Source organism: Modestobacter sp. SYSU DS0875 (genome assembly GCF_054050915.1).
Genome location: NZ_JBJHAH010000009.1, coordinates 54,175 through 145,659 on the forward strand (window position 1 = coordinate 54,175; position 91,485 = coordinate 145,659).

Below are 91,485 nucleotides of genomic sequence, written 5' to 3' on the forward strand. Positions count from 1 at the left end.
ACCGTGTGCGGGGAGCACACGATCGGTCCTGTACACACGGCAGGTGCCGCGCTGGTCGAGCGCACGGTGGAGCGGCGCACGGTCGTGGTCTCGAGGAGGGGTCATCAAGACGGTCAGGTCGGCTGCCGAGGCGCCGTTCGAGGTGACCCTGACGGACGGGGCGCAGCCCGGTCAGGTCGTCGCCCGGGTCCGTGGCGAGCTCGACGCCGCCAGCAACCCGCTGCTGCAGCAGACCCTGCTGCGCGCGCTGCGCAACGCCGAGCGGCTGCTGACCATCGACCTCTCCGGGGTGACTTTCTTCGGTTCGGCGGGCGTCACCGCGCTGGTCTGGGTCAGCCAGCACCGGGAGGCAGCCGGCAAGCACGTGACGGTGGTCGCCACCAGCCGGGTGGTCACCGGCCCGCTGGAGCTGACCGGCCTGCTGGAGCGGCTCGACGTGGAGGGAATGCCGCCCGGCTGAGACCCCCACCGTGCACTGCGGAGCGTGATCGGCCACCATGGACCGCGGCGGAGGACCCGGCCGGCGAGAGGACCCGACGTGAGTGGACTGGTGTGGCCATCGGCCCCGGTCCCGACCGAGGACGGCGACGTCTGGCGGTGGGAGCTGCCGACGGTGCACGACGCCTCGCGGGTGCGGATGGACCTGCGGGCGCGTCTCGCCCACCCCTCGCTGGCCGCCCGGTCGACGGAGGACGCGCGGGAGGGCCTGCTGCTGACCTTCGAGGAGCTGTCGTCGAACGCCCTGCGGCACGGAGGCGGCGCCGTCGAGGCGCTGATCGTGGCGCTGCCCACCGGCTGGCTGATCCGGCTGACCGACGGCGCTCCCGACGCGCCGCCGCGGCCGGCGATCGACCGCGACCCCGCGTTCGGCGGCATGGGGCTGCCGATGGTCGCGCAGCTGTCGGTCGACTACGGCTGGTGCAGCGAGTCCGGCCGCAAGCACGTCTGGGCCCGGCTGCCCTCCGGTCTGGCGACCGCCTCGGTGCCCCGGCCGCGCAGCTCCTCCGGCCCCGCGTCCTAGCCCGCCCGGACCACCTCGACGACGGTGAAGCCCTCGTCGGTGCTCGGCGGGGTCAGCCGCTGCCGTGCGGCGTACACGCCGACCAGCGGCACCCGGGCCCGCCCCTCCCGAGCCTCGTTGCGCGCCAGGCAGGTCCCCAGCGGGGTGTCCAGGAAGACCGCCCGCGCCGGGACCCCGGCCGCCCGGGCCAGCGCGACCAGCGGTACCCGCTCGGCCGGGGAGGGGTTCGTGTTGTCGACGACGACGCTCGCGCCCCCGGCCAGCAGCTCGGCGACCACCCGCTGCTGACGCGCCTCCCGGTGCCGGGCCCGCGGCCAGTGGTCCTTGCTGACCACCTCGTGGCTGCCGGCCAGGTGCGCGGCCACCCAGCTGGACTTGCCCGACCCCTGCAGGCCGACCATCACCACCAGCTCCTGGTCGCTGCCGCTCACCCGGTCATCGTCGCGCGGTTGGCGGCACCTCCGCCCGGGCAGGGTGGAGCAGCTGCCCGCGACCCGAGGAGGCCCCCGTGTTCCCCGCCGAGAACATCCGCGACTGGCGCACCATGAACGTCGTCGACCCCGACGGCCACAAGATCGGCACGCTCGAGTCGGTGTACGTCGACACCACCACCGACCAGCCGTTCTTCGCCGCGGTGATGACCGGGATCATCGGCCGGCGTCAGCTGACCTTCGTGCCACTCACCGGCGCCACGGTCAGCCCGGAGCACATCCGGGTCACCGTCGCCAAGGACCTGGCCAAGGACGCGCCGTCCATCGACACCGACGGTGAGCTGACCGCCGAGCAGGAGCCGGACGTCTTCGCGCACTACTCGCTGCCCTACACCCCCGGCGTCCGCCGGCTCGCCCGCCGCTGACGCCGGCGGCTCCGGGGTCAGCCGGCTCGCGCGGCCTTCGCCGCGGTCGAGAGCAGGTGGTCATGTGGCGATCATGCGCGTCGCACTAGCCCAGCCCCACCAGCTGGCCCACGAGGGCGCGGACACGGGTCTGTTGGGCCGGGAGCCGGCTGGCGCGGGCTGCGCCTGGCGAACCAGGCCGCCCGAACTGCTGGCGCAGCACCTCCGCCGCCGCGGTGCCGGTCGGCCCGGACGGCCACTCGGCAGCCGTGACGCCAGCAGCCAACGCAGCCTCCAGCAAGCGCCACAGATCCACCGCGTCTCGATCGGTGAGACGCCCGGCGTAGGCGTACGCCTTCAGGCAGATCGCCGAAACAACGTCAGGGAGCAGCACGTCCGTGACCACCTCGTGCCCGGAGGTCAAGCGCACCTCGGCAGTGACCAGCGAGGCTGGCCGCGCGAGGGCGAGGCTCAGTCCCGGGATCTCGTCGACGACCAGGTCACCATGCGTCTGGTTGGGCAGTAGCCGGCCCTCGTAGGAGGGAGCGAGCACATCGACGACCAGGTTCCAGCTGGGGGCGTCCTCTGCCGCGTCGAGTGCGGGAAGTGTGTGCTCCCGGATGAACCTGTTGCCCTTCTCCTGGGAGTAGCCGTACCGGAGCAGCGCTTCGAGCAGGCGCGGGTCGGCGATCACCGGGTACTCCGCGCCGAAGTCGGCGTCGGCAGTCTCGCGGGGCGGCACCAGGTGGCTGACGCCGTGCAAGGCGACGAGCAAGCTGACGGCATTGCCGCCGACGAGCCGGTACTCCACGTCGAGTTCAGCGGCGATCGCCGCGAGGTCGGCGGCTGCCAGGAAGGCGGCGTCACCGGCGCGACTGGCAGACGTCAGGACCAGATGCGGTGTGCTCACTGCTGCGCGGCCTCTGGTTCTGTCGCGCGGGCTCGGAGCACCGGCCGGAGAGCGGCGACGGCCTGGTCGGTGTCCGATCCGGGTGCGCGCTGCAGGTCCCATAGCACTTGCATGCCGTCGGCGAGCGGTAGCCCGCCATGTGAGGTCAGGCCCCCTCCGGTCGCCCACACGCCGGGATCGGCGGGAACGATGAGCTCCAGGGTGGCCTCGTCGGGCCCCGACGGGGTCAACCCCACGGTGGTGAGGTCGACGGCGGGATGGCCGCCGACCTCGGCGTAGACAACGGCGCGAGTCGGATGCCGCCACGGGGCAAGCAGGTCGGCGGCGACGTCTCCGGACACCGCCACCGGCACGTCTGCGCGTCGCAGCGCGGCGGCAACGAGGCGAGCCTGCTCAGGCACGTCGGAGAAGCCGTACCAGTAGGTTGTCAGGCCATCAGGGCCTGGATAGCGGCCCAGCCACCAGTCAGCCAGGCCATCCCAGTCAGCCACCGCCCAGCGGGGACGTCCGTTCACCGTCATCCGGCGGACCAACTTCGCGTCGACGAGTCCAGCCAGCGTCTGGGACACCCGGCCCTGCGACACCGCAGCCCGCGTCGCCAGTTCGACCTGGCTGGCCACTCCTCCGCTGAGCAGCTGACGGACAGTCGTCAACGCGCCCCACGGGCGTTTGCCCGGGCGGGTCGGCGCAGCGGTCGGTCCTGTGCGCGGAGCCTGAGCGGCGATCTCGACGGTCCGGGTCGGCATGAGGATGCGACCCCGGACAGGCTCGCGGCGCCGCTCGTCGGCCACCAGGACCGAGATGCCGGCGGCCTCGGCCGCGTCCAGAGCCGCGGGGCTGGCGCCGGGCACGACCAGCAGCAGCGCCGAGTCGCGCCCGGCCCCCACCACGGCATGGTGCACGTGGCTGGGCAGCAGCGGAGAAGACCGCCGCTGCACGACGGCGACGACCCGGTCGGTTCCGCCGTCGCCGGAGCTCAGCTCGACCTCCGACGCGCTCAGCGGCCTTACCGTGAAGCCCGCGGCCAGCAGGGCTGACCAACCTTCCGGCGGTATTAGCATTACTCGTTCCTCCTAGATAATGCTAATAGTGCCAACCGGAGGCTGTCTGACACCAGGCCTGCACCGAGGGTGCCTTCAAGCATGCCGTGAGGAGGTCGCCCGTCGCCGTATGCCGGCGATGCGGTGGCGCGGGTAACGACGGCCCTGCGGGGAGCTCAGTGCCGACCCCGTGCACCTGCTCACCGTGCGAGCCCGGCTCGGCAGTGTCAGCCGCGGCGGGCGAGGAAGGAGCCGGCGGCCTCGCGCAGGTCCTTGGTCGGCCGCAGCCATGCGCCGTCGACGGGCAGGGCGTCGAGCCGCACGCGGTCCAGCGGCGCGGCGAAGGCGCCCGGCACGTCCTCGATGTCGATGAACTGCAGCAGCTCGGAGCTGATCGCGTAGCCGGCGACCTCGCTGAACGCGACGACGACGACCTCGGTGCCGGCGCGGGCGAGGTCCTCCAGCGGCTCGGCGAAGTTGCGCCCGTCGCCGGAGAAGACCACCAGCCGGCGCAGCTGGTGGCTGTGCGCGCGCACGCTGATGTGGTCGAGCATCGACTGGTCGATGTCGTCATCGGCCTGCAGCTTGGGCCGGGCGAAGACCGCGTAGCCGAAGCTGCGCAGCGCCTCCACCCAGCGCTGCAGGGTGACGGCGTGCTGCGGCGGCACGTTGGCGAAGACGCAGGCCTCGACCTCCGGCGGCACCGCGGCACCCGGGTCGTCGGCACCGTCGACGAACCAGGCCGCGATCGCGTCGAACCGGGGCCGGGACGCCGCCGTCGGCCGGGCGCCGATCACCGTCGCCAGGGTCATGTCGATGTTGGGGGCGTCCCAGACCAGCAGGTCCAGCGCGGGGCGGTCGTCGTCCGCGGAGAACCGGTCGGCCGGCTCGGTCTGCACAGCTGCGTCAACGGTCACAGGGGCAGTGTGCCGAACCGGCGCCGGCGACGGCGCACCCGCCGGGGCGGTCGCCCGCCGACGCCGCCGCAGCCGGCCGTCCTCGCTCACGCCGGCACCACCGCGGCCCGCTCGACCAGCGCCCGCACCGGGGTGCCCGCGGGCAGCGTGCCCAGCACACCGCCCCAGTCGCCGCCGAGCCGGCTGGCGCAGAAGGCGTCGGCGACGACGGCGGGCGCGAACCGCAGCAGCAGCGACGCCTGCAGGCACAGCGCGAGCCGCCCGGCGATCCGCCGGGCCCGCAGCGGCAGCTGGTCGGGATCGGCGAGCTCGGCGGCCAGCGCGCCCAGTGCGGCGTCGTACCCGGGGTCGGCGCCGCGGGCCAGGTCGAGCTCGGCGGTGACCGCGGCCAGCGCGGCCGACCCTGCGCCCAGGGTGCGCAGCACGTCCAGCGCGATGACGTTGCCCGAGCCCTCCCAGATGGAGTTCAGCGGCGCCTGCCGGTAGAGCCGCGGCATCCCCGACTCCTCGACGTACCCGTTGCCGCCCAGCACCTCCAGCGCCTCGGCCACCACGGTCGGGGTGCGCTTGCAGACCCAGAACTTGGCCACCGCGCCGGCCAGCCGCAGGTAGTCGCGCTCGCCGGCGTCCTGTGCGGCGGCCAGCCGGACGCCGAGGGCGGTGGCCGCCTCGCTCTCCAGCGCCAGATCGGCGAGCACGTTCTGCATCAGCGGCTGGTCGGCCAGCAGGCCGCCGAACGCCGACCGGTGCCGGGCGTGGTGCACCGCCTGGGTGAGCGCCGCCCGCGTCGTCGCCGCCGACCCCAGCACGCAGTCCAGCCGGGTGGTGGCGACCATCTCGATGATCGTCGGCACGCCGCGGCCCGGTTCCCCGACCAGCCACCCCGTCGTCCCGTCGAACTCCACCTCGCTCGAGGCGTTGGCGCGGTCACCGAGCTTGTCCTTGAGCCGCTGCAGGCCGAACGCGTTGCGCTCCCCGCCGGGCAGCACTCGCGGCACCAGGAAGCAGGACAGCCCCTCGTCGAGCTGGGCGAGCACCAGGAACAGGTCGCTCATCGGCGCGGAGGTGAACCACTTGTGCCCGGTCAGCGACCAGCTGCCGTCGCCGTTCGCGGTGGCCCGGGTGGTGTTGGCCCGGACGTCGGAGCCGCCCTGCTTCTCGGTCATCCCCATGCCCGCCACCAGGCCGCGCTTGGTCCACGGGTCGGTCAGCCCGAACTCGTAGCTGCGGCTGGTGAGCCCCGGTTCCAGGGCCGCGGCCAGCTCGGGGGCGGCCCGCAGCGCCGGGACGGCGGCGTAGGTCATCGTCACCGGGCAGCCGTGGCCGGCCTCCACCTGCGTCCAGCCGAGGTAGCCCACCGCGCGGCGGACGTGCGCGTGCGGGCGGTCGTCGACCCAGGGTGCCCCGGCCAGGCCGTGCCCGACCGCCGCGCCCATCAGCTCGTGCCACGCCGGGTGGAACTCGACCTCGTCGACGCGGTGCCCGTACCGGTCGTGGGTGCGCAGCCGGGGCGGGTGCTCGTTCGCCAGCCGTGCCCACTCCTGGGCCTGCTCGCTACCGGCCAGCGCCCCCAGGTCGGCCAGCGAGGCGAGGGTGGCGGCGTCGGCGTGGCGCAGGCAGGCCTCGACGAGCGCGGCGTCCCCGGCGATCGGGTCGTGCCCGACCAGCGGCGGCGCCTGGTTGGTCACCTCGTGCGTGGCGCGCATGCCCGGCACGCTACGAGATCGGGGCCGCGCCCACGGGATCAGGAGAGCTGATCCTGCGTGCTCCTGGCTCGGTTCAGGGGGTGAGCCAGGAGCATGCACGGTGATCTCTCCTGATCCCGGGCGCAAGCGGTCAGGCGCTCAGCTGCGCACCAGGCCGTGCAGGGCGACCAGGGCGGCCGGCGCGTAGCCGAGCACCAGCGGCAGCGGCCCGCGGACCCGCAGCCCGGTCGTCGTCCCGCCGTCCGGGCCGGCGGAGACCCAGTGGGTCAGCGTCAGCCGGGGCGCGCCGACCTGCACCGTCCAGCGCCACCGCCGGGTCGCCTCGTCCACCTCGTCGACGACGAACGGCAGCGAGACGCCGAGGGGGCCGCGCACCCGTCCGGTCACGCCCTGGGCGATCCGCCCGGCGTCGGTGACCACCCCGGTGATCTGCGGGGCCCAGCTGGACCAGCGGGCGGGGTGCAGGTAGCGGTCCCACGCCTCCGCCGGGTCGACCGGGCCGGTGGCGTGCAGCGTCAGCGTCGTCACCGCTCCCTCCTGCCCGCTGCGTTCCACGTGGAACCCCGGCGGTGGCGGCCCACCCGCCGTCGGCAGGATGACGCCGTGCCCGACGTGCCCGCCCTGCGCCCGATGACCGCCGACGACTGGCCCGCCGTCGAGGCCGTCTGGGCGGCCGGCATCGCCACCGAGCTGGCGACCTTCGAGATCGCCACGCCGTCCTGGGCGGAGTTCGACGCCTCCCGGCTGCCCCGCCACCGGCACGTCGCCGTCGACGGCGACGTCCTGCTCGGCTGGACGGCGTGCACCCGGGAGTCGACCCGGGACGCCTACGCCGGCGTGGTCGAGCACTCGGTGTACGTCTCCCCCGCCGCGCAGGGCCGCGGGGTCGGCGGGGCGCTGCTGCAGGCGCTGATCACCTCCACCGAGGCGGCCGGCATCTGGACGATCCGCGCCGGCATCCTGCCGGCCAACACCGCCAGCATCGCGCTGCACGAGAAGCACGGCTTCCGGGCGGTGGGCACCCGGGAGAAGGTCGGCCGGCGGATCACCGACGGCGTGGCCAGCTGGCACGACGTGCTGCTCATGGAGCGTCGCAGCCGGGTGGTCGGCTGGGTGGGCTGAGCCCCTCAGGCCGGCGGGCCGCCCAGCAGCAGCTGCCGCAGCAGGTGGACGGCGAGCGTGCCGGTGCGCTCCCGGACGGCGCCGCGGTTGCCGCGCAGTCGGTCGGAGTAGTCCAGCGCGCCGGTCGGGCCGACGACGGCGATGTGCACGGTGCCCACCGGCTTCTCCGGCGTGCCGCCCCCCGGGCCGGCGATCCCGGTGACCCCGATGCCGACGTCGGCACCGAACCGGGCCCGCGCCCCATCGGCCAGCGCGCGGGCGACCTCGGGGCTCACCGCACCGCCCACCCCCAGGGTGGCCGCCGGCACGTCGAGCAGCTGCTCCTTGGCGCTGTTCGCGTAGGCGGCGACCCCGCCCAGCACCCGGGCCGAGGCACCGGCGGGTGCGGTGAGCCGGGCGGTGAGCAGCCCACCGGTCTCCGACTCGCCCACCGCCACCGTCCAGCCCCGGTCGTCCAGCGCGCGGGCGACGAGCTCGTCGACGGTGGGGCCGTCGCTGAACAGCGTCGCGCCGAAGTCCGCGGTGACCGCCGCGACGAGCCGCTGGTACGCGTCCTCGGCGTCCGGTGCGTACCGGGTGACGATCTCCAGCTCGCCGTCGCGCAGGCAGGTGGTCACCTCCAGGTCGGCCAGCTGGTCCTCGACCCGGCGCAGGGTGGCGGCCAGCTCCGACTCCGGCGTCCGCCACAGCCGCAGCGTGCGCTGGCGCAGCTCGGTGGCGCCGGCCAGCGCGCGGCGCACCGGCTCGGCGGCGAGCGCGGCCGGCCACATGGCCTGCAGCTCCACCGGCGGGCCGGGCAGCACCAGCACCGGCGGCCCGCTGCGGCCGTCGGCCACCGGGACGACCAGCCCCGGCGCGGTGCCCACCGGCTCGAGCACGGTGGCGCCGGCGGGCACCATCGCCTGCTTGGCGATCCCCGCTGCGGCCGACTCGGGGTCGGTGTCCCAGCCGCGCCGGGCGGTCAGCTCGGCGACGACGGCGGCGATCCGCTGCTCCAGCGCGCGGTCGAGCGCCGACGGGCGGCCCTGGAACACACCGACCTCGGCCGCGGTCAGGTCGTCGGCGGTGGGGCCGAGCCCGCCGGTGGTGATCACCAGGTCGTTGCCCCCGGCGAGGAAGGCCAGCGCCGACCGCAGGTCCTCGGGCCGGTCACCGACGACGACGACCGACCCGACGTCGACCCCCTGGCCGCGCAGCGCCTCGGCCAGCCACGGGCCGTTCCGGTCCGCGACCCGGCCGGTGAGCACCTCGGTGCCCGTGACGACGATCCCCGCGCGTGCAGCCACGGCCCGACCTTAGGTCCCGCCCACCTGGCCGGCCGCCCGGGTGGGCGCCGCTACGGTTCGACGGGCGCCCCGCCTGGCTGCCGTGCCCGACGCCTGCTCCCTGGAGGACCGATGAGCCAGCCCCATCCGCCGATCCCCGAGCCGCAGCCGGCCGACGGGCTGCCGGACGACGATCCCCGCACCGAGTCGATCCTGCTGCCGCCCAGTCAGCGGCAGACCGAGCAGCCCCCGCCCGTGCCCGGCCCGGCGACCGGGCCCGCCCCGGCCTGGACGCCGGCGGCGGGGCAGGCCGCCGCGGACCCGACGAGCTCCCCCGACGCCGAGCCGGCGGCCCGCGGGCAGGTCCCGGCCAGCCAGCCCACCGGGCCGGTGGACTTCCTCCCCGGCTTGGGCGCGCGGCCGGACGACGACCGGGCCACCACGGGCAGCAGCGCCGCCGGTCCGCAGACGATGGTCGGCGCGCCGGCGGTGCCCGGGCCGTCCACCGCCCCGCGGCCCACACCGGGGCCGTCGGCCGCCGACGACGGCGGTGAGCGCGGCCGCCGGGGGGCCGCGGCGGGCCGGGCGGCGCTGGGCGCCGTGCAGCGGGCCGGTGGGGACCGGACCGTCCTCGGCGCCCTCGGCCTGGGGGTCCTGGGGTTCGTGCTGCTCGAACTGGGGCTGGCACTGGACTTCGGCATCGAGTCGGTCTGGGAGGTGACGCCGACGTGGTCGGCGTTCGCCACGGTCGCCGCCCTGGTGGCGCTCGTGCCGGGGCTGCGCCGCCTGGCCGGGGACCGGCTGGGCGCGCGGACGGCGTGGCGGGTCGGGGCCGGGGGGGCCGCGGGCCTCGCCGTGTTCTGGGTTCTCGTGGCGCTGCCGCTGGTGGCCAGTGACCGGGGCTTCCTGCTCACCGCCGCCCTGGCCGCGGCCGCCGGCGCGGTGTGGCTGGCGCCCGGCCGCCCGCGGTGACCCGCGCGGCGCGGGGCTGGCTGGGCGCCGCGGCGGTGCTCGGCGTCGCCGCGCTGGGGTTGTCCTGGGGCGCGGTGCCGGGAGCGGCGCACCCGGCGCGCGTGGCCGTCGCGCTGGGTCTGGTCCTCGCGGTGGCCGCGGTGCGCACCGGCCGCGACCGGTTGCTGCTGGCGGCCGTCGCCGCCAGCGCCGTCGGCGTCCTGCTCGGCGGTCCCGACCCCGCGCCCGGGCGGCTCGCCCTGGCTGCTGCGGCCGGCTGCCTGCTCGTGCACCGCGCCGGCCGGCGCAGGCGGCCCGCCTGAGCGGACGGCTCAGCCGCGGCCGCCGCCCTGCCCGTTGCCGTTGCCGTTGCCGTTGCCGTTGCCGTTGCCGTTGCCGTTGCCCGGACGGTTCTCCTGGCCGGCGCCGTTCCCCGGCGCGGTCGACTCGTCGTCCGCGCCGCTCGTCGGGGCGGTGGTGCCGTCCGACGAGGTCGGTACTCCGGTCGCGGACGGGTCGCTGGCCGGCGTCGACGACTGCGGGTCCCCGCCGGGCTCCGTCTCCTCCGCGTCCCCGCTCGGGGACGGGGTCGCCGTCGGCTCCGGGGTCGGGGCCGGCTCGGGCGTGGACGCCGGCGGTGCGACGCTCACCGGCGCCCGGACGACCGGCGCCTGGACCGCGTCGACCGGCGTCCGCTGCCGCTGGACCGGGGCGCTGTCGACCTCCGGCGCCACGGCGTAGCTGACCAGCACCTCGGCGCCGCGCACCAGCCGGTGGCCGAGCGGTGCGACGTCGACGACCAGCCCGGCCTCGACGGAGTCGGTCGCCACCGCCTGGGTCTCCACCACCAGGCCGAGCGCCTCCAGCTGCCGCTGGACGGCCGCGACGGGGCGGTCGACGTAGTCGTCGACGTCCAGCACCAGCTCGGCGGGGTCCGCCGTGGCGGTGGCCGCGCCGAGGTCCTGCGCGGCGGCCACGGTGGCGCCGCCGCCGTCGGGGGCGAGCCCCTGCAGGACGACCGCAGCCACCCCGGCACCGGCCAGCAGCGCGACCAGCGGCACCAGGACCCGGCCGAGCCGCCCCTGGGCCGGGGGGACCGGGCGGCGCACCGCGCCGTCGGCGTTCGCCGCACCGGCCAGCGCCGCGGCGTCGGGGAGCAGCCAGAAGCTCTGGGTGTCAGTGCGCTCGACGGGGGTCAGCAGCCGGCCGGCGAGGACGTCGTCGATGGCGGCCGCGAACGCGTCACCGTCGGGGAAGCGCTGCGCCGGGTCCTTGACCAGGGCCCGCTCGATCAGGGTGCGGACCCCGTCCGGCAGGTCCTCGGGCAACGGCTCGGGGGTGTCGCGCAGGTGCCGCAGCGCGATCGTCACCGAGTTGTCGCCGTCGAACGCCCGCCGGCCGGTGAGCAGCTCGTAGCCGACCATGCCCAGCGCGTAGACGTCGCTGGCGGCGGTGGCGTGCGCCCCGGAGGCCTGCTCCGGGGAGAGGTAGGAGGCGGTGCCGATGACCTGGCCGGTCTGGGTGAGCGGCACGCTCCCGGCCGACGAGGCGATCCCGAAGTCGGTGATCGCGACCGTGCCGTCGGCGCGCAGCAGCACGTTGCCGGGCTTCACGTCCCGGTGGACGACGCCGGCCGCGTGCGCCGCGCCCAGCGCCGAGGCGGTCTGCCGGAGCACCTCGAGCACCCGGCCGGCGGGCAGCGCGCCGTCCCGGGCCAGCACGGTGGCCAGCGACTCGCCGTCGATGAGCTCCATCACGAGGTAGGCCAGGTGCTCGCCCGACCCGTCGACCGCCGGCTCCTCGCCGTAGTCGTAGACGGCGGTGATGTTCGGGTGGCTCAGCGCGGCGGTGTGCTGCGCCTCGGCGCGGAAGCGGGCCAGGAACAGCGGGTCACCGGTGTACTCGCTGCGCAGCACCTTGATCGCGACGGTGCGGCCCAGCAGGGTGTCCTCGGCACGCCACACCTGGCCCATGCCACCGGTGGCCAGCAGCGCCTGCAGCTCGTAGCGGTTCCCGAGGGTGGTCCGCGCGGGCTCCACCACGTGCGCCCCCTCGTGCTGCTGTGTCGACCGGCCCCGCCCACCACCGGCCGACGCCGGCGGCTGGACGCACCGGGAGGGGGGATGCCCCCGTCGGGCGTTCGTACACATGCGATCGGACGGTGTGATCCGGGAATCTCAACACCGGGGGTGTGACGGACCGTTCCCGGCCCTGCTGTCGGCCCCGTCACGCGTCGGTCAGGTGACCGCCGGCCGGCCCGCCGCCGGCCCCTCGCCCGCCGACATCTCGCCTGCCAGCACCTCTCCCGCTGCGGTCAGCCAGCGGGCCGGGGCGGCCATGGCCGCGGCCGGCGAACCGGCCAGGTCGGTGAGCGACACGGCGCGCAGCACCGGCAGGCCCCCGCCCGCCACGCGGCCGGCGACCACCGCCACCGGGACGCGGGCGGCCGCGGCCCGGTCCAGCAGGTTGCCGACGACCTTGCCGCGCAGCGACTGCGCGTCGAACTGGCCCTCCCCGGTGACCACCAGGTCGGCTCCGGCCAGGGCGTCGTCCAGCCCGGCGGCGTCCGCCACCGCCGTCGCGCCGCTGACGAACTCCGCACCCCACGCGACGGCGAAGCCGTAGGCGGTGCCGCCGGCCGCTCCGGCACCCGGGGCGTCACGGTCCCCGCCGAGCAGCTCGGCGAGCCGGGCCAGGCCGGCGTCGAGCGCAGCCACCTGCGCGGGGTCCGCGCCCTTCTGCGGGCCGAACTGGCCGGCCGCCCCCAGCGGGCCGAGCAGCGGGGCGGTGACGTCGACCAGGCACTGCACTCCCCCGGGCGGCGGGGGCACGAGCCCGGAGAGGTCGACCGCGGCGAGCCGGGCCAGCGCGCCGCCACCGGGTGGGAGGTCGGCCCCCTCGGCGTCGGTGAAACGGGCACCGAGCGCGGCCAGGGCACCGGTGCCGCCGTCGGTGGTGGCCGAGCCGCCCAGGGTCAGCACCACGCGCTCCACCGCGGGGTCCGCGACCACGGCGGCCAGCAGCTGGCCCAGGCCGCGGGTGGTGGCGCCCAGCGGGTCGGGCTCGGCGAGCAGCGGGAGGCCGGCGGCGCGGGCCATCTCCACCACCGCCGTCCCGTCCGGGCGCAGCAGCCAGGCCGCGTCCACCGGCCGGCCGTCCGGCCCGGTCACCGCGGCGGTGCGCCAGGCGGCGTCGGGCAGGTCGTGGCCCAGCGCCTCCAGGGTGCCCTCGCCGCCGTCGGCCAGCGGGACGGTGCGCAGGTCGTCGACGGGACGGCGCCGGCGCCAGCCGGCCGCCAGCGCCTCGGCCGCCGCCGCGGCGTCGAGGGTGCCCTTGAACGAGTCGGGGGCGAGGACGACGCGCACGCCGACACCCTGGCCGGTGGCGGCGCCCGGCGGCAAGCCGGGTCAGGCGGGGGGCTCGTCCTCGGACCGGGCGAACCAGGGCGCGGTCTCCCCGGACAGCGCCCGGGCCACCAGCCGGGCCTGCACGCCGACCAACTCGGGCAGTTCGGCGGGGTCGCACCACACGACGTCCAGCGACTCGTCGTCGGCGACGTGCGCCGTGCCCCCGACCGCCCGGCAGGCGAAGGCGTGGTCGACGAACTGGCAGACGTCGCCGTTGGGGTAGGTCATCGGCGGCTGGGTCCACAGGCTGACCAGCCGGTCGACGACCACCTCGACGCCGGTCTCCTCCAGCACCTCCCGGGCGAGCGCGACGGCCAGCTGCTCGCCGGGCTCGGGGATGCCGCTGGGCAGCGCCCACTGGCCGGTGTCGCTGCGCTGGGTCAGCAGCACCCGCCCGGCGTCGTCGGTGACCACGCCGGTCACGCCGGGCAGCCAGAGCAGCCGGTGGCCGACGGAGGAGCGCAGGTCACGGATGAACTCGGGCACCGGCACGGGGAGAGCCTAGGGGTGGGCCCACGGCCCCGCGGTCAGCTGAACAGCGCCCGGCCCCACCAGTCGTCGTCGCCGGTGACCCCGGGCGGGCAGGCGAAGACCGCCGAGGAGGTGTGCTGGACGTACTCGTTCAGCGCGTCGGTGCGCAGGTTCCGCTGGATCTGGGTGAACCCGGTCTCCGGGTTGCGCTGGTAGGCGATGAAGAACAGCCCGGCGTCCAGCCGCCCCTGGGCGTCGGAGCCGTCGACGAAGCTGTAGCCGCGGCGCAGGATCGCCGTCCCGGCGTTGGTCGGGTGGGCGAGGGAGACGTGCGAGGTCGGCGGCAGCGCCGCCAGGTCGACCGGGTCGAACTCCGCCCGCGCGCCCAGCGGCGCCCCTGCACCCTTGGTGCGCCCCACGCTCGCCTCCTGCTCGGCCAGCGTCTCGGCGTCCCAGGTCTCCACGAGCATCCGGATCCGCCGGGTCACCACGTAGGAGCCGCCGGCCAGCCAGTCGGCGCCCGGGTCGCCGTCGGCCACCCAGACGAACCGCTCGATGGCGGCGGCGTTCTCCGCCTTGAGGTTGTCGGTGCCGTCCTTGAACCCGAAGAGGTTGCGCGGCGTGGCCTGGGCCTGGGAGGTGGACGACGTCCGGCCGAAGCCCAGCTGGGACCAGCGGACCCGGACGACACCGGCGCCCAGCCGGATCAGGTTGCGGACGGCGTGCACCGCGACCTGCGGGTCGTTGGCGCAGGCCTGCACGCACAGGTCGCCGCCGCTGATCGCCGGGTCGATCGAGTCACCGGGGAAGTCCGGCAGCTCGGCGAGCGGCTCCGGCCGGCGGCCGGCCAGGCCGAACCGGTCGACGCCGTCGGCGGTGGTGAACAGGGTGGGGCCGAAACCGACGGTCAGCGTGAGGCCGGACGCGGGCAACCCGAGCGCCTCGCCGGTGTCGTCCGGCACGTCGTCCGGCCCGCCGCCCACCGCGCCGACCTCTCCGGCGTCCCGGCCGGCGGTCATCCGGCGGGCAGCCGCCGTCCACGCCCGGAGCAGCTCCACCAGCTCAGCCCGGTCGTCGGTGACGACGTCGAAGGCCACGAAGTGCAGCCGGTCCTGCGCGGGGGTGGTGATGCCGGCCTGGTGGGCTCCGGTGAAGCCGACGGCACCGGAGACGTCCGGCGGGGTGGGCACGGCGGGTTGCTCCGCCGTCGCGCGGCCGAGATAGCCGCCAGTGGCGCCGGCGACCACCACGCCGGCCGTGCCGGCGCCGGCGAGGCCGAAGAACCGCCGCCGGGAGAGACCCCCTGGACCGGGGCTGGCAGAGCTCATGCTGGTGTCGGTCCCCCTGGCAGGTCGGTGGTGGCGAGGCCGGTCCCCCGGGACCAACGGACGTCCCGTCGGTGCTGTTCCGGCGGCCACTGCACCGGACCGTGGCAGGGTGGGCCGTCCCACACGAACCAGCCGAGGAGCCGACAGCGTTGTCCGAGCCCACCGTCACCCGCGCCGACGCCGAGGGCGTTGCGACGCTCACGCTGCAGCGCCCCGCGCTGACCCACCGGATGCGCACCGAGCTGCTGGCGCACGTGCGTGACCTGGCCACCGACGGCGCCGTCCGGGCCGTGCTGCTGACCGGCACCGGGCGCACGTTCTGCGTGGGGCAGGACCTCGGTGAGCACGCCGCGGAGCTGCGCGAGCCGTCGACCACACCCCTGTCGGTCGTCGCCGACGAGTACAACCCGCTGGTGCTGGCGCTGGCCGCGCTGCGGGTGCCCGTGGTGGTCGGGATCAACGGGGCCTGCGCGGGGGCCGGGCTGGGGCTCGCGCTCGCCGGCGACCTGCGGATCGCCGCGGCCGGGGCGAAGTTCACCACCGCGTTCGCCGGCATCGGGCTGGGCAGCGACTCGGCGCTCGCCTCGCGGCTGGTGCACTGCGTCGGGGGATCGCGCGCCGCGCAGATGCTGCTGCTGCCCGAGCCGTTCCCGGCCGAGACCGCGGCCATGTGGGGGCTCGTGCACGAGGTGGCCGAGCCTGCGCAGGTGCTGCCGCAGGCGCAGGCGCTCGCCGCCCGGCTCGCCACGGGCCCGACGCTCGCGCTCCGGGCGATCAAGGAGGTGCTGGCGACCGCGGCCACCGACCCGCTGGAGACCACGCTCGCCCTGGAGGCCCGGCTGCAGACCGAGCTCGGTCAGACCGCGGACCACCGCGCGGCGGTGGAGGCCTTCCTGGCCAAGCAGCCGATCACCTTCACCGGCCGCTGACCTCGGCGGCACCGGTTCCACGTGGAACCGGTGCCCACGTCAGCCGAGCCGGGCCGAGCAAGCCGGGCAGACGTCCCCGGCCGCGGCAGGGGGCCACGGCAGCTCGCTGGTCACCCGGGCCAGGGCGCCGCAGACGGTGAGCTCGCAGGCACCGTCCAGGTCGGTGACGGCCCGGTGGACCTCGACGGCGTGCCACAGCGCCGGCGTCCGGCCGTGCGCCCGGCTCCGGGCGGCGACGAAGGTCTCGGTGTGCACGATCACGCTGCTTCTGTCGGCATCCCCCCGGTGCTGGGACAGCCCGCGGCCACGACCTCACCCGAAGGGGTGAGCCGGCGGCAGGTGGCCACACCCCCCGACGGAACCCCCGACGGCCGCGCGGTGGCCGCGGCATGGCACGGTGCGGTCGACCCGTTCGCACCCGACCGCACCGGAGGCCCGAGGATGCAGCTCACCAAGCACGGACACGCCTGCGTCGTCCTGTCCGATGGGGACCGCCGGCTCGTCGTCGACCCGGGGGCCTTCACCGCCGACGACCCGCTGGCCGGCACCGCTTCCGGTACCACCGCCCTGCTGCTCACCCACGAGCACCCCGACCACTTCCTCCCCGACCGGGTCCGCGCCGCGCTGGACGCCGACCCGGGGCTGGAGGTCTGGACGAACTCCTCGGTCGCCGAGAAGCTGGCGGGCGCCGGCCCGCGCGTGCACGTCGTCGGTGCCGGCGACACGTTCACCGCGGCCGGGTTCGACGTCTCGGTGCACGGCGAGTGGCACGCGGTGATCCACCCGGAGATCCCCCGGGTGCGCAACGTCGGGTTCCTCGTCGGTGGGCAGGTGTTCCACCCCGGCGACGCCTTCACCGTGCCCGAGACCGCCGTCCCGACGCTGCTGCTGCCCGCCCACGCCCCCTGGTCGAAGACCGCCGAGGTCATCGACTACCTGCGGGCGGTCGGGGCGCAGCGGGCGCTGGCGGTGCACGACGGCCTGCTCAACGACGCCGGCCTCGGCCTGGTGGCCGGGCTGGTCGGCGAGCGGGGCCCGGGCCAGCCGACCCCCTACGCGCGGCTGGCCCCCGGGGAGTCGACCACCCTCTGACCGGAGGACGTGGTCAGCAGTTCGGCGAGCCGGGCGTCGAGGTCCCGGCGCCGGTCCCGCTCGGTGGCCAGCGCCCGCTCGGTCTCCACCCGGGCGGTGACGTCGGCCTGGATGCCGATGTACTGCACGACCGCGCCGGTCGGGTCGGTCACCGGGATCAGGTGGCACTCGTTCCACCAGGTGCTGCCGTCGGCCCGCCGGTTGAGCAGCACCTCACGGCACTCCTGGCCAGCCGCGATCGCGGCCCGCACCCGCGCCACCGGGGCCGGGTCGGTGTCCGGGCTCTGCAGGAAGCGGCAGTTGCGCCCGAGCACCTCCTCGGCCGGGAAACCGGCCAGCCGGGCGAAGGCGGGGTTGACGTAGACCAGCGGCTGGTCGGGCAGCCGCAGGTCGACCACGGTCACCCCGGTGTCGACCGCGGCGAGGGCCCGCTGCAGCAGCGCCTCGCGCGGGCTGCCGGCCAGCATGCGGGCGGCAGCCGGCGTGGGGGCCGGCGCCGGGGTCGGCGCCGTGACCTGCGTCGTCCCGGCGGGCTCGGCCGGGGGCGCCGGGTCGGGGCGGGCGCAGGGGGCCACCCGGGACAGCAGTGACCGGGCGGCCCGGACGACGGTGTCCCGGTCGTAGGTCAGCGCGAAGGTGAACCGGCGCTCCAGGTCGGGACCGGCGTCGCCGAGGTCGTGGGCGAGCAGCGCGGCGCTGAAGTGCGGGCTGAGCACCACCAGATCCCACTCCCCGAGCACCGGGTCACCCGGCACCAGGTCGGCGCCGCGCAGCCCGGGCAACGGCTCCGGCGGCAGGCCGGCGCCCAGGGCGCAGGCGAAACCGACCCGCTCGACCAGGTCGCGGTAGCGCAGCCGGGTGGCCGGGGTGAGGTGGCGGGACTCCTGGAAGGAGGCGGCCACGACGCAGGTCTCCCCCAGCCGCATGGCCTGCCGCTCCAGCTGCTTGCTCAGCTCGATCAGCAGGGCCTTGGGCGACTCGCGCAGCGGGAACCCGGGCGGCAGGCAGGCGAAGGGGGAGCGCGCCCCGGCGTCGGCGTCGGCGGGTGCGGTGTCCGGGAGCCGGAGCGAGGCCACCGTCGCGCCGGCGACCGGCGCGGCCTCCGGGCGGCCGAACAGCCAGCCCTGGCCCAGGGTGGCCCCCAGGGCGCTGGCCATCGCCAGGTGCCGGCCGTCCTCGATGCCCTCGGCCAGCACGAGCGCGCCGGTGGACTCGGCGTAGGCGTTGACCGCGTTCATGATCTCGGCGATCGCCGGCCCCGGCCGCTCCTGCACCAGGCGCAGGTCCAACTTGACCACGTCCGGTCGCAGCAGCGGCATGAAGGCCAGCGACAACGAGTCGGCGCCGACGTCGTCCAGCGCGATGGCCCAGCCGAGCTCCCGCACCCGGGCGACGGTGCGCAGCAGCTCCGCCGGGCGGGCGGCCAGCGCCCGCTCGGTGATCTCCAGGACCACCCGCAGCTCGCCGGGCACCTGGTCGGCGCGGTCGATCAGGGCGGTGAGCGGGGCCTCGTCCACCGCGTCGGGCTCGACGTTGACGAAGACCGTGAGCGGGGCCAGGAGCCCGGCGCGCACCGCGCCGCGCAACGCGGACGTCCGGCAGGCGTGGTCCAGCTCGACCAGCCGGCCCTCCGCGCGGGCCGCGGCGAAGAGCGCGTCGGGCGCGTGCAACGGGCCCACCGGGCCGCGGGCGAGCGCCTCGTAGGCGACCACGCGCCCGGTGTCGAGCTCCACGATGGGCTGGAAGACGCTGGTGACGGCGCTGTCGCGGAGCACGGCGGCGACCGGGGACGCCGGGTCCTGCTGCAACTGGTCCACGTCGTCCCCCATCGGGTGCGGGCATCCCGCTCGCGAGTCTGACAGCATCGGGCCTGCCACGAAGGGGTGAGCCCTCGGCCGGTGCGCACCGGCCGGCCCGACGGCACGGAGACGGAGGCGGTCCCCACGGAGCACGCCACCCCCTCCGACGAGGTCTACGAGCTGCCCACCTGGGCTCCGCTGCCGGCGCAGCCCGATGCCGATTTCGACCGGCTCGCCGCCGAGGTGGCCCGCCGCCTGTCGGTCCCGCGGGCGCTGATGGTGCTGGTGTCCAAGGGCGGCCAGGTCTTCCCCGGCATCTTCGGCACGCACGAGCCGTGGACGACGCGCCGCTCCTCCCCGCTGACCCTCTCGATCAGCCAGCTCGTGGTCCGCAGCGGGCGCCCGTTGATCACCTCCGACGCCACCGCCGACCCGGTGCTGCGCGACTCCGCAGTGGTGCAGGGAGGCGCCGTCGTCGCCTACGCCGGCCTGCCGCTGTGGAACGGCCAGGGCCGCCCCATCGGGGTGCTCGCGGTCATCGACGACGTCCCGCGCCACTGGTCCGACGACGACCTCGCCGTGCTGTCCCAGCTGGCCGCCGAGTGCTCGCGGCGGCTGCAGTTCCGCGCCCTGGAGCTCGACGACCAGGAGGTCCGGGCCGCGGCCGCCCGGGAGGCGAGCGCCGCCCGGCAGGCCGCGGAGGCCGCCCAGGCCGCCTACGTCGAGGCCGAGGTGGAGGCCGACCGGACCCGTCTGGTGGCCCGGTTCAGCGCCGGGCTGCTGGCGGTCGACACCATGCCCGACGTGCTGCGCGCACTCGACCGGCTGGTCCGCTCCCCCCTGGGCGCCTCCGCCGCGCTGGTCGGGGTGGCCGAGTCCGGCGGCGACGAGCTGCGACTGTGGGCCACCCCCTCGGGGTCGGTGCCCTACGCCCGGCCGACGGCGGTGGTCGGCCTGTGGACGCCGCACCCGCTGGCCGAGGCGGTCCGCGAGCGCCGGGTGGTGCCGGTGCCGCCGGCCGAGGACGCCGACCCGGTCGCGCTGGACGGGCCGGCCGGCCGGCCGGAGAGCGCGCTGGCGGTACCGGTGCTGCTCACCCAGCACGAGGCGGCCGGCGGGCTGCTGGTCACCTGGGGGCACCGGCGCGCGCTGGACGCCCCGCTGCGCACCGCCCTGACGGACCTGGCCCGCCACCTGGGGCACGCACTGGACCGGGTGCTGCTGCGCGAGCAGCGGCTGCGGCTGGAGTCCACCCGGCCCGGGCCGGACCGCGCCGGCGCCATCGGCTGACGCGCCGGCCGGGAACGGTCAGCGCCCGCCGACGGAGACCTCGAACTCCACCTGGCTGACGTCGGGGCGCAGCCGGGAGAAGGAGTGCACCAGCGGGTGGCCGGAGCTGTCGTGCACGGTGGTGCGCACGACCAGCAGGGGGGAGCCGGCCACGATCTGCAGCCGGTCGGCCTCGTCCGCGGCCGCGGTGCCGACGTCGACCACGATCCGCGCGTGCGCCAGGTCCGCGGCGTACTCGCGACGCAGGAACTCGTACAGCGAGCCGTGGCCGAAGTCCTCGGTGGCCGCCTTCGGGTACCGGGCGGCGGGCAGGAAGCTGCGCACCACGTGGTTGGGCAGCCCGTCGACGCTGCGCAGCCGGACCAGCTCGACGACGTCCGCGGCGACCGGCAGGTCGAGCTCGGTGGCGATCGCCGGGGCGGCGGGCACGATCTGCTGGCCGAGCACGGCGGTGCCCACCTGGGCGCCCTGCTCGGTCATCACCTGCTGGAAGCCGGCGATCCGGTGGACGAAGCTCTCCCGGTACTCGTGCCGGATGCCCGGGCGGCTGACGTAGGTGCCGCGGCCCTGCTCACGGACCAGGTGGCCGTCGGCGACCAGGCCGTCGACGGCCCGGCGCAGCGTGATCCGGCTGACCCCGTACTCGGCGCACAGCACCGGTTCGGGCGGGAGCATGGTGTGCTCGGGGAGAGCGAGCGCCCGGCGCCGCAGCGCTTCGCGGACGGCGAGGTACTTGGGCCCCGCTTCGGTGCTCGCCACGCCCAGAAGGTACTGCACCGAGAGACGTCTATACGTCATGACGTACCGTTCCAGGAGCCCACCACCCCTCGTCCGGAGGAGAGCCCGTGCGCATCGGAGTGCTGACCGGCGGGGGCGACTGCCCCGGCCTCAACGCCGTCCTGCGGGCCGTGGTCCGCACCTCGGCGAAGGAGTACGGGAGCGACGTCGTCGGCTTCCGGAACGGGTGGCGCGGGCTGCTCGAGGACGACGCCCTGCCGATGGACCTGCCCATGGTCAACAACATGCTGACCCGCGGCGGCACGGTGCTCGGCTCGGCCCGGGTGGCGCCGCAGAAGCTGCGCGACGGCCTGGGCCGCATGCGCGAGGTGCTCAAGGACCACGGGGTCGACGTGCTGGTCCCCATCGGTGGCGAGGGCACCCTCACGGCCGCGGCCTGGCTGTCCTCCGAGGGCGTGCCGGTGGTCGGCGTCCCGAAGACGATCGACAACGACATCGACGGCACCGACCTGACCTTCGGCTTCGACACCGCGGTGAGCATCGCCACCGAGATGATCGACCGGCTGCACACCACCGCGGAGTCGCACCAGCGGGTGCTGCTGGTGGAGGTGATGGGCCGGCACGCCGGCTGGATCGCACTCAACTCCGGCCTGGCCGCCGGTGCCCACCTGGTGATCACCCCCGAGCAGCCCTTCGACGTCGAGGAGGTCTGCCGGATGGTGACCGCGCGGTTCGAGCGCGGCCACCGGCACGTGATCGGCGTGATCAGCGAGGGCGCGACGCCCGTGCCCGGCACCATGCCGATGCGCGAGGGCGGCCTCGACGAGTTCGGGCACAAGCGGTTCACCGGCGTAGCCCAGCAGCTGGGCGAGGAGCTGGAGCGGCGCACCGGCAAGGAGGTGCGCACCACCGTCCTGGGTCACGTGCAGCGCGGCGGCACCCCGACGTCCTTCGACCGGGTGCTGGCCACCCGGTTCGGGCTCCACGCCACCATCGCCGCCCACGAGGGGCACACCGGGCAGATGGTGGCCCTGCAGGGCACCGAGATCGGGCTGGTCCCGCTCGCCGACGCCGTCGCGCGACTGAAGACCGTCCCGGCCTCCCGGCTGGCCGAGCTGCGCGCCTTCACCGGCTGACGAAGGGGACGGGGTCCTTCACCACCGCCAGGTGTAGCCGATCACGCACTCGCCGTCGGGCACGACCTCGAACGAGGTCTGGCCGCCGACGAGCGGCACGGGCACCGCGTCGACCGGTTCGGCCGCGGCGACGTCGGGCCAGCGGCAGCACCACACCTCACGGGGCTGGGCTGCGGCGTCGAACCGCACGGTGACCGCCAGGTGCCGCACCCCGGCGGTCACCCCGCGCCGGAACTCCGGCGCCGGCGGCTCCGGGTAGGCGAAGAGGGTCTCGTACTCCAGGTGGGTGGCCTGCCCGGGCAGCAGCGGCTCGGCCAGCAGGATCTCCACCACGCACAGCGGGGTCCCGGCGACCCGCCAGGCGTCCACGGGCACCCCTCCGCCGCGCACCGCGACCGCGGCGTGCACGGTGTCGAACGCGTAGTGGTACCGGGAGGTCTCGTCCACCGCCTCCACCAGCTGCCGGGTGACGTGCCGGCGGGGTGCCCGGTCGGGGCCGACCTCGTGGTGCTCGGCGACCTGGAGCGTGCGGACGGTGCGCCGCGGCACGGGGCGGGAGCGCACCGGCGCGCCGGCCACCACCAGCCGATCGCCGGCCGGGCGGCCGCGGCGCAGGGCCCGCAGCTCCTCCGCGTGCTCGTCGGCCATCCCGAAGGCGGCCACGAACAGCTCGAGGGTGCGGTCGGAGAGCCGGTCGCCGTTCAGCGCGCGCCCCACCCGGTTCTCCAGGCTCCGCGGCCGGAGATCCGCCGGGGCCTCACCGGTGTCGACCAGGTGCTCGGCCAGCACCGCCGCCACCGCGGCGCGCGGCAGCTCACCGCGCCGCACGTTGCTGTACCGCTGCCAGTGCCTGCGGTACCGCGGCTCGTCCAGCAGCTGCGCCAGCCGCTCCGCGGCCCAGCGCACCCCGAGCGTCTGCTCCATCGCACCCCCAGCACGGCCACGTCCCGGCCACACCGTCCAGGTATCAACCCGGAGCTGGGGTCGCGCGGCGCGGGGGGCCGCGCGACCGCAGTGCACCGGCCTTTCGCGACGCACCGGAGCGGGTCGGGCACCGCCCTGACCCTGCGGTGCCCGACTCCCCCGGCACGTCAGCCGTGCAGCAGCGCGGCCCGCTCGTCGGCCAGCCGGCCCAGCCGGGCGGCGAGCTCGGTGGCGCGCCGGTCGAGCTCCGCGCCGACGCCGTCGACCACCTGCCGCAGCTCACCGACCCGGGCCAGCGACTCGTCGATCCGGTTGCCGACCTGCCAGTCGGTGAACACGTTGTCGAACCAGATGTCCACGAAGCGGGTGAGCTGGCCGAGCTCCAGGGCGGGGAGCTCGACCGCCGCGCCCGGCACGTCGACCAGCTCCCGGGCCAGCAGCCGCAGCTGCTGGTCGGCGTCGGCCGCCGCCGCCGCGGCCTGGTCCAGCCGGTCGTGCTTCACGGAGCTGGCCAGTGCCCCGCCGCCGAGAAAGGTGTCCCAGCCCGACCAGGAGCGTGCGGAGCCCAGCCGGTCCTGGACCCGGGCGAGCGCGTCCCGGGCGGCGGCCGCGGCGGCGAGGGCCTCGCCGACCTCGACCGACTCCGCCCCCAGTTGCCCGCGCTCGGCGGCGAGCTCCAGCAGCCGGCGCCCCACCGCCGTGCCCGAGGCCTGCAACCAGGCGTCCTTGGCCTCGGTCGCGGCGGCCAGCTCCGCACCGGCGCCGGCGAGCGCCGCCTCCTCCGCCCGGGCCCGGGCCAGCTGCCGGTCCAGCCGGTCGCGCAGCGCCACGGCCTCCTGCAGCCGCAGCCGGGCGGCGTCCGCCTCGGCCCGCTCCCGGTCCAGGTCCTGCGCCCGGCTGCCCCGCAGCGCGGCCAGCACCCGGGACAGCGAGACGCCCTCCAGGGCCCGGACGTCGTCCGCCTCGGCGCCCGCCTGCTCGGCCAGCTCCGCCAGCCGGACGTCGAGCTCGGCCGCCTCGGTCTCCAGCTGCTCGGCCTGGGCCCGGGCGTGCACCAGCCGGCGACAGCGGTCGGCTGCCGCCGTCAGGCGGTCGTCGATCTCCGCGAGTCCGCTCACCCGGGCAGTGTGCCGTTCCGTCACCCGCCCACCCCGCCGGGCTGCAGCTCGATCACCGTGACCTCCGGCCGTGCGCCGACCCGCATCGGCGGCCCCCAGTACCCGGCACCGGCGGTGACGTAGAGCTGCGTGTCGCCGTGGGTCGACCAGCCCTCCACCGCCGGCTGGTCCAGCAGGACGGCGTAGTCGAAGGGCCACAACTGGCCGCCGTGGGTGTGCCCGGACAGCTGGAGGTCGACCCCGGCCGCCCGGGCCTGCTCGACCTGCACCGGCTGATGGGCCATCAGCACGACCGGGCGGGCGTCGTCCCGGCCGTCCAGCGCCGCGTCCAGGTCCGCGCCGTGGCCGGGGAGGCCGGAGCCGGCCGCGGTCCGGTCGTCGATCCCGGCCAGGTCGACCGCCGCACCGCCGCGGCGCAGCTCGACCCGCTCGTTGCGCAGCACCTCCACGCCCAGGGAGGACAGGTGCCGCAGCCAGGCGGCGGTGTCGACGAAGTACTCGTGGTTGCCGGTGACGAAGAAGACGCCCTGCTCGCTGACCAGATCGGCCAGCGGGGCGACGTCCTCGCGCAGCTCGTCGACCTCGCCGTCGACCAGGTCGCCGACGATCGCGACGACGTCGGGCCGCTGGGCGTTGACCGTCTCGACCACCCGCTCGAACCGGCGTCCGCCGTAGGTCGAGGACAGGTGCCCGTCGGAGAACGTGACGATCCGCAGCCCGGCCAGCGCCGGGTCCAACCGCGGGATCGTGATCGGCACCCGCCGGACGACGGGCGCGGAGTTCGCCAGGACCACCCCGGTGCCCGCGGTGCCCAGCGCGACCGCACCGGCCCCGACCGCCAGCGTGCGGGCCAGGAACAACCGCCGGCTCACCGGGCCCGGCGCACCGGCCGGCCCGGGTTCGCCAGCCGCCACCGGCGTCCCGTCGGTCACCGGTGCGCCGGCGGTCGCCGGCTGGTCGGCGACCTCCTCCTGCGTCCGGTCGCGCCGGCGGCTGAGCAGCCTCGCGACCAGCCGGACCGGCTCGGTCGCCAGCACCGCCAGGAACGCGTAGAAGGCCACCCCCAGCCAGGTGTACCCGACCCAGTCCAGCGGGGTGGCCGCCGCCTGCGGCAGCGAGCGGCGCAGCAGCACCGCGGCGACCGGCAGCACCGCCAGCACGACGGTGAGCAGGGTCAGCCACCGCCGCAGCCGGCCCGGGCGGGTGGTGCCCCGCACCAGCCGGAGCCACAGGTAGCCGTGCAGCAGCACCATGGCCAGCAGGACGACGGAGCCGAAGCCGAGGACCGCGATCAGGGACAGGGCAGGGCTCCTCGCTGGAACCCCGCCGCGACCGGGGTGATCACCGGGTGGCGCTCTTGAGCACCGGGCGCAGCGCCGGCCAGCGCAGCCAGAACTCCTGCTCGGCGCGCTCGGCCCGGGCCTGCTCCAGGGCGTGCAGCCGGCCGTACGTCCAGGCGTTCTCACCGGCCGCGAAGGCCTGCCGTCCCAGCTGCGTGCACAGCTCCCGGGTCACCACCGTGTCCTGCCGGTCGCCGAGCACCTCCTGCACGGCCTTGAGCGCGGTCACCAGCTCCTTCACCGGGTCACCCAGCACGGGCAGGGTCGCCTCGGCGGTGTAGCGCAGCCGCTTGCCCGCCTTGCGCACCTCGTGCAGGGCCTCGTCGTGGGCGTGCCCGGGCTCGGCGTCCTGGGCGGCCTCCACCGTGCGCCGCAGCCGCTTGGCGGCCTTGGCCAGCACCCCGCGCAACACCTCCCCGGCAGGCTCGGTCGCCACCGCGGTGAACGGCGGGTCGGTGAGCAGCGCGTCGAGGTCGTCGCGCAGCTGCAGGTAGCCGGTACCGGACAGCGCCTTGCGGGCCTGCGCGTCGCCGTCGGCGACGTCCTTGCTCTCGGCCTGCTGCAGGCGGGCGGCGACGGGGCCGAGCACCAGCTCCTCCGGCTGGGCGGCGACCAGCTCCCGCAGGTGGGCGAGGGCGACCTCGGCGTCCCGGCTGGGTGACAGTGCGCTGCCCACCTCGGCCAGCGCTGCCCGGACCGGGTCGGTGCGCTCGCGGTCGAGCACCGGGCGCACCGTGGCCAGCGTGCTCCGGAGCCGGCGGCAGGCCACCCGGACCTGGTGGACGGCGTCGGGCTGCGCGGTCCGCAGCATCAGGTCGGCGTCCTGCAGCGCCTGGACCTGGTCGCGCAGCGCGGTCAGCACCACCTCGCCGACCGGCGCGGCGGCAGCGGCCCGGCGGGCCTGCTTGCCCTTCTTCTTCCCCTTCGGCACGGGCCGGGCGTCCGGGACCGCACCGTCGAGGGCGGCGATCCGATCGGCCAGCACCCGGGACAGCTTCGCCGGGGACGTCGCGGGGCGGGCCCCGGCGGCGACCAGCGCCTCGCCGACCGCGGCGAGCACCGACTCGTCGCCCTCGACCAGCTCGACCTCGACCTCCCGCCAGGTGGTGACGACGGCGGCGGCGCCGGGCTCGGCCGGCAGCGCCGTGCCGGTGACGTGGTCGTCGGCGACCTCGGCCAGCACCCGGCCCTCGGCGTCCTGCAGCGCGGTGACCACCCGGCGGGTGCGCAACTCCGCGACCTGGCCGACCGGGGCGCGGCGGACCACGCCCAGCACGGGCTCGAGCACCGCCTTGGGCGGGGTCTTCGTCGCACGCCCGAGCGGGGAGTGCAGCTCGCGGCGCGCGCCTGCCACCGCGGGCAGCTTGACGTGCCAGCCGGCGTCGGTGCCACCGGTGCGACGGCGCAGCGTCACCCGGGAGCGGGCCAGCCGCAGGTCGGCGGTGTCGTGGTAGGCGGCCTCGAGGTCGTGCTCGACCGGGTCGGCGACCCCGGCGACCCCGGGGACGCCGCTCAGGTCGGGCAGCACGAACGTCTCCTCGACGTCGAACTTGCGCTCGATCTCCAGGTGCTCGACAGCCACGCTCCGCCTCTCCGTCCAGGCAGCCGTCCTCGTCGCGGACGGCACCGTCAGCCCCCCGTCCTACCGCACGCGGGTGAACGGCGCACCCGGCGATGATCGCCACAGCCGGCGATGGGCACCATGGACGCCGTGTCCCGCCGACCCCCGAACCGCCGCCGCTGGGCCCCCGCCGTGTTCGCCCTCCCCTGGGCCGCAGCGGCGGTGCTCCGGCTGACCGGCACCGAGCGGGGCTTCCCCCTCGTGCCCGCGCTGGCCTTCACGCCCTACGCCGCCGCCACCAGTGTGCTGCCGCTGACCGCGGCGCTGACGGCCCGCTCCCGCGGTGCGGCCGTGGTGACGGCCGTCTCGGCCGCGGCGCTGACGGGCGCGGTGCTCCGGCGGACGACGCCCACCGCCCCCACCGCGCGACCGCAGGGGCCGCGGCTGCGGGTGGTCTCGGCGAACATGCTGCACGGCCGGGCCGACCCGGCCGCCCTGGTGGCCCTCGCGGCCGATCAGGACGCCGACGTGCTGGCTCTGATGGAGGTCACGCCCGAGGCGGCGTCCGGCCTGCTCGCGGCCGGGGTGGCCGACCTGCTGCCCACGGGTCACGTGGTGCCTGCCGGGGAAGGCCAGCCCGCCGGTGCCGGCGGTGCGCTGTGGACCCGCCTGGCGGTGCGGCAGCGCACGGTGGTGCCGGGCCGGTTCGGTCAGCCCGCCGCTCTGCTGACCGTGCCGGGCGCCCCCGACGTCGAGGTGACGGCGGTGCACACGCACCCGCCGACCAGCTCACCCACGCAGGTCGCCCGCTGGGTCGAGGACCTGCAGCTGCTGCCGGACCCGGAATCGGGGGTGCTCCGGGTGCTGGCGGGTGACTTCAACGCGACGCCCGACCACGCCGCCTTCCGGCGGTTGCTGCGCCGCGGCTGGGTGGACGCCGCGGCGGCGACCGGCCAGGCCCGGCGGGCCACCTGGTGGCCGATGCGGGTACCGCAGCCGCGGCTCACCCTCGACCACGTCCTCGTCGACCCGCGGATCGCGGTGGACGCGCTGCAGGTGGTGCACGTCCCCGGGACCGACCACCGGGCACTCGTCGCTGACCTGCGGCTCCCCGCGGCCGACTGACCGGCACGGTCAGGGGTCGATCCCCGGGCGGCGGGTCCGCACCACCGCCGCCCGGGTACTGGACCCCATGCCCGCGAAACGCGCGCCTGCACCTGAGCTGTGTGACATCTGGGTTAACTCACCGCGCTCCGCGCGCGGGACGACCCTCCGGAGGGGGCCGCGCACGCACGGGCCGCGACCGCAACGGCGTCAGCCGATGCGGACGTCCTCCTGGCCGGCCACCGAGACGACGTCACCGGCGTGCAACTGCCGGCCCCGCCGGTCCTCGGGCTCCCCGTTGACCCGGACGTCCCCGCTGATCAGCACGTCCTTGACCTGGGCGCCGGAGGGGACGGCGTCGACCAGCTTCAGCAGCTGGCCCAGCCGGATGGTCTCCTCGCCGGAGCGGAGCTCGATGGTGCGCACACCGCCGATCCTCCCCCGTGCGGTGTCGGCCGGTCAGGCCGGGCGGACCTCGTCGCCCACCACGACCGCGCCGGGTCGGGTCACCCGGGCACCGACGGCGAGCGCGCCAGCCCGTTCCCGGTGCACCGTGCGCAGCACGGCGGTGTCCCGGGCGATGCCGCCGGCCTGCGGCCGGGTGACCATCACGCAGCGCGGGACCCGTGCGGCGACGGTCAGCACCACGCCGCCGACCGCCACCGACGTACCCACCCAGTCGTCCTCGCCGGCACCGTCCAGGACGACGTTGGCGCGGAACCGCCGCCGGTCCCAGCCGCCCAGGGTGCCGGTGGAGACCAGGGTGACCCGGGCGTCGGCGTTGTCGTGGAAGGCCCCGTCGGCACCAGCGAAGGGGGTCCAGCCGGCCTCGCCGCCCTCGGTCACCTCGAACGGGTCCTCGTAGGTCCGGGCGCCGGTCACCTCGGCGGCCGGGCGCAGCGTGACCGGGCGGCCCACCCACCGGGAGAGGACCGCGTCCTCCCGGGTGACCGTGCCGTCGGGCAGCACCACCTCCACGGCGCCGTCGGCGCGGGTGCGGCCGGCGGCGAAGAGCAGCTCGGGCACCCGGCGGGCAGTGAGCCCCAGACCGGTGGCGACGTCGAACAGCGCCCAGCCGCGGTCGCCGGCGATCCCCTGCGGGCCGAGCTCGGCAGCGGCCACCCGCTCCCCGATCAGCGACTTGACCGGGTAGCGCCACAGCTCGAGCACCCGGGCGGTCACACCGGTGACCAGCGCAGCGTCCAGGTGCCCGACCACACCCCACCCGGGGGGAGCACGACCAGGTCGACGCCGTCGGCCAGGGCGTTGGGCGGGCAGGTCATCGGCTCCACCGCCAGGCTCCGGCGGCGCTGGCCGGCCGGCAGCGTGTCGCCGGAGAAGACCTGCAGCCAGGACCATGCCGCATCGACCGCCAGCTCCAGCGCGCCGGCCGGCCCGCGCAGGGTCACCCGGGCCCAGCCGTCGTCGTCCCGAACCAGGTCGGTCACCGGGTCGTCGAGCTGCCGGTCGCCGATCCGGCCGACGTCGCCGTCGAACGGCCGCCGGGCGCCGGTGGGCAGCCCGCCGTCGACCTCCAGAGCGGTGCGCGCCGGCACAGCCAGCTCGGCGTCGGCCAGGCCGCCCTCGGCGTCTGCCCTCTCCTGGGACGCCCCGACGTGCAGGTAGGGGTGCATGCCGACGCCCAGCGGTGCGTCGTCGTCCCCGGCGTTGCGCACCCGGACGACGACGGTGAGCTGGTCCGCGGCCAGCCGGTAGTCGATTGCGACCGCGAGCCGGAACGGGTAGCCGGGGCGCGGCTCCAGCAGGGTGCCCACGGTCACCGTGTCGCCCGTCCGCCCGAGCACCGACCACGGCTGGGCGGTCACCAGCCCGTGCACCGCGTTGGGCGAGGAGCCGCTGACGACGTCGAGCTGCAGGTCGCGGCCGCGCCAGGACCACTGCCCGTTCCGCAGCCGGTTGGGCCACGGCACCAGCACGCCACCCCGCCGGCCGGCGGGGACGGTGCCGGCCGGGTAGCCGTCCAGCACCTCCCAGTCGCCGACGGCGAGGCGCCGGGGCCCACCGCCGCGCAGGTCGACGACGAGCTCGGTCGCGCCGGCGGTGAGCGCGACCTCGCGGGGTCCGGTGGCCGGCCAGGGCAGGGTGTCGGGGGAAGCGTCGGTGTGCTGGGGCATCCAGTCCTCCTCGTGGGCGGTCGCGCACAGCTCACCACAGCGCACCGACCCGCCGGCGGGCTGTTCCACGTGGAACTGGTGACAGACGTCAGTGGCCGCCGGAGGCCCCCGGCCACCAGACTGGAACGGCACCGACCCCCGAGGAGCGACCGATGCCCGAGCCCCACCTCCGTGCCGCCGACGCCGACCGGGCCGCGGTCGCCGAGACCCTGGGGCGGAACCTGTCCGCCGGTCGGCTGACCGTCGATGAGTACGACGACCGGCTGGCCCGGGCCTGGGCCGCGAAGACCTACGGCGACCTGGCCCCGCTCACCGCCGACCTGCCCGACGAGTCCGGAGCCACCGAGGTGGTCGCCCCCGCGGCGGGGCCGGCCGGCACCGGCGGCCCGGCGTCGGCGCACACCGGCGGCGCCTTCCCCTGGGTCGGGAACGGGGGACCGTTCGGCGGGGCGCACGCCTGGGCCGGCGGCTCCTCGGTGCGGGCCGCGTGGGGCAGCTGGGCGGCCACCGCGTTGATCGTGCTCACCGTCTGGGCGATGAGCTCGTGGGGCTCAGGAGAGCTCCTCCACTTCTGGCCGGTCTGGGTCATCGGTCCGTGGGGGCTGGTGCTCACGTTCCAGACGCTCACCGCCGGGCACGATCGCGGATCCGGCGAACACCAGCGGCTCCCGCACGGCCACCGGGACTGACCCGGCGTGTCCCGGGTCAGCGGGCCCCGGCGCGGGTAGCGGGCGGGAACCGACCCCGGAACCGGAGGCCCCCGTGCACACCATGACCGACCGTTTCGCCGACGCGCTGCACCGCCTGGACGCCGACCGGGACCCCGGCCCGCTCGTCGAGCTCGCCGGTGACGACACCCAGCTGGTCAAGCTGGACGAGCACCACGAGACCCGGGGCCGGGAGGGCGCGCGCACGTTCTGGACCGACTACCGGGACGTCTTCGGGGAGATCGAGACGACGTTCACGCACACCGTCGTCGGCGAGTCGAGCTCGGCGCTGGAGTGGACCTCCACCGGCACGCTGCGCGACGGGAAGCCGTTCACCTACCGCGGGGTCACCGTGATCGAGGGGGACGAGGAACAGCTGTCCGGCGTCCGCACCTACTACGACTCGGCGGCCTTCCTCCACGGCCGCAGCGGCACCGCCTGACCCGGCGCCGAGCGCCCCGGTGACCGAGCGGTGGCCGGGGCGCCGTCGTCCGTGAACCGGATGCCGGGGTCCGGACATGTAGGGGTGTGACGAGCCCACCCACCGCTGCTGGAGCATCACCCCCCGTGGCCGGCTTCCGCGTGCACTCCGACGCGCACCGCCCACCCGTCCCGGACCCGGTCCCGCTGCGGGCCCTGCCGTCGTCGCTGCCGACGGACGCGGACCTGATCACCCGCTCGGTCACCGACCCGGGTCAGTTCACCGCGCTGTTCGACCGGCACGCCGCCGCCGTGCACCGCTACCTGGGCCGGCGGGTGGGTGACCTCGCCGACGACCTGCTCAGCGAGGTCTTCCTGATCGCCTTCCGCCGGCGTTCGGCCTACCGCCCCGAGCACCTGGAGGTCCGGCCCTGGCTGCTGGGCATCGCCACCCACGTCGTGCACGGGCACGAGCGCACCGAGCGGCGCCGGTACCGGACGCTGGCCAAGGCCGCCGGGCAGCCGGCGGAGCACGCCGCCGACCCGGCCGAGGGCACCGACCGCCTCGACGCCCAGGCGCTGCGCGGCCCGCTGGCCGCCGCGCTGGGGGCGCTGAAGCCCCACGACCGGGACGCGCTGCTGCTGCTCGCCTGGGGCGACCTCAGCTACGAGGAGATCGCCACCGTCCTGGACGTCCCGGTGGGGACCGTCCGCTCCCGCCTGCACCGCGCCCGCCGCCAGACCCGCGCCGCGCTCGGGGACGTCTCCCCGCTCGGCGACACCCCGGAGGAGACCCGATGAACGAGCTGACGCTGATCCGCGAGGCGGGGCCGGAGGCTCCGGCCCTGTCGCCCGCCGCGCGCTCGGCCGCGCGCGCCGCGCTGCTGGCCGAGATCGACGGCCCGGTACGCCGCCGACGGCCCAGCCGGCGGACGGCGCTCCGGCTGGGCGTCGCCGGCGTCGCCGTCGCCGCGGCCTGGTCGGCGGCCGTGGTCATCGCCGCGCCGGACGGCCCGGGTGCCCCGGCCAGCAGCGTGACCCTCGTCGACTTCGAGATGCCGACGTTCCCGCTGTCCCTCGACCCGGTGCCCGACGGACTCCGCCCGGCCTTCGACGGGGACGGTGACGGCGCCACGATCGCCGCCTACGACGACCCGGCCGGCGAGAACGGCTTCACGCTGCACGTCGGTGACGAGCCGACCGAGCGGCCCGGCGAGGACGAGACGGTCCAGCAGCGAGTGACCGGTGTCGAGGAGGTCACCGTGGACGGGCAGGAGGCCGAACTGGTCCGGTACTCGCGGGAGTGGTGCGACGACGCCGGCTGCGCGCGACGGGCCCTCACCTGGCTCGGCTGGGAGCGGACGGACGGCCAGTGGGTGGCCATCGAGGCCCACGGCCGGTACCGGGCCCCCGAGCGGGTGCTGCAGATCGCCGGATCGCTGGTCGACCGGCCGCAGCCGGCGACGCTGGACGTCGGGCTCGCCCCGGCCGGCTGGTCGGTGCGGGGATTCAAGATGGGCCGGGTGCTGACACTGGTCAACGACGCCTACGAGCAGCAGGAGATCACCGTCCACCTCCCGCTGGCCGAGGACGTTGCCCCGCCCGACCAGGTGCGCAGCAGCATCATGGGGCCGGTCGGCCCGCAGCAGGACGTGACCGTGCACGGCCGGCCGGCCCAGTTGGTGCCGGTCGAGACCGGGTACCTCGACCAGCGCGGCTGGTTCCTGCAGGCGCAGTTCCCCGACGGGACGACGTTCACCCTGCAGGCCCCGGATGCGCTCACCAGGGAACAGGTGCTCGAGTTCGCCGAGCAGGTGACGCACAACCCCTGACCCGGGAACGACGAAGGCCCCCTCCCTGATCGGGAGGGGGCCTTCGGCCGGGTGGGCAAGGGGGGAGTTGAACCCCCACGTCCTTTCGGACACACGGACCTGAACCGTGCGCGTCTGCCATTCCGCCACTTGCCCTGGCGAGGAAGAACAGTAGCAGCCCGGCGGAGGCACCCGACGGCACCCCCTGAGAGACCGCTCGGTGCCGGTTCTCCCGGCGCGGCGGCCACCCCGCCGGCGGGACGCTGGTAGACAGGTGGCCTCCACTCCGGGCGGACGAGATCGTCCGGAGCGCCTGCGGCGTGCGACCGGTCCGGGAGGCTCCCCCCGGTTACGATCGACGCTCAGGGCAGCGGGAGGTCGGCAGAGGGCGGAGGAGCGACTGTGGGCGTGCTGCAGCGCTTCGAGCGGCGACTGGAGGGCATGGTCGGGCTGGCCTTCGCCCGGGTCTTCAAGGGCAAGGTGCACCCCGCCGAGATCGCCCACGCCCTGCAGCGCGAGGCCGACGAGCAGCGCTCCGTGATGGGTGGTGGCCGCGTCCTGGCCCCCAACGTCTTCACCGTGACCCTCGGGCCCTCCGACCACGACAACCTCGCCGAGTGGTCCGAGCAGCTGGCGGCCGAGCTGGCCGACATGGTCGCCGAGCACGTCGAGTCCGAGGGGTACCAGACCTTCGGTGACATCGAGGTGCACCTGGAGCGCGACGAGGAACTGCGCACCGGCGTCTTCGAGGTCTCCTCCCACGTGGGCGACCGCGGCGCCCAGCACCGCGCCGAGCCGGCACCGGGAGCGCCCCCCGGCCTGCCGCCACTCCCCCCGCTGGCGGGCGTGCAGGGCGCTCCCGGCCCCGATGCGGGCGCCGTCGGCCTCGCGGGCCAGCGCACCTCCCACGTGCTCGTCGTCGACGGCCCGGGCACCAAGCACGTCCTCGAGCAGGGCAGCAACGTGCTCGGCCGCGGCACCGACGCCGACGTCCGGCTGCCCGACACCGGGGTGAGCCGCAAGCACGCCGACGTCCAGCTGGCCGGCAACCGGGTCGCCGTCGAGGACCTGGGCTCCACGAACGGCACGCTGGTCAACGGCCGCCGGGTCAGCCGGCAGGAGCTCGCCGACGGCGACGTCATCCGGATCGGCCACTCGGTGCTGGTCTACCGGCAGGACGGCGCGTGACCGCGGTCCCCGGGGGGTCCGGTGCCCGCTGAGATCGTGCTGCAGGCCTTCCGCTTCGGGTTCCTGCTGCTGCTCTGGCTGTTCATCTTCGCCGCCTTCCGGGTGGTCCGCGCCGACCTGTTCGGTGGCCGCGCGGGCCGGGTCGCCTCGGTGCCCCCACGCGCGCAGACCGGCCGCAAGCGCTCCCGCGGGCCCCGCCACCTGGTGGTCACCGCGGGCCCGCTGTCCGGCACCCGGATCACCCTCGGCGACCAGGCCATCCTCATCGGCCGGGCCGACGACTCCACCCTCGTGCTGACCGACGACTTCGCGTCCTCCCGGCACGCCCGGCTGACCAACCGCGGCGGCCAGTGGTACGTCGAGGACCTCGGGTCGACCAACGGCACCTACCTCGACCAGCAGCGGGTGCAGGGGCCGCTGCTGGTGTCCCCCGGCCAGCCGATCAGGATCGGGCAGACCGTGCTGGAGCTCCGCTCATGAGCCTCGTCCTGCGCTACGCCGCGCGTTCCGACCGCGGGCTGATCCGCGGCACCAACCAGGACTCGGTCTACGCCGGGCCCCGGTTGCTCGCCGTCGCCGACGGCATGGGCGGCCACGCCGCCGGTGACGTCGCCAGCAAGGTGGTGATCGCCGCGCTCGAGCACCTCGACGACGACGCCCCCTCGGGCGACCTGCTGCAGGCCCTCCGGTCGGCGGTCTTCGACGGCAGCGAGCACCTGCGCGAGGTGATCCGGGAGTCCCCCCAGCTGGAGGGGATGGGCACCACGCTCACCGCGATCCTCTTCGCCGGCGCCCGGGTGGCGCTGTGCCACGTCGGCGACTCCCGCGCCTACCTGCTGCGCGACGGGCAGCTGCACCAGATCACCCACGACGACACGTTCGTGCAGTCGCTGATCGACGAAGGCCGGATCACCGAGGAGGAGGCGAACAGCCACCCGCAGCGCTCGCTGCTGCTGCGCGCCCTCAACGGCCAGGACGTCGAGCCCGATCTCTCGATCCGCGACACCCGCGACGGCGACCGCTACCTGCTGTGCTCCGACGGCCTCTCCGGGGTGGTCAGCCAGGAGACGCTCGCCCAGGCGCTGACCGAGGCCGACCCGCAGGCGACGGCCGACCGGCTGATCGAGCTGGCGCTGCGCAGCGGCGGGCCGGACAACATCACCTGCATCGTCGCCGACGTCGTCGAGGACGACGGCCGTGGTGCGCTGATCGAGCCGGTCGTCGACGGCGCCGCCGGGGACAACGCCGGCCAGCGGGAGGTCGACTCGCGGTCGGCGGCCGGCCGGGCCGCCCTGGCGCACAACTCGCCGGGCCCGCCGGTGGCCGACGGCACCGCCGGGCCGTCCCCCGGCCGGGCCCGCCGCCCGCTGCGCACCGCGCTGATCGGCGGGACGGTGGTGGTGCTGCTGGCTGCCGCGGCGCTCGGGGGCTGGCTGTTCGTGATGAGCCACTGGTTCGTCGGCGTCGCCGCGGCCGACGAGGGCGACGAGGTCGCCGTGTTCCGGGGCGTCGACGCCTCGATCGCCGGACTCGACCTCTACCGGCTCGACCACACCACCGGCCTCGCCACCAGCGACCTGACCCAGGCCGCCCGCAACCGGGTGTCCGACGGGATCGCCGCGGACGACCTGGAGGACGCCCGGCGGATCCTCGCCAACCTGCGCGGTCAGCGTCTGCCCATCTGCCGCACCATCCCGAGCACCGCCGCCACCAGCTCCGCCCCCACCGCGACCCCCGCGCCCACCGTTCCTGCGCCCACCGAGCAGGCTCCCCCGGCCACCACCTCCCCCGCTGCCGACTCTCCCGCTGACGCCCCCACGGCGAGCCCGACCGGCACGGCCCCGCGGCCCTCCAGCTCGGGTGAGCCGGGGGTGGACTGCCGGGAGGTCGACTGATGACCGGTCCCGGCACCGACCCGCGCGCCGTCCCCGCCGGCGCCGCGCCCGTGCCCACCCGGCGGGGCACCGAACTGGCGCTGCTCGGCTTCGCGGTGCTGATCACCCTTGCCGCCCAGTGCATCGTCGACCTGACCGTCACCGGGTCGCTGAGCCCCGAGCTCGCCACCTTCGGCACCTGGTTCACCGCGCTGTGGGCGGTGGCGCACGTCGTCGTCCGGCGCTTCGCCCCCTACGCGGACCCGCTGCTGCTGCCCTGCGTCGCGGTGCTGGTGGGGCTCGGCCTGGTGATGATCCACCGGCTGGACATCGCCGGCGAGCAGATCGGCGCCGCCGCCACCCGCGAGGACGCCCCGGTCCAGCTGCTGTGGGCGACCGTCGGGCTGGTGCTGTTCGTCGCCGTGCTCGTGGTGGTCCGCGACCACCGGGTGCTCGCCCGGTTCGCCTACACCCTGGCCCTGATCGGTCTCGTGCTGATCGCCATCCCCGCGGTGCTGCCCTCGTCCATCTCGGAGGTCAACGGCGCGAAACTGTGGATCCGGGTGGCCGGGTTCTCCATCCAGCCCGGCGAGTTCGCCAAGATCTGCCTGATCGTCTTCTTCGCCGCCTACCTGGTCGACAAGCGCGACGTCCTCGCCCTGGCCAGCCGCAAGGTGGCCGGCCTCGAGCTGCCGCGCGGCCGCGACCTCGGCCCCGTGCTGCTGGCCTGGGCCGCATCGATCCTGGTGCTGGTCTTCGCGCGCGACCTCGGCAGCTCGCTGCTGCTGTTCGGCATCTTCGTCGTCATGCTCTACGTCGCCACCGAGCGGGCGAGCTGGCTGGTCATCGGCCTGCTGCTGTTCGCCGGCGGGGCGTTCATCGCCTACCAGCTCTTCGGCCACGTGCGGGTGCGGGTCGACACCTGGCTGGACCCCTTCGGCAACATCGACGAGGGCGGCTACCAGGTCGTGCAGTCCCTGTTCGGGCTCGGCACCGGCGGTATGTTCGGCGCCGGCCTGGGCGGTGGGCGCCCCGACCAGGTGCCGGTGGCCAAGAGCGACTTCATCGCCGCAGCGATCGGGGAGGAGCTCGGCCTGTTCGGCCTGGTCGCGGTGATCGTGCTCTACCTGGTGCTGGTCGAGCGGGGCCTGCGCACCTCGCTGATCGTGCGCGACGGCTTCGGCAAGCTGCTGTCCGCCGGCCTCGCGTTCGCGGTGGCCTGGCAGGTGTTCGTCGTCCTGGGCGGGGTCACCGGCCTGCTGCCGCTGACCGGCCTGACCACCCCGTTCCTCGCCTACGGCGGGTCCTCGCTGGTGGCCAACTTCGGCCTGATCGCGCTGCTGGTGCGGATCAGTGATGCCGCACGCCGCCCCGCCACCCCGCCGCCCGCCACCCCGCAGAAGCTCACCGACGCCCCCACCGAGGTGGTCCGGCCATGACCGCGACCCACCACCGCACCGATCACCAGCAGCGTGACGCCCCCACCGAGGTGGTCCGGCCATGACCGCGACCCACCACCGCACCGATCACCAGCAGCGTGACGCCCCCACCGAGGTGGTCCGGCCATGACCGTGACCCACCACCGCACCGATCACCAGCAGCGTGACGCGCCCACGGAGGTGGTCCGCCCGTGAACGCGCCCCTGCGCAAGGTGGCCATCAGCGTCCTGGTGCTGTTCACCCTGCTCATCGTCAACGTCAACGTCATCCAGGTGGTCCGCGCCGACTTCCTGCGGAGCCACGAGCGCAACACCCGCACCCTGGTCGAGGAGTACGACCAGGAGCGCGGGGCGATCGTCGTCGCCGGCAACGAGGTCGCCAGCTCGGTGCCCAGCGAGGGCAGCCGGCTGGGCTACCTGCGCCAGTACCCGCAGGGCCCGGTGTACGCCCCCGTCACCGGGTACTACTCGCTCATCTACGGCCGCACCGGGATCGAGGACGCGGCGAACGACGTCCTCGCCGGCACCGACGCGCGCCTGGCCTTCCGCCGGCTCACCGACATCTTCACCGGCCGCGACCCGGCCGGCGGCAACGTGGAGCTGACCATCGACCCGGCCGTGCAGCAGGCGGCGATGGAGGGTCTGGCCGGGCTCGACGAGGGGCTCGCCGGCGCCGTGGTCGCGCTCGATCCCTCGACCGGCGCCGTGCTGGGCCTGGCCAGCACGCCCACGTTCGACCCGAACCTGCTCTCCTCGCACGACCCGGCCGCGATCCGCGAGTACCGGGAGTCGCTGACCGAGGACCAGGTGACCAACTTCGCCCTCGACGAGCGCTTCGCGGCCGGCTCGATCTTCAAGGTGATCGTCTCCGCCGCGGCGCTGGCCACCGACGACTACACGCCCGAGACGGTCATCCCGGCCCCCCAGGACTACGTCCTGCCCGGTACCGAGGAGACGCTGCAGAACTTCGGCAACTCCGCCTGCAGCCCCAGCGGCGAGCAGCCGCTGATCGACGCGCTCACCATCTCCTGCAACACGGCCTTCGCCCAGCTCGGCATCGACCTCGGTGAAGACCGGGTCCGGGACATGGCCGAGGCGTTCGGCCTCGACGACGAGAAGCGGGAGATCCCGCTGCCGGTCGCCGGCAGCACGATCGGTGAGATCGACGGCGACGCCCAGCTGGGGCAGACCTCCATCGGCCAGTTCAACGTGCAGGTCACGCCGATGCAGGCCGCGATGATCGCCGCCGCGGTCGCCAACGACGGCGTGCTCATGGAGCCGTACCTGGTCGAGTCGGTGCAGGCCCCCGACCTCAGCGTCATCGACCAGACCGAGCCACAGGTGCTCTCCGAGCCGGTCTCCGAAGAGGTCGCCGAGCAGCTCACCGAGATGATGACCAGCGTCGTCGACAACGGCTCGGGTCGCCGGGCCCGGATCAGCGGTGTGCAGGTGGCCGGCAAGACGGGCACGGCGGAGAACGCTGGGGCCGACCACAACTGGTTCATCGGCTTCGCCCCCGCCGACGACCCGCAGATCGCCGTGGCCGTCTTCGTCCGCAACGGCGGCGGCACCGGCGGCGACGTCTCCGCACCGATCGCGCGCTCGGTCATCGAGGCCCGGCTGGGGGCCGGCGGCTGATGGCCGTGCGCGTGGGCACCGTGCTGGCCGGCCGCTACGAGATCACCGCCCCGATCGCCACCGGCGGGATGGGCGAGGTCTGGCAGGCCAAGGACCTCACCCTGGGCCGCACCGTCGCGGTGAAGATCCTCAAGAGCGAGTACACCGGCGACTCGAACTTCCTCATCCGCTTCCGCAACGAGGCCCGGCACACCGCCGCCCTGTCCCACCCCAACATCGCCTCGGTCTACGACTACGGGGAGACGGTGGACCCGTCGGACGGGAGCGAGGGCGGCCAGCGCCTGGCCTACCTGGTCATGGAGTTCGTCGAGGGCAAGCCGCTGGTGACGATCCTGGCCGAGCGCGGCCGGCTGACCCCCCAGCAGACCCTCGACGTCCTCGGCCAGGCCGGCGAGGGGCTGTCGGCGGCGCACGCGGCCGGCATGGTGCACCGCGACATCAAGCCCGGGAACCTGCTGGTGCGTCCCGACGGCGTGGTGAAGCTGACCGACTTCGGCATCGCCTACGCCCGGGACGCCGCACCGCTCACCCGCACCGGCATGGTCGTGGGCACCGCGCAGTACCTCTCCCCGGAGCAGGCGCAGGGGCACGTCGTCACCGCCGCCTCCGACGTCTACTCCCTGGGCGTGCTGGGCTACGAGTGCGTCGCCGGGGTGCGCCCCTTCGACGGGGAGTCCCAGGTCGCCATCGCGCTGGCCCAGATCAACCGGCCGCCCCCGCCGATGCCCGCCGACGTGCCACGGCCGGTGCGGGCACTGATCGAGCGCGCCCTGGCCAAGGACCCCGCCGCCCGCTTCCCCGACGGCGGCGCCTTCGCCGCCGTCGTCCGGCAGGTGGCCGCGGGCGGCCAGGTCGCGCCCAGCACCGCCATGACCACCGTCCTGGACCAGGACGGCATCTCCACCACGATGATCCCGGCCACCGACCCGGGCGCCGTCCGTGGTCCGGCGACCGCCCCGCGGACGATGCCCCCGCTCGCCGCCGGATCGGTCGACGGGGACCGCTGGTCGGCCAGCAGGTGGGACGGCGACGATCCGGACCCGGCGGACCGGCGCCGCAGGCTGCTCATGGTCATCGGTGCGGTCGTCCTCGTGCTCGCCGTGGCCGGTGGCCTGTTCGCGGCGGTGACCGCCGGAGGTGACGAGGACCGGAGCCGCACGGCCGACGACGACCCTTCGGCGACCAGCACCGCGCCCGCCCGCACCAGCGCATCCGACGCCATCGCCTTCGACGTCGCCGACTACGTGGGCGAGGACGTCGACGACGTCCGGTCGACACTGGCGGGACTCGGCTTCGTCGACGTCCGACAGGAGGCCGCCACGCAGGACCAGCTCCAGGCAGCCGGCGTCGAGCTGGCGGCCGGCGAGGTCGTCACCGCCTCGCCACCGGCGGGGCAGTTGGCCGGGGACGAGACGATCACCCTCTACGTTGCGGAGTCCGCTTACTCGCCGGACGAGCAGGACGAGGACCAGGGCGGCGGAGCATCGGTCAGCCAGAGCCCCTCCGGTGGGGGGAGCACCCGGTCGACAGCGACCGCGACACTCACCGTGACCGCCACGCAGACGCCCACGGCCAGCAGGCAGAGCCAGACCCCGTCCTCAGCGACCCAGTCGTCGACGCCCCCTCCACCAGCCGTGGAGCCCCCGGCCGATGAGCCACCGGCCGAGGAGCCACCTCCAGAGGAGCCACCGGCTGAGGAGGAGGGCGGGCAGCAGGCCGGGACGAACCTGGGAGCCCCTGCGGGTGGCCCTGGCGGTCCACTGGGCACCCCGTGACCCTCGTGTCACGCACTGCTCGCGTCTCACGCACTGCTCGCGTCGCGCCGGTGCGGCCGCCGTCAGCGATTAGGCTCCGCGACGGCGTGGCGCAGACCCGGTCGTCGGCGCCTCCGCACCGCACGGCCCGAGAGGAACCCCGATGACCAGCCCCCAGGTGCTCGGTGAGCGCTACGAGATCGGCGGGGTGCTCGGCCGCGGCGGCATGGCGGAGGTGCACCGCGGGCGCGACCTCCGGCTCGGCCGTGAGGTCGCCGTCAAGGTGCTGCGCCAGGACCTGGCCCGCGACCCCTCGTCCCAGGTCCGCTTCCGCCGCGAGGCGCAGGCCGCGGCCTCGCTGAACCACCCGGCGATCGTCGCCGTCTACGACACCGGTGAGGACCGCACCGCCACCGGCGCCACGCCCTACATCGTCATGGAGTACGTCGAGGGCGAGACGCTGCGCGACGTGGTCCGGCACGAGCGCCGGCTGTCGCCGGAACGGGCGATGTCGTTGACCGCCGACATCTGCGCGGCGCTGGACTTCAGCCACCGGAACGGCATCGTGCACCGGGACGTCAAGCCCGGCAACGTCATGATCACGCCCCAGGGCACGGTCAAGGTGATGGACTTCGGCATCGCCCGGGCGGTGTCGGACTCCGCCGCGACCATGACCTCCACCGCCGCGGTGATCGGCACGGCGCAGTACCTGTCCCCCGAGCAGGCCCGCGGCGAGGGCGTCGACGCGCGCTCCGACGTCTACTCCGCCGGCTGCCTGCTCTACGAGCTGGTCACCGGGAGCCCGCCGTTCACCGGCGACTCCCCGGTGGCGGTCGCCTACCAGCACGTGCGCGAGGACCCCCGGACGCCGTCGTCGATCAACCCCGAGATCCCGCCGGAGCTCGACGCCATCCTGCTCAAGGCGATGAGCAAGAACCCGGCCAACCGGTACCAGTCCGCCGCCGAGATGCGGGCGGACCTGCTGCGCGCCGTCGCCGGCCAGCGCGTCGAGGCGACGCCGGTGATGAGCGACGCCGAGAAGACCACCATCATGAACGGCGCGGCCGTCGGCCCGCAGGGCTACGACGACCGGCACTGGGACGCCGAGGACGACGAGGCGGCCCGCAAGCGCAAGCGGAACCGGGTCATCGCCGCGGTCGTGGGGGCGCTGGTGCTCATCGCCGCCGTCGTCGGGGTCCTCATCGCGATCAACGGCGACGACGAGCCGACCGAGCCGGTGGTGGAGATGTCCACCGTCCCGACGCTGGTCGACCTCACCCGCCAGGAGGCGCTGGCCGAGATCGTGGCGGCGGACCTGACCGAGGGCACCATCACCACGGAACCGAGCACCGAGGAGCAGCGCGACCGGGTCCTGCGCTCCGACCCGGCCGCCGGCGAGGAGGTCGACCCCGGCACCCCCGTCGCGCTGGTCATCGGCGCCGGCCCGGAGGCGGTGACCGTGCCCGAGGTGATCGGGCTGACCGAGTCCGGTGCGCGCAACAGCCTGAGCACCGCCGGGTTCACCGGGATCGTCAACGCCAGCCAGGTGGACTCCCTCGAGCCGGCCGGCCGCGTGGTGTCCATCTCGCCGGGTGAGGGCACCCAGGCCCCTCCGGACCAGACGTTCACCCTCGGCATCTCCACCGGCAGCGTCGAGCTGCCCGACGTCTCCGGGCAGACCGAGCAGGCCGCCCGACAGGCCCTGCTCGACGCCGGGATCCCGGCCGGGAACATCACCGCGCAGAACGTGGAGCGCGGCGACGTCGCACCCGGCACCGTGGTCGGCACCGAGCCGGGCGCGCGGACCCAGGTCACCGCGGGCGACACGATCACCCTGCTGCTCGCCGTCCCCGAGCCGACCGACCCCACGCCCAGCGCGACCCCCACCGCCACGCCGACCGAGACGGCGGCCGGGACACCGACCGAGACGGCCCCGGCCCCGGGCGACTGAGCAACCGGACACCGACGACGAGGGCCCCTCCCCGGGAACACCGGGGAGGGGCCCTCGTCGTCGAGCGGGGCGCTGCGGAGGTCAGACGGTGGCCGTGGTCAGCCGGCGGACGGTCGCGGCGGCCGAGGCGACGACGTCGGGGTCGGGCGCGAGCCCGCACCGGGTGAGCCAGTTGGCCAGCAGCTGGTGCCCGCCCTCGGTCAGCACCGACTCGGGGTGGAACTGCACACCCTCGATCGGCAGCTCCCGGTGCCGCAGCGCCATCACGATCCCCGACGGCGTCCGCCCGGTGACCTCCAGCTCGGCCGGCACGCTGCCGGCCTCCACAGCCAGCGAGTGGTACCTGGTCGCGGTGAACGGCGAGGGGAGTCCGGCGAGCACGCCCTCCCCGTCGTGGACCACCTCGCTGGTCTTGCCGTGCAGCAGCTCCGGCGCCCGGCCCACCACGCCACCGAAGGCCTCGGCGATCGCCTGGTGCCCCAGGCACACGCCCAGGACGGGCAGGTCGGCCTCGGCGGCGGCCCGCACCATCGGCACGGTCACCCCGGCGTCCACCGGCGTGCCCGGCCCCGGCGAGAGCAGCACCCCGGCGACGTCCAGGTCGCCGAGCTCGGCGATCGTCACGGCGTCGTTGCGCCGCACGATGCTGGGCACGCCCAGCTGTCCCAGGTACTGGACCAGGTTGTAGACGAAGCTGTCGAAGTTGTCGACGACCAGCACCGGCCGCCGCACCACGGGGGCGGAGGCGGTCACAGGTCCACCGTCACGTCGGCGAGAGGCACGTCGGCGGGAAGCGCGTCGGCGAGAGGCAAGGCAGGCTCGATCCACGGGGAGACGGCGAACGGGAGCAGCGCGACCACCGGGACCAGCACCGGCGAGGCGACCGCTCGCCGGCGGTGGCCCCAGGGGAGGTGCCGCCGGATCCAGGTGTACACGTCCGGTCTCCCTCCCGTCACCTGCGGGTCACCCGGCGGGGGATGAGCCGGCGTCGACCTCCGCGTAGCGCACGTCCAGCGGGCCTTCGTAGGCCGGCAGCGACACCTGCCGCTCGTCGGACACCCGGTAGGTGAGGCCGTACGCCTCGGCGGCCTGGCGCAGCACCGTCACCTCGCGCGAGGCCGCCAGCTCGCTGCGCATCTCCTCGGAGTCACCGACCGCGGTGATGACGAACGGCGGGGAGTAGGTGCGGCCCTGCAGCAGGAGGGTGTTGCCGACGCAGCGGACGGCGCTGGTGGCGATCAGCCGCTGGCCCATGATGGCCACCCCGTCGGCGCCGGCGGCCCACAGCGCGTTGACCACGCCCTGCACGTCGGACTGGTGGATGACGACGTCGTCGGGTGTCGCCCCGGTGGGCAGTCCACCGCCGACCGGGCGCGGGGCGTCGTCCAGCACGATCTCCACCCCGGACCCGCGCACGGGGGTGAGCCCCGCGGCGGCCAGGCCGCGCGCGGACCCGGCCTGCACCGCCGCGACCTCGACGTCACGGGTGGCCGCCTGGTCGGTGAGCGCCTGGACCCGACCCTGCAGCCGGACCAGTTCCTCCTGCTGGCGGGCGGCGACGGCGTCCCGCTGGCGGATGAGCTCCGACAGCTCGGTGATCTCCCCGGCCCGCAGGTCGGTGCCGCGCGCGGTCTGCCCGGAGGTGGCGAACAGCAGCCCGGCCGTCAGGGCGACGACGGGCACCAGCGCCGTCCAGACCGAGGAGCGGGACCAACGGGCCACCGGTACCTCCTGGGGGTCGGTCCGGGTACCCGGACAGGGGAAGCGGCCCGTCTCGAGCACGGCCGGTTCTCCCAGCAGCTTAGGCTGGGAGGAGGTCATGCCGGGGCGACAGTGCCCCGGCCCGGGAGGGAGTCCGCTCAGGTGCCGAAGTCCAAGGTGCGCAAGAAGTCGGTCTACACGCCGCCCGAGGGCGTGCTCCCGTCCTCGGCGGCACGGGCACGGGCGGCCCAGCCCAGTCCCCGCTGGTACGCGCCGGTGATGATCGCGCTCATGCTGCTCGGCCTGCTGTGGATCGTCGTCTACTACGTCGCCGGCCAGGACCTGGGCTTCATGGTCTCCCTCGGCGCCTGGAACTTCGCGATCGGGTTCGGCGCCATGGTGGCCGGCCTGGTCATGTCGATGCGCTGGCGCTGACCGCCGCTCGCGTCACGGAGGCCCTCGTCCCCCTGGGGACGGGGGCCTTCGTCGTTCCCGGGTCCGGGGACGCCTGCGGTGGCCGCCGGGCAAGGTCGACTTGACGTCTCCGCGCAGGTCAACGGCGTGAGCAGGGCACCACGCAGCGTCCGACTGTGCACAGCGGCCCGCTCCGTCCACAGGTGGCGCGGGCCGATGTCCACCGGGTTGTCCACCACATGTGGAGTCGGGAGGCGCGCTCGCAGGGCGCTGACCTGCGCAGACGTGGGGCGTGTGACTCGTGGGGCAGAAACGGCAGCGGGGTAACTACACCCGTGGAACTCCGTCCCCAGCTGTGTACACACCTGTGGGAATCCGGGTCCGATCTGGCGCCCCTCGACCCAGGAACAGCTCCCTACTACCCGGCAGCCCGAGGCGCAAACCAGGAGCGTGACGGGCCGTTCCCGGGCGTGTTGTCGACTTCCCGGCCCTGTGGACGAACCGCGGGATCCCACCGCACCCCTCCCGCAGGGGACTGCGGTCGTGCCCGGCGCCGTGGACCGCGATGTGGTCAGTCGGTCACGAGCTCCAGCAGGGTCGCGTTGGCCAAGCCGCCGCCCTCGCACATCGTCTGCAGCCCGTAGCGGGTGCCGGTGGACCGCATGGCGTGCACCAGCGTCGTCATGATCCGGGCACCGGAGGCGCCGAGCGGGTGACCGAGGGCGATCGCCCCGCCGCGGACGTTCACCCGCGCCGGATCGGCGCCGGTCTCCGCCAGCCAGGCCAGCGGTACCGAGGCGAACGCCTCGTTGACCTCGAACAGCCCGATCTCCGCCAGTTCGATCCCGGCTCGGTCCAGCAGCTTGCGCGTCGCCGGGATCGGCGCGGTCAGCATGATCACCGGGTCGTCACCGGCCACGACCGTGGTGTGCACCCGGACGATCGGCCTCAGCCCCAGGTCGGCGGCGCGGTCGGAGGTGGTGACCAGCAGGGCCGCGGCGCCGTCGGAGATCTGGCTGGCGTTGCCCGCGCTGACCACGCCGTCGGCCTGGAACGGCGTCGGCAGCGCGGCCAGCCGCTCCAGGGTGCCGCCGCTGCGGATGCCCTCGTCGACGGTGACCAGCGCGCCGTCGGGGGTGGGAACGGCGATCAGCTCGTCGTCGAACGCGCCGTCGGCCTGCGCCTTGCCGGCCCGCTCGTGCGAGCGGAGCGCGTACTCGTCGAGTTCCGTGCGGCTGAGCCCCCACCGGGCGGCGATCATCTCCGCGCCCACGCCCTGGTGCGGGGCGACCCCGCCGTACCGGGTCAGGAAAGCCGGGCCCAGCGGGCTGCCGGCCGTGCCGTCGCCGGCCGAGGAGCCCATCGGCACCCGGCTCATCGACTCCACACCGCCGGCGACCACCAGGTCCGCCTGCCCGCTGACCACCGCCGCGGCAGCGAAGGCAACGGCCTGCTGCGAGGAGCCGCACTGCCGGTCGACGGTGGTGCCGGGCACCGACTCCGGCCAGCCGGCGGCGAGTGCGGCGAGCCGGCCGACGTTGGCGGTCTGCTCCCCGACCTGGGTGACGCAGCCCCAGATCACGTCGTCGACCTCCGCCGGGTCGATCCCGGTGCGCGCGGCGAGCGCGGCGAGCACGGTCGCCGACAGGTCGACGGCGTGGACACCGGCAAGCCCTCCCCTGCGCCGGCCCACCGGCGTGCGGACCGCGGCGCAGATGACGGCATCGCGCATGACCCCTCCTCGTGTCGACGCTGACCCGGCCGGGGGCGAACCCGGTGGAAGTGATGCAGGTCTCCCGGACGGAGTACACCACGGACGGCTGACAAGCTGGTCGGGTGCAGTGGTCCCCACGGGTCGGCGAGACGGTCGCCCTGGCCGCCGTCGGCCTGGCTCTGGCGGCGGGCGCCGCGTTCTCCGACCCGGCGGGCAGGCTGCTGCTCGGCGCCGCGGCTCTCCTGCTCGGCGGGATCGCCGTCCGCGACGCCGTCCTGCGCCCACGCCTGCGCAGCGGCCCGGAGGGCGTCACGGTGCGTGGGATGACCGGGGCCACGACGATCGCCTGGCCGGCGCTGCGGGTGCGGCTGCGCGAGCAGCGTCGCTGGGGGATCCGTGGGCGCACGCTCGAGCTGGAGGACCGCCGCGACGACGCCGTCCTGGTGGTGCTGGGCCGCCGCGACCTCGGTGCCGACCCGGCCGTGGTGGCCGAGGCGCTGCTCGCCCCAGGTGCGTCGCGCTAGCTAGCGCAGCCCGCCGAACACCAGCACCAGCAGGACGACGACGACCACCGCGACCCCGGCGACCTGGAGGGCCCGGTGGCGCCGTGCACCCACGAGGACGGCGGCGGTGACCGCGCCGGTGACCAGCCCGCCGAGGTGGCCCAGCAGCGACACCCCGGGCAGGAAGCTGATGAACAGGTTGATCGCCAGCAGGGTGAGCAGACCCCGCAGGTCCTGCTTCTGGTGCAGCAGCACGACGCCCAGCGCGCCGAGCAGGCCGTAGATGGCGGCCGAGGCGCCGACCACCCCGCCGTAGTACGAGCCGAACACCTGCAGCGCCGCGGAGCCCCCCAGCGCGGAGACCAGGTAGACGGTGAGGAAGCGCCAGCGGCCCAGCTGCCGCTCCAGCTCGGAGCCGAACAGCAGCAACGCGAGCATGTTCAGGGCCAGGTGCACCGGGCCCACGTGGGTGAACGCGCTGGTGACCACCCGCCACCACTCACCGGCGTCGACCGCGTAGGGGCTCGTCGCGAAGTCGTTCTGCAGGGGGGAGGAGAAGCTGTTGAACGGGTTGACGTCCACGGTGGCCGCGGAGACCGCCGTCGCGAGGGCCACGGCGACGTTGAGCGCGATCAGCGTCAGGGTGACCACGCCCCAGCGGCGGCCGGCCAGCCGCGCCCCGGTGGTCCGGCGCGGGCGCCGCACCTCGGCCGCGCCGACGCGGACGTCCTCGGGGCACTGGAAGCCGACCGACGCCGGGATCATGCACTCCGGGCAGATCGGCCGGCCGCAGCGGGTGCAGCGCACCCCGGTGGGCCGGTCCGGGTGCCGGTAGCAGGTAGCGGGCGGGGGCACCGGCTGCGGGTCGGCCCCGCCGGTGCCCCCGGTCCCGTCAGGGGTGGTCAGCTGCGCTGCACCTCGACCGACTCGATCACCACGTCGTCGACCGGGCGGTCGTTGCGGCCGGTGCGCACGGCGGCGATCCGGTCGACGACCTCGCGGCCGGCCTGGTCGGCCACCTCGCCGAAGATGGTGTGCTTGCGGTTGAGGTGCGGGGTCGGGCCCACGGTGATGAAGAACTGCGAGCCGTTGGTGCCCGGGCCGGCGTTGGCCATCGCCAGCAGGTAGGGGCGGTCGAACGACAGCTCCGGGTGGAACTCGTCGCCGAACTGGTAGCCCGGGCCACCGAAGCCCTGGCCCAGGGGGTCACCGCCCTGGATCATGAAGCCGCTGATGACGCGGTGGAAGATCGTGCCGTCGTACAGCTTGTCGGTGGTCTTCTCCCGGGTGGCCGGGTGCGTCCACTCGCGGGCGCCCTCGGCCAGGTCGGCGAAGTTCGCGACCGTCTTGGGGGCGTGGTCGGGGAACAGGTCGACGGTGATGTCGCCGTGGTTGGTGTGCAGGACGGCGCGCCGTGCGGCGGGGGTCTGTTCGGTCACGACACCACTCTCCCACTGCGGTCCGCCGGTTCGCCGGGGCACCCGGGTGCACGGCCCGGGCCGTCGGCGGCTGGAGTGGAGACGAGGGGAATCGAACCCCTAACCCCCGCCTTGCAAAGGCGGTGCTCTGCCAATTGAGCTACGTCCCCGGGAGCACGGCCGGAGCCGTGCGGTGGATCAGGAGGAGCGGGGGGTGCTGACCGAGCCGGGTCCGCGGGTGGCCTCGGCCCACAGGTCGGCCTCGCCCTTGCCGGCCGAACGCTTGCGGACGGCGACGACGGCACTGGCAGCGATCGCTGCGACCGTCAGCTTCTTCAGCACCCGGTGACCTCCTCGGACGGTGCGGTCACCGCGACCCGGCGACCGCTGTCGGTGACCGGGCCCGGCCGACTCGTACGAGCCGGCCGGATCCTGGTGCACGGGTGGGCCTGGGAGGACTTGAACCTCCGGCCTCATCCTTATCAGGGATGCGCTCTAACCGCCTGAGCTACAGGCCCGTGGACCGTGGAGAAGCTTACCTGGCCCACCTACGGCCCCGCCGCGGGGGTGTCCAACCGTGGGCGTAGCGCGTGGGCATGGCACCCGAGGAGTCGTCATCTTTCGACGGACAGCCAACGGGCGCTGCCCTACCCTCCCTCTCTCGCAGGGGACGGCGGCCGAGTCAACGGCCTGCCTGGAACGGCCAGACCCCTTGGCGAGGAATGCACCGCGAACGCCGGCCGCACCCGTTAGCGGCGGGGGGCGACGAGTGACCGAACAGCGGCTGTCATCGCTCGACGCGTCTCGGCCCATCCCGCCGGATCACGCGGTGGGCTTGGCCGGTTCTCTTCGACATCCGAGATGCGCAGGTAACGCCTCTGGTTGAGCTCGATCTGGACTGCGTCGACACGTTCATCGTCGGCCCATCGCTCGACGATGTACCCGCCGGTGAACCGGACGTTGCGAGCGATGGTGAGACCTGCCTGGCGGAGTGCTCGCTCGACCCGATCGCTGGCATCGGCGCTTGCTGTACGCCCGTTCCCATCTCCGAGCACCACATCCACGCCGAGCGGGAGACCGAAGCTGTGCAGGTCCAGCAGCAGAACCCGGCGGTGCTGCTGCAGGGCCGCGTTGACGGCCCGGTCAAGTGCCTGGTGGTAGGGGCCATGAGCCATGTCGAGCCGAGCTTGCAGGTCCTCGTTGGTCAGTTCTCGGTCATACAGGGGCACGCCGGCAGGGTCGCGGGCCGGCACGGCGGTGGACCAGAAGTCGCCGTGGAGAGGCGGTGCCAGTGCTCGATTGGCGTCAGCGACGAAGCGACTCAGTCGGGTCAGCACGGTGGGAACAGAGAGCTGGTCTGACAGATCGAAGAGCTCAGCGGTGTACCAGTCTGACCACAGTGTTTCCGGGGGAAGCCGCAGTCCCTCGGTGTACACCTGCGGCACATGTCTGCCCCCGTGCGGGACGGACAACAGAACGGCGGCCGGCTCGCTCGAGTGGAGGGTGGTTACATCACCGCCCGCCATGGCGACCCTTCTGTCGTGCCAGCACTCCCCTGGCGGAACGCGCGACGGTCGTCGTGCGCATGACGACGGCGCGGTTCCACAGCTTCGGTGCTGCCTGCTCACCGATGGCATCAACAGACCTCCGTGCGGCCTGCCGGTTCAGTCCCCACCCAAGGCCTGGCTGCCCGGCTGGTCCACCAGTGATTGAGGCGGTCTGTGATCCTGCTCAGTCTCGCTCGGCGAGGGTGACCTCAAGGCCACCGACGAGGTCCGAGCAGAGGTTGTAGATGAACGCCGCCACGGTGCACAGCGCCGTCAGGAGCACGATGTTGATCGCGCCGATCACCGCGGCGCCGCCGAAGACGATCCCGGCGGTGATGACGTCGCCGCCACCCTCGTCGGAGGTGCGCAGCTGGGCGAAGACCTCGTTGAGGGTGTCGAACACGTCCAGGCCGCCCAGCACGCCGTACAGGATGCCGACCGCGACCATCCAGACGAAGAAGAGCGCGATGGACACGACCAGCGAGATCTTCAGCGCCGACCAGGTGTCGATGTGCCGCAGCTGCAGTCGCGCCCGCCGGGGGCCACGGCTCTTCCCGGTGGCCCCCGCCGTCCCGGCGGCACCGCCGGGGCCACCGTCGGTGGGGGCGCCGGCGGGACGGGCGGCCCGCGGTGGTGTGGCGCCGGCCGGGGGCAGCGTCACCGCCTGGGTGGCGTCGACCGGCGGGGGATCGGTCGGGGTGGCGGTGCGGCCGCCGGCAGGGCGCGCGGCCTCGGCCCGGGCGCTCCCGGAGCGACCGCTGCCCGCCCGGGCGGCCCCGGCACGAGTGGAATCGTCGAAGCCGGGCCGGTCGTCCCCGACTCCGCTCCTGCCGGCAGTCGGGGTGGCCCCGTCGCCGGCTGCTCCGGAGCTGGCCTCGGGCGGCGTCCCCGCGTCCGGCGTGCCGGTCTCCTCACGGGAGTCGGCACGCACCGAACTGCGGGTCCGGTCGCTCATCCCAGTCTCCTGTCCACCAGCGGCAGTCACCGCACCGAGGCACCTCCCGGTGGGCGGCATCCACTGGTGCGCCCACCGGTCACTGCCGGGTCGTCATGCAGCCCGGGGAGGGGACGTCGTCGTCCCGTCCCCGGGCTGGCATCCGTTTCAGCCTAGGCTTCGGGCTCGTCGTTGTCCGTCGTACGCGCGATAGCCACGATCGAGACATCTTCGGGCAAGTTCATGAGCTTGACACCCATCGTCGCCCGGTCCCGGGTGTGCCGCACGCCGTTGACCGGCGTCCGGATCACGCCGCCACCGGAGGTGATGGCGTACAGCTCGTCGCCGAGCACCACCGCGAGCGCCCCGACCAGCGGGCCCTTGCGGGCCTTCGGGTCAGCGGTGAGCACGCCCTTGCCGCCGCGCCCCTGCTCCGGGTAGTGCTCGATGCCGGTGCGCTTGGCGTAGCCGCCCTCGGTGGCGACCAGCACGTCGACGCCCTCCTGGACGACGATCATCGACAGCAGCGTGTCGTCGTCGGCCAGCGAGATGCCCCGCACGCCCTCGGTCGCCCGCCCCATCGGCCGCAGCTGGGCGTCGTCGGCCTTGAAGCAGATCGACATCGCCTTGCGGGTGACCAGGAGCAGGTTCTGCTCCTGGTTGATCAGCGCGGCGCCCACCAGCTCGTCGCCCTCGCGCAGGTTGATCGCGATGACGCCGCCGCTGCGGGGGGAGTCGAAGTCGGTGAGCCGGGTCTTCTTCACCTGCCCCTTGGCGGTGGCCAGCACCAGGTAGGGGGCGACCGTGTAGTCCTTGATCTGGATGACCTGGGCGATCTTCTCGTCCGGCTGGAACGCCAGGATGTTCGCCACGTGCGCACCGCGGGCGGTGCGCGCCGCCTCGGGCAGCTCGTAGGCCTTCGCCCGGTAGACGCGGCCCTTGTTGGTGAAGAACAGGATCCAGTCGTGGGTGGAGCCCACGAAGAACTGCTGCACCAGGTCGTCCTGCTTGAGCTGCGCGCCCATCACGCCCTTGCCGCCGCGCCGCTGGGAGCGGTAGAGGTCGGCCTTGGTGCGCTTGGCGTAGCCGGTGCGGGTGATCGTGACGACCACCTGCTCCTCGGCGATGAGGTCCTCCATCGAGACGTCACCGTCGTTGGCCACGAACTGGGTGCGCCGGTCGTCGCCGTACTTGTCGACGATCTCGCGGAGCTCGTCACGGACGATCTGCCGCTGCCGCTCGGGCGAGTCGAGGATCGCCTGCAGATCGGCGATGCGGGCCTCGATCTCGGCCAGCTCGTCCAGGATCCGCTGCCGCTCCAGCGCGGCGAGCCGGCGCAGCTGCAGGTCCAGGATCGCGACGGCCTGGATCTCGTCGACGTCCAGCAGCTCCATCAGGCCGGTCCGGGCGGCCTCGGCGGACTCGCTGCGGCGGATCAGCGCGATCACCGCGTCGAGCTGGTCGAGGGCCTTGGCGTACCCGCGCAGGATGTGGGCGCGCTCCTCGGCCTTGCGCAGCCGGTAGCGCGTGCGCCGGACGATGACCTCGACCTGGTGGGTCACCCAGTGCTTGACCAGCTCGTCCAGGCGCAGCGTGCGGGGCACGCCGTCGACGATCGAGAGCATGTTGCAGCCGAAGGTGGTCTGCAGCTGGGTGTGCTTGTAGAGGTTGTTCAGCACCACCTTCGCGACCGCGTCCCGGCGCAGCGTGATGACCAGCCGGCGACCGACCCGGTCGCTGGACTCGTCGGCGATCTCGCTGATCCCCTGCAGCCGGCCCTCCTTGACCGCCTCGGCGATCGACTCGGCCAGGTTGTCCGGGTTGACCTGGTAGGGCAGCTCGGTGACGACGAGCTGCACCCGGCCCCGGCTGTCCTCCTCCACGGTGACGACGGCGCGCATGCGCACCGACCCGCGGCCGGTGCGGTAGGCGTCCTCGATCCCCTCACGGCCGACGATCAGGCCGTGGGTCGGGAAGTCCGGGCCCTTGATCCGCTCCATGCAGGCGGTGAGCATCTCCTCGGCCTCGGCCTCGGGGTGGTCGAGCACCCAGTACGCCGCCTCGGCGACCTCGCGCAGGTTGTGCGGCGGCATGTTGGTCGCCATGCCGACCGCGATCCCGGCCGAGCCGTTGATGAGCAGGTTGGGCACCCGGGAGGGGAGCACCACCGGCTCCTGCGTGCGGCCGTCGTAGTTGGCCTGGAAGTCGACGGTCTCCTCGTCGATCCCCGACAGCATCTCCATGGCCAGCGGGGTCAGCCGGCACTCGGTGTAGCGCATCGCGGCCGGCGGGTCGTTGCCCGGCGAGCCGAAGTTCCCCTGGCCGTCGATCAGCGGGTACCGCATCGACCATGGCTGGGCCAGCCGCACCAGGGCGTCGTAGATCGCCGAGTCGCCGTGGGGGTGGTAGTTGCCCATGACCTCCGCGACCGGGCGGGCGCACTTGACGTACCCGCGGTCGGGGCGGAAGCCCTGGTCGTACATGGCGAACAGCACGCGGCGGTGCACGGGCTTGAGACCGTCGCGCACCTCCGGCAGCGCGCGGCCCACGATCACGCTCATCGCGTAGTCGATGTAGCTGCGCTGCATCTCCTGCTGGAGGTCGACCGCTTCCACGCGGTCGCGGCTGGGTGTCTCTGTCACGTCTGGTTCTCCACAAGTCGATACACAGCGGTGGGAAAAGGGCCCTCGTGTCCCCCACCGCGCGCGAGCTCGCGGCGGGCCCCTGCACGGGGGCCGGCGAGCGGGTGGGGGCGAGGGGTCCTCTTACACGTCGAGGAAGCGGACGTCCTTGGCGTTGCGGGTGATGAAGCTGCGGCGGGCGACGACGTCCTCGCCCATCAGGATGCTGAACAGCTCGTCGGCGGCCGCGGCGTCCTCCAGGGTGACCTGGCCCAGCAGCCGGGTCTCGGGGTTCATCGTGGTCTCCCACAGCTCGCTGGCGTTCATCTCGCCGAGGCCCTTGTACCGCTGGATGCCGTCGTCCTTGGGGACCTTCCGGCCGGCGTCGGCACCCGCCTTGAGCAGCGCGTCGCGCTCGCGGTCGGAGTAGGCGTACTCGTCGCCGACCTTGCCGCCCCACTTGATCTTGTACAGCGGCGGCCGGGCCAGGTAGACGTGCCCGGCCTCGACCAGTGGCCGCATGAAGCGGAAGAGCAGGGTCAGCAGCAGGGTGCAGATGTGCTGGCCGTCGACGTCGGCGTCGGCCATCAGCACGACCTTGTGGTAGCGGAGCTTCGCCAGGTCGAACTCGTCGTGGATCCCGGTACCGAAGGCGGTGATCATCGACTGGACCTCGGTGTTCTTCAGCACCCGGTCGATGCGCGCCTTCTCGACGTTGATGATCTTGCCGCGGATGGGCAGGATCGCCTGGAACATCGAGTCCCGGCCGGACTTCGCCGAACCACCGGCGGAGTCACCCTCGACGATGTAGATCTCGGAGTTCCGTGGGTCGGTGGAGCGGCAGTCCGAGAGCTTGCCCGGCAGCCCGCTGACGCTGAGCAGGTTCTTGCGGGCCAGCTTGCGCGCGTCCTGCGCGGCCCGGCGGGCCCGCGCGGCGGAGGCGGCCTTGGTGATGATGGTCTTCGCCTCGGCCGGGTTGGCCTCGAACCAGTGCCCGATCTGCTCGTTGCACACGCGCTGCACGAAGCCCTTGACCTCGGTGTTGCCGAGCTTGGTCTTCGTCTGGCCCTCGAACTGGGGGTCGCCGAGCTTGACCGACACGATCGCCGCGAGGCCCTCGCGGATGTCGTCGCCGGTGAGCTTGTCGTCCTTGCCCTTGAGGAGCTTCTTCTCCTCCGCGTAGCGGTTGACGATCGAGGTCAGCGCCGCACGGAAGCCCTCCTCGTGGGTGCCGCCCTCGTGGGTGTTGATGATGTTGGCGAAGGTGTGCACCGACTCGGAGTACGCGTCGGACCACTGCATCGCGATCTCGACCGACATGGCGGTGTCGTTCTTGCCCGTGCCCTCGGCGGAGAAGCCGATGACCGACCGGTGGATCGGCGCCTTGCGCCGGTTGAGGTGGGCGACGTAGTCGACCAGGCCGCCGTCGTAGCGGTAGGTGACCTCGGTCGGCTCGAACGCCTCGTCCGCGGCCTCGACCGGGACGGCCGCCTCGGCCAGCGAGTCCTCGCCGACGCCGGTCTCCGCCTTGCCGTGCCCGGGGCGCTCGTCGCGCAGCACGATGGTCAGGCCCTTGTTGAGGAAGGCCATCTCCTGCAGCCGGCGGTTGATCGTGTCGTAGGAGTAGGTCGTCGTCTCGAAGATCGAGCCGTCGGCCCAGAACGTGATCGAGGTGCCCCGCTTGTCGGTCGGGCCGACCTCCTCCAGCGGACCGGGCTTGGCGTCGGTGTAGTGCTGGTGCCACTCCTTGCCCTTGGTCCAGACGGTCACGTCCAGCTGGGTGGACAGCGCGTTGACCACGGTGACGCCGACGCCGTGCAGACCACCGGAGACGCCGTAGCTCTTGCCGTCGAACTTGCCGCCCGCGTGCAGGATGGTCATGACGACCTCGACGGTCGGCCGCTTCTCCACCGGGTGCATGTCGACCGGGATGCCGCGGCCGTTGTCCTCGACGCGGACGCCGCCGTCGGCGAGCAGGGTGACCCGGACGGTGTCGCAGTACCCGGCCAGCGCCTCGTCGACGGCGTTGTCCACGACCTCCCACACCATGTGGTGCAGACCGCGCTCACCGGTCGAGCCGATGTACATGCCGGGACGCTTGCGGACCGCCTCGAGTCCCTCGAGGACGGTGATGGAGCTGCCGGAGTAGGCGGTCTCGTTCTGGGGCGCAGCGACCACGGGGGGCCCTTCTCTCGCGCAGCTCCGCAGCCGTCCGCGCGCCCGCGACGACGGTGTCGGGAGGCGCAGGACGGCGCTCAGCGGGCTGCTGGCGGTGTGTCTCCTCCAGAGTACCGGGTCGTGCCGCGCCGAGGGCGCCGTCCACGCCCTGACGTGCTTCCAGAGCCCCTCCCGGGATGCGCACCACCACCCGTGTCGACCCCCGAGTCGACACGCCGTCTCGAGGCGGCTGGGGGCTCGGCCGGTTCCACGTGGAACCGACTTCCTCAGGCGAGCAACTGGGCGGTGGCGAGCTCCCGGTAGAGGGGGCTGACGTCGAGGAGCTCATCGTGCGTGCCCGTGGCGACCACCCGCCCCGCCTCCAGCACCACGATCCGGTCGCTGTCCAGCACCGTGGACAGCCGGTGGGCGACCACCAGCAGCGCCCGTTCCGCGCCGGCCGCGGCCAGGGTGTCGCGCAGCAGGCCCTCGTTGCGGGCGTCCAGGCTGGCGGTCGGCTCGTCGAGCAGCAACAGGGCCGGACGGGACAGCAGCGACCGGGCGATCGCCAGCCGCTGCCGCTCGCCGCCGGACAGCAGCACGCCGTCGTCACCGACCGGCACGTCCAGCCCCAGCGGGGAGCGCTGCACCACCCCGGTGAGCCCGACGTCGGCCAGCGCCCGCCACAGCTCGGGCTCGGCGGTGCCCGGGGCGGCGAGCAGCAGGTTCTCCCGCACCGTGCCGGCCAGCACCGGGGCCTCCTGCTCCACGTAGCCGATCCGCGCCCGCAGTGCCGCCCGCGGCAGCTCCCGGACGTCGGTGCCGGCCCAGCGCACCACCCCGCCGGTCAGCGGGTAGAAGCCCTCCACCAGCGCCAGGACCGTCGACTTGCCCGCTCCCGACGGACCGACCAGCGCCGTCCGGCTGCCCGCGTCGACGGTGAGGGAGACCCCGCGCAGCACCGGGTCGCCACCGCCCGGATAGGCGAAGTCGACGCCGTCGAGCTCCAGCAGGGGAACCGGGTCACCAGGCGGCGGCACCCGCAGCACCGCCGCGGCGCCACCGGCCGGGCGGTGCTCGGGCACCTCGTCGTGCTCGGGCTCGAGCGCCAGCACCTCCTGCACCCGGGCCAGCGCGCCGAGGCCGGCCTGCAGCTGGGTCCAGGAGCCGATCAGCTGGCCCAACGGCATGACGAGCAGGAACAGGTACAGGATGAACGCGACCAGGTCGGCGACGGCGATCGAGCCGGTGGCCACCCGCCAGCCGCCCAGGCCGAGCACGGCGAGGAACGCCCCCTGGACCGCGATCGACCCAGCCGGGGAGACCAGCGCCTCCAGCCGGGCCACCGCGACGCCGGCCCGGAAGGCCCGCTCCGCGCTCTCCGACACCCCGTCGACCTCCCGGCCGGTGGCGCCGCTGGCCCGGATGGTGCGCACCGCGGAGAGCACCCGCTCGACGGCGGCGCTCATCGCCCCCACCTGCTCCTGCGCCTGCCGGGACAGCACCCGCACCCGGCGGGCGGCGAGCACCGCGGTGGTCACGCCCACCGAGACGGCGAGCACGGTGACCAGCAGCAGCCACCCGTCGACGAGCGCCATCGCGATCAGGGCGCCGACGCCGACGACCAGCGACCCGGCGAGCTCCACGACCCCGCTGGTCACCGCCGCGCGCAGCAGGGTGGTGTCCGAGCCGACCCGGGACATCAGGTCACCGGTGCGCCGCCGGTCGTACTCGGCGATCGGCAGCCGCAGCAGCCGGTCGACCAGCCGGCGCCGGGTGGTGAGCACGACGCCCTCGGCGGTCCGCTGGAGCAGGTACTGCTGGCCCGCGCCGAGCAGCGCCGCAGCCACCAGCACGACGACCAGGACGACGACCACCGGCAGCACCGGCTCCCCCGCGCCGACCGCGGCGATCACCCGGCCGACCAGCGCCGGCTGGGCCAGGGCTCCTGCGGCCGCGACCAGCGACAGCGCCGCGGCGGCAGCCAGCGCGCGACGGTGCGGGTGCAGCAGGGGCAGCAGGTCGCGGAACCCGGCGGTGGGCTCGGACTGCTGCCCCGCGTCCCCGCTCACCTCGCTCAGCGGGGTGCTGCTCAGGCGGCCGCGGCCAGGGCGCCGACGACGGCGGCGAGCAACCGGGCGTGGTGCTCGATCAGCTGCGGGCGCTGCCCGTCCGGGCGGATCGCCGCCACGAACCCGACCGCGGACCACAGCTCGTCGCCGTCGTCACTGCCCAGCAGCAGCTGGCGCACCAGCGGGTCGTCGACCAGCCGGCGCAGCTGGGGACCGTCCTCGGCACCGAGCAGCACCCAGCGCCGGTCGAACTCCGGGTCAGGGCTGGGGATCTGCAGCAGACCGCCGGTGCCGTGCCGCCAGATCCGTGCCGGGGAGAGCCGGAACGCCGGGACGTCACCCAGCACCGGGGCGGCGGTGATGGCGTGCGTGCTCGCCCACCGGTCGCGGCCCAGCGGGGAGAGGACGTCGCAGGCGACCAGGTCCAGCCCGTTGCCACGGCCCCGCACCACGTTGCCCGGGCGGTCCTCCTTGCCGGGGCGGACCGGTGCGGTGGCCACCAGCTGGGCCAGCGCGGCGTCCTCCGGTCCGGTGCCGTCGGACGGCGTCCAGCCGACGGCGGCGGCCCACGCCTGGGTGCCCCACGGGTCGCCCTGCGGTGCGAAGGCCTGCTCGTAGGCGCCGGGCCGGCGCTCCCGGCGGCCACCACCGAAGAGCCCACCGCCACCGAACAGGCCACCGCTGCGGGGCGGGGTGCTCGCGCCGGACTCGCGCGGATCACCCGCCGGCGGCTGCTCGGGTCCGGTCCACGGCCCGTCCGGCTGGGGGCGGGCGGGCTGCTCCGGAGCGGGGTACCGGTCAGCGGGCGGTGCGCCCGCCGGAGGCTGGGCACCGGGGCGCTCGGGCTCCACCGCGGGCAGGTCCCAGCCCGGGGGCTGCCAGCCGGCCGGACCGTCGTCGGTGCGGTCGTCGGAGCGCGACGGCTCGGCGGGCGGCTCGGCGGGCGGCTGGGGGGCGCCTCCCGGCTGGCCCGGGTCGGGTTCGCCGCCCAGGTGCGCCGGCTCGCGCCAGCCCTCCGGGCCGCCCTCGTCGAAGGCGTCGCGGTCGCGCGGGCTGCTCATCTGCGTGTGCTCCTCGTCGTGGGTGGCGGGCGGGGTGCGGGTCGCGCTCAGCCGTAGGTGTCGCGCGGGCCGCGGCCCCGGACGGTGCGCGGGCCCTTCTTCCAGTTCGGCGCCGTCGGACCGACAACGCGCAACTTCGTCACGACGTCCCCGCCGACCCCGGCCCGCAGCCGGCCCAGGATCGAGGGGGCCAGCAGGCGCAGCTGGGTGGCCCACGCGGTGGACTCCGCGACCACGAGCAGCTCCCCCTCGGTGAGCGACTCCGGCCGGCAGTGCGCGGCGATGTCCGGACCGACCAGGGCGTCCCACCGGCCGAACACCGCGCCGACCTTCGTGCGCGCGGTCCAGTCCTGCTGGCTGACCAGCGAGTCGACCAGGGAGCCCAACGGCTGCGGGTCGTCCGCCCCGGGACCGGGCCCGGTCCAGGACCGGCGCGGGCCCGCGACCCGGCGCCGGGTGGGCCGGGGTCGGGACGCTGACGCCGCCCGGGCCGCGTCCAGGGCGGCCCGGGCGATGTCGGAGGGGCGCGCCGGCCGGTCGGCGGACGGCTGGTCAGGCACCGGTGACCTCCTCCAGCGGCAGCCCCGCCTCCGGCCGGACGACCCGGGCCTGCCCGTCTGCGATCTCCACGCGGGTGCCGCGCAGCGCCGCAGGCACGTCCTCGGCGACGGCAGCCGTGATGAGGGTCTGCTCGGCGGTGACCGCCACCTCGGCCAGCGCGGACCGGCGGTCGGTGTCCAGCTCGGCGAAGACGTCGTCGAGCACCAGCACCGGGTCGTCGCCGTCGTCGCGCAGCAGGGCGAAGCAGGCCAGCTTGACCGCGAGCGCGAACGACCAGGACTCCCCGTGGCTGGCGTAGCCCTTGGCCGGGGCCGGCCCCAGGTGCAGCACCAGGTCGTCGCGGTGCGGGCCGACCAGGGTGACACCGCGGTCGACCTCCTCCTGGCGTCGCTCGGCCACCCGGTCGCGCAGCGCGGCCGCGAGCTCCTCGGCCGCGGGCAGCACCCGGTCCGGGTCGACCGGGGCGCCGTCCCCGGCCAGCGGCACAGTGCTGCTGTAGCCGAGTGCCGCCCGGTCGGCCGCGGGCCCGGCGACGCCGGCGTAGGCGGCGGCCACGTGCGGGGCCAGGTCGGCGACCAGGCGCAGCCGGGCGGCCAGCAGCTGACCACCCAGCTCGGTGAGGTGGCCGTCCCAGACGTCGAGCGTGGCCAGGGCGTTGCCCCGCGCGAGCTTCGCGGTCTTCAGCAGCGCGTTGCGCTGCTTGAGCACCCGGTCGTAGTCACTGCGGACGCCGGCCAGCCGCGGGGTGCGGCTGACCAGCAGGTCGTCGAGGAATCGGCGGCGCTCGGCCGGGTCGCCACGGACCAGCGACAGGTCCTCGGGGGCGAACAGCACGGTCCTGACCAGCCCGAGCAGCTCCCGCGGGCGGGGCAGCGGCGCCCGGTTGACCCGGACCCGGTTGGCCCGCCCCGGGTTGATCTCCACCTCGACCAGCAGCTCCCGGTCCTCGCGCCGCAGCGCCGCCCGGACGATCGCCTGCTCGGCGCCGTGCCGGACCAGGGGGGCGTCGGCGGAGACCCGGTGGCTGCCCAGCGTGGCCAGGTAGCCGACCGCCTCGACCAGGTTTGTCTTGCCCTGCCCGTTGCGCCCGACCAGGACCGTCGGCCCGGGGGTCAGCGGCAGGTCGACCGCCTCCCAGCTGCGGAACTGGGCTACCTGCAGGTGCCGGACGTACACGGCTCAGGCGCGCCCGCGCCCTCCACCAAAATGGCCATTTTGGTGGAGGGCGGGGGACGGGACGGGAACCGGACGGCTCACGCGGGCTTCTCGGCCTCCTGCTGCTGGACGGCCTGGACCGCGTGGCCACCGAACTGGTTGCGCAGTGCGGCGACGGCCTTCATGGTCGGCGAGTCCTCCTGCCGGGAGGCGAACCGGGCGAACAGCGAGGCGGAGATCGCCGGCATCGGGACGGCGTGCTCGATGGCCTGCTCGACGGTCCACCGGCCCTCGCCGGAGTCCTCCGCGTAGCCGCTGATCTTCTCCAGCGCCGGGTCCTCCTGCAGGGCGCGGACCAGCAGGTCCAGCAGCCAGGAGCGGATGACGGTGCCCTGGGTCCACGAGGCGACGACGCCGGGGACGTCCTCGATCAGGTCGACGGCGGCCAGCAGCTCGTAGCCCTCGCCGTAGGCCTGCATCATCGCGTACTCGATGCCGTTGTGGACCATCTTGGCGAAGTGGCCGGCACCGCACGGGCCGGCGTGCACGAAGCCGGCCCCGGGGATGGCGTCGCCGGACTCGTCGTGCGGCGCCGGCGGCTTGAGGGCGTCGAACACCGGCTGGGCCTTCGCGACGTCCTCGACGCTGCCGCCGACCATCAGCGCGTAGCCGTTCTCCAGGCCCCACACCCCGCCGGAGACCCCGGCGTCGATGTAGCCGATGCCCTTCGGTCCCAGGTGCTCGGCGTGCATCTTGTCGTCGGTGAACTTCGAGTTGCCGCCGTCGATGACCACGTCACCGGGGCTGAGCAGCTCGCCCAGCTCCCGGACCGTGGCCCGGGTGGGCTCCCCGGAGGGCACCATCACCCACACGATGCGCGGCCCCTCGAGGGCCGCGACCAGCGCCTCGAGGCTGTCGACGTCCCGCTTCCCGGGCGAGCGGTCGTAGCCCACCACCTCGATGCCCGCGCGGCGCACCCGCTCCGCCATGTTGGCGCCCATCTTGCCCAGCCCGACCAGCCCCAGCTGCACGTCCGGTCCTCCTCCACGCTCGTCTCCCGCGGGGTCCCGCGGGTGGTCTCGGTGGGCGCACGCGACGCTGCGGGCCCAGCTCCCGGGTCCGGCCCGGGATCGTCCTGCCCCATCGTGCTCGCCCCCTCCGGGGTCCGCACGCCCGGGGGCGGCTCAGCCGGGCAGGCGCACCGGCATGATCAGGTAGCGGTAGCTGCCCGGCCGCTCGGCGGGCCGGGACGCCTCGGCGTCCTCGGCGGCGGGCTCGGGCACCCCGGAGAGCACCGCAGGCTTCAGCGCGGTGGTGAAGTCCATCCGCGCCCGCTCGGTGTGCACCGCGGCCAGCCCGTCGAGCAGGAACGTCGGGTTGAAGCCGATGGTCAGCGGGTCGCCGTCGAACTCGACGTCGCAGCGCTCCTCGGCCTGGCCCTCGTCGTCGGTGCCGCCGGCCCGGAGGGTGACCTGGCCCGGGGTGAACTCGCAGCGCAGCGGCGTGCCCCGGTCGGCGACCAGCGCCACGCGCTTGGCCGCGTCGGTGAACAACCCGACCGGCAGCGTGGCGTACGAGGCGGACTCGGTCGGCATGATCGCCCGGTACTTCACGAACTCGGCGTCCAGCAGCCGGGTGGTGGTCTGCCGGTCCTTGCCGGACAGCCCCAGGATGCCCTCCCCGGACCCGCTCGAGCTCAGGGACAGCACCACCTCGGGTCCGCTGGTCAGCGTCTTGGCGGCGTCGGCCAGGGTGCGTGCGGGCACCAGCACGGCGGCGGAGAGACCGGGGGTCTCCGGGCGCCAGGCGAACTCGCGGACCGCCAGCCGGTAGCGGTCGGTGGCGGCGAGGGTGACCAGGTCGTCCTCGATCTCCAGCCGGACGCCGGTCAGCATCGGCAGGGTGTCGTCCCGCCCGGCGGCGACCGCCACCTGACCGACGGCCTCGGCGAAGGCGTCGCTGTCGACGACCCCGGCCGTGGACGGCAGGGAGGGCAGCGACGGGTAGTCCTCCACCGGCAGCGTCGGCAGGCTGAACCGGGCGTTGCCGCAGGAGATCGACAGCCGGGCCCCCTCGGCGACGACGTCGACCGGGTGCGGCGGCAGGGCGCGGGTGATCTCGGCCAGCAGGCGCCCCGGGACCAGCGTGCGCCCGCCCTCGGTGGACTGGACGTCGATCTCGGACCGCGCCGAGACCTCGTAGTCGAAGCCGGAGACCGACAGCTGGTTGCCCTCGACCTCCAGCAGGATCCCGGCCAGGACCGGCACCGACGGCCGAGGCGGCAGGCTGCGCGCGGTCCAGGCGACGGCCTCGGCGAGCACCTCACGTGCCACCCGGAACTTCATGTGGAAACCCATCCCTGCTGTCGTCCGCCCGCTCGTGCGGCGGGGTGTGCGGCGCCCATCCTCTCCTGACCGGCCCCCTGTCTGACCAGTCCCCCGTGCCGCCGACCCACCAGCGGCACTCCTCGCTGCGGCCGGAGGCCCCCGGAGCGCGGGCCGACCGGGCCCGATCCGGGCCGTCCCCACCCAGAGTGTGGTTCGAGAACTCCTCGAGATAACTCCCTCATCCTCGTCATCACGGGTGTGGATGCTGGGGACTCGGCCTGTTCCTGCACGTCAGCCCGGACGTGGGCCTGTTGGTGCGCTGTGGGCCGGTGACCCTCGTCCTGTGTCGACACGTGGACAACTCGACGGTTGTGCACCGTCGTCGTCGCCGGTCCACCCTGCGTCCCCGGTCCACCCGCAGCGTCGTCCCCAGTCCGTGCCCAGCCCCCCGGTCCCGCGCCGGTCGTCCACCGTCGTCGGTTGACGACTTGTGGACAGGGCGGGGACGACGACCACGAGCGATCCCCGGGCGCCGGCCCCCGGCCCCGGCCGCTGCGGCCCACCGGACGGTCCACCTGCGGTGCAGCCTTGGGGACCGGATCTCCCCAACCTGTGCACAGATCTGGGGACAAGGCGACACGGAGCGGTGGTCGCGCACCGCAGCACGGCACCGCGGGCCGGTGGACCGCACGCGTCAGGCCTCGTCCCGAGCGTGCGGGGACGAGGCCTGACGGGTCCTGCGGCTACTGCCGGGCGCGGCTCTTGATCCGGGCGGTCAGCTCGGTGACCTGCGTGTACGTGGCCCGGCGCTCGCTCATCAGACCGGTGATCTTCTTGACCGCGTGCATGACCGTGGTGTGGTCCTTGCCGCCGAAGGAAGCGCCGATCCGCGGCAGGGACAGCTCGGTGAGCTCCCGGCACAGGTACATGGCGATCTGCCGGGCGTTGACCAGCGTGCGGCTGCGGTTGGCGCCCTGCAGCTCCTCCATCGTCACGCTGAAGTACTCCGCCGTGGCGGCCATGATGATCGCGGCGGTGATCTGCGGGCCCTGCTCGTCGCTGATCAGGTCCTTGAGCACCAGCTCGGCCAGCGCCAGGTCGACCGGCTGCTTGTTCAGGCTGGCGAAGGCCGTGACCCGGATCAGTGCACCCTCGAGCTCGCGGATGTTGGTCTGCACCTTGCTGGCGATGAACTCCAGCACCGCGTCGGGGGCCTGCAGCCGCTCGCCCCACGCCTTCTTGCGCAGGATGGCGATGCGGGTCTCCAGGTCCGGCGCCTGGACGTCGGTGATGAGCCCCCACTCGAAGCGGGTGCGCAGCCGGTCCTCCAGCGTCGTCAACTTCTTCGGCGCGCGGTCGGAGGTGATCACGATCTGCTTGCTGGCGTTGTGCAGCGTGTTGAAGGTGTGGAAGAACTCTTCCTGCGTCCGTTCGGCGCGCTCCAGGAACTGGATGTCGTCGATCAGCAGGAAGTCGATGTCCCGGTAGCGGCGGCGGAAGTCCTCGGCCCGGCCGGAGTGCACGAGGTTGATGAACTCGTTCGTGAACTCCTCGGTGCTCACGTAGCGCACCCGGACGTTGGGGAACATCCGGGCGGCGTAGTGGCCGATGGCGTGCAGCAGGTGGGTCTTGCCCAGCCCGGAGTCGCCGTAGATGAACAGCGGGTTGTAGGCCCGGGCCGGCGCCTCCGCGACCGCGACCGCCGCCGCGTGGGCGAACCGGTTGCTGTTGCCGATGACGAAGCTGTCGAAGACGTACTTGGGGTTCAGCCCCGGGTCCAGCCCGGCCGGACGGCGGTCGGCGAACAGCGGGACGGCACCTCCGCCGCGCCGGCGCTCACCACCCCGGTCGTCGGCCGGTCCACGCCCGGCCAGCTGCTCGGCGTCGTCACCGGAGTCCCGGTCCCAGGGGGCCAGCCGGCCCTGCACGCCCACGCCGATGCCCGACTCCGCGCCGGCCGGCGACCACTCGGGAATGGCGTCCTCCCGCGGCGCGCCGCGGGACCAGTCCCGTCCGTCGCCGGACTCGGGCAGCCAGACGCCGGCCTGCCCGGGCCCGCTGCGGCCGGTGTCTCCCCGGTCGCCATCGGCCCGGACCGCGTCGGAGCGCACCCCGAAGGCGCTGCGACCGTCGTCGACCCGGTCGCGGTCGGCGCGGTCCTCGGCGGCGCGGTCCTGCGCGGCGCGCTCGCGCTCCGCGGCGGTGCGCTCGGCCGGCGGCCACTCCGCGACCGGCCCGTCGGCCGCGGGGCGCTCCCGCTCGGCAGGTGTCCAGCGGCGGTCGTCGGGGTCGGCACCCCGACGGGGGCTGCTGGGAGCCGGCATGTCCTCCAGCTGCACCGCGACCCGGATGGCGCGGCCGAACTCCGCGGACAGGGCCTCGGCCAGCTGCATGCGCATGCGGGACTCGAGCACCGTCTGGGTGAACTCGTTGGGAGCCGCCAGCACCGCGGTGTCCTCGACCAGGCCCAGCGGGCGGGTCAGCTCGAGCATCGCCTTCTGCTGGGGGGACAGGCTGCTGGAGAGCCGCTCGCGGATCTGGTCCCAGACCGTGGCCAGGTCGACCGGGGAGTCGGCCATCGTCTGTGTCCCTTCCCGTTCTCAGGTCGTCGCTCCGCACCCGTCGTCCACAGGTCGGTCCGTGCCCGGCGGGCCGGTCGGTCCACTGCACGGTCCCCGGGTGTGGACGTGGAACCGTGACGTTCCACATGAGTGTCCACAGTCTGTGCACGCCCGGCGACGCGTGGCCCGCCAGCCAGCGGGGGCCGATGTCCGGACGCGGCGTCCTCGCTGGTCGGCGCCCGGCCGAGGGGACCCGGGGAAGCTGGCGAGCGGCTGGCCGGAGGGGCGGGGTGGTCGACCCGGGACCCAGTCGTCCAACGCGGAGCGACGGCGACGCTAACAGCCCCGTCCACAGCCGGGCAACGACGGCGACCCCGGACCCCCGGGACGTCGACGGCGTGTCCTCTCCCGGTGCCCCGGTGACCGGTGCACCATGACGGGTCGGGCCAGCGCCGCAGACCCGTCAGGCTCTCGGCTATGCTGGTCGGAGCTGTGCACGGCGTCCTGCGCATCGTGGGCCCGCGCAGCGCCAGCAGCAAGAACAGTGCCACCAGCACCAGCGTGGCAGCGGCGCCCGTCCGGGTCCGTGCCGCATCGATGTCGTCAGCAGTGGGAGTACCTCGTGAGCAAGCGCACGTTCCAGCCGAACAACCGCCGCCGGTCCAAGACCCACGGCTTCCGGCTGCGGATGCGCACCCGGGCCGGTCGCGCGATCCTCGCCGGCCGTCGCCGCAAGGGTCGCGACAAGCTCTCCGCCTGAGGTGCTGCCCGCGCAGGCACGCCTGCGCCGGCGGCCGGAGTTCACCGCGGTCGTGCGGTCCGGCCGGCGTGCCGGCCGTCCGACCCTGGTGCTGCACTACCTCTCCGAACGGCCCGTCGCCCGGGTCGGGGGCTCTGCTGCCCCGGACTCCGGGCCACGGGCCGGTTTCGTGGTCGGCAAGACCGTCGGCAACTCCGTCTGCCGGCACCGGGTGACCCGCCAGCTGCGGCACCTGGTCGCCGCCCGGCTGGACCGTCTCCCGGCGACCGCCGACCTGGTGGTCCGCGCCCGTCCGGAGGCGGCCGGGGCCGACTCCACCGCACTCGGCCGCGACCTGGACAAGGGTCTGGACCGGCTGCTCGGGGCCCGCTCGTCGTGAGCGGTTCCCCCAGCCGTGCCCTGCTGGCCGCGGTGCGCTTCTACCAGCGGGCGATCAGCCCGGTGTTCCCGCCGCGCTGCCGTTTCCACCCCAGCTGCAGCGCCTACGCGGTCGAGGCCCTCGAGGTGCACGGCGCCGCGCGCGGCACCTGGCTGGCGCTGCGGCGGCTGGGCCGGTGTGCCTCCTGGCACCCGGGGGGTGCCGACTTCGTCCCCGAGCGGACCGACTCGCAGCGGCGCGGAACCGGAGAGACCACCCACTCGTCGTGCACTGCGGCGCAGCCGTCCGAGCAGTCCCCGGAGCCGGCGGCTCCGGGAGCCGCCGGGGCGCGTCGACCCGACAGTGCACCCCCGCCGGCCCCGCGCCGGTCTGCGCAGCAGGAGGCTGGCGTTGCTTGACTGGCTGTACACCGCGATCGCCTGGGTGATGAAGCAGTGGCACGCACTGTTCTCCACCTTCCTCGACCCGGCCGGTGGTATCACCTGGGCGCTGTCGATCGTCTTCCTGGTCATCACGATCCGGCTGCTGCTGTTCCGCCTGTTCGTCAAGCAGGTCAAGTCCCAGCGGGCGATGCAGGAGATCCAGCCGGAGATCCAGAAGCTGCGCAAGCAGTACGGCAGTGACAAGCAGGGCTTCAGCCAGGCGATGATGGCGCTGCAGAAGGAGCGCGGGGTCAACCCGCTGGCCAGCTGCCTGCCGATCCTGCCGCAGATCCCGGTCTTCATCTCGCTGTTCCACGTGCTGCGCCGGCTCGCGCCGGGCAAGGAGGGCCTCTACAGCTGGTCCACCGAGCTCACCCAGCAGGCGTCGATCGCCTCGCTGTTCGGTGCGCCGATCTCCTCCTCGTTCAACATGGCCGAGCCGAAGCGCTCTGCGGTGCTCGACGCTGCCGACGCCAGCATGCTCAACGTCCGGATCGTCGCGTTCGTGCTGATCGTCGTCATGTGCCTGACGACCTTCTTCACCCAGAAGCAGATCATGAAGCGCTCGGGCCCGGTCGAGGGTCAGGCCGCGATGATCCAGAAGCTGCTGCTCTACGGCATGCCCATCAGCCTCTTCGTGACCGGCTTCTTCTTCCCGGTCGGCGTGCTCCTCTACTGGTTCACCAACAACCTGTGGACCATGGGGCAGCAGTTCTACATCCTCAAGAAGCTCCCCCCGCCCGGTTCGCCGGCCGCGCTGGCCAAGGCCGCCGCCGACAAGCCGAAGGTCGACCCGAAGGCCCTGGCCCCCAAGCCCGGCGCCAAGCCGGTGCGTCCCAAGTCCGGCCGTCCCGCGACCGCCGCCCCGGAGTCCACGGCCGACGGCGATGGCGCCGCACCGGAGACCCCGCCGGCCTCGGGCAACGGTGCCGGTCCCGGCAGCCCGGCTGCGAATGGCGGCACCGGCAGCACGGCGGCCGGCGGCAGCGCCAACGGCCGCCCCGCCGGCGGCAACCGGCCCCGCCAGGGCGGCGGCGGGAACCGCGGCAGCGGGCCCGCCAATCGCGGCAAGCGCAAGCGACGCTGACGCCGACGGCGCACCCGGGCTGTGGTCCGCGCGGTGCCCGTCCCCTCGACCACCGGGTACGCCCGGCCGCCTGCACGACACCGGAGGACCGAACGTGACTGCACCCGACAGCGACACCGCCGCGACGGCCGAGGCCACCTCGGACGCAGTGCTCCCCCAGGTCGGGGGCGGCGGTGACCCCGCACTGCCCGACGCCGACCCAGCGTCCGCGGACGCCGTCGTCGAGCCGGTCGACCCGATCGACGACGAAGCCGACGACGACGAAGCCGTCGACGACGAGAGCGACGAGGACGGGGACCAGGACGCCGACGGCCTGCTGGTCCGCGAGGGCGACGTCGCCGGCGACTACCTGGAGCGCCTCCTCGACATCCTCGACGTGGACGGCGACATCGACCTCGACGTCGAGGGCGACCGCGCCTCGGTCGCCGTCGTCGGTGGTCAGCTGAAGACCCTGATCGGCCCGGACGGCGCCACCTTGGAGGCGCTGCAGGAGCTGACCCGGCTCGCCGTGGCCCAGTCCACCGGGGTGCGCAGCCGACTCATGCTCGACATCGGCGGGTTCCGCGCCAAGCGCCGGGCCGACCTCACCAGCCTCGCGGCCGCCGCCGCCGAGCGGGTGGCGCAGAGCCGGCAGCCCGAGCGGCTCGCCCCGATGAACCCCTTCGAGCGCAAGGTCGTGCACGACGTCGTCGCGACGACGGCCGGAGTGCGCAGCGAGTCGGAGGGCGAGGAGCCGAACCGCCGCGTCGTGGTCCTGCCCGACGCGTGAGCGGGGGCGACCCGGCCGGTGGGGAGACCGAGAACCGAGACTCGGTGGTTCCGGTAGCTCCACCGGTGGCGGAGCGGGTCTTCGGCCCCGCGCTGGGTGCAGCCACCGCGTACGTGGCCAAGCTGGCCGGTGACGGGGTCACCCGCGGCCTGATCGGGCCCCGGGAGGTCGAGCGCCTCTGGGACCGGCACCTCCTCAACAGCGCGGCGCTGGCCGAGGTCGTCCCGGAGGGCTCCCGCGTGGTCGACGTCGGCAGTGGGGCCGGGCTGCCCGGCGTCCCACTGGGTCTGGCCCGGCCGGATCTGCAGCTCGCGCTGGTCGAGCCGATGGCCCGGCGGGTGGAGTTCCTGGCCGAGGTGGTCAGTGACCTCGACCGTCCGTGGCAGGTCGTCCGCGGCCGCGCGGAGGAGCGTGCCGTCGTCCGCGCCGTGGGACCGGTCGACGTGGTCACCGCCCGCGCCGTGGCCCCGCTGCCCCGGCTGGTCGGCTGGTGTCGCGGGCTGCTTCGGCCCGGGGCCCAGCTGATCGCCCTGGTGGGCGCCCGGGCGGCCGCCGAGGTGCCGGCGCTCGTCCCGGAACTGGAGGCGGCGGGGATGCGGGACATCTCCACGCGGGCCGTCGGTGTCGGGCTCGGCGCCGCAGCCACTACCGTGGTGCTGATGACGCGGGTCGGCGTCCCGCGCCCACCCCGCTGAGCAGCTCAACGCGTTCCACGTGGAACACGACCGCGTCGTTCCACGTGGAACGCAGTCCGTGAGGAGGACGCACCGATGACGGACCCGGGCGAGCGGCTGCGCACCAGCCTCGCCGCCGACCAGGCAGTCGGTGCCGAGTTCGACAGCCCGATCGCCGCCGAGGCGATGCGGGCCACGCGTGTGCTGCACGCGGCCGACCAGGACCCCTTCCCTCGCCCCGGCCGGATCCGGGTGATCACCGTGGCCAACCAGAAGGGTGGCGTCGGGAAGACCACCTCGACGGTCAACCTGGGCGTCGCACTGGCCATGTACGGCCTGCGGACGCTGGTGATCGACCTCGATCCGCAGGGGAACACGAGCACCGCCCTGGGTGTCGAGCACACCGTCGGCACGCCATCGGTCTACGACGCACTGGTCAGCGACGCCACCCTCGCCGAGGTGACCCACCCGACGACGGCCAGCCCGAACCTGCACTGCGTCCCGGCGACGATCGACCTGGCCGGCGCCGAGATCGAACTGGTCTCCGTGGTCGCCCGCGAGCACCGGCTGCGGCGCTCGATCGAGGGCTACCTCGACGGGCTGCCGCCGGAGGAGCGGCCGCACTACGTCCTGATCGACTGCCCGCCGTCCCTGGGGCTGCTGACCCTCAACGCGCTGGTCGCCGGGGACGAGGTGCTCATCCCCATCCAGTGCGAGTACTACGCCCTGGAAGGGCTCGGGCAGCTGCTGTCCAACATCGACCTGGTGCGGGCCCACCTCAACCCGGGCATCTCGGTGAGCACCATCCTGCTCACCATGTACGACGGCCGCACCAAGCTCGCCGACCAGGTGGCCGACGAGGTGCGCAACCACTTCGGTGACCTGGTGCTCACCGCGGTCATCCCCCGCAACGTCCGGGTGAGCGAAGCCCCGGGGTACGGCCAGTCGGTCCTCACCTACGACCCGGGGTCGCGTGGCTCGACGAGCTACGTGGAGGCCGCCCGGGAGCTCGCCGTGCGGGGCGCGCGGCTCGCTCCGGCGTCGCCGTCGGTCCCGCCGCCGGCACAGCCCCGGACGGCGGCGCAGCCGGCTGTCCGCTCGGCGCCGCCCCCACCCCCGCCGCCGCCCGCGGTGGCCGCCCTGGTGCTCGGCGAGCCGGTCGCCGGCCCCGCCACGGGTGGACGGCATGACACATGAGCACCGTCCGCCCCATGAGCCACACCTGGGCGCCGCTGCGGCGCTCCGGCATCGGTTGTTCCACCCCCGCGCCGCACCGGCGGCCGGGCAGCAGCGAGGAGAACCAGTGACCAAGCGCGGCGGACTCGGCCGGGGCCTCGCGGCCCTGATCCCCACCAGTGCGCCGGCGCCCACGGCGACGCCCGCGGCTCGCGCCGCGGAGGCAGCCGAGGCGGAGGCGGCGGGCGTCGGCGCCCCGGACGAGGCGAGCCCTCCCCCGCCCACCTCGCTGACCGAGCGGGCCGCCGCCCGGGATGCGGCTGCTGCCGTGGAGCCGGTCGCCGGCGTGCCCGGTGCCCAGCTGCGCGAGGTGCCGGTCGGCGACGTCGACCCCAACCCCAAGCAGCCCCGCCAGGTCTTCGACGACGAGGCGCTGGAGGAGCTGGCGCACTCCGTCCGGGAGTTCGGCCTGCTCCAGCCGATCGTCGTCCGCGAGGCAGGCGAGGGCCGGTTCGAGCTGATCATGGGTGAGCGCCGGCTGCGCGCCGCCCGGGCCGCGGGTCTGGAGGCGGTGCCGGCGATCGTCCGGGACACCACCGACGACGCCATGCTCCGCGACGCCCTGCTGGAGAACATCCACCGGGTGCAGCTGAACCCGCTCGAGGAGGCAGCGGCCTACCAGCAGCTGCTGGAGGAGTTCGGCGCCACGCACGAGGAGCTGGCGGCCCGGATCGGCCGCAGCCGCTCGCAGGTCACCAACACCATCCGGCTGATGAAGCTCCCGGTGAAGGTGCAGACCCGGGTCGCGGCGGGGGTCATCTCCGCCGGCCATGCCCGGGCGCTGCTGGGCCTGCCGGATGCCGAGGCGCAGGACGCGCTCGCCACCCGGATCGTCGCCGAGGGCATGTCGGTGCGGGCCACCGAGGAGGCCGTCGCGCTCGCGGTCGCCGAGAGCCCCACCACCGCCCGGCGGTCGCAGCGGAAGATCAGCGCGCCCGGTGTCGAGGACCTCGCGGGCCGGCTGTCGGACGTGTTCGAGACCAAGGTCAAGGTGCAGATCGGGCGGGCCAAGGGACGTATCGTCGTCGAGTTCGGCTCGGTCGACGACCTGCAGCGCATCGTCGGCATGATGGCGCCGGACATCACGGGGCGCCGCAACGACTCCTGAGCCGCGACCAACGGACGCCGGAGATGTTCCGTCACTGACGGAACATCTCCGGCGTCCGTTCTAGCTGCGGGTGCCGGCGCGGCGGGCCAGCAGGCGGCCGAGCACGTCGCCCAGCCGGTGTCCGGCGGCTTCGACGGCCATCGGGAACATCGAGGTCTCGGTCAGCCCCGGGGAGACGTTGACCTCGAGGAAGTGCACCTCGCCGTCGGGGGTGACGATCGCGTCGGTGCGGGAGAGGTCGGCCAGCCCGAGCGCGCGGTGCACCTGCAGCGCCACCTCGGCTGCACGGGCGGCGACCGCGTCGTCGACCCGTGCCGGTGCGTGGTACTCGGTGAGGCCGGGGGTGTAGCGGGACGTGTAGTCGAAGACCCCGGACTCCGGGGCGATCTCCACCGCGGGCAGCGCCTGCGGCCCGTCACCGAGGTCGACGACGGACAGCGCCAGCTCGACCCCGTCGACGAACCGTTCCACCATCACCGTGTCGCCGTAGGCGAAGCAGCTGACCATCGCCGCCGGCAGGTCTTCCACGCGACTGACCTTCTGCACGCCCAGCGACGAGCCACCGGTGGCGGGCTTGACCATCAGCGGCAGGCCCAGCCGGGCCACGATGAGGTCGAGCACCGCGCCGGCCCCGAGCTCGCGGAACGTGCTGTGCGGCAGGGCCACCCAGTCCGGCGTCGCGACGCCCGCCGACCCCACGACGGACTTGGCCGCGGGCTTGTCCCAGGCGAGTCGGCAGGCCGCCGCCGGGGAGCCGACGTAGGGCACCCCTGCCAGGTCCAGCACGGCGCGCAGGGCGCCGTCCTCCCCGGTGGCGCCGTGCAGCGCGATGAACACCGCGTCGACCGGTGCGGCCGCCAGGCCGGGCAGCAGCTCGGCGTCGGCGTCGTGCATCCCGGCGTCGACTCCGGCGCGGGTCAGGGCCTCGACGACCTGGCTGCCCGACGAGAGGCTGACCTCGCGTTCGAAGGTCAGGCCGCCCGCGAGCACCAGGGCACGCAAGGGGTGCTGGTCGGGCCCGGTGGCCTCCACCGGTGCGGCGGCCGGCTCGCTCATGGCTGGCGGTCTCCACTCTGGTCGCTGTTGGACGGGCCGATGACGGGGGGCGTGCTGGGACGCGCGGCGCGGAAGGTGCCGGTGTCGACCGCGTCGAAGGTCGAGTGCAGGTCCAGCTCGGCCTCGATGACCCGGCCGAGCCGGCGGACGCCCTCGCGGATCTGGTCCGGCTCCGGGTAGCAGTAGGACAGCCGCATGTACTCCTGGCCCTGCCCGTCCGCGTAGAAGCCGATGCCCGGCACGTAGGCGACGTGCGCAGCGACCGCGCGGGGCTGCATGAGCTTGGCGTCCAGCCCGTGCGGCAACTTGAGCCACACGTAGAAGCCACCTTCGGGGCGGGTCCACGTCGTACCCGACGGCATGAGCGCGCTGAGTGACTCCAGGGTGGCGTCGCGGCGCTCGCGGTACAGCTCGGTGAAGACCTTGATCTGCTCGCGCCACGGCTGGGTGTCCAGGTAGCGGGCGACGGCGTACTGGGTCAGCGACGGCGGGCAGAGCACCTGCGCCTCGGTGGCAAGCACCAGCTTCTCGCGGACCGCCAGCGGCGCCAGCACCCAGCCCACGCGCAGGCCGGGCGAGAAGGTCTTGGAGAACGACCCCAGGTAGATGACCCGTTCGTCGTTCCGGGCCCGCAGCGCGCGCATCGGCTCACGCTCGAAGCCCAGCAGGCCGTAGGGGTTGTCCTCGATGACCAGCAGGTCGTACTGCTCCGCGATCGCGATGATCGCCTCGCGCCGGGGCTCGGACAGGGTGACGCCGGCCGGGTTGTGGAAGTTGGGCACCGTGTAGAGGAACTTGACCCGGTCGCCCCGGGCCCGGCACTCCAGCAGCGCCTGCTCCAGCGCCTCCGGGATCAGCCCGTCGTCGTCCATCGCGACGTGCCGCACCTGGGCCTGCGCGGCCTGGAAGACCCCGAGCGCGCCGACGTAGGACGGCGCCTCGGCGATGATGACGTCACCGGGGTCGATGAACACCCGGGTGACCAGGTCCAGCCCCTGCTGGGAGCCGACCGTGACGACGACCTCGCTGGGCGAGGCGTCGGTGATCCCCTCCAGCGCCATGACGTCGCAGATCCGCTCGCGCAGCCGGGGGTCGCCCTGGCCGGAGCCGTACTGCAGGGTCTGCGCGCCCATCCCGGAGACCAGCTCGCCGATCATCGAACCGACGGCGTCCAGCGGGAGGGCGCTCACCGCGGGCATGCCGCCGGCCAGCGAGACCACCTCGGGCCGGCTGACCACGGAGAAGAGCGCCCGGATCTCCGAGCTCTTCATGCCGTGGGTGCGTGCTGCGTACCGGTCCGCCAGCGGGTCGAGCCGCGGGTGACGTGGGTGCACAGGAGGGGTCACCCGTCGCAGTGTATGCCGCTGCTCCCGGCGCGGGACGGGGGACGTCCCGGATCGGCCCCCGTCCAGGGGGGCCGGCGCTGAGTTGCGAAGTGTGGGGAGGAAGGGGCTGCTTCGTCAGCCGCGGGCGGGCAGCAGGAAGGTGCCGGTCGGCGGGTCGGCCTCGGCCGGCAGGAACAGCCGCTGGACGGCGGCGACGACGGCCTGAGCCACCGTGCTGCGCAGCCGGGCGTCCAGGAGCAGCAGCCGGTCGACCGGGTGGGAGAGGTAGCCGCAGTCGACCCGGACGGCGGGCATCCGGGTCATCCGGAGGATGTCCCAGGTCTTGGGGTGCGAGCCGCAGTCGAGCATGCCGGTGCGGGCGATGACCTCCCGGCGCACCAGGTTGGCGAACTGCTCGCCCACGGTGGAGCTGGCTCCCGAACCGGTGCCGTAGTAGTAGCTGGCGACCCCGCGGGCGTGGGCCGAGCCGTGCGCCTCCATGTGCAGGGAGAGGAAGAGGTCGGCACGGGCGTCGTTGGCGAAGGCGGTCCGCTCGGCGGCGGTGGGGTCGCCGGTGCGCCCGTGGGTCAGGTAGACCGTCGCGCCGGCCGCGGCGAGCCGCCCCTCGATGCGGGAGGCGAGGTCGAACACGAGGTCGGCCTCGGTGGTCTCGCCGGCGGTGAAACCGGTGTCCTGACCGCCGTGCCCGGGGTCGATGACGATGACCCGGCCGATCAGGTGCGGCCCGGAGTCGACCAGCGAGGCGCTCTGCCGGAGCAGCTGCGGCCGGCCGCCGGTGACCCGGCGGCCCAGCTGCTTCAGCGCGCGCAGGGTGGCCGGGCCGCACGTGCCGTCGGCGGTGAGCCCGTAGTCGCGCTGGAAGGAGCGCAGCCCCGCCTCGGTCTCCGGGCCGAGGATGCCGTCGGCGCGCCCCGCGTCGTAGCCGAGCTCGAGCAGCAGCTCCTGCAGGCGGCGGACGTCGTCGCCGCGGGCGGGGTGCTCGGGGTCGTGCCGCAGCAGCCGGTCACCCAGTGACCAGCGCGCCTCGGTCAGCGCCCGGTACGTCTCCTCACCGACGAGCCCGTCGACGGACAGCCCACGGACCTGCTGGAAGTGCCGGACCGCCAGCTCGGTGACCTCGTCGTACTGCCCGGATGCCGGCTGGCCGGCGAGCATGTCGAGCGTGCTGAGCACCGCTTGCACCTCGGCCACCGCAGGGCCAGAGCTGCCGGGTCGCAGGACGTCCATGCGGAAGGGGTCACTCCTGTTCGCGGGTCCGGCCGGTCGCCGGGTGGGGCGGGCACCGTCGATTGTGGCGGGTGTGGCTCCGCGGCGCGCGCACCGGGTGACGGGAGGCCCGCGATCCGGTGACGCGTGGCCACCGGACGGGTGACCGGCAGGATGCCGACCGGGACACGACGAGGCCCGCCGGTCCAGGGACGGGCGGGCCTCAGACGCGCCTGCGGCGGGCAGGCGGGACGTCGCTCAGATGTAGTCGGACAGGTCCGACAGGATGGCGCCCTTGGGCTTGGCGCCGATGATGCTCTTCACCGGCTTGCCGCCCTGGAAGACGGTCATCGTGGGGATCGACATGACCTGGTAGTCACGCGCGATCTGCGGGTTCTCGTCGATGTTCAGCTTGGCGATCGTCAGCTTGTCCGCGTGCTCGGCGGCGATCTCCTCGAGCACGGGGGCGACCATCTTGCACGGTCCGCACCACTCGGCCCAGAAGTCGACCAGCACGGGCTTGTCGCTGCCCAGGACGTCGCTGGCGAAGCTGGCGTCGGTGACGGTCACGGTGTTGCCTGCCATGGTGCTGCTCCCTGTGGTCGCTCGGGTGTCTGCCTGTTGAACCAACCGGCCATCGCTTCTATGCCCCGGTCAGGCCCCCTCACCGGGTCGCGCGCCGAGCCTGCGAGGCGTGGGGGGCGAGGGGGTCCTTCCTCAGCGCTCGTCGAAGGTCTCGGCGAGCCAGCGCTCGGCGTCGATCGCCGCCTTGGCGCCGGTGCCGGCGGACGTGATGGCCTGCCGGTAGATCTTGTCCACGACGTCACCGCAGGCGAAGACGCCGTCGATGTTCGTCCGCGTGGTCGGGTGCTCGGCGAGGATGTAGCCCTCCTCGTCCAGCTTGAGCTGGCCGGCGAAGAGCTCGGTGCGGGGGTCGTGGCCGATGGCCACGAACAGGCCGGAGACCGGCAGCTGCTCGGTGGCCCCGGTCTCGACGTCGGTCAGCTCGACGGCGGAGACGGCGTTGTCGCCGTGCACGTCGGTGACCTGCTTGCCCAGCGCCCAGCGGATCTTCTCGTTGTCCTGCGCGCGCTTCTGCATGATCTTCGACGCCCGCAGCTCGGTGCGGCGGTGCACCACGGTGACCGACTTGGCGAACCGGGTGAGGAAGGTCGCCTCCTCCATCGCGGAGTCGCCACCGCCGACCACCACGATGTCCTGGTCGCGGAAGAAGAAGCCGTCACAGGTGGCACAGGCCGAGACGCCGTGGCCGAGCAGGCGCTGCTCGTTGTCCAGGCCCAGGTACCGGTACTTGGACCCGGTGGCCACGATGACGGCGTGTGCCCGGTGCACCTCCGAGCCCACCTTGACGATCTTCGGGTCGGCGGTGAGGTCGACCTCGGTGACGTCGGCGGGCACCAGCTCGGCGCCGAAGCGCTCGGCCTGGGTGCGCATGTCGTCCATCAGCTGCGGGCCCTGGACGCCCTCGGGGAACCCGGGGTAGTTCTCCACCTCGGTGGTGGTCATCAGCGCGCCGCCGAACTGGGAGCCCTCGAACACCAGCGGGTGCAGGTTCGCTCGGGCTGCGTACGTGGCAGCGGTGTAGCCGGCCGGGCCGGACCCGATGATGATCAGGTCACGGACGCCGTCGTGCTCCGCCGGGGGGATGGCGGGGTGGGCCGGGTCCGTGGAGACGGCGGGGCCGGGGGTGGGCTGGTCACTCGTCACAGGGCGCACAACCGACAGCCTAGGGCCGTCATTCCTCGACGCCAGGGCCCTCACCCATGAGGCGGAAAGGGGCGTTGCAGCGGCCTCGGGCCGGCGTTGCCGCGGGCCTCAGGACGCGGCGGTGACGGTGACCTCGGCCAGCTCGGCGGCGAACCCCTCGCCGGCGGGCACCAGCGAGGTGATCCAGACCAGCACGTAGCGGGTGGTGGCCGGCGCCTCGAGGGTGACCTGGTCGTCGCCGGTCAGCTGGGTGGCGGCGACGACGTCGAAGGCGTCCAGGTCGCCGTCCGGCGTGCCACCGGTGCGCACCTCCACCTCGGCGCCGGGGGTGCCGGTGAGCAGCTGCACCCCGGCGACGGGCTGCTCGCTGCCCAGGTCGTAGACGATGCCCACGCCGGGCTTCAGGTTGCCGAACTCCGCGGACCCCCGGTAGGTGAGCGTGGACCACGCGGTGGCCGGGTCGCCGTCGGTGGTCAGCGGGACGTCGTCGTCGTTCTCCGGCTCGCCGTCGCCGAACGGGTCGAAGACGGCGGCTCCGGTGACCGGCAGGGCGGCGCCGAGTTCGGGCGCCGGCTCCTCCGCCGTGCCCGGGTCGGCGTCGTCGGCCGGCGCGCCGGGCGCGGGCGCCGTCGGCGACCCGCTCTCGACGTTGCTGGCGACGGAGAGGACGTTCGAGCCGAACCACCACCCGATCGCCACGACCAGTGCCAGCGCGAGGAGCGGCAACCCGACCAGGGCCAGCCGGCGTCGGGCGGCGGGCCCCTCGTCGTCGGCGTCGTCCTCGGGCAGGGAGTCGGGCCAGTCGAGCTCCTCCTCGGCGTCCGCCTCTGCCCGGGTGGGGGACGCGCCCACCGGGCGGGCCAGCGGGGCACCCGGCACCGGCGGCAGGCCGGCGGCAGGGCGGCGGACGGGGGCGTGCTCGTCGGCCCCGCCCCGACCCTCGGCCTCGGCCAGGTCGCGGCGGTCGCGCAGCCGGCGCATCCACCCGCTGTCGCTGATCGGGTCGGGGCGCGCGGCCTCCTGCGGACCGGTGCTCGTCCGGCCGCGCTCGGTCAGCAGCGCGGCCATCGCCGCCGCGCTGGACAGCCCGGTGCCCGGGTCGGTGGAGCGGGCCCGCCGCACCAGCGCGGCGAGGTCGGGGGCGGCGATCGGCGGGGGCCGGTCCCCGTGGAGGTCGGCGCGGGAGCCGGTCAGGCAGAGCTCGAGCAGCGCGCCGAGAGCGGCGATGTCCCCGCGCACCGAGCCGGTGGCCGCCGGCACCGAGACGAGCCCCACGAGGCCGCCGGGGCGGAGCACGACGTGCTCGGCGGTGATCCCGCCGACCGCCAGGCCGGCCCGGTGCGCCTCGGCCACGCCCTCGGCGAGGCGGCGGACGACCGCACGGGCCTCCCGCTCGGGCAGCGGGCCGTCGGCGGCCAGCCGGTCGGCCAGCCGGACGCCGTCGATCCACTCGTTGACCACGTAGGCGGCGCCGCCCGGCTCGGTGCCCCCGGTGCCCTCGGCGGCGTCGTAGACCATCGCCAGCGCCGGGGTGGCCAGCCCGCCGGCGGTCAGCGCCCGGGTGATCCACTCCCGGGCGGCCGGTCCGCCGGGGCTGTGCACGCGCAGCGCGACGTCGCGGTTGAGCACCCGGTCACGGGCACGCCAGGAGCGGATGAGGCCGGTGGGCGTCTGCTCGTCGGGGGCGACCTGGTCCAGCGGGCGGTAGCGGTCGGGCAGACCGGTGATCGTCGACGTCACGGACGGTGCCGACCCCCTGGACCACTCCCCCGCCGGGAACGGCGTCCCCGGTCAGGCACCCGGCCGGCCGGACTGCCGTGGCGTGCCGAGCCGGGCCCGGACACCGGCCCACGCCTCCCGGAGCTCGGGAACGCCGACCACCACGGCACCCGCGACGACCGCGATGCCGATGACCACGGTACCGAGCGCGACGGTGGCGAGCGAGCCCGGCACCGACGTCCCCAGGCCCCGACCGGCGAGGGAGACGACCGCCCAGCCCAGGGCCCCGCCGACGACGGAGACCAGCGTCATCCGGGCCACCGTGACCCCCGCGTCGCGGCCGGCCCGGACGCCGAGCTTGCGCTGCAGGGCCACGCTGCCGGCGACCCAGCCGGCCAGGTAGGTGGCGCTGGTGGCCACCATCAGGCCGGCCACCACGTTCTCCGGCTCGACCAGCACCGGCACCAGCACCAGCAGGGGGACGCGGACGGCGACCATGGCCAGCTGGATGAAGGTGGGCGTCCGGGCGTCCTTCATCGCGTAGAAGACCCGCAGCTGCAGCAGGGTCACCGCCATGGGCAGCAGGCCGAACGCGCCGAAGGCGAGGGCGACGCCGATGGCCCGCGCCTCGTCGGTGCCGGTGTTGCCGTAGCTGAACACCACCGTGGCCACCGCCGGGCCCAGCACCACCAGCAGCGCGGTCACCGGCAGCAGGCCGGTCGCCGACAGGCGGGTGCCCAGGGTCAGGTCGGCCACCACGCCGTCCAGGTCGTGCCGGGCGGCCGCCCGGCTCATCCGCGGCAGCAGCGCGGTGAGCAGAGCGACGCCGATGATCCCGTAGGGCATCTGGAACAGCAGGCTGGCGATGGCGAACGCCGCCGAGCCCAGGCCGTCCTCGCTGCGGCCGGCCGCGTTGGCCACCCGCATCGCCACGATGACGCCGATCTGGCTGATCGCCGCGTAGGCGACCACCCACAGACCCAGCGAGCCCACCTCGCCCAGCCCGGTGCCGCGCAGCCCCCACTGCGGGCGCAGCGGCACGCCGACCTTGCGCAGCAGCGGCAGCAGCACGACCGCCTGGACGGCGATGCCGGCCGTCGTGCCGATGCCCAGCAACCACACCTGCAGGTCGGTGATGGTGGCCGGGGTCAGCTCGCCGGGCCCGCTGGCGGCGATGAACAGGACGCCGGTGAGGATGACGACCACGTTGTTCAGCACCGGAGCCCAGGCCGGTGGCCCGAAGACGTTGCGGGAGTTCAGCACCGCGGTGGCCAGCGCCCCCAGGCCGTAGAAGACGATCTCCAGCAGCAGCAGGCGGGCCAGCCAGTTGGCCAGCTCGACCTGCTCGGCGTTGCCGGTGATGCCGGACAGCCGGGTGAGCAGCGGGGCGGCGAGGACCGCCACGACCGTCATCCCCAGCAGCCCGACGGTCGCCATGGTGATCAGCCGCTGGGCGTACCGGGTGCCGCCGTCGCGGTCGCGCTCCTGGGCCTGCACCAGCAGCGGCACGATGACCGAGGTCAGGACTCCGCCGAGCAGCAGCTCGTAGACGAGGTTGGGCAGCGTGTTGGCGGTGTTGTAGGCGTCGTTGACCAGGCCGACGCCGAGTGCCGCGGCGATGACCACGGTGCGCAGCAGCCCGGTGAGCCGGCTGACGAGGGTGGCCACGGCCATGGTGCCCGCGGCGCGCAGGATGCTGCTGCTGCCGCCGGGGGCGCCCTCACGGCCCTCGCTCTCCTCGTCGGTCTCGTCGAGGGGGCGCATCGCCGGGAAGGCCGGGATGAGCTGGGTGTCGTCGGGCCCGGGCACGAAGCGGCGGCCACGGGGCGGCGGCACCGGGGGCAGCGCGGTGCGCCGCAGCGGCACGACCTCGGTCACCTGCTCCTGGGCGTGGTCCGTGGCCTGCTCCGGCGCAGGTTCCGGGCGCCGTCGCGGCGGTGCCGGCGGCACCGGCGGCAGCTGACCGGCCGGCGTCGGGCGGGGACCCGGGGGCGGCGGCAGCCGCCGCTCGGGCACCGGCGGGAGCGGCGGGCGGGCGCCGTCGGCCATGCCGTCGGCCGCCCCGGCGGTCGACGGCGGTGCTGGCGCGTTCCGGTAGGGCGGCGGCGGCAGCGGGGGGCGCGGGGCATCCGGCGGCTGGTGCTGCTGCGGGGCGTCGGCGGGGTTCCGGCCGGTCACACCGGGCTCCGGGCCGGCGCCGGGGCGGTCGGGTCGCCCGCGTCGGGCGCCTCGTCGGCCGGCCCCTGGCGACGGGCGAGCAGGAAGCGCACCAGGCGGCGCAGGAAGAGCAGCGCCAGCAGCGCGGCGGCCCCGCCGGTGATCGCCAGGGTCACCGGCCCGTAGGCGGTGCTCTTGACCTGCAGCTGGACCGCCTCGCCCAGCGGGGCCCCGCTGGGGGTGGTCAGCTGGGCGGTCACCTGGAACCCACCGGACTGCTGCACCTCCGCCGGCACCTCCAGGGTGGTGCGGGACAACGGCTGGAGCACCTGCACCCCGATGTCCTCGGTGGTGAGGCCGACGTTGCCCCGGGCGCGCAGCTCCAGCCGGACGGCGACGGCGAAGGGGAGGTCGTTCTGCACGGTGAGCACCAGCGGCGCGCTGCTGGAGGCGAGGCTGTAGGTGCCCTCGGCGGGCGAGACCAGGGTGACCTCGTCCTGCAGCCGGAGGAGGGTCTCGCGCACCCGGGAGGCGTTCCGGACGAAGGCCTCGGGATCGCCGCGCCAGGCCGCGGAGCCGGCGCGGGCGATCGCGGCGTCGTAGCCGGCCAGCGCGGTGGCCGGTTCCCCGGAGACGGCGGCGGCGACGTCGTCGCGGACGCCGACGGCACGCGCGAGCTCGGTGACCCCGGCCGGGGGCAGCGCCTCGCCGTCCGTCCGGGCGACGGGGTCGCCGACGTCGGCCGACGGGCCGGCCGCCGGCCATGCCACCGGACCCGCCGCCAGCCAGGGCAGCGTCGCCGTGTCGGTCATCATCGCCGCGACAGTCTCCGGGTCGGGGTCGACCCGGCGGGGCGGCACGACCAGGACGCTCTGGTCGCCGGCGCCGCGCAACTGGGTGGCCAGGGCGCCGAGCTCGGCGAGGAAGCGCTGCTGGGCCAGCCGGCCGCCGTCCGGGTCCGGGTCGGTCGCCGGCCCGGCGACCAGGTCGGCCAGCCGGCCGTCGGCGACCAGCACGGGCAGGGGGTCCTCGGTCGTGCTCACGGTCGCGGCGGCGGTGGCGGCCCGGCCGACGGCTCCGGTCGCCCGGTCACCCTCGGTCAGTGCCCCCTCGGCGAGCACGACGGTGCCGGCCCCGCCCTGCCGGAGGACCTCCAGGGTGGCCGCGTCGGCGGCGCCGTCGACCGGCCAGGCGAGGTCGGTGCGCGGTGCCACCTCGAGCACCTCGCGGATGATGTCGGCCCCGGCCCCGGTGTCCCCGGCTGCTGCCCCGGCGCCGGTGTCCCCGGCTGCTGCCTCGTCGGCGGTGCTGTCGGCGGGTGCGCCGGTGGGCGCGGCTGCTGCGCCGTCGGTGAGGTCCCCGGCCCCGTCGTCCAGCGGCTGCCGTGCGGTGCCTGCCGGGGTACCCGGCAGGGTGCGCAGCACCGCGGCCGGTCGGCCGGCCGCGACCAGCGCCTGGGCGTCGACGTCGGCGTAGGGGAGGGCGGCCACCGGGTGGTCGTCGGCCAGCCGGCGCAGCCGCGCCAGCAGGTCCGCGGCGGCGGTGCTCCCGGTGCCGGCGCGCGGTTCGGCGTCCGGTGGGTCGACGGTGTACTCGCCGGCGGCCATGGTCGCCAGCTCCTCCAGCAGCGCCGGGTCGACGGCGAGGGTGACCGGCACCGCCGGCGCGCTGTCGCCGGGCGCCGCGGCCGGCACCCGCGTGAGCTGCTCCAGGGTGGCGAGCGCCCGGTCCAGGCGGCCGCCGGGTGCGACCTGGCCGGCGAGGTCGTCATCGATGAAGGCGCCGCTGGTGCCCCGGTGCGGGCGGTCGGTCAGCGGCCAGAGCCAGGCGACGGTCGTGCGGGTGGTCCGCTCCGGTGGCTGGGCGACCAGCCAGGTGGAGAGGTCCCCGACCCGCTCGGTGAAGCCGTCCGCGCGGGTGCCGTTGACGTTCACCAGCACCCGGTAGACGCCGTCGGCGTCCAGTCGCAGCTCCTCGGCGGGGGTGACGAAGGAGAAGGGCTGGGTCTCCCCCGGTTCCAGCTCCCCGTCCAGCTGCTGGAACCGGGCCACGACGTTGGTGACGTCGTCCGGGTCGTCGGCCGCGTCGGCCAGCTCGGCCCGGCTGGTGAGCACCTCGCCGCGCTGCAGCCGCACGGCCAGGTCCGACCAGGTCTCGTCGCTGGTGTTCTCCAGCGTCCCGCTCACCTCGACGGACGCGCCCGGCACGACCGTCCGCGGCTCGATCCGGTCGACGTCGACCACGACCGGCCGGTCGGTGGCCGGCTCCGCGGCCGGGGCGGCGGCCGCGGGGGGCGCGAGCAGGCCGCCCACCACCGCCAGCAGCCCGGTGAGGACGCCGGCGCGCCGGAGGGGGCGGCAGGAGCGGTGGCCGTCGGCGCGGCCGGCGGCCCGCCGGTTCACGCGCTGTCGGCCAGCAGGCCCGGGGCCCGCTCGACGAGGGCCCGCTCGTCGGCGTAGGCCAGCCGGCTCCGCAGCTCGGTCAGGGGCACCCAGGCGACCTCGGTGACCTCCACGTCGGCATCGGACAGCGCACCGCCGACGGCCCGCAGCAGGAAGTGGTGCACGGTCTTGTGCACGCGCCGCCCCTCGGCGACGAACCAGAAGTCGATGATGCCCAGCGGGGCGACCACCTCGCCGAGGATGCCGGTCTCCTCGGCGACCTCGCGGACGGCGGTGTCGGCCGGCGTCTCACCCTGCTCGATGTGCCCCTTGGGCAGGGACCACAGCAGGCGACCGCGGCGGTCGGTGCGGCCGATCAGGGCCGCGCGCGGGCCGGTGACGTCGTCGGCGACCACCAGACCCCCCGCCGAGGTCTCGTCGACCCGGCGCAGCCGGCGGCCGGGGCGCTGTCGCCCGCCCGTCCCAGCCATGTCAGGAGGGTAGCGCGCGCGGGAGTCCCCGCCCGGTCGGCACTACCCTCGACCGTCGTGTCCGCGCAGCCCCCGCCCCGTCGTCCGAGCGAGCCCGTGCCCCCGGCGGTCCAGGAGACCGTGCGGGCGCTGGTCGACGTCACCCCGGTGCTGGCCGAGCTGGGTCGCCGGTTCACCGCCGCCGGCTTCTCCGTGCACCTCGTGGGCGGGTCGGTGCGCGACGCGCTGCTCGCCGCCGGATCGGGTGCACCGGTCCCACCCGGCGACCTGGACGTCACCACCGACGCCCGTCCGGAGCAGACCCTCGAGGTGATCCGGGGCTGGGCCGGTTCCACGTGGAACGCCGGGATCGCCTTCGGCACGGTGGGCGCGGAGATCCGCGGCCAGCGGGTGGAGATCACCACCTTCCGGGCGGACCGGTACGACCGGGAGTCCCGCAACCCCGAGGTCGCCTGGGGGACGTCGCTGGTCGACGACCTCGCCCGGCGGGACTTCACGGTGAACGCGATGGCCGTCTCGCTCGGCCCCGACCGCACGGTCACCGACCCCTTCGGCGGGCTGGGCGACCTGCTGGCCCGGCGGCTGCGCACCCCGGGCGCGGCGGCCGACTCCTTCGCCGACGACCCGCTGCGGATGCTGCGCGCGGTGCGGTTCGTCGCCCAGCTCGGGCTGACCCCCGACGACGAGGTCGTCCGGGCGATGACCGACATGCACCGGGAGCTGGGCCGGATCACCGCCGAGCGGGTGCAGCACGAGCTGTCGCGCACCCTCCTCAACGACTCCCCGGCAGCGGCGCTGGACCTCTTCGTCTCCACCGGCCTGGCCGACGTCGTGCTGCCCGAGCTCTCCGCGCTGCGCATGGAGATCGACGAGCACCACCAGCACAAGGACGTCTACGCGCACTCGCTGACCGTGCTGGACCAGGCGATCGCGCTGGAGAAGGCGGACCCGGCGGTGCCGGGCGCGGACCTGGTGCTGCGGCTCGCCGCGCTGCTGCACGACGTCGGCAAGCCGGCGACCCGCCGGCACGAGCCCGGCGGCCGGGTCTCCTTCCACCACCACGAGGTGGTCGGCGCCAAGCTGGTGCGCAAGCGGCTCACCGCGCTCAAGTACCCGAAGGACGTCGTCGAGGCGGTCTCCCGGCTGACGTTCCTGCACCTGCGCTTCCACGGCTACGGCCGCGGGGAGTGGACCGACTCCGCCGTCCGCCGCTACGTCACCGACGCCGGTGACCTGCTCCCCCGGCTGCACAAGCTGGTGCGGTCCGACTGCACCACGCGCAACCGGCGGCGTGCCGCGGCCCTGTCGGCGACCTACGACTCGCTCGAGGCGCGGATCGCGGAGCTGGCCGAGCAGGAGAACCTCTCGCGGATCCGTCCCGACCTCGACGGCAACCGGATCATGGCGCTGCTGGGCATCGAGCCCGGCCCGGAGGTCGGCCAGGCCTGGCGGTTCCTCAAGGAGCTCCGGCTGGAGCGCGGGCCGCTGGACCCCGCCGAGGCGGAGGCCGAGCTGCTCAGCTGGTGGCGTTCCCGCTCGTAGCCGGCTGCGGGTCCCGGCCGAGCTCGGGCCCTCGGCGGGCGCCGGGCAGCGGCTGCTGCGGGTGGAGGGTGTCCGACACCCGGCGCTGGCGGACGGCGCACCAGCGGGCGAACGCCCCCGCGGTGAGCAGGTAGCCGGACCCGACCCCGGCCAGGGCCGCCCAGCTCATCCCGGACGCGGGCAGCAGGAACGCGCCGGCCATCAGGGAGAGCACGAAGGTGACGTTGAACAGGGTGTCGTAGACGGCGAACACCCGGCCGCGGAAGTCGTCGTCGATCGACTCCTGCAGGGTGGTGTCCACGCAGATCTTCACCGCCTGGGCGACGAACCCGAGGGTGAACACCGCCGCCACCGTCGCCGCGGGTGCGAACAGCCCGCCGAGCACCAGCTGACCGGTGCCACCGACGGCCAGCATCAGGGTGATCCAGCGCGCCTTGCCCATCCGCTGCACCGCCACCGGTGTGACCACCGCGGCGAGCAGCGTGCCCACCGCGCCGAACGCCAGCACCTGCCCCAGCCCGGCGAGCCCGCCGGGGAACAGCCGGCTGCCGTCGGTGAAGGTGTTGCGGTACAGCAGCAGGACCACCAGCGTCAGCAGCCCGTAGAACAACCGGTGCACGGCCATCACGGTCAGCACCGCGGTCGCCGGCGGGTGGGCGAGCACGTGCCGGGCGCCGCTGACCATCCCGTGCAGCACGTCCCGCGCTCCGGCGCGGTCCTGCACGGTGTCGTGGTCGGGGCCCAGGTGCCCGCGGGTGAAGCCGGCGACCACCGCAGACGCGGCCAGGTAGGGCAGGGCGGCGCCGGCGGCGAGCAGCGCGTAGCCGCCGTTCGCGGAGCCGGCCAGGGCGCTCGCCACGATCGCGGACCCGCCGCCGAGCACCGCGGCGACCGCACCCGAGGTGGTCGAGAGCGCATTGGCCGACACCAGCGTGGGCTCGTCGGCGGTGTGCGGCAGCCCCGCGGACAGCGCCGACAGCACGAACCGGTTCACCGAGATGACCAGCAGGCCCGCGGTGTAGAACGCGGGCCCGGCCACCCCGGCGAGGATCAGCCCGGCGACGACGGCCACCAGCCCGGCCCGCAGGACGTTCGCCAGCAGCAGCACCTGCCGCCGGCTCCAGCGGTCCAGCCAGACGCCGGCGAAGGGGCCGACCAGCGAGTACGGCAGCAGCAGGACGGCGAACCCGGCCGCGACGTCGACCGGGTCGGCCGCGCGCGAGGGGTTGAACAGCACGGTGCCGGCCAGTGCGGCCTGGAACACCCCGTCGCCGAACTGGCCGGACAGCCGGGTCAGCAGCAGTCGGCGGAAGTCGGGGCGGCGGAGCAGGGAACGCACGGTCCCCGCTCCCTGTCGCACGTACCCCACGGTACGTCGCCCGGCGCAACGACAGCCCACCCCTCACGTCCGTCGCTGATGCACACTGGGAGGCGATGAACCCGGTGCCCGCCTCTCCTGATCCCGAGCGCCGTCCCGCCGCCTCCCCGGCCGCCGGACGCCGCCGGGGAGCTGCCGTGCCGGCCCTCTCGGTCGGGTGCCTCGACGACGTCCGACCGGGGTCGCTGCTGGTGGCCATGCCGGCGCTGACCGACCCCACGTTCGCCGGCGCGGTCGTCTACGTGCTCGACCACTCCGACACGGGCACGCTCGGCGTCGTCCTCGGCCGGCCCAGCGAGGTGCGGATCGACGACGTGCTGCCCGGGTGGTCGGAGGTGGCGGTGGAGCCGGGGGTCTTCCACATCGGCGGGCCCTGTGAGACCGACACCGCGCTGTGCCTGGGCAGCTGGGCCGGTGACGCGCCACCCGCGGAGGGCAGCGGGCTGCGTCCGGTGGCCGGTGCGGTGCACCTGGTCGACCTGGACGCCGACCCCGCCCCGCTGGCCGGGCAGCTGGACGGTGTGCGGGTGTTCGCCGGGTACGCCGGCTGGTCGTCCGGGCAGCTGGCCACCGAGCTGGCCGAGGGCGCCTGGGCGTGCGTCGCCGGGAGCCCGGCCGACGTGCTCACCGCGGCGGCGGGGCCGGAGCTGTGGCGGGCGGTGCTGCGCCGGCAGACCGGCCGGTTGGCGGTGCTCTCGACGGCACCGGCCGATCCGTCGGCCAACTGACCGATCCGCCCGCGTGTCGCCTCCCGGCCCGGGCCGGGTTCTGGTACGAAGGGACCTGCGGGAGGGGGCGGCCTGGGGAAGAGGCCGCCCCCTCCCGTTCTGTCTGCTAGACGCCCAGCTCGGCGGCGATCTCCGGGTGCTCCTCGGCGTCGAGGGTCTCCTCGTCCGAGGGCAGCGAGATGTCCCGCGGGCCGTGGTCGGACAGCGTGATGGTCACGTCGAACTCCTGGTCGGTGATCCGGCCGACGTACTGGACCAGCAGCTCGCTGTCGGCGGCCACTGCGACCGTCGTCCCCTGGCCGTTGTCGAAGCGGGAGGCCAGCTCCCCGTCGATGAGCTCGCTGCCCTGCCAGGTGTAGCCGGAGAACGACCGCGGGTCCTGCTCCTGCTCGCTGGCCAGCCGCAGCAGCATCGTCACCAGGACGTCGACCAGCGAGGCGTTGCCGTCGGTGGTCCCCGCGCTCAGGGGCCGGCGCACGTAGGAGGCCTCGGGCAGGTCAGCAGCGCTGAGCGCCCCGTCGAGCCCGGGGACGTCGCCGAACCAGAGCGCCTCGTCGGTGAAGAACAGGGTGCGCGCGTCGTCCGGGCGGCCGTCGTCGAAGGCGGTGATCGCCTGGGCCCGCCCGGCGGGCTGGCTGAAGTCGACCTCGCCGGTGAGCGTCAGCACCGCACCCTCGGCGTAGGGCGCGGTGACCACGAAGTCCGCGCCGCCCTCCTCGACGTTGCGGGCCAGCAGCTCGGCCAGCACCGCCGACTCCGCGTCGCTCACCGGGTCGCCGGGCGGCCGGGGGGTGTCGGAGTCCGACGAGCACCCGGCGAGCAAGGCCAGCACGAGACCGACGACGAACGCCCGCAGCAGCACCAGCGGACGGCGGGGGGAGGGCATGGCCGTCAGCGTAGGAGGAACGGCCGAGGGACCCGGGCACACAGCCCGGGCCCCTCGTGATGCCGTGGTCCTCCGTCAGTCGCCGCGGATGAAGGCCTCGACGGCGTCGCGGGCCTCGCTGTCGCTGTACTGCACCGGCGGGCTCTTCATGAAGTAGGACGACGCGGACAGGATCGGACCACCGATGCCGCGGTCCTTGGCGATCTTCGCCGCGCGGACGGCGTCGATGATGATCCCGGCGGAGTTCGGGGAGTCCCAGACCTCGAGCTTGTACTCCAGGTTCAGCGGGACGTCGCCGAACGCGCGGCCCTCGAGCCGTACGTAGGCCCACTTGCGGTCCGACAGCCACGGCACGTGGTCCGAGGGGCCGATGTGCACGTTGTCCTTGCCCATGTCCCGGTCGACCTGGCTGGTGACGGCCTGGGTCTTGGAGATCTTCTTGGACTCCAGGCGCTCGCGCTCGAGCATGTTCTTGAAGTCCATGTTGCCGCCGACGTTGAGCTGCATCGTGCGGTCCAGCTGCACGCCGCGGTCCTCGAACAGCTTGGCCAGCACCCGGTGGGTGATGGTGGCGCCGACCTGGCTCTTGATGTCGTCGCCGACGATCGGCACCCCGGCGGCGGTGAACTTGTCCGCCCACTCCTTCGTGCCGGCGATGAACACCGGCAGCGCGTTGACGAACGCGACGCCGGCGTCGATCGCGGCCTGGGCGTAGAACTCCGCGGCCTCCTGCGAACCGACCGGCAGGTAGCAGACCAGCACGTCGGCGCCGGACTCGCGCAGGGCGGCCACGACGTCGACCGGGGACTCGTCGGACTCCTCGATGGTCTCGCGGTAGTACTTGCCGAGGCCGTCGAGGGTGGTGCCCCGCTGCACGGTGACGCCCAGCGGCGGGACGTCGCAGATCTTGATCGTGTTGTTCTCGCTGGCGAAGACGGCCTCGGACAGGTCGCGACCGACCTTCTTGGCGTCGACGTCGAACGCCGCGACGAACTCGACGTCGGAGACGTGGTAGTCGCCGAACCGGACGTGCATCAGACCGGGGACCGAGGCGGTCTCGTCCGCGTCCTTGTAGTACTCGACGCCCTGGACGAGCGAGGCGGCGCAGTTGCCGACGCCGACGATGGCGACCTTGACCGAGGCCATGGACTGTCTCCCTCCGACGGACCCGATCCGGGCCCGGACGATGTGTGCTGACGAGGTGTGCGGGTGGTGCTGCTCAGGTGGTGGTGACGTCGGGCGGTGGGGTGGGCGTCTGCGCCGGTGGGGTCCGGGTGGGTGATTGCCCAGCCCGGGCGTTGTCGTCCCGCTCGCTGTCGATGAGCTCGGTGAGCCAGCGGACCTCACGGTCGACGGAGTCCAGCCCGTGGCGCTGCAGCTCGAGGGTGTAGCGGTCCAGCCGCTGCTGGGTGCGGCGCAGCGACTCCATGAGCCGGTCGCGCTGCCGCTCGACCGTGCGTCGGCGGCCCTCCAGGATCCGCAGCCGCACGTCGGCGGCGGTGTGCCGGAAGAAGGCGAGGTGGACGCCGAACCGGCCCTCGTCGTCGTAGGACTCCGGGCCCGCGGAGCTGAGCAGCTCGGCGAACCGCTCCTTGCCCTCGGCGGTGATCGAGTAGACGACCTTGCCGCGCCGGCCGGTCAGGGCCGGGGCGTCGGCGGGCAGCAGCGCCCGCGGGGTCGGCTCGTCGCTGGCGATGAGGCCGGCCGCGGCCATCCGCTTGAGCGCGGGGTAGAGCGAGCCGTAGGAGATGCTCCGCCGGCCGCCGAGCACCGCGGCGAGCTCCTTGCGCAGCTCGTAGCCGTGCATGGGGGACTGGTGGAGCAGCCCGAGGATGGCGAGTTCGAGCACGTCGCCTCCTCGTCGTCGCCGGTCGTTCACCGGATCGATGTATCGACACGATACATCGGGGTGCGCTGTCGCCCGCAACTCGAGAGCGGCTGGCGGAACGGCCCGGGGGGCCTCGACGATGCGTACATTGGCGCCGTGCCCGGACGACGGTCGGTGGTGGACTACGCGCTGCAGCGCCGTGCGGTCCTCGCCGCGGTCGCGGCCGGGCGGACCGGGCTGTTCGAGGTCTGCGACGCGAGCCCGTACCTGTCCCGGGCGGCGAAGTACCACGGGGAGGCGACCGAGGCGCCCTGCCCGATCTGCCGCCGGGCTCACCTGGCCCAGGTGAGCTACGTCTACGGCGAGGGGCTCGGCCCGGTCTCCGGACAGGCCAAGACCGGGCGAGAGCTGGCCCGGATGGACGCCGCCCAGGACGAGTTCTCCGTGTACACCGTCGAGGTCTGCCGCGGCTGCGGCTGGAACCACCTGGTGACCTCGTACGTGCTCGGTGCCGAGCCGGTTCCCGGCCGGGCACCCCGGCGCACCCGGCGCCGGGCCGCGACCGAGTAGTCACTCCCGCCCGCCCTGCCCGTCCGGCCCCACCTGTGGTGCGAGCCACCACCCGTGCACAGCTGGACGCGTCATCCTGGGGCGGGCCGGCACACCTGCCGCCGTCCACACACTCGAGGAAGGGGCCCGCGCGTGCCTCCCCACGACGAGACCGCCCGCGTCTCATCGGGTCCGGTCCGCCGTCCGCCGGCCGCCCGTGCCACCGCCGCCAGCGGCGGCAGCCGCAACCGCAGCACCCCCGCCCGCGGCGCCACCGGCGCTCCCCGTGGGGGGGGGGGGGGGGGGGGGGGGGGGGGGGGGGGGGGGGGGGGGGGGGGGGGGGGGGGGGGGGGGGGGGGGGGGGGGGGGGGGGGGGGGGCGGGGCGGGG

At 74.8% G+C, this 91,485-nt stretch carries 87 protein-coding genes and 3 tRNA genes; 35 read left to right on the plus strand and 55 right to left on the minus strand.

The window, feature by feature from the left end; genetic code table 11:
- Positions 1-142 precede the first annotated feature (142 nt).
- Positions 143-460, plus strand: coding sequence for an STAS domain-containing protein (locus ACI79Y_RS07320; RefSeq protein ID WP_457157839.1), 318 nt, complete (start codon positions 143-145; stop codon positions 458-460).
- Positions 461-538: 78 nt separating this feature from the next.
- Positions 539-1,021 carry an ATP-binding protein gene (locus ACI79Y_RS07325; protein WP_457157840.1) on the plus strand — a complete coding sequence of 161 codons (483 nt, stop codon included), beginning with the start codon at positions 539-541 and terminating at the stop codon, positions 1,019-1,021.
- Here ACI79Y_RS07325 and ACI79Y_RS07330 read toward each other — a convergent pair.
- Positions 1,018-1,452, minus strand: coding sequence for an AAA family ATPase (locus ACI79Y_RS07330; protein ID WP_457157841.1), 435 nt, complete (start codon positions 1,450-1,452; stop codon positions 1,018-1,020). The two genes, ACI79Y_RS07325 and ACI79Y_RS07330, sit on opposite strands and share 4 nt — an antisense overlap.
- Before the next feature lie 77 nt (positions 1,453-1,529).
- Between ACI79Y_RS07330 and ACI79Y_RS07335 the strand changes: the two genes are divergently transcribed.
- Positions 1,530-1,877: a PRC-barrel domain-containing protein gene (locus ACI79Y_RS07335; protein ID WP_457157842.1), complete on the plus strand. Its 348-nt coding sequence runs from the start codon at positions 1,530-1,532 to the stop codon at positions 1,875-1,877.
- Positions 1,878-1,962: 85 nt separating this feature from the next.
- Here the strand turns inward: ACI79Y_RS07335 and ACI79Y_RS07340 are convergent, their stop codons facing one another.
- The 5 genes from ACI79Y_RS07340 to ACI79Y_RS07360 form a co-directional block, all read right to left on the minus strand.
- Entirely contained in the window at positions 1,963-2,766 is an 804-nt protein-coding gene (locus tag ACI79Y_RS07340) for a hypothetical protein (RefSeq protein WP_457157843.1), read from the minus strand.
- On the minus strand, positions 2,763-3,827 hold the full coding sequence (locus tag ACI79Y_RS07345) for a hypothetical protein (protein ID WP_457157844.1): 1,065 nt from the start codon (positions 3,825-3,827) through the stop codon (positions 2,763-2,765). The genes ACI79Y_RS07340 and ACI79Y_RS07345 overlap by 4 nt, the downstream gene beginning before the upstream one ends.
- A gap of 206 nt (positions 3,828-4,033) precedes the next feature.
- Complete coding sequence (locus ACI79Y_RS07350) at positions 4,034-4,723, minus strand: NYN domain-containing protein (RefSeq protein WP_457083302.1); 690 nt, start codon at positions 4,721-4,723, stop codon at positions 4,034-4,036.
- An 86-nt stretch (positions 4,724-4,809) separates the two neighbouring features.
- The gene (locus tag ACI79Y_RS07355; protein WP_457157845.1) at positions 4,810-6,429 is read right to left on the minus strand and encodes an acyl-CoA dehydrogenase family protein; all 1,620 of its coding nucleotides are present in this window, start codon (positions 6,427-6,429) and stop codon (positions 4,810-4,812) included.
- A 138-nt stretch (positions 6,430-6,567) separates the two neighbouring features.
- Complete coding sequence (locus ACI79Y_RS07360) at positions 6,568-6,957, minus strand: SRPBCC family protein (protein ID WP_457157846.1); 390 nt, start codon at positions 6,955-6,957, stop codon at positions 6,568-6,570.
- 75 nt (positions 6,958-7,032) lie between these two features.
- Between ACI79Y_RS07360 and ACI79Y_RS07365 the strand changes: the two genes are divergently transcribed.
- Complete coding sequence (locus tag ACI79Y_RS07365) at positions 7,033-7,551, plus strand: N-acetyltransferase family protein (RefSeq protein WP_457157847.1); 519 nt, start codon at positions 7,033-7,035, stop codon at positions 7,549-7,551.
- Positions 7,552-7,556: 5 nt separating this feature from the next.
- Here ACI79Y_RS07365 and ACI79Y_RS07370 read toward each other — a convergent pair whose 3' ends face one another.
- Entirely contained in the window at positions 7,557-8,837 is a 1,281-nt protein-coding gene (locus ACI79Y_RS07370; RefSeq protein WP_457157848.1) for a competence/damage-inducible protein A, read from the minus strand.
- Positions 8,838-8,948: 111 nt separating this feature from the next.
- On the opposite strand from ACI79Y_RS07370, the gene ACI79Y_RS07375 reads away from it, so the two are divergent.
- Both ACI79Y_RS07375 and ACI79Y_RS07380 read left to right on the plus strand, forming a co-directional pair.
- Positions 8,949-9,788 (plus strand): hypothetical protein, encoded by an 840-nt coding sequence (locus ACI79Y_RS07375; protein WP_457157849.1) that lies wholly within the window; start codon positions 8,949-8,951, stop codon positions 9,786-9,788.
- Positions 9,785-10,090, plus strand: coding sequence for a hypothetical protein (locus tag ACI79Y_RS07380; RefSeq protein ID WP_457157850.1), 306 nt, complete (start codon positions 9,785-9,787; stop codon positions 10,088-10,090). Before ACI79Y_RS07375 ends, ACI79Y_RS07380 begins: the two co-directional genes overlap by 4 nt.
- A gap of 9 nt (positions 10,091-10,099) precedes the next feature.
- On the opposite strand, the gene ACI79Y_RS07385 is transcribed toward ACI79Y_RS07380, so the two are convergent.
- The 4 genes from ACI79Y_RS07385 to efeB form a co-directional block, all read right to left on the minus strand.
- Entirely contained in the window at positions 10,100-11,809 is a 1,710-nt protein-coding gene (locus tag ACI79Y_RS07385; RefSeq protein WP_457157851.1) for a serine/threonine-protein kinase, read from the minus strand.
- A 195-nt stretch (positions 11,810-12,004) separates the two neighbouring features.
- Positions 12,005-13,132 (minus strand): glycerate kinase, encoded by a 1,128-nt coding sequence (locus ACI79Y_RS07390; RefSeq protein ID WP_457157852.1) that lies wholly within the window; start codon positions 13,130-13,132, stop codon positions 12,005-12,007.
- A gap of 42 nt (positions 13,133-13,174) precedes the next feature.
- Positions 13,175-13,666, minus strand: coding sequence for an NUDIX hydrolase (locus ACI79Y_RS07395; protein WP_457157853.1), 492 nt, complete (start codon positions 13,664-13,666; stop codon positions 13,175-13,177).
- Between the two features lie 35 nt (positions 13,667-13,701).
- Positions 13,702-14,973 carry an iron uptake transporter deferrochelatase/peroxidase subunit gene (gene efeB, locus ACI79Y_RS07400; RefSeq protein WP_457157854.1) on the minus strand — a complete coding sequence of 424 codons (1,272 nt, stop codon included), beginning with the start codon at positions 14,971-14,973 and terminating at the stop codon, positions 13,702-13,704.
- A 149-nt stretch (positions 14,974-15,122) separates the two neighbouring features.
- Here efeB and ACI79Y_RS07405 point away from each other — a divergent pair, with 149 nt between their 5' ends.
- Positions 15,123-15,902 carry an enoyl-CoA hydratase-related protein gene (locus ACI79Y_RS07405; RefSeq protein ID WP_457157855.1) on the plus strand — a complete coding sequence of 260 codons (780 nt, stop codon included), beginning with the start codon at positions 15,123-15,125 and terminating at the stop codon, positions 15,900-15,902.
- Positions 15,903-15,941: 39 nt separating this feature from the next.
- On the opposite strand, the gene ACI79Y_RS07410 is transcribed toward ACI79Y_RS07405, so the two are convergent.
- On the minus strand, positions 15,942-16,163 hold the full coding sequence (locus ACI79Y_RS07410) for a hypothetical protein (RefSeq protein WP_457157856.1): 222 nt from the start codon (positions 16,161-16,163) through the stop codon (positions 15,942-15,944).
- Between the two features lie 180 nt (positions 16,164-16,343).
- Between ACI79Y_RS07410 and ACI79Y_RS07415 the strand changes: the two genes are divergently transcribed.
- Positions 16,344-16,994 carry an MBL fold metallo-hydrolase gene (locus ACI79Y_RS07415; protein ID WP_457157857.1) on the plus strand — a complete coding sequence of 217 codons (651 nt, stop codon included), beginning with the start codon at positions 16,344-16,346 and terminating at the stop codon, positions 16,992-16,994.
- Here ACI79Y_RS07415 and ACI79Y_RS07420 read toward each other — a convergent pair.
- Positions 16,955-18,823 (minus strand): EAL domain-containing protein, encoded by a 1,869-nt coding sequence (locus ACI79Y_RS07420; protein WP_457157858.1) that lies wholly within the window; start codon positions 18,821-18,823, stop codon positions 16,955-16,957. The two genes, ACI79Y_RS07415 and ACI79Y_RS07420, sit on opposite strands and share 40 nt — an antisense overlap.
- A 54-nt stretch (positions 18,824-18,877) precedes the next feature.
- Here ACI79Y_RS07420 and ACI79Y_RS07425 point away from each other — a divergent pair, with 54 nt between their 5' ends.
- Positions 18,878-20,083 carry a GAF domain-containing protein gene (locus ACI79Y_RS07425; protein ID WP_457157859.1) on the plus strand — a complete coding sequence of 402 codons (1,206 nt, stop codon included), beginning with the start codon at positions 18,878-18,880 and terminating at the stop codon, positions 20,081-20,083.
- Positions 20,084-20,101: 18 nt separating this feature from the next.
- Here ACI79Y_RS07425 and ACI79Y_RS07430 read toward each other — a convergent pair whose 3' ends face one another.
- Positions 20,102-20,842 carry a GntR family transcriptional regulator gene (locus tag ACI79Y_RS07430; protein ID WP_457157860.1) on the minus strand — a complete coding sequence of 247 codons (741 nt, stop codon included), beginning with the start codon at positions 20,840-20,842 and terminating at the stop codon, positions 20,102-20,104.
- Between the two features lie 86 nt (positions 20,843-20,928).
- On the opposite strand from ACI79Y_RS07430, the gene ACI79Y_RS07435 reads away from it, so the two are divergent.
- Positions 20,929-21,957, plus strand: coding sequence for an ATP-dependent 6-phosphofructokinase (locus ACI79Y_RS07435; RefSeq protein ID WP_457157861.1), 1,029 nt, complete (start codon positions 20,929-20,931; stop codon positions 21,955-21,957).
- A gap of 18 nt (positions 21,958-21,975) precedes the next feature.
- On the opposite strand, the gene ACI79Y_RS07440 is transcribed toward ACI79Y_RS07435, so the two are convergent.
- The 4 genes from ACI79Y_RS07440 to ACI79Y_RS07455 all read right to left on the minus strand — a co-directional run bounded on the left by ACI79Y_RS07440 (position 21,976) and on the right by ACI79Y_RS07455 (position 26,921).
- Positions 21,976-22,881: a hypothetical protein gene (locus ACI79Y_RS07440; RefSeq protein WP_457157862.1), complete on the minus strand. Its 906-nt coding sequence runs from the start codon at positions 22,879-22,881 to the stop codon at positions 21,976-21,978.
- Between the two features lie 167 nt (positions 22,882-23,048).
- The gene (locus tag ACI79Y_RS07445) at positions 23,049-23,999 is read right to left on the minus strand and encodes a hypothetical protein (protein WP_457157863.1); all 951 of its coding nucleotides are present in this window, start codon (positions 23,997-23,999) and stop codon (positions 23,049-23,051) included.
- Positions 24,000-24,019: 20 nt separating this feature from the next.
- Positions 24,020-25,252 (minus strand): metallophosphoesterase, encoded by a 1,233-nt coding sequence (locus ACI79Y_RS07450; protein WP_457157864.1) that lies wholly within the window; start codon positions 25,250-25,252, stop codon positions 24,020-24,022.
- Positions 25,253-25,340: 88 nt separating this feature from the next.
- Positions 25,341-26,921 (minus strand): CYTH and CHAD domain-containing protein, encoded by a 1,581-nt coding sequence (locus ACI79Y_RS07455; RefSeq protein WP_457157865.1) that lies wholly within the window; start codon positions 26,919-26,921, stop codon positions 25,341-25,343.
- A gap of 129 nt (positions 26,922-27,050) precedes the next feature.
- Here ACI79Y_RS07455 and ACI79Y_RS07460 point away from each other — a divergent pair, with 129 nt between their 5' ends.
- A complete protein-coding gene (locus ACI79Y_RS07460; RefSeq protein ID WP_457157866.1) occupies positions 27,051-28,025 on the plus strand; it encodes an endonuclease/exonuclease/phosphatase family protein in 975 nt (324 codons plus the stop codon).
- A 189-nt stretch (positions 28,026-28,214) separates the two neighbouring features.
- Here ACI79Y_RS07460 and ACI79Y_RS07465 read toward each other — a convergent pair whose 3' ends face one another.
- The 3 genes from ACI79Y_RS07465 to ACI79Y_RS07475 are packed head-to-tail and all read right to left on the minus strand — an operon-like array spanning position 28,215 to position 30,139.
- The gene (locus ACI79Y_RS07465; RefSeq protein WP_457157867.1) at positions 28,215-28,430 is read right to left on the minus strand and encodes an RNA-binding S4 domain-containing protein; all 216 of its coding nucleotides are present in this window, start codon (positions 28,428-28,430) and stop codon (positions 28,215-28,217) included.
- A 33-nt stretch (positions 28,431-28,463) separates the two neighbouring features.
- Positions 28,464-29,222: an MOSC domain-containing protein gene (locus ACI79Y_RS07470; protein WP_457157868.1), complete on the minus strand. Its 759-nt coding sequence runs from the start codon at positions 29,220-29,222 to the stop codon at positions 28,464-28,466.
- Positions 29,183-30,139 (minus strand): aldose epimerase family protein, encoded by a 957-nt coding sequence (locus tag ACI79Y_RS07475; RefSeq protein WP_457157869.1) that lies wholly within the window; start codon positions 30,137-30,139, stop codon positions 29,183-29,185. The genes ACI79Y_RS07470 and ACI79Y_RS07475 overlap by 40 nt, the downstream gene beginning before the upstream one ends.
- A gap of 152 nt (positions 30,140-30,291) precedes the next feature.
- Between ACI79Y_RS07475 and ACI79Y_RS07480 the strand changes: the two genes are divergently transcribed.
- The 4 genes from ACI79Y_RS07480 (at position 30,292) to ACI79Y_RS07495 (ending at position 33,098) form a co-directional block, all read left to right on the plus strand.
- The gene (locus ACI79Y_RS07480; protein ID WP_457157870.1) at positions 30,292-30,828 is read left to right on the plus strand and encodes a DUF1707 SHOCT-like domain-containing protein; all 537 of its coding nucleotides are present in this window, start codon (positions 30,292-30,294) and stop codon (positions 30,826-30,828) included.
- A gap of 82 nt (positions 30,829-30,910) precedes the next feature.
- Positions 30,911-31,288, plus strand: coding sequence for a nuclear transport factor 2 family protein (locus tag ACI79Y_RS07485; RefSeq protein WP_457157871.1), 378 nt, complete (start codon positions 30,911-30,913; stop codon positions 31,286-31,288).
- Between the two features lie 125 nt (positions 31,289-31,413).
- Positions 31,414-32,067, plus strand: a complete 654-nt coding sequence (locus ACI79Y_RS07490; protein WP_457157872.1) for an RNA polymerase sigma factor — start codon at positions 31,414-31,416, stop codon at positions 32,065-32,067.
- Positions 32,064-33,098: a hypothetical protein gene (locus ACI79Y_RS07495; RefSeq protein WP_457157873.1), complete on the plus strand. Its 1,035-nt coding sequence runs from the start codon at positions 32,064-32,066 to the stop codon at positions 33,096-33,098. Before ACI79Y_RS07490 ends, ACI79Y_RS07495 begins: the two co-directional genes overlap by 4 nt.
- A gap of 52 nt (positions 33,099-33,150) precedes the next feature.
- Here the strand turns inward: ACI79Y_RS07495 and ACI79Y_RS07500 are convergent.
- Positions 33,151-33,233: transfer RNA gene (locus tag ACI79Y_RS07500), tRNA-Leu, on the minus strand.
- A 252-nt stretch (positions 33,234-33,485) separates the two neighbouring features.
- Between ACI79Y_RS07500 and ACI79Y_RS07505 the strand changes: the two genes are divergently transcribed.
- The 7 genes from ACI79Y_RS07505 to pknB all read left to right on the plus strand — a co-directional run bounded on the left by ACI79Y_RS07505 (position 33,486) and on the right by pknB (position 42,920).
- Complete coding sequence (locus ACI79Y_RS07505; protein WP_457157874.1) at positions 33,486-34,265, plus strand: FhaA domain-containing protein; 780 nt, start codon at positions 33,486-33,488, stop codon at positions 34,263-34,265.
- Positions 34,266-34,286: 21 nt separating this feature from the next.
- Entirely contained in the window at positions 34,287-34,745 is a 459-nt protein-coding gene (locus ACI79Y_RS07510) for an FHA domain-containing protein FhaB/FipA (RefSeq protein WP_457083367.1), read from the plus strand.
- Positions 34,742-36,160, plus strand: coding sequence for a protein phosphatase 2C domain-containing protein (locus tag ACI79Y_RS07515; protein ID WP_457157875.1), 1,419 nt, complete (start codon positions 34,742-34,744; stop codon positions 36,158-36,160). The genes ACI79Y_RS07510 and ACI79Y_RS07515 overlap by 4 nt, the downstream gene beginning before the upstream one ends.
- Complete coding sequence (locus ACI79Y_RS07520) at positions 36,160-37,578, plus strand: FtsW/RodA/SpoVE family cell cycle protein (protein WP_457157876.1); 1,419 nt, start codon at positions 36,160-36,162, stop codon at positions 37,576-37,578. The genes ACI79Y_RS07515 and ACI79Y_RS07520 overlap by 1 nt, the downstream gene beginning before the upstream one ends.
- Positions 37,579-37,769: 191 nt before the next feature.
- Positions 37,770-39,215, plus strand: a complete 1,446-nt coding sequence (locus ACI79Y_RS07525; RefSeq protein ID WP_457157877.1) for a peptidoglycan D,D-transpeptidase FtsI family protein — start codon at positions 37,770-37,772, stop codon at positions 39,213-39,215.
- A complete protein-coding gene (locus tag ACI79Y_RS07530) occupies positions 39,215-40,990 on the plus strand; it encodes a protein kinase domain-containing protein (RefSeq protein ID WP_457157878.1) in 1,776 nt (591 codons plus the stop codon). The genes ACI79Y_RS07525 and ACI79Y_RS07530 overlap by 1 nt, the downstream gene beginning before the upstream one ends.
- A 142-nt stretch (positions 40,991-41,132) precedes the next feature.
- Positions 41,133-42,920, plus strand: a complete 1,788-nt coding sequence (gene pknB / locus ACI79Y_RS07535; protein WP_457157879.1) for a Stk1 family PASTA domain-containing Ser/Thr kinase — start codon at positions 41,133-41,135, stop codon at positions 42,918-42,920.
- A gap of 81 nt (positions 42,921-43,001) precedes the next feature.
- Here pknB and ACI79Y_RS07540 read toward each other — a convergent pair whose 3' ends face one another.
- From ACI79Y_RS07540 to ACI79Y_RS07550, 3 genes are read right to left on the minus strand one after another with little or no spacing between them, the layout of a single operon-like run.
- Positions 43,002-43,673 carry an aminodeoxychorismate/anthranilate synthase component II gene (locus ACI79Y_RS07540; protein ID WP_457157880.1) on the minus strand — a complete coding sequence of 224 codons (672 nt, stop codon included), beginning with the start codon at positions 43,671-43,673 and terminating at the stop codon, positions 43,002-43,004.
- On the minus strand, positions 43,670-43,855 hold the full coding sequence (locus ACI79Y_RS07545; RefSeq protein ID WP_457157881.1) for a hypothetical protein: 186 nt from the start codon (positions 43,853-43,855) through the stop codon (positions 43,670-43,672). Before ACI79Y_RS07545 ends, ACI79Y_RS07540 begins: the two co-directional genes overlap by 4 nt.
- Positions 43,856-43,883: 28 nt before the next feature.
- Positions 43,884-44,642: a DUF881 domain-containing protein gene (locus tag ACI79Y_RS07550; protein ID WP_457157882.1), complete on the minus strand. Its 759-nt coding sequence runs from the start codon at positions 44,640-44,642 to the stop codon at positions 43,884-43,886.
- 141 nt (positions 44,643-44,783) lie between these two features.
- On the opposite strand from ACI79Y_RS07550, the gene crgA reads away from it, so the two are divergent.
- On the plus strand, positions 44,784-45,056 hold the full coding sequence (gene crgA, locus ACI79Y_RS07555) for a cell division protein CrgA (protein WP_457157883.1): 273 nt from the start codon (positions 44,784-44,786) through the stop codon (positions 45,054-45,056).
- A gap of 550 nt (positions 45,057-45,606) precedes the next feature.
- On the opposite strand, the gene ACI79Y_RS07560 is transcribed toward crgA, so the two are convergent.
- Positions 45,607-46,767 (minus strand): thiolase family protein, encoded by a 1,161-nt coding sequence (locus ACI79Y_RS07560; protein WP_457157884.1) that lies wholly within the window; start codon positions 46,765-46,767, stop codon positions 45,607-45,609.
- A gap of 104 nt (positions 46,768-46,871) precedes the next feature.
- Here ACI79Y_RS07560 and ACI79Y_RS07565 point away from each other — a divergent pair, with 104 nt between their 5' ends.
- Positions 46,872-47,273: a PH domain-containing protein gene (locus ACI79Y_RS07565; RefSeq protein WP_457157885.1), complete on the plus strand. Its 402-nt coding sequence runs from the start codon at positions 46,872-46,874 to the stop codon at positions 47,271-47,273.
- Here ACI79Y_RS07565 and ACI79Y_RS07570 read toward each other — a convergent pair whose 3' ends face one another.
- The 16 genes from ACI79Y_RS07570 to dnaA all read right to left on the minus strand — a co-directional run bounded on the left by ACI79Y_RS07570 (position 47,274) and on the right by dnaA (position 65,684).
- Entirely contained in the window at positions 47,274-48,107 is an 834-nt protein-coding gene (locus tag ACI79Y_RS07570; protein WP_457157886.1) for a rhomboid family intramembrane serine protease, read from the minus strand.
- Positions 48,108-48,154: 47 nt separating this feature from the next.
- The gene (locus ACI79Y_RS07575) at positions 48,155-48,691 is read right to left on the minus strand and encodes a peptidylprolyl isomerase (protein WP_457083393.1); all 537 of its coding nucleotides are present in this window, start codon (positions 48,689-48,691) and stop codon (positions 48,155-48,157) included.
- Positions 48,692-48,767: 76 nt separating this feature from the next.
- Positions 48,768-48,840: transfer RNA gene (locus ACI79Y_RS07580), tRNA-Ala, on the minus strand.
- Positions 48,841-48,868: 28 nt separating this feature from the next.
- Entirely contained in the window at positions 48,869-49,012 is a 144-nt protein-coding gene (locus ACI79Y_RS07585; RefSeq protein WP_457157887.1) for a DLW-39 family protein, read from the minus strand.
- A gap of 102 nt (positions 49,013-49,114) precedes the next feature.
- Positions 49,115-49,188, minus strand: a tRNA-Ile gene (locus ACI79Y_RS07590).
- Between the two features lie 231 nt (positions 49,189-49,419).
- Positions 49,420-50,307: an N-formylglutamate amidohydrolase gene (locus ACI79Y_RS07595; protein ID WP_457157888.1), complete on the minus strand. Its 888-nt coding sequence runs from the start codon at positions 50,305-50,307 to the stop codon at positions 49,420-49,422.
- Positions 50,308-50,401: 94 nt separating this feature from the next.
- Positions 50,402-51,172 carry a DUF3566 domain-containing protein gene (locus ACI79Y_RS07600; RefSeq protein ID WP_457157889.1) on the minus strand — a complete coding sequence of 257 codons (771 nt, stop codon included), beginning with the start codon at positions 51,170-51,172 and terminating at the stop codon, positions 50,402-50,404.
- Positions 51,173-51,324: 152 nt separating this feature from the next.
- Entirely contained in the window at positions 51,325-53,793 is a 2,469-nt protein-coding gene (gene gyrA, locus ACI79Y_RS07605) for a DNA gyrase subunit A (RefSeq protein ID WP_457157890.1), read from the minus strand.
- Between the two features lie 123 nt (positions 53,794-53,916).
- Complete coding sequence (gene gyrB, locus ACI79Y_RS07610) at positions 53,917-55,950, minus strand: DNA topoisomerase (ATP-hydrolyzing) subunit B (RefSeq protein ID WP_457157891.1); 2,034 nt, start codon at positions 55,948-55,950, stop codon at positions 53,917-53,919.
- A 266-nt stretch (positions 55,951-56,216) separates the two neighbouring features.
- Positions 56,217-58,001, minus strand: coding sequence for an ABC transporter ATP-binding protein (locus ACI79Y_RS07615; protein WP_457157892.1), 1,785 nt, complete (start codon positions 57,999-58,001; stop codon positions 56,217-56,219).
- Positions 58,002-58,021: 20 nt separating this feature from the next.
- Positions 58,022-59,062, minus strand: a complete 1,041-nt coding sequence (locus ACI79Y_RS07620) for a hypothetical protein (RefSeq protein ID WP_457157893.1) — start codon at positions 59,060-59,062, stop codon at positions 58,022-58,024.
- A 47-nt stretch (positions 59,063-59,109) separates the two neighbouring features.
- A complete protein-coding gene (locus ACI79Y_RS07625; RefSeq protein WP_457141599.1) occupies positions 59,110-59,622 on the minus strand; it encodes a DUF721 domain-containing protein in 513 nt (170 codons plus the stop codon).
- On the minus strand, positions 59,615-60,799 hold the full coding sequence (gene recF, locus ACI79Y_RS07630; RefSeq protein WP_457157894.1) for a DNA replication/repair protein RecF: 1,185 nt from the start codon (positions 60,797-60,799) through the stop codon (positions 59,615-59,617). Before recF ends, ACI79Y_RS07625 begins: the two co-directional genes overlap by 8 nt.
- 77 nt (positions 60,800-60,876) lie before the next feature.
- Positions 60,877-61,809, minus strand: a complete 933-nt coding sequence (gene gnd, locus ACI79Y_RS07635; protein ID WP_457157895.1) for a phosphogluconate dehydrogenase (NAD(+)-dependent, decarboxylating) — start codon at positions 61,807-61,809, stop codon at positions 60,877-60,879.
- A gap of 153 nt (positions 61,810-61,962) precedes the next feature.
- On the minus strand, positions 61,963-63,123 hold the full coding sequence (gene dnaN / locus ACI79Y_RS07640) for a DNA polymerase III subunit beta (RefSeq protein WP_457157896.1): 1,161 nt from the start codon (positions 63,121-63,123) through the stop codon (positions 61,963-61,965).
- Positions 63,124-63,848: 725 nt separating this feature from the next.
- A complete protein-coding gene (dnaA, locus tag ACI79Y_RS07645) occupies positions 63,849-65,684 on the minus strand; it encodes a chromosomal replication initiator protein DnaA (protein ID WP_457157897.1) in 1,836 nt (611 codons plus the stop codon).
- A gap of 604 nt (positions 65,685-66,288) precedes the next feature.
- Between dnaA and rpmH the strand changes: the two genes are divergently transcribed.
- From rpmH to ACI79Y_RS07685, 8 genes are all read left to right on the plus strand, one after another.
- A complete protein-coding gene (gene rpmH, locus ACI79Y_RS07650) occupies positions 66,289-66,426 on the plus strand; it encodes a 50S ribosomal protein L34 (protein WP_056296149.1) in 138 nt (45 codons plus the stop codon).
- A gap of 1 nt (position 66,427) precedes the next feature.
- Positions 66,428-66,805 carry a ribonuclease P protein component gene (gene rnpA, locus ACI79Y_RS07655; protein ID WP_457157898.1) on the plus strand — a complete coding sequence of 126 codons (378 nt, stop codon included), beginning with the start codon at positions 66,428-66,430 and terminating at the stop codon, positions 66,803-66,805.
- The gene (gene yidD, locus ACI79Y_RS07660; RefSeq protein ID WP_457157899.1) at positions 66,802-67,203 is read left to right on the plus strand and encodes a membrane protein insertion efficiency factor YidD; all 402 of its coding nucleotides are present in this window, start codon (positions 66,802-66,804) and stop codon (positions 67,201-67,203) included. The genes rnpA and yidD overlap by 4 nt, the downstream gene beginning before the upstream one ends.
- The gene (yidC, locus tag ACI79Y_RS07665; protein ID WP_457157900.1) at positions 67,196-68,314 is read left to right on the plus strand and encodes a membrane protein insertase YidC; all 1,119 of its coding nucleotides are present in this window, start codon (positions 67,196-67,198) and stop codon (positions 68,312-68,314) included. The genes yidD and yidC overlap by 8 nt, the downstream gene beginning before the upstream one ends.
- A gap of 94 nt (positions 68,315-68,408) precedes the next feature.
- On the plus strand, positions 68,409-69,083 hold the full coding sequence (locus ACI79Y_RS07670; protein WP_457157901.1) for a Jag family protein: 675 nt from the start codon (positions 68,409-68,411) through the stop codon (positions 69,081-69,083).
- A gap of 65 nt (positions 69,084-69,148) precedes the next feature.
- Entirely contained in the window at positions 69,149-69,778 is a 630-nt protein-coding gene (gene rsmG / locus ACI79Y_RS07675; protein WP_457157902.1) for a 16S rRNA (guanine(527)-N(7))-methyltransferase RsmG, read from the plus strand.
- Between the two features lie 75 nt (positions 69,779-69,853).
- Positions 69,854-70,954, plus strand: coding sequence for a ParA family protein (locus ACI79Y_RS07680; RefSeq protein WP_457157903.1), 1,101 nt, complete (start codon positions 69,854-69,856; stop codon positions 70,952-70,954).
- 106 nt (positions 70,955-71,060) lie between these two features.
- On the plus strand, positions 71,061-72,101 hold the full coding sequence (locus ACI79Y_RS07685; protein WP_457157904.1) for a ParB/RepB/Spo0J family partition protein: 1,041 nt from the start codon (positions 71,061-71,063) through the stop codon (positions 72,099-72,101).
- Positions 72,102-72,161: 60 nt separating this feature from the next.
- Here the strand turns inward: ACI79Y_RS07685 and ACI79Y_RS07690 are convergent, their stop codons facing one another.
- The 9 genes from ACI79Y_RS07690 to ACI79Y_RS07730 form a co-directional block, all read right to left on the minus strand.
- Complete coding sequence (locus ACI79Y_RS07690; RefSeq protein WP_457157905.1) at positions 72,162-73,157, minus strand: D-alanine--D-alanine ligase family protein; 996 nt, start codon at positions 73,155-73,157, stop codon at positions 72,162-72,164.
- The gene (locus ACI79Y_RS07695) at positions 73,154-74,503 is read right to left on the minus strand and encodes an aminotransferase-like domain-containing protein (RefSeq protein ID WP_457157906.1); all 1,350 of its coding nucleotides are present in this window, start codon (positions 74,501-74,503) and stop codon (positions 73,154-73,156) included. Before ACI79Y_RS07695 ends, ACI79Y_RS07690 begins: the two co-directional genes overlap by 4 nt.
- A 114-nt stretch (positions 74,504-74,617) precedes the next feature.
- Positions 74,618-75,730 carry an N-acetylmuramoyl-L-alanine amidase gene (locus tag ACI79Y_RS07700; protein ID WP_457157907.1) on the minus strand — a complete coding sequence of 371 codons (1,113 nt, stop codon included), beginning with the start codon at positions 75,728-75,730 and terminating at the stop codon, positions 74,618-74,620.
- Between the two features lie 237 nt (positions 75,731-75,967).
- Positions 75,968-76,294 carry a thioredoxin gene (gene trxA / locus ACI79Y_RS07705; RefSeq protein ID WP_153359386.1) on the minus strand — a complete coding sequence of 109 codons (327 nt, stop codon included), beginning with the start codon at positions 76,292-76,294 and terminating at the stop codon, positions 75,968-75,970.
- 132 nt (positions 76,295-76,426) lie between these two features.
- Positions 76,427-77,446 (minus strand): thioredoxin-disulfide reductase, encoded by a 1,020-nt coding sequence (gene trxB, locus ACI79Y_RS07710; RefSeq protein WP_457157908.1) that lies wholly within the window; start codon positions 77,444-77,446, stop codon positions 76,427-76,429.
- Positions 77,447-77,545: 99 nt separating this feature from the next.
- Complete coding sequence (locus tag ACI79Y_RS07715; protein ID WP_457157909.1) at positions 77,546-79,177, minus strand: hypothetical protein; 1,632 nt, start codon at positions 79,175-79,177, stop codon at positions 77,546-77,548.
- A 51-nt stretch (positions 79,178-79,228) separates the two neighbouring features.
- Positions 79,229-81,334: a murein biosynthesis integral membrane protein MurJ gene (gene murJ / locus ACI79Y_RS07720; protein ID WP_457157910.1), complete on the minus strand. Its 2,106-nt coding sequence runs from the start codon at positions 81,332-81,334 to the stop codon at positions 79,229-79,231.
- Positions 81,331-83,715 carry a DUF6049 family protein gene (locus ACI79Y_RS07725; RefSeq protein WP_457157911.1) on the minus strand — a complete coding sequence of 795 codons (2,385 nt, stop codon included), beginning with the start codon at positions 83,713-83,715 and terminating at the stop codon, positions 81,331-81,333. The genes murJ and ACI79Y_RS07725 overlap by 4 nt, the downstream gene beginning before the upstream one ends.
- Positions 83,712-84,185, minus strand: a complete 474-nt coding sequence (locus tag ACI79Y_RS07730) for an NUDIX hydrolase (protein WP_457157912.1) — start codon at positions 84,183-84,185, stop codon at positions 83,712-83,714. The genes ACI79Y_RS07725 and ACI79Y_RS07730 overlap by 4 nt, the downstream gene beginning before the upstream one ends.
- A 57-nt stretch (positions 84,186-84,242) precedes the next feature.
- Between ACI79Y_RS07730 and ACI79Y_RS07735 the strand changes: the two genes are divergently transcribed.
- On the plus strand, positions 84,243-85,727 hold the full coding sequence (locus ACI79Y_RS07735) for a CCA tRNA nucleotidyltransferase (protein WP_457157913.1): 1,485 nt from the start codon (positions 84,243-84,245) through the stop codon (positions 85,725-85,727).
- Here ACI79Y_RS07735 and ACI79Y_RS07740 read toward each other — a convergent pair.
- The gene (locus ACI79Y_RS07740; protein ID WP_457157914.1) at positions 85,702-87,066 is read right to left on the minus strand and encodes an MFS transporter; all 1,365 of its coding nucleotides are present in this window, start codon (positions 87,064-87,066) and stop codon (positions 85,702-85,704) included. The two genes, ACI79Y_RS07735 and ACI79Y_RS07740, sit on opposite strands and share 26 nt — an antisense overlap.
- A 176-nt stretch (positions 87,067-87,242) precedes the next feature.
- On the opposite strand from ACI79Y_RS07740, the gene ACI79Y_RS07745 reads away from it, so the two are divergent.
- Positions 87,243-87,833 (plus strand): YqgE/AlgH family protein, encoded by a 591-nt coding sequence (locus ACI79Y_RS07745; RefSeq protein WP_457157915.1) that lies wholly within the window; start codon positions 87,243-87,245, stop codon positions 87,831-87,833.
- 106 nt (positions 87,834-87,939) lie between these two features.
- Here ACI79Y_RS07745 and ACI79Y_RS07750 read toward each other — a convergent pair whose 3' ends face one another.
- From ACI79Y_RS07750 to ACI79Y_RS07760, 3 genes are all read right to left on the minus strand, one after another.
- On the minus strand, positions 87,940-88,719 hold the full coding sequence (locus ACI79Y_RS07750) for a hypothetical protein (protein ID WP_457157916.1): 780 nt from the start codon (positions 88,717-88,719) through the stop codon (positions 87,940-87,942).
- 75 nt (positions 88,720-88,794) lie between these two features.
- Entirely contained in the window at positions 88,795-89,865 is a 1,071-nt protein-coding gene (locus ACI79Y_RS07755) for an inositol-3-phosphate synthase (protein ID WP_457157917.1), read from the minus strand.
- A gap of 73 nt (positions 89,866-89,938) precedes the next feature.
- Entirely contained in the window at positions 89,939-90,568 is a 630-nt protein-coding gene (locus ACI79Y_RS07760) for a PadR family transcriptional regulator (RefSeq protein ID WP_457157918.1), read from the minus strand.
- A gap of 135 nt (positions 90,569-90,703) precedes the next feature.
- On the opposite strand from ACI79Y_RS07760, the gene ACI79Y_RS07765 reads away from it, so the two are divergent.
- On the plus strand, positions 90,704-91,117 hold the full coding sequence (locus ACI79Y_RS07765) for a DUF5318 family protein (RefSeq protein ID WP_457157919.1): 414 nt from the start codon (positions 90,704-90,706) through the stop codon (positions 91,115-91,117).
- The last annotated feature ends 368 nt before the right edge of the window (positions 91,118-91,485 follow it).

What these genes read in the sequence shown, in the direction of transcription:
- ACI79Y_RS07345 (WP_457157844.1), bottom strand. Translation starts at nt 3,827, where the DNA reads ATGCTAATACCGCCGGAAGGTTGGTCAGCCCTGCTGGCCGCGGGCTTC.
- ACI79Y_RS07355 (WP_457157845.1), bottom strand. Translation starts at nt 6,429, where the DNA reads ATGCGCGCCACGCACGAGGTGACCAACCAGGCGCCGCCGCTGGTCGGG.
- ACI79Y_RS07375 (WP_457157849.1), top strand. Translation starts at nt 8,949, where the DNA reads ATGAGCCAGCCCCATCCGCCGATCCCCGAGCCGCAGCCGGCCGACGGG.
- efeB (WP_457157854.1), bottom strand. Translation starts at nt 14,973, where the DNA reads ATGAGCTCTGCCAGCCCCGGTCCAGGGGGTCTCTCCCGGCGGCGGTTC.
- ACI79Y_RS07415 (WP_457157857.1), top strand. Translation starts at nt 16,344, where the DNA reads ATGCAGCTCACCAAGCACGGACACGCCTGCGTCGTCCTGTCCGATGGG.
- ACI79Y_RS07420 (WP_457157858.1), bottom strand. Translation starts at nt 18,823, where the DNA reads ATGGGGGACGACGTGGACCAGTTGCAGCAGGACCCGGCGTCCCCGGTC.
- ACI79Y_RS07440 (WP_457157862.1), bottom strand. Translation starts at nt 22,881, where the DNA reads ATGGAGCAGACGCTCGGGGTGCGCTGGGCCGCGGAGCGGCTGGCGCAG.
- ACI79Y_RS07450 (WP_457157864.1), bottom strand. Translation starts at nt 25,252, where the DNA reads ATGGTGCTGCTGCACGGCTACCTGTGGCTCCGGCTGGTGCGGGGCACC.
- ACI79Y_RS07475 (WP_457157869.1), bottom strand. Translation starts at nt 30,139, where the DNA reads ATGCCCCAGCACACCGACGCTTCCCCCGACACCCTGCCCTGGCCGGCC.
- ACI79Y_RS07480 (WP_457157870.1), top strand. Translation starts at nt 30,292, where the DNA reads ATGCCCGAGCCCCACCTCCGTGCCGCCGACGCCGACCGGGCCGCGGTC.
- ACI79Y_RS07485 (WP_457157871.1), top strand. Translation starts at nt 30,911, where the DNA reads ATGACCGACCGTTTCGCCGACGCGCTGCACCGCCTGGACGCCGACCGG.
- ACI79Y_RS07495 (WP_457157873.1), top strand. Translation starts at nt 32,064, where the DNA reads ATGAACGAGCTGACGCTGATCCGCGAGGCGGGGCCGGAGGCTCCGGCC.
- ACI79Y_RS07515 (WP_457157875.1), top strand. Translation starts at nt 34,742, where the DNA reads ATGAGCCTCGTCCTGCGCTACGCCGCGCGTTCCGACCGCGGGCTGATC.
- ACI79Y_RS07520 (WP_457157876.1), top strand. Translation starts at nt 36,160, where the DNA reads ATGACCGGTCCCGGCACCGACCCGCGCGCCGTCCCCGCCGGCGCCGCG.
- ACI79Y_RS07530 (WP_457157878.1), top strand. Translation starts at nt 39,215, where the DNA reads ATGGCCGTGCGCGTGGGCACCGTGCTGGCCGGCCGCTACGAGATCACC.
- pknB (WP_457157879.1), top strand. Translation starts at nt 41,133, where the DNA reads ATGACCAGCCCCCAGGTGCTCGGTGAGCGCTACGAGATCGGCGGGGTG.
- ACI79Y_RS07560 (WP_457157884.1), bottom strand. Translation starts at nt 46,767, where the DNA reads ATGCGCGATGCCGTCATCTGCGCCGCGGTCCGCACGCCGGTGGGCCGG.
- ACI79Y_RS07595 (WP_457157888.1), bottom strand. Translation starts at nt 50,307, where the DNA reads ATGCCATCGGTGAGCAGGCAGCACCGAAGCTGTGGAACCGCGCCGTCG.
- ACI79Y_RS07600 (WP_457157889.1), bottom strand. Translation starts at nt 51,172, where the DNA reads ATGAGCGACCGGACCCGCAGTTCGGTGCGTGCCGACTCCCGTGAGGAG.
- ACI79Y_RS07620 (WP_457157893.1), bottom strand. Translation starts at nt 59,062, where the DNA reads ATGAGCAGCCCGCGCGACCGCGACGCCTTCGACGAGGGCGGCCCGGAG.
- dnaN (WP_457157896.1), bottom strand. Translation starts at nt 63,123, where the DNA reads ATGAAGTTCCGGGTGGCACGTGAGGTGCTCGCCGAGGCCGTCGCCTGG.
- dnaA (WP_457157897.1), bottom strand. Translation starts at nt 65,684, where the DNA reads ATGGCCGACTCCCCGGTCGACCTGGCCACGGTCTGGGACCAGATCCGC.
- ACI79Y_RS07680 (WP_457157903.1), top strand. Translation starts at nt 69,854, where the DNA reads ATGACGGACCCGGGCGAGCGGCTGCGCACCAGCCTCGCCGCCGACCAG.
- ACI79Y_RS07690 (WP_457157905.1), bottom strand. Translation starts at nt 73,157, where the DNA reads ATGAGCGAGCCGGCCGCCGCACCGGTGGAGGCCACCGGGCCCGACCAG.
- ACI79Y_RS07700 (WP_457157907.1), bottom strand. Translation starts at nt 75,730, where the DNA reads ATGGACGTCCTGCGACCCGGCAGCTCTGGCCCTGCGGTGGCCGAGGTG.
- trxA (WP_153359386.1), bottom strand. Translation starts at nt 76,294, where the DNA reads ATGGCAGGCAACACCGTGACCGTCACCGACGCCAGCTTCGCCAGCGAC.
- ACI79Y_RS07730 (WP_457157912.1), bottom strand. Translation starts at nt 84,185, where the DNA reads ATGGCTGGGACGGGCGGGCGACAGCGCCCCGGCCGCCGGCTGCGCCGG.
- ACI79Y_RS07750 (WP_457157916.1), bottom strand. Translation starts at nt 88,719, where the DNA reads ATGCCCTCCCCCCGCCGTCCGCTGGTGCTGCTGCGGGCGTTCGTCGTC.
- ACI79Y_RS07755 (WP_457157917.1), bottom strand. Translation starts at nt 89,865, where the DNA reads ATGGCCTCGGTCAAGGTCGCCATCGTCGGCGTCGGCAACTGCGCCGCC.